The organism is Pseudonocardia sp. MH-G8 (genome assembly GCF_002262885.1).
Taxonomy (GTDB): domain Bacteria; phylum Actinomycetota; class Actinomycetes; order Mycobacteriales; family Pseudonocardiaceae; genus Pseudonocardia.
Genome location: NZ_NKYF01000001.1, coordinates 970108 through 1082359 on the forward strand (window position 1 = coordinate 970108; position 112252 = coordinate 1082359).

Genomic DNA, 112252 nt, shown 5'->3' on the forward strand with positions numbered 1-112252 from the left:
GATCGTGGAGATCGGCTCGGAGGACGAGATCTACAACCGGCCGGCGCACCCGTACACGCAGGCCCTGCTCTCGGCCGTGCCGGTGCCCGACCCCGCGGTCCGCGCCGCCCGCACCCGCATCCGCCTGACGGGCGACGTCCCGAGCCCGGTGAACCCACCGAGCGGCTGCCGCTTCCGCACGCGGTGCTGGAAGGCCACGGAGATCTGCGAGGACGAGGAGCCCGCCCTGGAGGTGCGCGGAGGCGGCCACCACCCGAGCGCCTGCCACCACGCAGAGGAACAACACCTACTGCCGTCGAGCTGACGCATGCGGTCCGAGCCGCATCCGTCCCTGCCTGATCACGAGCCGCTGTCACAGGCGGTGGCGCTCCTCCGCCTTGATGGCGATGCGAGCGACGGTGCACGGCCAGCGGGCGAGCGTGTGCATGCACCCGGTGCAGTTGCCGTCAGGACGCCGCCGATGCGCCGCGAGCGTGCGCCCTGCACCGCCGGGCTGCGATGCCATGAAGGCCACCGCGGCGGCGAAGCAGCGACCGGCCCTGCCGTCGCCGTCACCGGTGCGATTCGCCGCCTCGACGGTTACCTCGGCCGCCGGGCCCGCAGGGGCCACTTCTCGAGCAGCGGCAGGAGGACATTGCCCGGGTCACGTCACGATGGTTGTCCTTCGCGGTTCGGAGGCGCCCGCAGCACGCCTGGACGTCTAGGGGAGTAGCTCGAGCCTACGACACGTCTAGACGAGCTACAAGCCCGGTCCTCGCCTTGCCGCTTACAAGACACCCGCGGACCCGCGGACCCGCGGGTGGAGGTTCCGGCTTCGGTCTCAGTGCGCCTTGATGTCGTACTCCAGCACGAAGGCCGGAGCGGCCTTGACGGTCTGGCACACCTCGACCGGCATTCCGGCGGTGTCATACGCCGTGCGGACGACCACGAGAACCGGAATGCCCTCCTGCAGCCCGAGCCGGCGTCGCTCCTCCGCGGCAGGCATGCGCGCGGTGACCTCTTCGACGAACCGGTCGAGCATGTGCCCGGCGTCCTCCAGCCGGGCGTAGAGCCCACCGGGACCGGTGTCGATCGCCGTGATCGGGGTTCCCTCTGCGAGCCCGAGTGGAATGTAGGACACCGCGATCTCGACCGGCCGATTGTCCGCGAGGTAGCGGCGGGACCGGCTGACGACAGCCGCATCCTCTTCGATTCGGAGACGCTCACGGACTGCCGGAGGTGCGGCACCCCTTGCAACCTCGATCTGGTCGACGTCAGGGCGAAAGCCGCCCTTCTCCGCCTCGGCGAGGAACGCCGCATTTCCCGCGTTTCGATGCTTGCGTGCAAACCGGTCGGACGCCAGCCTGCGGACAGGTGCGGGCTGGCGGACGAAGACACCTCGCCCGTGCTCGGCGACCACTCGACCCTCGGCGCGGAGCTCTTGGATCGCCTGCCGGGCCGTCATACGGGCCACGCCGTAGTGCTGTGTCAGCTCGGCCTCGGAGGGCAGGCGTCCACCCGCGACGAGCGCACCTCCGTCGATCGCGGCACGGAGCTGGTCGGCGATCTGCCGGTAGGGCGGGCGATCGTCTTGCCGATCGATACGGCCGAGCAGCACACCCAACACCTCCAGTCGTCCAGGCAAGCAGTAGCGTACTTCGCCGTCCCCAGGAGGAAGGGCGTGGTGATGGGCGGATCGCCCACGCATTCCGTCAGCGTGGCTGGCGTCGTGGTCCGGGCCGACGGGCGTGTGCTCGTCGTCCAGCGCAGGGACAACGGCCACTGGGAGCCACCGGGCGGGGTGCTCGAACTCGCCGAGACCTTCGAAGAAGGTGTACGCCGCGAAGTGGCCGAGGAGACCGGTGTGCTCGTCGAGGTGGAGCGGCTCACCGGGGTCTACAAGAACCTGCCGCGCGGGATCGTTGCCCTGGTATTCCGCTGCCGGCCCGACGCCGGCTCGCCGACCGCGACGGACGAGTCCCGGCGGGTCGCGTGGTTCGACCCCGACGAGGTCCGGCAGCACATGGCGCCCGCCTACGCGGTCCGCGTCCTGGACGCGCTCGGTGGCGGCGTGGCGGCCCGTGCCCACGACGGCGTCAACATGATCATATCGACCTGACGCACCCTCTGAGCACCCAGCTCGGTGGGCGCCGAGCGCTAGACTGTGTCCCATGTCCGCCGCAGCGCATCCTGGACCGCAGCGCGGTCACGGTGGCCGGTCGTTCGCCGATGCTTCGCCAGCCGAGGTGCGCGCTGCGTTGATCCCAGAAGAGGCGGTGGAGTTCGACCGGCGGTGGCGCGAGGTCATGTTTCGGGCAACCGAGACCCTGGACCTGTCCGAGGTGCTGGAGACATTGGACTCGTGGCGGCGCGTGGCCCGGTTGACCGCCGCGGTCGGCACCGAGGCGCATCGTCTGATGTACCGGCGCGCAGCTGGCCGCCTCACCGACGAGGAGCTCCCGGCCGACGAGCCGCTATCGCGCACCAAGGCCCGGCTGGGCCTGTAGTCGGTGTACGAGATCACCACGGATGAGCAGTCCCGACAGCAGATCGACGCCCTTCCGGCCGATGCCCTTGCGCCGTTTACCGAGGCTCGTGCCGTTCTGGAACTCGTCCCGTGGAACGGCGCGCCGTACCACCGCAATCGGCCGGAGAGCCCGATGCGGGCGTTGACGTTTGGCCCGAACCGCGAGGGCGACATCGTGTACCTGGTGCTGGAAGACCGCCGCCGCGTCGACATCCTGGTGGTGCTCTGGCTGGCCTGATCCCAGGAGACGCACGCACGCAGCCTGTACCCCAGCGTCAGCCGGCGCGGTGCCGTTCTCCTCGGCGAGCGCCCCGACGACGGCGCGCCCTCAGCGATGCTCGATCGCGGCCGGGCGCACCTGGGCGGCGCGGATCCTGGCCAGGTCGAACTTCGGCATCCGGTCGAACCGGTAGAGGCCGTTCTGCTCCTGGAACACGTCCGTCAGCTGCGTGTAGCAGTACCCGAACATCTCCGGGTCGTCGCGCAGCACCGCGACCAGGCCCTCGAAGCGGGTGTAGAACTCCTCGAGGTCGCGCACCCGGTCCCCGTACCCCCAGGACCCGCTCGCCGACTGCGCGCGCCCGGCCTCGGCCGGGTTCCACCAGATCCCGCCGAACTCGCTGACGAAGAAGGGCTGGCCCCGGTAGGCGATCGACCACGGCTCACCGGTCGCGTCGGACCGGTTCACGTACGGCTCGCCCTCGGCGAGGCGGGCGTGGTTCGCGGCGAACGCGTGCGGGTCCTGCTCGTAGTCGTGGCTGTCGTAGACGTCGGACTCCGGAACCCGGTGCGCGTAGCCGGACGTGTCCAGGACCGGGCGCGACGTGTCGAACGCCTTGGTGGCGAGGAACATCGCGCGCATCACGTCGTCCAGGGCGGTGATGCGATCGCCGTAGGCCTGCCAGGTCTCGTTCAGCGGGCACCAGCCGATGATCGAGGGGTGGGAGTAGTCCCGCTCCAGCACCTCCAGCCACTCCTGGACGTACGAGGCGTCGGGCTGCTGGTTCGTGGTCTCGCCCTGCTCGGTGTTGCATCCCCAGTCGCCGAACTCGCCCCAGACGAGATAGCCGAGGCGGTCCGCGTGGTGGAGGAAGCGCTCCTCGAACACCTTCTGGTGCAACCGCGCCCCGTTGAAGCCCGCGGCGAGGGAGAGCTCGATGTCCCGGACGAGGTCGGCGTCGCTGGGCGCCGTCATCAGCCCGTCCGGGTACCAGCCCTGGTCGAGGACCAGCCGCTGGAACACGACTTCGCCGTTGATCCTGACCGCTTTGCCGGTGATCCCGACGCTCCGCAGCCCGGCGTAGGACTCGACGCGGTCGACGAGCCGCCCGTCCGCATCCCGCAACTCGATGCGCACGTCGTAGAGGAAGGGATCGGTCGTCGACCAGAGCCGTACCCGCTCCTCCGACAGCACGAGACCCAGGCGTGGGGCGAGGTCGAGGTCGGCGCGGACCTCACCGGTGACGACCTCGCCGGCGTCGTCCGAGACGGTGACGCGGACGACGCCACCGACGAGGTTCGCGGAGAGTGGCACCTCCACGTCGAACGACCGGCCGGCGAGGTTCGGCGTGATGCGGGGGCGGCGGATCGCGGTCGCCGGCACGGGCTCCATCCAGACCGTCTGCCAGATCCCGGTCGTCCGCAGGTACTTCGCCGCCCGAGGGGCGTACTCGCGGGACTGCTTGCCACGCGCCTGCATCGCGTCCGGCTCGTCCCGGGCCCGCACGACCAGCGGCACCTGCGTGCCCGGCGACGCGGCGTCGGTGATGTCGAAGGTGAAGCTGGAGAAGCCTCCCCGGTGCCGGCCGGCCTCGATGCCGCCCACCCACACGGTCGTGTCGTGGTCGACCGCACCGAAGTGCAGCAGCACCCGGCTGCCGTGCCACTCCTGCGGCACCGTGATCGTGCGCCGGTACCAGACGGCCCGCATGAAGTCCTGCTCGTCGATCCCGGACAGCGCGCTCTCGGGTGCGAACGGCACCAGGATCTCGCCCGACAACGGCGTGTCCTGCAGGCCGCGGTCGAGCCCGCTGTCGCCGTTGTCGATCTCGAAGCCCCAGCGGCCGTTCAGGTTCAGCCAGCGGTCGCGGCGGAACTGCGGGCGCGGGTACTCCTCGCGGGGCTGCCGTGTCTCGTCGACGGGCACGGGTGCCTTCCTCTCGGGCTCGGGGGTCAGACTCGGGGGTCGCGGAACCGCAGGGTCAGCAGCTCGAAGGGGCGCAACACCAGGTCGACGTCCGCTCCGGCGCCCACCCGGCGGACCGCGTCGCTCGCCACCGGCCGTTCGAGCAGATCCGTCGCCGTGGCCTCGCTCCACGCGAACGACGTCCGCACGGTTGCGCGCGAGCGGTTGCCGTGTGCTTCGTAGAGGCGCACGACGAGGTCGCCGGAACGGTCCTCGGCGAGCTTCACGCTCTCGACGACGACGGCCGGATCCGTGACCTCGACGAGCGGCTGCGTCGGCACGCCCCGGGTGACCCGCGGCGGCAGGTGTTGCGCGTACCCGTCGGCGATCGCGTCGGGGATCCCCCCGGGACGGAGGCTCACCGTGAACGAGTGCCGTCCCCGGTCCGCGCCCGGGTCGGGGTAGCGCGGGGCCCGCAGGAGCGACAGGCGTGCCGTCGTCATCGGCCGCCCGTCCGGGGCCTGGCCGCCCCGGATGTCGTGGCCGTAGACCACGTCGTTCGCGATCGCCACGCCGTACCCGGGCTCGCCGACGTGGACCCAGCGGTGGGCCACGGTCTCGAACCGGGCGGCGTCCCAGGACGTGTTCTGGTGGATCGGGCGGTGGAGGTGGCCGAACTGGATCTCCGACGTCGCACGGTCGGCCCGCACGTCGAGGGGGAACGCGAGCTTGAGCAGCTTCTGCGACTCGTGCCAGTCGATCTCGAAGCCGTACTCGACGCGGCCGTCCACCAGCCGGATCGTGACGTCGATGGTCGTGCCGTCCAGCGTGTGGCGCACCACAACGGCGTCGTCCGCGATGTCGACGGACACGGGCTCGACGAGGACGCGCCCGCTGCGCTTGTCCTCGTCGTCGATGTCCCACGCGTCCCATTCCCGCGGGGTGTCGCGGAACAGCTGCAGGACGCCCCCCGCGAGCCCCGCGGGCAGCAGCTCGCGGGCCGCGACCCGGTCGACGACCGAGACGAGCGTCCCCCGCCGGTCGACCTCGACGTGCAGCAGGCCGTCCTCGAGCACGATCCGGTCGCCGTCGGGGCGCGGGCGCGCCACGGCGGGCGCGGTCGCCGGGCCGATGCCGAGGCCGGGCACGCCGTCGTGGGTGTACGGCCCGGCGTTCGCGGCCACCAGGGTGTCGCCGCCGGTGCCGAGCGCGTCCAGGGAGGCCTCGATCAGAGCGGTCAGCTCCTCGGCGACCCGCTCGTAGTTGCGCTCGGCCTCCTCGTGCACCCAGGCGATCGACGTCCCGGGCAGGATGTCGTGGAACTGCTGCAGGAGCACGACCTGCCAGGCGCGCTCGAGCGCGCCGTAGGGGTACGGCGTGCCGCGCAGGACGGCCGCTGTGGCCGCCCACAGCTCGGCCTCGCGGAGCAGTCCCTCGCTGTGGCGGTTGCCGTGCTTGCCCCGGTGCTGCGAGGTCAGCGTGCCGCGGTGCAGCTCGAGGTACATCTCGCCCACCCACACCGGCGGGGTGGGCAGCTCCGCCTCGGCCGCGGCGAAGAAGCTCTGCGGGTCGCCCAGGCGCACGCGCGGGGAGCCGTCGAGGTCCTCCTTGCGCTCGGCCGCCGCGAGCATCTCCCGGGTGGGCCCGCCGCCGCCGTCGCCCCAGCCGAACAGCCCGAGCACGTGCCGGGCCGCGCCCTTCTGCCGGAACACGCGCTCGGTGCGGGCCAGGTCCTGCGCCCCGAGGTCGGAGTTGTAGGTCTCCGCCGGCGGGAAGTGGGTGAACACGCGCGACCCGTCGATGCCCTCCCAGAGGAAGCTCGAGTACGGCATCGCGTTCGTGGTGTTCCACGACGGCTTCTGGGTGAGGAACCAGCGCGCGCCCGCCGCCCGCACGATCTGCGGGAGTGCGGCCGTGTAGCCGAACGAGTCGGGCAGCCAGGCCTCCTCGCTGTCGACCCCGAACTCCTCCAGGAAGAACCGCTTCCCGAGCACGAACTGCCGGGCCAGCGCCTCACCGCCGGGCATGTTGGTGTCGGACTCGACCCACATCCCGCCCACCGGGCGGATGTTCCCGGCCGCCACCGCCGCGCGGACGCGCTCGAAGAGCTCGGGCCGGCTCTCCTTGAGCCAGGCGTACTGCTGCGCCGAGGACGCGGCGAAGACGAAATCGGGGTTGCGGTCGACGAGGTCGAGCACGTTGGCGAAGGTCCGCGCGACCTTCCGCACGGTCTCGCGCACCGGCCAGAGCCAGGCGCAGTCGATGTGCGCGTGTCCCACGGCGGACACGACCAAGGAGCTCTCGGCTGCGCCGCTGCGCAGCACCGGGGCGAGGATCTCGCGGCCCAGCGCCGCCGTGCCCGGGACGTCGTCGGGGTCCATCGCGTCCACCATGCGCTCGAGCGCGTGCACGACCTCGGCGCGGCGGGAACCGTGGGCGGGGAGCACGTCGACGAGCCCGTCGAGGGCCGCGACGTCCTGCAGCAGCTCCCACACGGTCAGATCCCGCCGCGACACCGACAGCTCGGTGAGGCGGTACTGCAGCGCGTCACCCGCGGTCGCCTTGTCGCCCAGCGCGGTCGGCTCGTACTCGTACGGCGTCTGGATGACGGGGTTCGCCGCCGCCTCGATCAGCAGGCGGAACGGGCCCACGGGGAGCGGGACCCAGGCGTTGAGCGGTTCGATCGCCTTGACGATCGTGCCGTCCGGCCGGTAGGCCGTGGCCTCCGCCTGGAACCCGGCCTGGTCGCCGGTGAACCCGAGGTCGACGACGAGCTCCGTCTCGTCCGGGTCCCAGTCGGCGGGAACCTCGCCGCGCACGTCGAACCAGACGGTGTCCCACGGTCGGCCCCATGCGCGGCCGAGCGCGAACGGCTCGAACCGCTGCGCCACCGCGTGCGCGAACGGCACGGGCTCCCCGCCGACCGACCACGCCGCGACCTGGACGGGGCGGGAATCCCGGTAGATCGCGGGCCTGATGCGGAACTTGGTGAACCGGCGTACCCGCAGCATCGCGAGCTCGACCGCGTCGAGCTGCGAGCGGCCGTGCGGATTGATGTCGTCAAGCACAGTCGTTCGTCGTCCCTAGAAAGTGGAGAACCTGCAACAACAGGATCGGATCAGCCCTTGAGTGCGCCGCCGAGGCTCGAACGGAGGAGGAACCGGCGGAGCAGGACGTAGAGGATCGTCGGCGGCACCATGTAGATGAGGGCGCTGGCGGCGAGCACGCCCCAGTCAACCTGGTTGAAGGCGCTGAAGGCCCGGAACAACCCGATCGACAACGGGTAGAGCTCCGGTGACTGGAGGAGCACCAGCGGCGTCAGGAAATCACCCCACACCGCCATGAAGGTGATCATCGCCGCGGCTCCGAGGCCCGGGCCGACCAGCGGGAACACGATCCGGCGGATCGCCCCGAACCGCGTGTTCCCGTCCATCCAGGCGGCTTCCTCCAGCTCGAACGGGATCGCGTCGATGGTGCCCTTCAGCAGCCACAGGGTCACGGGCAACGCGACGGCGGCCTCCACCAGGATCAGGCCCAGATAGCTGTTGTCGAGACTCATCTCGACCATCAGCAGGTAGAGCGCCACGATCGTCGCCGGTGCCGGGATCACCCGGATGAGCAGGATCGAGAACATGAAGAACTTGCGGCCGCGGAAGCGGAACCGCGACAGCGCGTACGCGCCCAGTACTCCGACCGCGAGGTTGAGCGCCGTGGCTGCGATGGCGATCACGAGGCTGTTGACCAGCAGCCGCGGCGTGTCGGCCGCGGTGAAGAACCGCGCGAAGTTCGCCAGGCTGAACGCGGGGGCCTGCACGGTGGGACCGGCGTCGGCGTCCACGGCGCTCAGCAGCACCCAGGCGAACGGCACCACGCAGAACAGTGCGAGCAGCGTCAGGAGGAGGTACTGGATCGCGCGCTGAGCGACCTCCAGCGCTGACGCCTGCCGGCGCACCCGTCCCTCCACCCGGGTCGCGGGGCGCTCCACCGTGACGGTCACACGTCCACCTTCGCGAGCCGGACGTAGGTGAGGCCGAGCACGAGGACGAGCACCAGCAGGATGACCGACGCCGCGCTGCCGAGCCCTATCTGGGAGTACTGGAACGCGCGCTCGAAGATGTAGATCGAGGTGAGCTCCGTGGCGGAACCGGGACCGCCCTGGGTGAGGAAGTAGACCAGCCCGAACACGCCGACCGTGGTGATCGTCGTCAGCAGCAGGTAGAGGAACACGGGCCCGCGGATGAGCGGCAGCGTGACGTAGCGGAAGACCTGCACCGCACTCGCCCCGTCGATCCGGGAGGCCTCGATGAGCTCGTCCGGCACGTCTTCCAACGCCGCCTGGAACATGATCATCGCGAAGGCGACACCCCGCCAGATGTTGACGACGATGATGCAGAGCATCGGGGATTCCTGCAGCGCCGCCACCGATCCCTCGCCGAACACGGCGAGCAGCCGGTTGAGCGTGCCGTCGTCGCGCGGGGAGAGCACGCTCGCCCAGGTGAGCGAGGCCACGACCTCGGGCACCACCATCGGCAGCAGCACCGCGGCGCCGAACAGGCCCTTGCCGCGCAGCCACTTCCTGCCCAGCAGCAGCGCGGCGAGCATCCCGAGCACGGTCTGACCGATGATCGCGGACCAGAGCACGAAGGAACCCGTGTGCCCCAGCGACGCCAGGAAGTCACCGGACCCGAGCAGGTAGGAGTAGTTGTCGAGGCCGACGAACTGGGGATCCCGTGCGGCGAACCCGGTCAGCTGGGTGTTGGTGAAGCTGAGGTAGACCCCGTACGCGGTCGGGGCGACGACGAAGACCCCGATGAGCAGGACCGACGGCCCCAGCAGCAACGGCAGGAGACCACCGTGGCGCAGCCGCGGGCCCGATCGCAGGACCGGCGCACCGGGAGTGGTCACGGCGAGACCAGGTTGGGGCCGAGCAGGTCGGCGGCGTCCTGCGCGAACGCGGACGCAGCCTGCGCCCCGTCGGCCCTGCCGAGCAGGATCTGCTCGGTCGCGTTCTGCGCCGCCTGGGACGCCTGGTCGGCGCCGTCACCCTCCGGAACGTCGATGCTCGTCGTGAGCTTCTCCTCGGCGTCGAGGAGGCTCGGCTCGCCGCTGTAGGGCGCGAGGTCGGAGATCCCGGAGCGCGGTGCCGCCGCACCGACCGCGACGAGCTGCCGCGCGAGCGCGCTGCCCGAGCTCAGCCACTGGGCGAGCTCGACCGCGGCGTCGGCGTGCTCCGTCTCCGCGCTCACCCCGTAGGAGAAGCCGCCGCCGCTCACCGAGTACGGCTCCGTGCCCGGCACCAGCGCCGGGTAGTCCCACGTGGCGACCTTGTCCTGCACGCCCTCGATCGGTGCGGCCCCCTCGGGGGCCCCAGTCGTAGCGCCAGCCCCACGTGCCCTGCGCGACCACCGGCAGCGTCCCCTCCGGGAAGTCGACGTACTTCGTCGGCTCCCAGGGGTTCGGGTTGAGCAGGTCCTGGACGGGGAGCAGGCCGGCCGTCGTGAGCTCGTGGTAGAGGTCGAACGTCGCCGACAGGCCCTCGCTCGTCACGGTCCACTTCCCGGCCGCACCGTCGTAGAACGTGCTGCCGGTACCCGCGACGATGGGGAGGAAGCCCTCGGACCAGGTGCCGCCACCCCACGCGGTGCCGGCCGGGAGCAGGATCGACGGCTGACCCGTCGCGGCCGTGATCACCTTCAGCCGCTCGATCAGCTCGTCCCACGTCTGCGGCTGCGACGTGTCGACGCCGAGCTGCTCGAGCACGTCCTTGCGGTAGAAGAGGCTCTGCACGCCGGCCTCGTGCGGGAGGGAGTAGAAGTGGCCGTCCGGCTGCTCGGCCTGCGCCTTGACGGGCGCGTAGTACTCCGCCCAACCGGGCCAGCTCTCCAGGTACTCGTCCAGCTGCAGCAGGTAGCCCGCCCCGGCGAGGCCGGTCACGTGGCTGCCGCCGATGTCGATGACGTCCGGGGCCGTGCCCGAGTGCAGTTGCTGGGTGATCTTCGTCTTGAACTGGGAATCGGTGAGCTCGTCGGTGATCAGCTCGACCTTCACGTCCTTGCCCTCGGCCGCCATCGCGGCCTCGAACTCGGGGATGAGCTCCTCGACGACCTCGGCACGGGTCTGCTGGTACTCGAGAAGCGTGATCGTCACCGGCCCCGCCTCGGCACCTGCCGAGCACGCGGCGAGCCCACTGACCAGGACCGCGACCGCCGCCATGGCGGTCGCAGCACGCTTGCGCATCATTGCGGTGCCTCTCCGTGCGCCCGTTTGTCTATCGAATGGGGAAAAGAGTGGGCTCATGCTAGGCGCGCCCGGCCGCGGAGTGCAACCATGGGACGACAGGATCGCGCCATGACGGGCAGTCTCTCCCGTCCGAGCGAGCCCGGCCCCGGTCGACCCGCGCCCGGAGCGCATCGTTCTCTTCGTCCAGCCGTTGGAATAAAGGGCCGCCTGTCCGGACCGAAGGAGTCGTCGTGCACCGTGGCAGCAACCAGCTCCAACTCGCGGACTTCAACCAGGCCGTGATCCTGGACGTGGTCCGCCGCTCACCCGGCGTCAGCCGGGCTGACCTGCAGCGCACGTCCGGCCTGAGCTCCCAGACGATCTCCAACATCACGCGGCGCCTCATCGACGATCGCCTGATCCTCGAGAGCGCCCCGGGGGCCGGCGCGCGGGGGCGGCCGAGCATCCCGCTGGCCGTCAACCGGGACGGCGCGTTCTCGGTCGGGGTGCACATCGACCCGGCACGCCTGACGATCGTGCTGCTCGACCTCGCCGGCGAGGTGCGGCTCCAGCAGCAGCTGCGCACCCCGCAGGCGACGCACCCGCCCGAGGTGACGGCGCTCATCGCGGACCGGGTCGCCGCGCTCATGTCCGAGGCCGGCGTGGATCGCGACCGCGTGCTCGGGCTCGGCATCGCCGCCCCCGGCCCGCTCGACGTCCGCGCCGGCGTCGTGCTCGACCCGCCGCAGCTGCCCAACTGGCGGGGCGTCCAGCTGCGGTCCGATCTCCACGAGGCGACGGGCCTGCCCGTCCTCCTCGACAAGGACGTCACCGCGGCCGCCACCGCGGAGCTGCGGTCGTCGGAGGGCGCCGCCACCGACTTCGTGTTCCTCTACCTGGGGTCGGGCGTCGGGGCGTCCGTCGTCGTCGAGAACCAGGTGCTGCGCGGGACGACGAACAACATCGGCGAGATCGGCGACATCATCGTCGACCCCGACGCCGAACAGCTCGTGGGCTTCGGTCGCCGCGGCGGCTTCGCCGCCGCGTGCGTGCCCGAGGCGCTCGTCATCCAGGCCGCGGGCCTCGGCCTGCTCCCGCTGCCGAACCTCGACGACTACCTCGCGATCGACGACGCGTGCACGGCGCTGTGCGACCTCGCGTCGGCGGGCAACGGCGGCGCCGCCAGGATCCTGCGCCGCGCCGCCGAACGCGTCGCCGTGGGTCTCGGCGTGCTGGTGAACCTCCTGGACGTGCCGAGGGTCGTCGTCGGCGGCCCGCTCTGGAACCGGCTCCGCGACACGTTCCTCCCCGTCCTGCCCGCACTCGTCGCGGCCGAGCTCGTCGTCGCGAGGGAGAACGTCACGGTGGCAGGCTCCACGGTGGGCGAGCAGGTGGCCGCCCAGGGCGCCGCCGAACTGGTCCTGGACCACTTCCTGGCCCCGAGACCCTCAGCGCTGATGATGGGCTAGCCACGAACCGTACGTGGGCCTCAGATCAAGGTCTTGCGCTCCGCGTAGTGGCACGCCGCCGGGTGGCCCTGGCCCCGGTCCACCAGTTCCGGGGGCTGCTCCACGCAGGCCGTGCGCTCGGCGTCCGTCAGCTCGTTCGCGAACTTCGGGCAGCGGGTGCGGAACCGGCAGCCGCTCGGCGGGTTGATCGGGCTCGGGACGTCGCCGATCACGGTGATCCGCTCGCGGGCGCGCTCCTTGCGCGGGTCCGGCAGCGGGATCGCCGAGATCAGCGCCTGGGTGTACGGGTGGGCGGGACCGGAGAACAGCTGCTCCGCCGTGCCGGTCTCGACGATCGTGCCGAGGTACATCACGGCGATGCGGTCGGCGATGTGGCGCACGACCGACAGGTCGTGGGAGACGAACAGGTAGGACAGGCCCAGCTCGGACTGCAGCTCGTCGAGCAGGTTGAGCACGCCGGCCTGGATGGAGACGTCGAGCGCGGACACCGGCTCGTCGAGCACCAGCACCTTGGGCCGCAGCGCGAGCGCCCGGGCAACGCCGATGCGCTGGCGCTGGCCTCCGGAGAACTCGTGCGGGAACCGGTTGCCGTGCTCGGGCTTGAGCCCGACGGTGCGCAGGAGGTCGCGCACGATGTCGCGGCCGCCATCGGCGTACAGCCCGTGGATGCGCAGCGGCTCGGCGATGATCTCGCTGACGGGCATGCGCGGGTCGAGCGAGGCGAACGGGTCCTGGAACACGATCTGCAGGTCCCGGCGCAGGGCGCGCATCTGCGAGCGGGAGAGCGTGGTGAGGTTGCGCCCCTCGTAGTGCACCTCCCCCGCGGTGGCGGCCTGCAGGTTCAGCACCACGCGGGCGGTGGTGCTCTTGCCGCAGCCGGACTCGCCGACCAGGCCGAGCGTCTCCTGCTCGGCGAGCTCGAACGAGACACCGCAGACGGCGTGCACCTCCCCGACCTGCCGGCGCAGCAGGCCGCGGGAGCGCACCGGGAAGTGCTTGACGATGTTGCGCACGCTCAGCACGGGCGGGGCCGCGGCGGGTGCGTCCGGGGTGGCGGTCATGAGTGCTGGTCCTGCGTGTCGGTGCGGGTGTCGTCGTGGTCGGTGGTCTCGCGCACGAACTCCGCGAGCGCGGCGGCGTCGGTGACGTGCGTCCCGAACAGCTGCCCGGGCTCGGCGCCCGCCAGCTCACCGGAGAAGTGGCAGGCGGCCGTGTGGTCCGGTCCGGTGGCGGGGGCCAGCGGGGGCTCCACCTCGTCGCACACCTCCTGCGCGAGCGGGCAGCGCGGTGTGAACGGGCAACCGGGTGGCATGTTGACCAGCGACGGTGGCGCGCCCGGGATCGGGGTGAGCCGCTCGGAGGGTCGGTCGAGCCGCGGCAGGCTGCCCAGCAGCCCGAGCGTGTAGGGCATGCGCGGGGTGTAGAAGACGTCGTCGGCGCTGCCGCTCTCCACCAGCTTGCCGGCGTACATGACCATGACCCGGTCGGCCTGGCCCGCGATCACGCCGAGGTCGTGGGTGATCAGCACCATCGCCGCCCCGGTCTCGCGGCGCGCGGTGTCGAGCGCGTCCATGATCTGCGCCTGGACCGTGACGTCCAGCGCCGTGGTCGGCTCGTCGGCGATGATCACGTCGGGGTCGTTGGCCATCGCGATCGCGATCACCACGCGCTGGCGCATGCCGCCCGACAGCTCGTGCGGGTAGCTGTTCAGCCGTTCCCGCGCGTTGGGGATGCGGACGATCTCCAGCAGCTCGCCGGCCCGCTGCAGCGCCGCGTCCTTGCTCACGTCGTGGTGCGCGCGCACGGCCTCCGCGATCTGGTACCCCACCGTGTAGACGGGGTTCAGCGACGTCATCGGGTCCTGGAAGATCATCGCGATCCGGCGGCCCCGGATCTTCGTCAGCGCGGCGTCGGAGGCGCCCAGCAGCTCCTGCTCCCCGAAGCGCACCGACCCGGAGACCTTCGCCGATCCCGGCAGCAGCCCCATCACCGCCATGGACGTGACCGACTTGCCGGAGCCGGACTCACCGACGATCCCCAGCACCTCGCCGCGGCGCAGCTGGTAGCTCACGCCGCGCACGGCACGCACGAAGCCGTCGTCGCCGGGGAACCCGACGGTGAGGTCGGCGACCTCCAGCACCACGTCGCCGGACGCGCGCGCCACGTCGCCCTCGGTCTGCGTGGCGGCGAGCAGATCCTCGCCTCCGCTGCCGGTCATCGGCGCACCTTCGTCTGCTGCGGGTCGAGGGCGTCGCGCAGCCCGTCCCCGATGAAGTTGATGGTCAGTGCGATGAGAATGATGAACAGTCCCGGGAAGTAGAACAGCCACGGCCGGGTCGTCAGCGCGGTCTGCGCCTCGCTGACCAGCAGGCCCAGCGACGTGTCCGGCGCGCGCACCCCGAACCCGAGGTAGGACAGCGCGGTCTCCAGCAGGATCGCCACCGCGATGAGGACCGTCGCGTTGACGATGATCGAGCCGAGGGCGTTGGGCACCAGGTGGCGCAGGATGATCCGGGCGTCGCTGGCACCGAGTGCCTTCGCCGCCTCGATGAACTCCTTCTCCCGCAGCGACAGGACGACACCGCGGGCCACGCGCGAGACGTAGGCCCAGTACAGGCCCGCGATCACCAGCGAGATCAGCCACCACGAGCCGCCGAAGTTGTGCGCGAGCATCGCGGCCACCGCGAGCAACGGCAGCGTGAGGATGAGATCGGAGATCCGCATCATCACCGTGTCGAGGGCGCCGCCGAAGTAGCCGGCCACAGCTCCCCAAAGGGTCCCGACGACCGTCGAGAACACCGCGACACCGAGCGCGATCTGCAACGAGATCTGGGTACCGCGCATGACCTGGGCGAACTGGTCCTTGCCCTGCGCGTCGGTGCCGAACGGGTGCTCGAGGGACGGCGGGTCGGAGTTGTCGGGGGTGAACACGCCGAAGTCGTGCTTCCAGAGCGCGCCGCCGACGTATGCCAGCAGCACGAGCAGGACGAACACGACCAGGCTGATCACCGCGAGGCGGTGCTGGAGGAAGCGCCGCAGCACCAGCTGGAGCTGGCTGCGCTCGGCCACCGTGAACTCGCGCTCCGGCAACGGGGTCGTCGGGCCCCCGGCAGGCGCCGAGGCCGGCGCGTCGGCGCTGGTCGGGCTCTCAGGCATAGCGGATCCTGGGGTCGAGGACGGCGTAGAGCAGGTCGGCGATGAGGTTGAACCCGATGACCACCGTGGCCGTCACGAGCAGCCACGCCATCACGACGTAGGTGTCGTTCGCGCGGATCGCGGTGAGCAGCAGGTCGCCCATCCCCCGCCACTGGAACACCGTCTCGGTGACCACGGCGCCACTGATGATGGCGGCGAGGTCCAACGCGGTGACCGTGGTGAGCGGGATCAGCGCGTTGCGCAGCGCGTGCTTGACCATGACCCGCCGCCGCGACAGCCCCTTCGCCCGCGCCAGGCGGACGTAGTCGCTGTTCATCACCTCGAGCATCGCGGCCCGCTGGTAGCGGCTCCAGGCCGCGTAGGAGATCAGGGCGAGCGAGATCGTCGGGAGGATCATGTGCCCGACGACGTCGCCGAGGTAGGGCCAGAAATCCTCGGGCGGGTTCACCGAGCTGTCGCCGATCGTGTAGACGATCTGCTCGTCGACGGCGTTGTTGAAGTCGATCCCCGCCTGCTTGAGCAGGATCGCGAGCCAGAACGACGGCATCGCGAGGAAGAGGAAACCGAGGAACGTCGCCGTGTAGTCGGTCTTGGAGTACTGCTTGACCGCGCTGATCACACCGATCACGACGGCGAGCACCAGCGCCACCAGCATCGCGACGACGATCAGCCGCATCGTGATGACGAACCGGCCCGCGACCTCGGTGCCGATGTCGAGGTTCGAGTTCACCGACGGCCCGAAGTCACCCGTGAAGATGCCCGTGAGCCACGTCCAGTAGCGCTGGAGCAGCGGCTCGTCCAGCCGCAGCCGCTCGGTCTCCAGCGCGATCACCTGGGGTGGCGGCGGAGGGTTGCGGAAGAGCAGGTCGTTCAGCGGGTTGCCCGACAGTGACGCGAGCATGAAGACCACGAACGTGGAGATCAGCAGAATCGGGACGGAGACCGCGATCCGGCGCAGTGCGAAGGCGAGCATTCAAGGCTTCCGGATGGTCGGGCAGGTTCGCGCTCGTGGCGCGCCGGCATCAACGGGGAGCGTACCCGGGCCGAGGGGGACCGGCGCGGTAGCGCCATCCCCCTCGGCCCCGGGCCGCGTCACTCGGCGCGGAGACCCCACTCCTCGATGTTGTAGGTCGGGCTGTCCAGCGAGGAGTTGTTGCGCACGTTCGCGACGTTGTCCTGCACCGCCACGAACGTCGGCTTCTGGTACAGCGGCAGCACGTAGGAGTCCTCGGCCATCATCCGGTTGGACTCGTTGAGCTGCTCGCGGGCCTGCGCGATGTCCGTGGACGCCCCCGCCTGGCCGATCAGCGCATCGACCTCCGGGTTGGAGTACTGGCCGAAGTTGCTCCCCGAACCGGTCGTCCAGTTCTGGCCTGCGTTCGAGAACGGGTACGGCGAAGCCACCCACGCGTAGGTCATGATGTCGTAGTCACCGGAGGCGAGCGTGCCGCCGAGGTCGTCGGTCGGCACGAGCTCCACGGTGATGCCCAGCGGCCGCACGTAGCTGGCGAACAGCTCGTTCTGAGCGGTGCGGATGGGGTTGCCGGCCGTGGTCCGGATCCGGAAGGTGGGCACGACCTGGCCGTCCGGGGTGGTCAGCTGCTGGCCCTCTGCCACGTTGGTGTAGCCGGCTTCCGTCAGGATCTGACGGGCCCGCTCGACGTCACCGCTGCCCTGCTCGGCCGGGAGGACGTCCTCGTACCCCTCCTGGTTGGTGACGAAGTTGTGGTTGCGCAGCGGCGTGACCTCGTCGTTGAACTGACCGACGGTCTTGTCGATGATGTCCTGCACGTTGACCGCGGTGAACATCGCGTCGCGCAGCGGCTCGTCGGCCAGGAACGGGTTGGCGAGGTTGAGGTCGAAGTGCTCCCAGGTCAGGCCCAGGCCCTGGTACTGCGAGACGCCCGGGATGTTCTCGACCTGCTGCACGAGGTCCACCTGCGGCTGCGGGTAGATCACCTGCACCTCGTTGTTCTGCAGGGCGATCGGCTCCTGCGTGGCGTCGGTGATGACCCGGAAGACCACCTGCTCGAGCTTCGGCTTCGTCTCGCCGTACCACTGCGGGTTGGGCACGACCGTCAGCGCGACGTTCTGCTCCCAGTTCTCGATCTGGTACGCGCCACCGCTGTAGGTCGGCACGGTGGCCCCGAGTGCGGTGAATCCGGCCGCCAGCCCCTCCGGGGTGTTGAGGTCACCGGCCTGCGCGGCGACGTGCGCCGGGTACATCGGGGTGGAAGAGCCCCACACGCCCTCCCAGTCGGTGTAGGGCTGGGAGTAGGTGACGGTCACGGTCTTGCCGTCCGCGGAGCCGGTGACGGACTCGATCCGGTCGTACCCGCTGGTCGACGCGACCGCGCACTCCGGGCAGTCGCGCCCGTTCTGGACCTTCCAGTTGAAGATGAAGTCCTCGGCGCTGATCGGCGTGCCGTCGTTCCAGGTGGCATCCGGCTGGATCACGTACTCGATGACCTGCGGGCTCTCGCTGGTCATCGTGGCCGACGCGAGCAGGTCCTCGTTCATGGCGGAGGTGAGGTCGGGCTCGGTGTAGTACGTGTACGGCAGGACGCTCTTGAGCGCGAGTGCCGTCTCGAGCACGTTGCCCTCGGCGGACAGGACGTTCCAGTTCTGGATGTCCTTCTCCATGGCGAACGTGATCGCCCCGCCCTGCTGGAGCTGGTCCGCCGGCACCGCGTTGCAGGTGTTCGGATCGGTGGCGCAGTCCGCGTACACACCGCCCTCGGAGGCGTCACCACCACCGCCATCGCCACCGCCGCCGCAGGCCGCGAGCACCATCGTCGCCGCAGCACCGATCGCGGCGAGCGAAGCAGCCCTCGATCTCCTCATGGACTTCCTGACCTCTCTCTGCTGGACCGCCCGGGTCGGGGCCCACGTCCACGTCGACGGACCCGGACCATGTCGTCGGCCGGGCGCACCGACCCACGGCACGGTAGGAACCGCGATCGCGCGCGTCATCGGAGCCCAGCCGATCGTGACCAAAGGGTGACCGGGTCCGAACACCGCGCTACGCCGTAGTTACCTTGCGGTAACATGCCACGCCCGCGGAATTCTGTCACCCCGTCGTCGGGCGCCATTTCTCGGCACCGGTGACCGGGCCCGACACCAGCGGACCGGGCCCGACGCCCGTCACGGCGTCCGCGGCGGGCGTGCTCACCACGAGCGAGACCGGCTGGAACAGCGGCAGCACCGGCAGCTGCGCCCACAGCACCTGCTCCACGGCAGGGGCCGTCTCGGGGCGCGGCGTCGCCGACACCAGCTCGTCGAGCGCGGGCTGCAACGACGGCAGGCAGAAGCCGGTGGGCGGCCGCGGCGGGTCGGGCACCAGCGTCGTGGGGGCCGGGCAACCGTAGTCCGAGGCGAGCTCCGTGCCGGGGTCTCCGCCGACGGTGCGCGGCAGGACCATCAGGTCGACCTCGACACCGCCGGTCGGGGTCGGCACCGGAGCGCTCGTCGGGCTCGGCGTCGGGGTCGCCATCGGGGTCGGCGGCGCCGCGGTGCCCTCCGGCGCCTCGGCGGGCTGCCCGGGGGTGTCGGCGGGCGGCGCACCGGACGGGGTCCTCGACGGCGCCGGCGTGGGCGACGGGCTCGGCGGCACGGGCGGCACCGCGGCCTGGCCCAACAGCTCCACGGCCGTGGGCGCCACGAGCGTGACGTCGATCCCCGCCTCGTCGAGCTGAGCGGCGACCAGGCGCGCCACCTCGACGTCCTCGGGACGCTCGGCCGCGGCGCCGAGCACCAGCGAGACCGGTGCGCCGTTGCGGGCCCACCGGCCCGTGGTGAGGTCGCGGCTCCAGCCCGCGCTCGCGAGCAGCTGCGCCGCCGTGGCGGGATCGGGGTGCACCGGAGCGTCCGGCGGCGCCGTGGAGGCGTACCCCGGCTGGGACGGCGCCAGGCCGAAGGCGTCGGCGGGCAGCGCCTCGGGGGCGACCTCGGCGCGGATCGCCTCGCGGTCCACCAGCATCGCGACGCCGCGCCGCACCCGCGCGTCCGCGAGCGGGCCCCCGTCGTAGCGCATGCCCAGCTGCGTGACGGTGGGTTGCGGCGCCAGTTGCAGGCGCGGCGCGGGCTGCAGTCCGCCGAGCGCGGTGCGGATGTCGGGCTCCGCCTCCGGGAGCGCGACGTCCACGTCGCCCGCCGCGAGCGCCGAGGGCAGCACGTCGGGCTCCATGCGGCGCAGCACGAGCTGGTCGAGCACCGCGGGCGTGTCCCAGTACAGGTCGTTGCGGGCGACCACCACCTCGCCGCGGGCGCGGTCGACGGTCACGATGCGGAACGGGCCGCCCGAGGCCGGCAGGCCGTTGGTGAGCGCACCCACCCAGGAGCCGGGCGCGTCCTTCAGGATGTGGGCCGGCAGCAGGTCCGAGAACAGGTGCTGCCAGGCGGGGTAGGGCTGGGAGAACACCACGTCCACGGCCTTGCCGCCGGCTCGCGAGCGGACCTCCGTGATCAGCTGGTAGCCGGCCGCGTCAGCGACGCCGGGCTCGCTGCGCATCCGCTCCCACAGGTAGACGAAGTCCTCGGCGGCGATCGGCGCGTTCGACGACCAGGACGCCTCGAGGTTGAGCTCGTAGCTCACCGTGAACGGCTCGCTGGCGACGACCTCCGCGCTGGTGGCGATCGTCGGGTCCAGGTGCATCGTGCCCTCGGCGTCGGCCGTGAACACCGACGGCAGCACCAGGGTGGCCAGCGCCGTGGTGACCGGCGACTGGTGCGCGAGCAGGTGCGGGTTGAACCCCGCTCCGATGTCGTCGACCCCCACGACCAGCTGGGTGGGCTCCGGACGCGGCGCCGGAGCCGGCTGGTCCGGCGGGGGCGTCACGGGCGAGTTCGTACAGCCCGCGAGCACCACCGCCAGCGCCAGGACGACCGCCATCCGCGCAGGACGAACCGACATCCTCACCCTGGTCATGCCCCCACCGTATGGAGCAGCCACCACCCGGCCGGGGCCGGGGGGTACATGCGTCAGCGCGGGTTGCGCGCCCGGGCACGCTGACGGTTGCGGGTGTGCGAGTCGAGCTCGACCTTGCGGATCCGCACCGACTCGGGCGTGACCTCGACGCACTCGTCGTTGGCGCAGAACTCCAGCGCCTGCTCGAGGTTCAGCACGGTCGGCGGGGTGAGCTTCACCAGCTCCTCGCTGGTGGACTTCCGCATGTTCGTGAGCTTCTTCTCGCGGCAGATGTTGACCTCGAGGTCCTCGCCGCGGGTGTACTCGCCGATGACCATCCCGCTGTAGGTCATCGTGCCGGGGCCGATGAACAGCACACCGCGGTCGGCGAGCTGCTCCACCGCGTACCCGGTGACCGGGCCGGAACGGTCGGAGATCAGCGATCCCCGCAGCCGGGTGTTCAGCTCGCCCACCCAGGGGCCGTAGCCGTCGAAGACGTGGCTGACGATGCCCGCACCGCGGGTGATCGTCAGGAACTCCGTGCGGAAACCGATCAGGCCGCGCGAGGGCACCCGGTAGTCCATCCGGACGCGGTTGTCGCCGTGCATCAGGTTGATGAGCTCGCCCTTGCGGCCCGCCAGCAGCTGGGTGACGGCGCCGAGGTAGTCGGTGGGCACGTCGGCCGAGAGCTGCTCGAACGGCTCGTGCACCTTGCCGTCGATGGTGCGGGTGACGACCTCGGGCTTGCCGACGGTCATCTCGAAGCCCTCGCGGCGCATCGTCTCCACGAGGATGGCCAGCGCGAGCTCTCCGCGGCCCTGCACCTCCCACGAGTCGGGACGCACGGTGGGCAGCACCCGCAGGCTCACGTTGCCGATCAGCTCGGCGTCGAGCCGGTTCTTCACCTGCCGGGCGGTGAGCTTGTTGCCCGGGTGGGGGTCGCGGCCGACCAGCGGGGAGGTGTTGATGCCGATGGTGACCGAGATGGCCGGCTCGTCCACGTGGATGCGCGGCAGCGGCACCGGGTTCTCCGGGTCGGCGAGGGTGTCGCCGATGGTGACGTCGGGGATGCCCGCCACGGCCACCAGGTCTCCGGCGGAGGCCGAGTCGGCCGGCACGCGGGTGAGGGCCTCGGTGCGCAGCAGTTCGGTGATCTTGACGCGGGTGACCTTGCCGTCGGCGGTGCACCAGCCGACCTGCTGGCCCCGGCGGATCACGCCCGCGCGCACCCGGCACAGCGCGATGCGCCCGAGGAACGTGGACGCGTCGAGGTTGGTGACGTGCGCCTGCAGCGGCGCGTCGGGGTCGTCGGCGGGCGGCGGGACGGTGTCGGTGATCACGTCGAACAGCGACTCGAGGCCCGGCTCGTCGGGCAGCTCTCCGTCGGCGGGACGGTTGCGGCTGGCGCGCCCGGCCCGGCCGCTGGCGTAGACGACGGGGAGGTCGAGCAGCTGCCCCGTGACGGTCTCGCCCAGCTCGAGCTCGTCGGCCAGCTCCAGGAGCAGCTCGAGGCTCTCGTCGACGACCTCGGCGCAGCGGGCGTCCGGCCGGTCGGTCTTGTTGACCACCAGCACCACCGGCAGGCCGGCGGCGAGGGTCTTGCGGAGCACGAACCGCGTCTGCGGGAGCGGGCCCTCGCTGGCGTCGACGAGCAGCACGACGCCGTCGACCATGGACAGGCCGCGCTCGACCTCGCCACCGAAATCGGCGTGGCCCGGGGTGTCGACCACGTTGAGGGTCATCCCGTGCCAGTCGATCGCCGTGTGCTTGGCGAGGATGGTGATGCCCTTCTCGCGCTCGAGGTCGCCGGAGTCCATGACCCGGTCGACGACGGCGGAGCGCTCCCCGAATGCGCCGGAGGCGCGGAGCATGGCGTCGACGAGAGTGGTCTTGCCGTGGTCGACGTGGGCGACGATGGCGACGTTGCGCAGCGGCCCGGCCGCACCGCGGGCCGCGCCGGACCGTTGGGCGGGTGCCGCGATGGTGGATGCTGTGCTCACACTTCACGGTAGCCTGTGCGCCGGGGCGCCCTGCCGCCGGAGTGAGGACAGCCTCACCTGGAACCGGCGGTAGAAGGCCCGTTCCGGGCCCTTCAGTGGTGCATATCACGCGCCGACGGCCCCGGCGACCGCCGCGAGCACCGCTTCCGGCCGGGTGGCGAGCTCTCCCCGCCCGAACCGCAGAACCCGCGAGTCGCATGCGGGCTGCGCACGGGCCGCGCCGTCGGTGCACCCGGGCGCGGCCTCCACGACGACGCGGGCGGAGGGGAAGACGACCGCGCGCCTGCCGGGGTGCCGGTGCCAGCCGCGCAGCCCCGACGTGCGCAGCAACCGCACCAGCGCCGCCTCCGCCGCCGCACCTGCGAGCAGCGGGGCGGCTGCGGACGTCGGGTGGCGCGCGTGCGCCCCGAGCACCTCGGCCCACCCGACGCGCTCCTCCAGTGCGCGGTCGAGCAGCAACTCCCCCTCCCTGCCGCCGAGCTCCCGCGCCGCCTCCAGGACGGTGAGCCCCGCCGCGGTGACCGCCACGCCGCGGTGCAGCACCCGATCCTCGACCGGGAGTGGCCGGCAGCGGACCGCCACTCCGGCGCGCGGGGGCCGCCGCGTGGGCGCGGTCAGCCGCAGCGTGGCGGGTGGCCGGGCGAGCAGCCCGAGCCACCACGCGGCCGTCGCACCGCACAGCGCCGCCCCGTCCCCCGCCCACAGCAGCGCCGCCCGGGCTCGCGCCTCGTCCTCGCGACCGTGCCCAGGGACCCGGTAGACGCACGGGTGCAGCGGGTGCCACCGGCGCGTCCGCAGCAGGTGGTCGACGGCCGCGCCGCTGAGACCGGCCCGCAGTGCCTGGTCGCGGGAGACGACGCCCGCCTGACGCGCGATGAGGAGGTCGAGGGACATGCCGGCATCGACGACGCCGGCACCCGCGCGGTTCCACGGGATTCACAGGTGTGAACGCCGATCAGCGGGGATCAGCGCTCGCCGTCGCCGCCCGTGGAGCGTTCGCGCAGCAGGGCCACCAGGTCGGCCGCGACGGCGCGATCGGCCTCCACCCACTCGATGCCCGGCACGTCCGCCGCGCCGGCCCACCGGAGGGCGGCGTGCTCCAGCGGGCGCGGCTCCGGGCCACCCGGGACCGGTACGGCCGTGTGCACCCTCAGCAGCATGTCGTCGAGGAGGATGTCGGTACCGATGCGCCCGGTCACCCGCACCAGGGCGCCGAGCTCCTCGCGCAGCTCGCGCACCACCGCCGCGGGCTCCGCCTCTCCCGGCTCGACCCGCCCGCCCGGCAGTTCCCAGCGACCCGCGAGCGCGGGCGGCCGCGTGCGCTGCGCCGCGAGGACGGTGCCGTCACGCAGCAGCGCGGTGGCGACGACGACGGGCCAGCCCGACACCTCCGCCGCGCGCTCGACGAGCACCTCGGACCGCGCGGCCAGCAACCGCAGGACCAGCTGCCGCCCCCGCACGACGTCCCCCACGCGCCCCAACCCGCCCAGCGGCGCCGTCCAGGCCACCTCGTCCAGCACGAGGGTCCCGGCGGCGGTGGCGGTGAGCGTCACGCGGTGCGTCAGCGTGCGCAGCGGCCCGCCGACGAGGACCGTCTCCATGCCCTGCGCGTCCACCCTGACGACCCGCGAGCGCACCGGCACGCGGACCCCGGGGGCCACCCGGACGCCGATGCGGACCTCCTCCCCCAGCCGCAGCAGCGCGTTGCGCGCCGCGAACCGGTGACCGCACCGGCGCAGGGCCTCGGCATGGGTGGCGGCGGCCCGCAGGACGCCTGCGACGGTGCGGCGCGGAGCGTCGATCAGCACGGTCGAGCGCAGGACAGGCACGCCCCGATCGTGGCAGCGCCGGCGCACACGCTCCGTCGGGACCCGCCACGTCGGCGTTCCGAAGGGCCACGACCAGGTGAAATCGCCCTCGGGCAGGGACCGCGGCGGCGCGCCGCTCGTACCGTGATCGATATGGCTGCACCTCAGCAGGCGCCGATCCCCGCCGCCCCCGCGTTCGCCGTGGTGCGCCGCGGGTACGACCCCGACCAGGTCGCGTCGCACCTGAGCCGGATCGACGCCGAGACCACCATCCTCGCCGCGGACCGCGCTGCTGCGGCCGAGCAGGCGGCCCAACTGAACCAGCAGCTCACGTCCTGCCGCAAGGAGCTGGACGCCGCCCGCACCGAGGTCGAACGGCTGCGCGGCGAGCTGCGGGTGCTGTCGGGGCCGCCGGACACCGTCGGCAGCATGAACGACCGGCTCCAGGTGATGCTGCGCCTGGCCCGCGAGGAGTTCAGCGGGATGCGGGCGGGCGCCTCGGCGCAGGCGGCCTCGCACGCCGCCGACATCATCGCCGCCGTCGGCGCCGAGCCCGGTGACGTGGGCGGCTTCGGGTTCGACGAGGACGAGCTGCGGGGCCCCCGCGACGAGTCCGAACTCGAGCAGCTGCGCCGCACCGCCGCCGAGGAGCGGGCCCGCCTCGACGAGGAGGCGGCCACCCGGCGGGCCGCCGAGGACGAGGAGTTCCGCCAGGTCCTGGCCCTGCGCTGCCGCGAGGCCATGGCCCAGCTGGCCAAGATGCAGACCGAGGCGATGCGCACCGCGCGCCGCGTGATCGACGACGCCGAGGACCAGTCGCGTTCCGTGCTCGTCGACGCCCGGGAGGCCGTGCGCCGCACCGTCGACGACGCCCAGCGCGAGGTCGACGACCTGCACGCGCTGCGGCAGCGGCTCGCCTCCCACCTCGACACCAGCCGCCAGTTGCTCAACCAGGCGATGCCCGACCCCCGGGCCGCGGCGGCCGTGTTGAACGCCGATCCCGGGCTGCCGCCCACGCATGCGCAGCAGGCCCCCCAGCAGACCCTCCAGCACGCGGCCCTCGCCGAGGACCGCAGCCCCGGCACCGCCGGACCCGCGACCACCCCGGCGGCCGTACCCGCCGGCCACCAGGCGCAGGACCGCGGTCCGGACGCCGGATCGCCTACCGCCGCATCCACCGGCGAGCACCGCACCGGCGCGGGCGGCGGGACGGAGACCGGCCGGGCGACCTCGCCGTCGGGCACCTCGCAGTCGGGCACCTCGCAGTCGGGCACCTCGCAGTCGGACACCTCGCCGTCGGACACCGGTCGGCACGGCGCGGACGCCGAGGGCGCGCACGCCACGACGGCCGCACCGCACGAGGCTCCGGCGGCTGTTGCTGCACCGGCCACCGAGCCCGGCGAGCAGCAGCACGCGGCCGCGCCCGTCGCGGACGGCGGAACCACCTGGCCGCGGCCCGCCCCCGAGAACACGGGCCGGGACGCGTCCCCGTCGACCGGGCCGACGCAGACCGGACCGACCGGGCCGGACCCGACCACCGAGCAGCAGGCGGACCCCCCGGCCGCGCGACCCGTGCCGCTCGCCGGGGCGGTGCCCCAGGCCGCTGGGCCCGACACCCCGGCCACGCAGCAGACGGCCGGCCCGTCCGGGGCCCCGGCCCTTCCCGCGATGGCCAGCCTCCCGGTGCCGCCCGGATGGCCGGTGGCGCCCGGTTCCGTCCCGGTCCCGGTGCCGGTGTCGCCCTCGAGCACGCCGTCGAGCGGCGGCGCGCCCGGGACGACGCCGACCACGTCCCCGCCCACCGGTGCCCCCGAGGGGTGGCCGGCGCGGCACGCCGCTCCGGACGCGGGAGCGGGCCTCGAGCAGACCCAGCCCGGGCTGCCGGAGTTCATGCGGGGGGCACGGGACGAGACGTCCACCGACGACACCGGCCGCGCGCAGCCGGTGCGCATCCCGCCGCGCGACCTGCCGGACGCCGACGTGCCGGGCCCGTCCCGCACCCCGCTCGAGGAGCAGGACCAGCAGATCGCGCCGCCGCGCCGCTACCCCTGAGGGCATCGTGGGGCGCGGCCCGGTAGGTGCGGGTCGTGCCGATCAGGCCTGCTTCGCGGGTTCCCGGACCGCGAGCGCGGGCCAGCGCACCTCGATGCGGCCTCCCCCGGTGGGGGTCGCCCCCGCAGAGACGATCCCGCCGCGCCCCTGCACGAGCGCTGCGACCAGCGCCAGCCCGAGGCCGGCGCCTCCGCCGGCCTCGGGTGCGATGCGCACGAACCGGTCGAAGACCCGCTGCCGGTCGCCCTCCGGGATACCGGGTCCGTCGTCCTCGACGAGCAGCCGGACCACCCGCCCGGCCGGCAGCACGCTGATGCGCACCAGGGAGCGGGCGTAGCGACGGGCGTTGCCGACGAGGTTGTCCAGCACGAGGGCCACCTCAGAGGGGCTCGCCCCCACCTCGGCCGGCGTGGGTGCGACGAGCTGGAGCACCGGCTCGTCGACGGCCACGCAGTCGGCCCGCGCCATCGCGGCACGCGCCGCCGCCACGAGGTCGACCGGTTCGGCGGGCGGGCGCTGCCCGGCGTCGGCACGGGCGAGCGCGAGCAGGTCGGAGAGCATCGTGGTGAGCCGCGTCGCCTCGTCGACGACGGCGTGCAGCGTGTCCTCGGTCAGCGCGGGGTCCGGGTGCATGACGGCCACCTCCGCCTGCGCGCGGATCGCGGCCACCGGGGACCGCAGCTCGTGGGCGGCGTCGCCGGTGAACCGCTCGAGCCGGGCCACGGCGTCGTCCCGGCGGGCGAGCAGGCCGTTGAACTCCTCGGCGAGCGCGCGCAGCTCGTCACGGGGGGTCGGGACCGGCAACCGCTCCCCCGGCGGGAGAGCGGCGGCCGCGGTGCGCATCCGGTCGACCGGGCGCAGCGCGGCGCGGGTGGCCAGCCAGGCCGCGAGCACCACGGCGGCGGCCACGAGCAGCGCCCCGATCACGAGACCGAACGCGGCGTGCGCCAGCAGCATGGCGCCGCCCACGATGTCGGAGGTCACGATGACGAGGCGGGTGGCCCCGTCCGGTGTGACTGCGGGGACCGCGAGCCAGCGGCGCAGCTCCTTCAGGTCGCCGACGCTGAACGCCGCGCCTCCCGCGAGGACGCGTACCTCCTCCGGCCCGAGCGGCAGGCGGGGTCCGCCGTCCATCGGCACGCCTGCGGTGTCCACGATGCGCCGTTCCGGCACGCTCAGCTGTTCGGCCGGGATGCCCTCGGCCAGCCTGTCGGCCACCACCTGGGCGTCGCCGCGCAGCTCGGCGTCGGCGGCACCGAGCATCGTGTCGTAGAGCAGGCTCACGGCGAGCCTGCTCAACGCGAGCAGGGCGATCACCGCCACCGCCCCGACCACCAGCGTGATCCGCAGCCGCAGCGGTCGATCGGACCACCAACGCCGCACGGCACTCATGGTGACTCGACGATGTACCCGTAGCCGCGCACGGTCTTGAGCACGTGCCCGGCGCCCACGGCGTCGAGCTTGCGTCGGACGTAGCCGACGTAGACCTCCACCACGTTGCGGCTGGCGGCCTGCTCGTCGCCCCACACCAGGCGCAGCAGCTCGTCCTTCGCGACCGCCGTGTCCGGGCGGCTGGCGAGCGCGTGCAGCAGGGCGAACTCCCGTGGCGACAGCTCCACCACGTCGCCCTCCCAGCTCACCGAGCGCGCCGCCGGGTCGACGAGCAGCCGTCCGAGCCGAACGCGCTGCCCGGTGCGGCCGAGCGCGGCGTCGCGGCGCCGCAGTATCGCCCGCAGCTGCGCCACCAGGACGACGAACGCGAACGGCTTCACGAGGTAGCCGTCGGCCCCCAGGTCGAGACCGTCAGCCTGGTCGAACTCGCCGTCCTTCGCCGAGAGCAGCAGGACCGGCGTGTCCACGCCCGCGGCCCGCAACTGCTCCAGCACCCGGTACCCGGACAGACCCGGGAGGATGATGTCGAGCACAACGGCGTCGAAGCTCCCGGTGAGCGCGGCCTCCAGCCCGGCACGGCCGTCGGCGACCGCCACGACCTCCATGCCCTCCGCGGTCAGCCCCCGCGCCACCGCCGTCCGGATACCCGGCTCGTCGTCCACCACCAGCACGCGCGCCACGTGCCAGAACGCTACGGCACCGGGGCATCCGCCCACCTCAGAACACTCTCAGCGGACGTCAGTCACGCTATGCCCATGGCCACAGGGCTCAGGAGCAGGACGGGACGCACGGTCGCCGCAGGAATCGCGGTCGCCGGCGCGGTGGGGCTGGGGCTGCTCGCCGCCCCGGCCGGGGCGGGCGCGCAACCGCAACTGCCCCCCGTCGATCCCGAGGAGCTGGTCCGCTCGGTGCTGGCCGCCGAGCCCGTCGCGTTCGGCGGCACGGCCGAGCTGGACAACGCGCTGGGGCTGCCGGCCCTGCCCGGCATGCCCCAGGCGGCCAACGGCACCAGCACGGCGCGGATCTGGTCCGACGGCGAGAAGCGTGGTCGCATCCAGCTGCCCACCGAGTCGGGCGAGCGCACGCTGGTCTCCGACGGCGAGACGTTCTGGTCCTGGAACTCCGCCGACCGCACGGTCACCCGGTCGCCGGAGGGCGCGCGCGACGCCGCGGGCGCCGACCCGAGCGCCGCGGCCGACGAGGCGCTGGCCGCGCTGCGCCCCACGAGCGAGATCCGGGTCGACGGCACCGCCGAGGTGGCCGGGCGCGCCGCCTACGAGCTGGTGCTCACCCCCGCGTCGTCGGAGCGCACGCTGCTGCGCGAGGTGCGCGTCGCCGTCGACGGGGAGCACCGCACGCCCCTGCGGCTCACGGTCGTGGCCACCGGCTCGTCGGAGCCGGCGATGCGGATCGGGTTCACCGACATCACCTTCGGCCCGCAGGACCCCGAGCTCTTCACGTTCACGCCGCCACCGGGCGCCACCGTCGAGGACGCGCAGCGCCCGGAGGACCACCCGGGCGGGCCCGGAGGCGACGCGGAACCGACGATGGTGGGTGATGGCTGGGACACCGTCCTCGTCTCCACCGTCCCCACCGGTCCCGACGCGCAGCGCCCGGAGGGCGTGCCCGACCTCGCCGAGCTGGGCAGCCCCGTCACCGGCCCGTGGGGCAGCGGCCGGCTGATCAGCACCGCCGTGGCGAGCGCTATCGTCGCCGACGACGGGCGGATCGCCGCCGGCGCCGTACCCGAGCAGGTCCTCACCGAGGCGTTGGCCCGGTGACGAGCACGCCATCGGTCTCCGCGGCGCCCGCCACGGCGGGCGCCGCTCCCGTCGGGGACGTCGCGGCGCGGGCGGTCGGGCTGCGCAAGGTGTATGGCCGCACGGTCGCCGTCGACGGGATCGACCTCACCGTTCCCGCCGGGTCCGTGCTCGGCATGCTCGGCCCGAACGGCTCCGGCAAGACCACGCTCATCCGGATGTTGCTGGGGCTCACGCGGCCCACCGCGGGGGCGGTCGAGCTGCTCGGCCACCCCGTGCCCGACGAGGCGGGACGGGCGCTGCCGCACGTCGGCGCGCTGGTGGAGGGCCCCGGTTTCCACCCGTTCCTGAGCGGGCGCGAGAACCTGTGCCGGTCCGCGGCCATGGAGCCGCTGCTGGCGAGCCGGGACATCCCCGGCGCGGTGGACCGGGCGCTGAAGCGCGTCGGCCTCACCGACGCCGCCGACCGCCGCTTCCGCGGCTACTCGCTCGGCATGAAGCAGCGCCTCGGGCTCGCCTGCGCGCTGCTGCTGCCACGCAGGCTCGTCGTGCTCGACGAACCGACCAACGGGCTGGACCCCGCCGGCACCCGCGACGTGCGCCGGATCATCGCCGAGCTGCACGCCGCCGGCGCCACCGTGATCGTCTCCTCGCACCTGCTGGCCGAGGTGGAGGCCACCTGCACCCACGTCGCCGTCCTGCAGGCCGGCACGCTCGTCGCCGCGGGTGAGCTGCACGCTCTTCTGGCCTCTGGGAGCTGCGGACTGGAGATCGCCACGCCGGACGTCGAGCTCGCGCTGCGCACGTTGCGCACCGCGGGCGCCACGGCCTACCGGGCCGAGCGCGACAGCTGCGAGGAGCAGGCCGTGGTCGTCGGGGACGACGGTCCGCCCGCGCCCGAGGTGATCGCGCTGCTCGTGCGGTCGGGCGTCGCGGTCCACGAGGCCCGCCGCTGCAGCACCAACCTCGAGGAGCTGTTCGCCCGCCTGACCGAGGAGCTGACGTGACCACCGCCGCGCCTGCGGGCGTCCCGCTGCACCGGCTGCTCGGCGCCGAGCTGCGATGGGTCGTGCGCCGACCCCGGACCCTGGTGATGCTCGGCGTGTTCGCGCTGGTCCCGGTGCTGATCTCGATCGGCGTCGCGGTGGCCGACGGCGACGACGGGCCGGGCGCAGGCCTGATCGGCGCGGTCGCGGGCAACGGGCTGGTGCTGCCGGTCGCCGCGATCACCATCTCCCTCGCGCTGCTGCTCCCGCTCGCCGTCGCGATGGCCGCGGCCGACGCCATCGCGGGCGAGGCCGCGCACGGCACCCTGCGCGGCCTGCTCGTCGCACCGGTCGGACGGCTGCGGCTGGTCGGGATGAAGGCGTTCGGCGTGCTCGTCGTAGCCACGCTGGCGGTGCTGGCGCTCGCCGTGGTCGGGGTGGTCGCCGGGCTGGTCGTCGTGGGCGGCGCGGAGGGGCAGCTCGTCACGCTGTCGGGCACGACCGTGGGCGTCGGGGAGGCGCTCGCGCGGGTGACGCTCGTCGTCGCCTGGACGCTCGGGCAGCTCGCGGCCGTCGGCGCGGTGGCACTCGCCGTCTCGGCGTTCACCGAGCACCCGCTCGTCGTGCTGGCCTCCGTGCTCGGTGGGCTGATCGTGTTCGGGGTGCTCTCCACGATCCCGGCCCTGGAGTGGCTGCAGCCCTACCTGCTCACCACGGGCTGGACGGCGTCGGCCGACGCCCTGCGCGACCCGCTGCCCCTCGGCGGAATGGCGGAGAGCACGATGCGCGCCCTCTGCTACGTGGCGGTGGGCGGCGGGATCACGGTCTGGCGGATGCTGCGCCGCGACGCGTAACCCCCTCCCCGCAACGAACGGCACTTCCGTCACGTCCTAGCCGACGAAAGCGCCGTTCGTTCGAGACGTGGTGTCCACCTCGGGGGCCGGCTGTCCACAGAACACCGGTTGGCGCCTTTCCGGGGCCCGCACCGTGAAGCGTGGACGCCATGCCTCGTCGCGTCGTCGATCTCCCATCGCACCGCGTCGCCGCGCTGTGCGGCGCCACCGTGGTCCGCGTCAAGGACCTCGAAAGCCTCGGCCTGAACCGCGCAACGATTGCCCGGCGGTGCCGTCCCGGTGGCCCGTGGCAGTCGCTCGCGCCCGGCGTCGTCGCGCTCCACAACGGCCCTCGCAGCCGCGACGACCGCAGGCGGGGCGCCCTCGTCCACGCGGGGCCGCGTGCCCTCATCACCGGACTCGACGCCCTCGAGCTGCACGGCATGGAGCGCGTCCCTTCCCCGAGCGGGCCGGTGCACGTCCTCGTGCCCGCGGACCGGCGGCGCGTGGGCTACGGACTAGCACTCGTGGAGCGCACCGTCCGGCTCCCGGAATCCGAGCCGGGCCGGTGGCCGCTCGCTCCGCTGCCCCGTGCCGTGCTCGACCACACCCGTCGCTGCAGCGACCGCGATCTCGTGCGTTCCGCGATCGCCGAGGTCGTGCAGCGCGGCCGCGCGACGCCTGCGCAGTTGCTCCAGGAGCTCGACACCGGCGTGCAGCGCGGCGCCGGCATCTCGCGCGAGGTGCTCCGCGAGGTCGCCGACGGCATCCGCTCGGTCGCGGAGGCCCGGGCGCGCGCATTCCTGCAGGGCAGCCGGACGCTGTCGCCCGCCTTGTGGAACCCCCGGATCGTCGACGGGTCCGGCCGCTTCGTCGCCGTCCCCGACGCCTGGTTCGACGACGTCGCGATGGCCTGGGAGCTCGACTCCCGCGAATGGCACATGAGCCCGGCCGACTACGAGGCCACTCTCGAGCGGCGCTCAGCCATGACCGCCGCCGGCATCCTCGTGATCGCCACGCCGCCGAGCCGCATCCATCGCGCCGGCCCAGCCCTCCTGACCGAGCTCGAGGCCGCGTACGCCCAGGCCACGCGGCGCCCTCGGCCCGCGCTCTACGCCCTTCCCCCAACGAACGGCACTTCCGTTGCTTCCTAGCCGACCAAAGTGCCGTTCGTCCGGCAAAATGCACCCATGGCTCGCGACCTGCTCCACGACGAGGACATCGCCCGCGCCCTCGGCGACCTGCCCGGGTGGGAGCGTGACGGTGACTCGCTCGTGCGCACCGCCGAGCTGCCGTCCTTCCCCGCCGCGATCGCCGTCGTGGACCGGGTCGCGGCGATCGCCGAGGAGCGCGACCACCACCCGGACATCGACATCCGCTGGCGTTCACTCACCTTCCGCTGCTCCACCCACTCCGAGGGCGGCATCACGGAGCTGGACGTCGCGCTGGCCGAGGCGATCTCCGCCGAGGTGGAGCGCACCGCAAGCTGACCCGGTCACCCCACGGACACCGGCTCCGGCACCGGCGCACGCCGGATCCTTGCCCGCAGGCCCACCAGCAGGGCCAGCACGACGAGCCCGAGCGCGGCGGCGATCTCCGGCAGCACCAGCACACCGGCAACGTCGATCACGACACCGCCGAGCACCCCCGCGAGGCCCATGCCGAGGTAGATCGCCGAAGCGTTGAGCGAGAGCACGAGCCCGCCCGACGGCGCGAGGTTCAGCAGCAGGGTCTGCACCGGCGGGTTGAACGACCAGGTGAACACGCTCCACACGAACAGGGCCACTGCAGCGCCCACCGTGGTCGTCGCGGTCAGCGGCAGCGTCGCGATCATCACGATGAACCCGGCTATCACGGCGAGCAGCGTCGGGATGCTGCCGAACCGGTCGGTGGCCCGGCCGCCCCACGCGTTCCCGAGGATCGCGCCGAGTCCGTAGACGAGCAGCAGGCCGCCGATCGCCGAGGTGCCGAGCCCGGTCGTCACGGTGAGCAGCGGGACCACGTAGATGTAGACGCTCATCGTGGCGACCACGCCGAACACGGTGACGGCCAGCACCATGAGCACGCGTCGGTCGGCCGCCACGGCGAAGCGCTCGCGCAGCGGCACCGCGGGCGCGCCGGCCATCAGCGGCAGCCGCATCCGCACGGCCACCGCCATCGCGAGGCTGACGACGGCGACGAGCCCGAACACGCCGCGGTAGCCGAGGCTGCCGGCCAGCAGGGACCCCGCGGGGACGCCGAGCGCGAGCGCGACGGTCAGCCCGCCGAACACGATGGCGACGGTCCGGCCGCGCTCGGCGGGCGGGCGCAGAGCGGTGGCGAACAGCGTGGCGGCAGGCGTGAAGGCAGCGGCTCCGAGCGCCGCGACGACCCGGCCACCGAGCAGCAGCGGGTAGGTCGTCGCGACGGCGGACACGGCGTTGCCCAGGGCCGCCACCAGGAGCGCGGCCAGCAGGAGGCTGCGGCGCTCCCAGCGCGCGGTGAGCGTCGCCAGCAGCGGGGCGCTCACCGCGTAGGCGAGCGCGAAGGCGGTGGTGAGCTGGCCCGCGGCGGTGAGCGAGACGCCCAGCTCGGCGCTGACGGTCGGCAGCACCCCCGAGACGACGTAGGCGCTCGTTCCGACGGCGAACGCGCCGGCGGCGAGCAGGTAGGTACGTGCGGACATGCGATGGGCCCTCCCCGAGCACTGGTACGACGAGCACCGTACTACGAGACTGGTCGAACTACGATAGCCGTCGTACAATTTTCCGCATGCCCGTCGAGCAGCACGACGCCGTGCTCCCGCAGCCGCCCCGCGAGGAGATCCGCATCGAGCAGGTGCTGGCCGCCCTGGGCGACCCCGTCCGGCTGGTGTTCGTGCGGGAGCTCGCGAAGGAACCGGCTGTCGGGGTTGCCTGCGGTGTGATCCCGCTGCCCGTCACGAAGTCCACGCGCACCCACCACCTGCGGATCCTGCGCGAGGCCGGGGTCATCACGATGCGCGCCGAGGGCACCCGTCGAATCGCGTGCCTGCGCCGCGACGACCTGGACGCGCTCTACCCCGGCCTGCTCGAAGGCGTCCTCGGCGCCCCCCACTGAGCCGTCGATCCCGCAACGGCTTGACTTGGCGCCGTGACCAGCGACCTCCTTCCGCCAGGCGACTGGGCCCCGGTGCCAAGTGGGGAGTCCGGCGCGACCGTGCACCGGCGGACGGACGGCGCCGCGTTCGCGAAGTGCGTGGACCGGGACGACGCGGCCGCCCTGCGCGGCGAGCGCGACCGGATCCACTGGCTCTGCGGCACCGGCGTCCCCGGACCGTCCGTGCTCGACTGGTCCTGCTCCGACCTCGGCGCCTGCCTGGTGACGAGCACGGTCCCCGGCGTCCCGGCCGGTGAGCTCCCCTCGGGGTCGCTCCTGGCCGCGTGGCCGTCGATCGTCGGCACGTTGCGCGGGCTGCACGCGCTACCGGCCGCGTCGTGCCCCTTCGAGCGCGGGCTGGAGACGATGTTCGCGACCGCCGAGGACGTCGTCGCGCGCGGCGCCGTGCACCCGGAGTTCCTCACCGAGGAGCAGCGCGACGTCCCCGTCACCGACCTGCTCACCGGCCTGCGCGCCGAGCTCGGCACACGCCTCGCGCAGGAGCCCGGCGACCTGGTCGTGTGCCACGGCGACGCATGCCTGCCCAACTTCCTCGTCGACCCGGACACGCTCACCTGCACGGGCCTGATCGACCTCGGCCGGCTCGGCACCGCGGACCGGCACGCCGACCTCGCCCTGCTGCGCGCCAACGCGGGCGAGTCGTGGACGGGGGACGACGCCGCCCGCGCCGAACCCCTCCTGGGCGGCGTCGACCCCGCGAGGATGCGCTTCTACCTGCACCTGGACCCGTTGACGTGGTGAGCCGATCAGAAGCGGCGGTTGGCGAGGACCGGGACCGTGGCCCTCGCCCGCTCGACCGCCTCCAGGTCCAGGTCCGTCACCAGGAGGCCGGGCTCGTCGGTCAGCTGGTGGAGCACGGTCCCCAAGGGACCGACCACCGTGCTGGCGCCGATGCCCGTCGGCGCCTTGCCCGCCTCGCGACCGACGGTCGTCGGGTCGGCCTGGTCGCACGCCGCCACGAAGGCCGTGCTGTCCAGGGCCCGGGCGCGCACCAGGAGGTCCCACTGCTCGCGCTTGCCCGGCCCCGCGCCCCATGACGCCGGCACCAGGACCACCGCGGCACCACGCGTCGCGAGCTCCTGGAACAGGCCCGGGAAGCGCAGGTCGTAGCAGGTGGCCAGGCCCACCGTGACGCCGTCGACCTCGACGCTCACCGGCTCCGTGCCGGGCGCGACCGTGCGCGACTCTGCGAACCCGAACGCGTCGAACAGGTGGATCTTGTCGTAGCCCGCTTCGACGCCGGCGCCGGTGGCGAGCAGCGTGTTGTGGACGCGGCCGTCGTCGGCGGGGGTGAACATCCCGGCCACGACGGTGAGACCGGCGTCGGCGGCGATCGTCCGCACCCGCTCGGCCCACGGCCCGTCCAGCGGTTCGGCGACCGGGCCCAGCGGCACTCCGAAGCAGCACATCGTCGCCTCGGGGAACACCACGACGGACGCGCCCGCCTCCGCGGCGCGACGCGCACCGTCCTCGAGCAGGGTGAGGTTGTGCTGCGGGTCGGGCGTCGAGACGATCTGGGCGAGTGCGATCCGCACGCGGGACCTCCTTGTCGAGCGGGCCGGCCACCCAGTGTGCCTCCATCGGCTACAGTGGCGCCCGTGCAGCGCCAGTACTGGTTTACGCGACCGGCCCGGGAGGGGTCGGCCGGCGAACCGCTGCGCTGACCTCCCCACCCGAGCCGGATCGCGAACCGGCTCGGTGAGATCACGACGGGCCGGTTCCCTCACAGGAAGCGCCCTCATGACCCTCACCGCCGTCCCCGCGCTGGACGAGCACCGCACCACCCGGATCAGCCCGCTGCTGTCCCCGGCCCTGCTGCGCCACGAGCTCCCCATCGACTCCGCGGTCGCCGACACCGTCACGCGGGCCCGCGCCGAGGTCGTCGACATCCTCGACGGCCGCGACGACCGGCTGGTCGTCGTCGTCGGGCCGTGCTCCATCCACGACCCCGACGCGGCCATGGACTACGCGCACCGGCTGGCCGCGCACGCCGAGCGCGTGTCGGGCGAGCTGCGCGTCGTCATGCGGGCCTACTTCGAGAAGCCGCGCTCGACCGTCGGGTGGAAGGGCCTCATCAACGACCCGGCCCTCGACGGCACCTACGACGTCAACACCGGCCTGCGCACGGCGCGCCGCCTGCTGCTGGACGTCTCGGCGCTCGGCCTCCCGGTCGGCACCGAGTTCCTCGACCCGATCACCCCGCAGTTCCTCGCCGACACCGTGAGCTGGGGCGCGATCGGCGCCCGCACGGCCGCGAGCCAGGTGCACCGCCAGCTGTGCAGCGCGCTCTCGATGCCCGTCGGGATCAAGAACTCCACCGACGGCGACGTGCAGGTCGCGGTCGACGGCGTGCGCGCCGCCGCCGCCAGCCACGTGTTCATGGGCATCAACCCCGACGGCCTCGCCGCCCTGATCACCACGGCCGGCAACCCGGACGGGCACGTCATCCTCCGCGGCGGCACGGCCGGCCCGAACCACGACGCCGCCTCCGTCGCGGCCGCCCTCGACCGGCTCCGCACCGGCGGGCTGCCGCAGCGCGTGATCGTGGACGCGAGCCACGGCAACAGCGGCAAGGACCACGTCCGGCAGGCGGGCGTGGTGCACGAGCTCGCCGAGCGGATCAGCGCCGGCGAGCAGGGAATCGCCGGGTTGATGATGGAGAGCTTCCTGGTGGCGGGCCGCCAGGACCTGGGCCCGTCGATGACCAGGGGCCAGAGCATCACGGATGCCTGCATGGACTGGGAGACGACGGCGGAGCTCCTGGACGAACTGGCGACAGCGGTGGCAACCCGCCGGCGCTGAACAGCGCCACTTCGCACACCGCGTATCCACTTCGCACAAGGCGGGCCTTGTGCGAAGTGGATGCTGGGTGTGCGGAGTGCCCTCAGCAGACCTCCGCCAGTCGTCGGGCGAGGAACCTCCGTTCCGCGTCCGACTCCGTCATCTCCAGCGCCTCGCGGTACTCCTCCGCCGCCTCCGCGTTCCGCCCCAGCCTCCGCAGCAGATCGGCCCTGGTGGCCGGCAGCATCCGGTAGCCGGCCAGCTCCTCACCCAGCGCGTCGACGAGCGCGAGCCCGGCGGCCGGGCCGTCCGCCATCGCGACGGCCACGGCCCGGTTCAGCCGCACCACCGGCGACGGCACGAGCTCGGCGAGCCGGCCGTACAGCGCGGCGATCTGCGGCCAGTCGGTGTCGGTGGCGTGCTCGGCCCGCGCGTGGCACGCGGCGATCGCGGCCTGCACCTGGTACGCGCCCGGCTCCCGACGGCGCAGCGCGGCGTCCAGCAGTGCGATGCCCTCGTCGATCTCGCTGCGGTCCCACCGGCCGCGGTCCTGGTCCTCCAGCGTGACGGGGTCCCCCGCCTCGTCGAGCCGGGCGGCGCGGCGCGAGTGCTGCAGGAGTAGCAGCGCGGTCAGACCCAGCACCTCGGCGTCGTCGGGCATCAGCGCGGCGAGCGTGCGCGCGAGCCGGATCGCCTCCTCGCAGAGGTCGTGGCGCACCAGGTCGGGGCCCACCGCCGCCGAGTAGCCCTCGTTGAACAGCAGGTACACCACGCCGAGCACGGACGGCGTCCGGTCGGGCAGCAGGTGGTCGGGCGGCACCCGGTACGGGATCCCCGCCTCCCGGATCTTGCGCTTCGCCCGCACCAGCCGCTGCGCCATCGTCGGCTCCGGCACGAGGAACGCCCGCGCGATCTCCGCGGTCGTGAGCCCGGCGAGCGTGCGCAGCGTCAGCGCCACCCGGCCCTCCAGCGGCAGGGCCGGGTGACAGCAGGTGAAGATCAGCCGCAGCCGGTCGTCCTGGACCGCGCCGTCCTCGGCGTCCTCCGGCACGTCGGCGGGCATCGCCGCCACCTCCCGCAGCTTCGCCGCCTCCGTGGCGCGGCGCTTGAGCCGGTTGAGCGCCGCGTTGCGCGCGGTGGTCGTGAGCCAGGCACCCGGGTTGCGGGGCACACCGTCGCGCGGCCACCGGGCCAGCGCCTGCGCGACGGCGTCCTGCGCGGACTCCTCGGCGAGGTCCCAGTCGCCGGTCATCCGGATCAGGGTGGCCACGACCCGGCCCCACTCGCCGCGGAACGCCTCGGCGACCGCGGCGTCGACGTCGGTCACTCCTCGTCGAACGGCCAGACCGGCCGCAGCTCCACCATCCCCGCGCGGGCCATCGGGTGCTTCGACGCCACCTCGATCGCCTCGTCGAGGTCGGCGCACTCCAGCAGGTCGTAGCCGTACATCTGCTCCTTGGTCTCGGCGAACGGGCCGTCGGAGATCAGCACCTCGTTGCTCCGGACGCGCACGGTCGTGGCGTCGGACGCCGGCCGCAGCCGGTCCCCCTGCAACCGGACGCCGCGGCCGTCCATCTCGGCCACCCACTCCTCGATGGTGTAGCCGCCGTCCGACTCCAGTTCCTCGCCCTCGACGCCACAGATCAACAGCATGTACTGCACGGTTCCTCCTCGGTTGTCGATGCGCTCGTCACCACGGCGCTCGTCACCACGACAACCGGCGACCCGCCGGATCGACACTCACCGCAGAACTTTCCAGGAACGCGCGGCGACGAGCCACGGGTCCGCACCGCCCGCACCCGCCACCACCTGCGCCTCGCGGTCGGCGTCGAACCGGTGCTCCTCGTCGGCGAGGTTGAGCAGCACCGTCACGGCATCGTCGCCCGCCCGGCTGGTGAACGCGAGCTGCTCGTTCGCGACGTGGTCCACACTCGTGCGGGCGCCCGCCAGCCACGCGTTGCGGCGGCGCATCCCGATCAGCTCCTGGTGGGTGTGGAACACCGGCCATCCCTGCGGCGCAAGCTCGTCGGGCCCGGCGGGGAACGCGGGCCGCACGGCGTCGTCGCCGCCCTCGCGCTCCTCCTTCACTCCGCGGAACGCCTGCTCGTCGCCGTAGTACACCGAGGGCACCCCGGCGACGCCGAACAGCACCGCCAGCGCGTGACCGAGCAGCTCGGGGTCGTCGAGGCGGCTCGCGATGCGCGTGACGTCGTGGTTGCCGACGAACGTCATCGGGACGAAGTCGCCGACGAACCCGTCGTGGCGTTCCAGGGTCCACGCGAGCTCGTGGAGGTTGCGGTCGTTGATCGCGCTCCAGATCGCCTTCCACAACTCGTACTGCGTCACCGAATCGAGCCCGCCGTCGTGCACGAACGCCGGGTAGTCGCCGTGGATCACCTCGCCGACGAGCCACGCGTCCGGGTGCCGGGCGCGCACCGCGTCGCTGATGGCGCGCAGGGCCGGCTGCGGGATCGCGTACGCGGCATCGAGGCGCCACCCGCTCGCGCCCACGCCGAGCCAGTGGTCCATCACGGCGACGACGTGCTCGCGCACCTCGGGCTCGTCGTGGTTGAGCGCCACGAGCTCGTGGTGGCCCTCGAAATCGCGGTAGCCGAAGCCGTCCGGCCCGCCGGCGTCCGGATCGAGGCGGAACCACGACGCCCACCGCGACGACGGCCCGTGCTCCAGGACGTCGCGGAACTGCGGGAAGTCCCGTCCCACGTGGTTGAACACGCCGTCGAGCAGGACGTGGACCCCCCGCGAGCGGCAGGCCTCGAACAGCCACCGCAGGTCCTCGTCGGAGCCGAGGCGCGGGTCGACGCGGAAGTGGTCCACCGTGTCGTAGCCGTGCGTGGCGGACGCGAACACGGGGCCGAGCGCGAGCCCGTTGCAGCCCAGGTCGAGCAGGTAGTCCAGCCACGGTTCCAGCGACCGCAGCCGCGGCACCGGCTCCCCGTCGACGGCCACTCGCTCGGCCCCCGTGAAGCCGAGCGGATAGACGTGCCACCAGATGACGTGCTCGGTCCAGCCGTCCATCTCGTCACGGTAGTGCGCATTGACAGGCAAGCACACACTTGCCTATAACGGACGCATGCCCGATGTGCTCTTCAAGGCGCTCGCCGACGCGACCCGACGGACGATCCTCGACGAGCTCACACAGCGGGACGGCCAGACGCTGTTCGAGATCTGCGGGCGGCTGGCCATGAAGCACGACCTCGCCTCGTCGCGGCAGGCGATCTCGCAGCACCTCGCCGTGCTCGAGGAAGCCGGGCTCGTCACGACCCGGCGCGAGGGCCGCTACAAGTTCCACCACCTCGACACCACTCCCCTGCGCTCGATCGTCGAGCGCTGGCCGACCCCCTGAGGAACAGCGATGCTCACGATCAACATCACCAGCATCTACGTGGACGACCAGGCCAAGGCCCTCGCCTTCTACACCGACGTGCTCGGCTTCCGGAAGAAGACCGACGTCCCAGCAGGCGGGGCCCGCTGGCTCACGGTCGTCTCCCCCGCCCACCCCGACGGCGTCGAACTCCTGCTCGAACCGGCCGGCCACCCGGCGGCCAAGACCTACAAGGAGGCGCTGGTCGCAGACGGCATCCCGTTCACGTCGTTCGCGGTACAGGACGTCCGGGCCGAGTTCGACCGCCTCGCCGCCGCCGGCGTGCGGTTCGTGCAGGAGCCCACCGACCTCGGCCCCGTCGTCACGGCCGTCTTCGACGACACCTGCGGCAACCTGATCCAGATCGCCGGCCCGCCCGGGTGATCCTGCTGATCACTGGCGTCCGGGCCCGCGGTCGCCGACAATCGTCCCGTGCCGTCCGACCGTCCCGCTCTGCGGTCCGCGTTGCGAGCGGTGGTCGATCGCCGCGACCCGGAGGGCCTGCTCGCCCTCGGCGCCCCGCCCGATGAGTACGACCCGGAGGCCGCCGATCTCGCCCGCCTCCGCAGCACCGGCGGCCCGTTCACGGCGACGACCGTGGCCGAGGTGTGGGAACGCCGGTTCGGCCCGCACTCCGGGTTCGTCGACCGCGCGTCGCGGGCGGAGCTTGCGGCCTTCGCCGCGGAGCTGGAAGCAGCAGCTACCGACGTGGCCACGCGCTGAGCACGCGAAGCGGTCAGACCGGCGTGCGCACCAGCCCGAACTGGTAGTGCAGGCTCCGCGAGCCCGGCCAGGTGCCCCACCACTCGAGCGCGCCGTGCCGATCGAGGGCATCCCGCACCCGCGCGTCGCTGCGGAAGCTGAAGAACCGCGCCGGGCCGTGTTCGGTGTCGCCGTGCGGCCCCTCCCCGATCTCCTCGCCGCCCCACAACCCGACGGCGAGGGGCGCCCCGGGACGCAGCACCCGCACGACCTCCGCCAGGGCGGCGTCCAGGTCGGCCTCCGCAACGTGCAAGAGCGTGCTCATCGTCCATCCCGCCTCGAACGCGGCGTCCGGGAACGGCAGGTCGAACACCGACGCGACCTGCACGTCGAGCCCGATCCCACGGCAGGCGGCAATGCTCGCCGGTGCGAGGTCGACCCCGGTGTAGGCCAGCCCCGCCGCGGCGAACGCGCTTCCGTCCCGCCCCGGACCGGCACCGATCTCGAGTACCGACCCGCGGCCCTCCGCGACCAGCAGCCCGAGGAACTCCTCCCGCCGCGCCACCCGCTCGGCCGGCAGCTCCCGGCCGGCGCGCTCGCGCACCTCGCTGTCGTAGTAGACGGCGAGATCGCGCTCCCGTTGCGCCCGTGCGGAGGTCTCCACGGGCGCCAGCGTCCCAGCCGAGGACCGTGCGTCGCCACAGCCGCTCCCGCGGACGTGAGAGGGTCGCACGTGTCGCTCCTCCGTGCCGTCCGGAACAACGCCGAGTGGTGCGATCTGATGTGCCGGACCCACGGGCCCGGGGGCACGTTCGCCGGCCGGGCGTGGACCAGCTCGCACCGGACCCCACCCCTCTACCCGGACGCCGTCACACTGCGCCCCGAGGCAGGACTCGCCGACGTCCTCACGGGGGTCGACACGACGCGAGGCTGCTCGGTCAAGGACAGCTTCGCGCGTCTCGACCTCTCGGGCGCGGGTTTCGCGCCGCTCGTCGAGGCGGAGTGGATCGACCGCCCTGCCGACGGGCCGACACCGCCCCCGTCGACCCCGTGGGTCGCGATCACCACCGCACCCGAGCTCGCCGAGTGGGCGACCGCGTGGGACGGCGGCATCACCGGCCTGTTCCGGCCGAGGCTGCTCGCGCACCCCGCGGTGCGCGTCCTGGCCGCGCGGCGGGGCGGCGAGATCGTCGCCGGCGCCGTCGTGAACCGCAGCGGATCCGTGACGGGCGTGTCGAACCTCTTCGCCGTGGACGGGCACCTCGACGAGGCCTGGGCGGGCCTGCTCTCCGCACTCCCCCGCCAGCACGTGGTCGGCTACGAGACCGGTCCGGCCCTGGCCGCGGCGCACCGGCTCGGGTTCACGTCCACGGGCCGGCTGCGCGTGTGGGTGCGCACCTCCGGCTGAGGGCCGTCACCGGCTCCACACGTACGGCGTCGTCGTCGACACCCGCACCAGACCGGAGCGTTCGAGGATCGGGCGGGAGCACTCGGTCGAGTCGCTGTGGATGAGCGTCTTGCCGCGGGCCAGTGCGGACCGGGCGCGCGCTGCGGTCAACGCGCGGTAGATCCCCCGGCCGCGCCACTGCTCGAGCGTGGCCCCTCCCCAGATCCCGGCGAAGTCGGTGCCGGCAACCGGTTCGAGCCGGCCGGCGCTGATCATCCGGCCGGCCGCTTCGGCGACCCACAACTCCATCCCGTCGTCGAGGGCGAGCCGGCGCAGCAGCGCGTCGGGCGTCCGCTCGGAGACCGGTTCGCCGAAGGCCTCGTCCTGCATGGCGGCCATGGCGCGGACATCCGACTCCGTGGACACCCGCCGAAGCGTGACCCCCTCGGGCAACGGCGCCTCGAAGACCAGCGATGCGGCCTCGCCGAGCATGATCGATTCCGGCAGGTCCGGTACGAACCCGTTGGCCACCAGCGCCTCGTGCAGCCCGGGTGCGTGGTCGTGGCCGCGGGTCTTCCACTCGATCCGCCGGACCCCGGGGTCGGCGCGGTAGTGCCGCACGACATCCGGCACGAGCCGGGCGATCTCGTCGGCACCGGCGCCGCCGAGGTCGCGATAGGTCACGAACCCCCGCCCGCCGGCGAAGGTCACCAGGCGCAGCGAGTCGTGCCGGGTGACCGAGACCGCGCCGGGCGTTTCGGCGTCGGTGCGCAGCTGTTCGTCGTACGCCCGCAGGAGGAGGGCCGTGTCCGTCACCGCGATCACCCTGACGAGTCGCGACCGCGGCGACAAGTCGAAACCCACCCCTTGACAACGTACAACCAGTTAGTTGTACATTACCTCCGTGACCGAGCACGACGAGGAACGGGCCGACGCCATGTTCCACGCGCTCGCCGACCGGACCAGGCGCGACATCATGCGCAGGGTGCTGTCCGGGGAGCATTCGGTCTCGGCCCTCGCTGCGAGGTACGACATGAGCTTCGCCGCGGTGCAGAAGCACGTCGCCGTCCTGGAGAAGGCCGGCCTGCTCACCAAGCGGCGCAACGGTCGCGAGCAGCTGGCCAGCGGCGACGTCACGGCAGTGCGGTCGGTGGCCTCGATGCTCTCCGAGCTGGAGCAGGTCTGGCGCGGCCGCATCGCACGCATCGACGAACTGCTCGCGCTCGACGCCGCGAGCAATGACAACCAGGAGGACTGACCGATGCCCGTCACCGACGTCACGCACGACATGGACACCCGCAGCCTGACCATCACCGCCGAGTTCGCCGCACCGGTGGAGCGGGTCTGGCAGATCTATGCGGACCCGCGCCAGTTGGAGAAGGTCTGGGGCCCGCCGAGCTACCCGGCCACCGTCGTCGAGCACGACCTCACCCCGGGTGGCCGCGTGACCTACTACATGACCAGTCCCGAGGGCGAGAAGTTCGCCGGGTACTGGAAGGTCACGAGCGTCGACGAACCGCGGGGCTTCACGTTCGAGGACGGGTTCGCCGACCTGGAGTTCACCCCGAACCCGGACCTGCCGGTCTCGACGAACGTCTACGCCTTCACCGAGCAGGACGGCCGCACGCGCGCGACGTACGTGGCCACGTACGCCACCGCCGAAGGACTGCAGAAGGTGCTGGAGATGGGCGCGGTCGAGGGCGCCAGCAGCGCGATCAACCAGATCGACGAGTTCCTCGCGCGCTGAGGAACCGGTCTCCGGAGGTGCCGGCGTCCGGGACGTCGAGCGCCGGCCGGAGCGGAGCCAGCGCGGCACGCAACAGGTCCGGGAGCGAGCCCGACGGGACCACGAGCCCGCCCCCGCCTGCTCGTCCCCCTGCGACGCCCAGCCACTCGTGGAGCGCAACGCGGGTCGCCGCCGCCACGGCGGCAGCGAGCACTCGTGCGGTGACCCGATCGATACCCCCACCGCGCTCGAGGATCGCAGCGGCGAGCGGCTCCTCGATCGCGGTGGCGGCCTCCAGGTAGGCGCTGCGCAGCGCCGGATTCGCCGTGACGAGGAGCAGCCCGTCGGTGTCGGGATGGGCCGGTTGCGCGTAGTGCGTCACCACGGCGTCGATGACCGCGTCCGCGAGACCGGTCCCCCGCGAACGCTCCGCGACCGCTGCCGCCACCCGCGACTCCCGCTCGGCGGTGATGCCGGCGACGATCGCCTGCTCGCGGCTCGCGAAGTAGTTGTTGTAGGTCCGCGGCGACACCCCTGCGGCCTCGGCGATGTCGTCGACCCGCAGGTTCTCCGGGCCACGTTCCAGCGCCAGCCGCAGCGCAGCGGCACGCAAGGCCTCCCTGGTGGCCTGCTTCTTCCGCTCCCGCAACCCGGCCCGGCGCGTCGTCATCACTCCAGCCTCCCATCCCAAAAAGTTGCGTGCACGCACTTTTCTCGCGTAGCTTCTGCTCATCCGGACAGCGAGCTCGGGGGGACGCGACCATGCGCGCCAGGGGCATCACCTACGACACCGGCTTCGTGCGCAACGGCGTGCTGTCCCGACAGCACTTCGACCACGACGTCGTCCTGCGGGAACTGGAGATCATCCGTGACGACCTGCACTGCACCGCCGTCCAGATCACCGGCGGGGATGCGGACAGGCTGGAGGTGGCGGCCCGCATCGCCGCCGACCTCGGACTGGAGGTCTGGTTCTCGCCCTACCCGCTGGAGCTCACGACCGACGAGATCCTGGATCTGCTGGTCGACTGCGCGCAACGGGCCGAGCGGATCCGGGCGACCGGATCGGAGGTGGTGTTCGTCGCCGGGGTCGAGATGTCGCTCATGAACCGCGGGTTCACCGCCGGGGAGGACCTCGAGGAGCGCCTCGGCCTGCTCCTCGCCGACCCGGAGGGCCGAGCAGGACGGATCGGCGAGGCCAGCAGCCGCCTCGATGCCTTCCTGCACATCGTCGTGGCAGCGGTGCGCGGGCGGTTCGGCGGCAGGATCACCTACGCGGCCATCCCCTTCGAGCAGATCGACTGGAGCCCGTTCGACTTCGTGACGGTCGAGCTCATCCGATCGGCCGAGGTGGCCGACCGGTTCCGCGACGGCGTACGGACCCTGGTCGCGCGCGGGAAGCCGGTGGCGATCACCGGATTCGGCACCGCGACCTGGCACGGAGCGGGCGAGACGGCACCACGCAGCATGGAGATCATCCAGTACGACGACTCCGGCTCCCCGGTTCGGCTCGACGGCGAGTACGCCCGCGACGAGGAAGGACAAGCCGCCTACCTGAGCGAGCTGCTCGAGGTCTTCGACGCCGAGGGCGTCGACAGCGCCTTCGTGTTCCTCTTCGCGCTCGAGAACCTGCCGCACCGCGCCGGCGGGGATCCTCGCGACGACCTCGACCTGGCCAGCCTGGGTATCGTCAAGGTGCTCGAGGGCGCCACCGGCACGACCTACCCCGGGATGGGCTGGGAACCGAAAGCGGCTTTCGCGACGCTCGCCGAGCGCTACGCCGCCTAGGCGGTCGGCGACGGCGCGCCCGACCCGTGACGGTCGATGATCGTTGCGAGATCCACGGATCCCCGATGAATCTCGGAAGGATCTTGCAGATCCCCGACGGACCGCGGCGCGCCTGCGGTGGGTCTGCGAGGAGGCCGGCAGGAATGCCGCCATGCGCCGTCGAGTTGGTTGCAGGGTGAAGAAGATTGGTTTCCTGTCCTTCGGGCACTGGTCGGCGTCACCACAGTCGATGGTGCGATCGGCGGCGGACGCCCTGCTGCAGTCGGTGGAGCTCGCCGTGGCCGCGGAAGAGGCGGGCGCCGACGGCGCGTACTACCGCGTGCACCACTTCGCCCAGCAACTCGCCTCCCCGTTCCCCCTGCTGGCCGCGGCCGGGGCGCGGACCAGCCGGATCGAGCTGGGTACCGCCGTGATCGACATGCGGTACGAGAACCCGCTCTACATGGCAGAGGACGCCGGTGCCGCCGATCTCATCTCCGGTGGTCGCCTGCAGCTGGGCATCAGCCGGGGATCGCCGGAGCAGGTGATCGACGGCTTCCGCTACTTCGGGCACGTGCCACCGGAAGGCATGAGCGACGCCGACATGGCCCGCGAGCACACCAGGGTTTTCCTCGAGGTGCTCGCGGGAGAGGGGTTCGCCCGGCCCAACCCGCGCCCGATGTTCCCCAACCCGCCGGGCCTGCTGCGGGTCGAACCGCACTCGCCGGGGCTGCGGGACCGGATCTGGTGGGGCGCCGGAACCCGGGCCACCGCGGAGTGGACGGCCGAGCAGGGGATGAACCTGATGAGCTCGACCCTGCTCTCGGAGGACACCGGCGTGCCCTTCCACGAGCTCCAGGCCGAGCAGATCCAGCGGTTCCGGGACGCCTGGAAGGTCGCAGGGCACAGCCACGAGCCGCGCGTCTCCGTCAGCCGCAGCATCTTCCCGATCGTCGACGACCTCGACCGCCAGCTCTTCGGGCGGGAGCGCAACAGCGCCGACCAGGTCGGCTTCCTGGACGGCGGCACCGCCCGGTTCGGCCGGTCCTACGCGGGCGAGCCGGACGAGCTCGTCGCCGAGCTCGCCGAGGACGAGGCGATCGCGGCCGCGGACACCCTGCTGCTCACGGTGCCCAACCAGCTGGGCGTCGACTACAACGCGCACGTGATCGAGAGCCTGCTCACCCACGTGGCCCCGGAGCTGGGCTGGCGCTGACCCCGCCATCGCCCATGATCGTCAGTTCGGTGCAGGAGCGGCCGTATTCGGCCGTTCCTGCACCGAACCGGTGATCACGTCGCCGTTTCGGGTTCGCGCCGTGAAGTGGACCGACTGTCACCCTCCCTCCTCGTAGCCGTGCCGACGTGGATGCGGACTATCCGGGGCAGCATGAGCGGGTGGTGAGTCCGTTCCTCGACGTCGATCCGAGCTTCCGCGCGCAGGTACTGCGCCGCTCCCCCGACTCGCAGGCGTGGCTGGAGGACCTTCCGCGGCTTTGGACCAGCTTGTTGCGACGGTGGCACCTCGCGCCCGTCGGTGCCGCCCGATACGGCGGGACATCCGTCGTACTGCCCGTCGAGGAGTCGGCCTCGGGTAGGCGCGCGGCCGTGAAGTTGGTGAGCCCGGCCGCGTCGGCCGCCGACGAGGCAGCGGCTCTGACGGCGTTCCACGGCCAGGGAGCAGTCAGGCTGTTCGACGTTGACGTCGAGACGCCGGCTCTGCTCCTGGAATGGCTGGACGGGCCATCGCTGAGCAGCGCGCCGAACCGGAGCCGAGCCATGCGGATCGCCGGCGAGATCGCGGCCCAGCTCGCGACAGCCGCCGCGCCACCGGGTTCGCCACGTCTGGCAGATCAGGCGTCGACGTGGCTCGCGCAGTTGCGCCACCAGCACGACGCCGCACAGCGAGCGGGCACAGCAGTGCCGGATGCACACTTCCATCTCGCCGCGGAGATCGTCTCCGGACTGACCGAGGTGAGCACGGGGACCCCGACGCACGGTGACCTGAGCCTGCTCAACATCATGCGTGGGGACCGCGGCTGGGTCGCCGTGGACCCACTGCTGGTGACGGGGTCAGCGGCGTGGGAGGCGCACACGGTCATCCGCAGCCACCTGCCCGACATCGCCGACGCCGACGACCCGGTGGAGCTGTCGAGCCGCTGGATCCGCGAGTTCACCGATGCGGCCGGCCTCGACCACCGCGAGGCCGGGTTGCTGTCGTTCGCGCGGTTCGTCGCCTCGTACTACTGGGAGAGCCAGAACCAAGGCGACACCGGCACGGTCGAGGGCCTTCGTCGCATGGCCACGGCAATCGCTCGCGCCGAGCTCGGGTGAGCTGAGCGCAGCAGGCCCTGAAGCCGGCCAGGCGAAGGAGGCCCTGTTCAGACGTTGAAGCGGACCTCCACCGAGTTCCAGCACGGAGAACCATCTGAGTGATCGGGCCTGGCTTGGCGAGCCGCACGATCACGTCCGCCTCCCCCGGACTCGCCTACGGAGACCGGCGACCGGACGCAGCTAGAGTTTCCACACCTGCGAGGAAGGCAGAGACTTGGCAACCACCGCTGACCACGACTCCTACATCGCCGCTGCGCCGGAGGCGTTCCGCCCGGTTCTCGACCACCTCCGTGACCTCCTGCGCAGGGCTCTTCCGGATGCGGGGAGATGACGGCGTACAACATGCCAGGATTCAGGATTCGTGGAACGGTCGTTGCGAGCTACGCGGCGTTCAGCAAGCAGGTCGGGCTCTACCTTCTCGCCCCTGCGATCGCAGCTCATGCCGAAGAGATCGCAGAGGCGGGCCTCAAGGCGAGCAAGACCGGCGTCACCTTCTCGCCGCGCAAGCCGATCCCGGATGATCTCGTGATGAGGCTCGCACGAGCATCACGCAAGCACGTCGACGGCTGAGGCGCTTTGTCGCAGATTCGCGTGGCCGTAGCGCCTCGTCCATGACCCGCCGCATCCGGTCCGGAGCTTCCTCGGCCGGGTGGCCGTACACGTCCGCCGTGACGCTGATGGACTTGTGCCCGAGCCATGCGAGACCTCGACCGGGGCCACCCCGCCCGGACGCGAAGACGTGCCTCAGGTCGTGCGGCGTGTAGACGTGCTGGCCGTCCTCGACCAGCCCCAGGACGCCCAGCGCCTTGCTCCAGTGGTAGCGGTAGGTCGAGTTCGTGGAGAACCGCACAGCGTCGCCGTGGCGTCCAGGAACCGCGCCACCCGCTGTGACTGCTTCGTGGTGCCGGTATTCGACCCGGACGACGATTACGACGGACGGGACGCACAGCGGGAAGCCCTGGAGACGCACAAGCGGGCCACCCGTGGCCAGAAGGACCAGCTCAACGCGCTACGGCGGCATATCGAGGGCCGCTGAGTGGCCAGAAGCTGCGAGGCATCGAAACCGGCTGATCGGCTTCTTCGCTAGTCCTCGTCGGGCCGCTTTCTGAGCGCCCGCATCTGCTCGTGGACATCGAGAAGCGCCACCCGCTGCCGCAGCTCAAACCCTGCCGGCTCGTCAGTCCTCGGGGTCGCCGCTCATGAACTGGAGCGTCCAGCATGCGATGGGGGCCTACGAGGACAGAGATCCCGTACGTCGGCATCCTGGTGACCGGCCCCGACGGCGTCAGACGTTGAACGGCAACGGAACTACACGTTGAACCGGAACTCCACCACGTCACCGTCGGCCATGACGTAGTCCTTCCCCTCCATCCGCACCTTGCCCGCGGCCTTGGCCGCGTTCATCGAGCCGGCGTCGACGAGGTCGTCGTAGGAGACGATCTCGGCCTTGATGAAGCCGCGCTCGAAATCGGTGTGGATCACGCCTGCGGCCTGGGGCGCGGTGTCGCCCTTGCGGATGGTCCAGGCCCGAGCTTCCTTCGGCCCCGCGGTGAGGTAGGTCTGCAGGCCCAGGGTGTGGAATCCGGCGCGGGCCAGGGAGTAGAGCCCCGGCTCGTCCTGGCCGATCGACTCCAGCAGCTCCCGGGCCGACTCCTCGTCCAGCTCCAGCAGCTCGGCTTCCACCTTGGCGTCGAGGAACACCGCGTCGGCCGGGGCCACCAGCGCGGCGAGCTCCTTGCGGCGGCCGTCGTCGGACAGCACGGCCTCGTCGGCGTTGAAGACGTAGAGGAACGGCTTCGTGGTGAGCAGCGACAGCTCCCGCAGGAGCGAGGTGTCTGCGCCTGCCGCGAACAGGGTGGTGCCGCCGTTGAGGATCTCGACGGCCTGCTCAGCGGCCTCGAGGACCAGACGCCGGTCCTTCTGCATCCGGGCTTCCTTGGAGAGCCGCGGGACGGCCTTCTCCAGGGTCTGCAGGTCGGCGAGGATGAGCTCCGTGGCGATCGTCTCGATGTCGCCCGCGGCGTCGATGCGGCCGTCGACGTGGACGACGTCCGGGTCGTCGAAGACGCGCACCACCTGGCAGATCGCCTGCGCCTCACGGATGTTGGCGAGGAACTTGTTGCCGAGCCCGGCCCCCTCGGAGGCGCCCTTCACGATTCCCGCGATGTCGACGAACGACACCGTGGCCGGGATCGTCTTCGCCGACGAGAACATCCGCGCCAGCACGTCGAGGCGCGGATCGGGCAGCGGCACCACCCCGACGTTCGGCTCGATCGTCGCGAACGGGTAGTTGGCGGCGAGCACGTCGTTGCGGGTGAGGGCGTTGAACAACGTCGACTTGCCGACGTTGGGCAGCCCGACGATGCCGAGGGTGAGTGACACGAGGCTCCAGGGTAGTCGCGGCCGTTGTCCCGCCGATCGGCACGCTCGTTCGGCAGCGGTGGGTCGCCGCGCTGCCCGCGGCGTGCGAGCCCGGCTATCGGCAGCGAGATGGCACCGGCCGCGGTTGCAGGAAGATCGAACAACGCTGGATGCCGATTCGGCCGCGCACCCGGTGACGACTACGCCACCGCTTGCAGGTACGCGAGAACGGCCCGCACGCGGCGGTTGTCGTCGTCGGACGGCGGCAGGTCGAGTTTGGCGAAGATGCTGCTGATGTGCTTGCCCACGGCCTTCTCCGTGACGTACAGCGCGGCGGCGATCGCGGCGTTGGAGCGGCCCTCCGCCACGAGCTCCAATACCTCGCGCTCACGCGGGGTGAGGGTCGTGAGCGGCGCGGTGCGACGGCCGACGAGCTGCCCGATCACCTCGGCGTCCATCGCGGTGCCACCTGCTGCGACCCGCCGGACGGCGGCGACGAACTCCTCGACGTCGCCGACACGATCCTTGAGCAGGTACCCGACGCCCCCCGACTGGTCGGCGAGCAGCTCTCGGGCGTAGAGCTGCTCCACGTACTGCGACAACACCAGGACCGGCAGGCCCGGCACCTCCCGGCGGGCGGCGACCGCCGCGACCAGCCCTTCGTCGGTGAACGTCGGGGGTAGCCGGACGTCGACGACCGCGACGTCGGGGCGGACGCGCAGCAGTGCCTCGCGCAGCGCGGGACCGTTGTCGACCGCCTCGACGACCTCGAAGCCGTTGGCACCGAGCAGGCGGATCAGCCCGTCGCGGAGGAGGACGTGGTCCTCGGCGATGACGGTGCGCAGAGGTCGCACGGGAGCTCCATCGTGATCTCGGTCGGGCCACCGGGCGGGCTCGCCACGTGCAGCGTGCCGTCGAAGGCCGCGAGCCGGCGTTCGATGCCGCGCAACCCGGTGCCCCGCGTGGGGTCGGCGCCACCCCGGCCGTCGTCGCCGACGACGACCGTGATCTTGCCGTGGGCGTAGGCGGCGTGCAGCCAGGCTCGCGTGGCACGGGCGTGCCGCCCGACGTTGGCGAGGGCCTCGGTGGCGGTGAAGTACAGCGCCGACTCGACCGGTGGGTGCGGCCGCGCAGGCAGGTCGACCGACACCGCGACCGGCACCGGACACAGCAGCGCGGCCGCCTCGAGCCCGCCGGGCAGCCCGCGGTCGGCGAGCACCGGCGGATGGATGCCGCGGACGAGGTCGCGCAGCTCGGCGAGGGCGCGGCCGGCGTCGGCGCGGGCCTCCTCGAGCAGCGCGGCCGCACGGTCGGGGTCGGCGTGCAGGGTCTGCGCGGCCAGCCCCAACGTCATCCTGACGGCCGCGAGGCGGGCCTGCGCGCCGTCGTGCAGGTCGCGCTCGATGCGGCGCAGCTCGGCGGCCTGCGCGTCGACGGTGGCCGCCCGGGACTCGGCCAGCTGCTCCACGCGACGCTCGAGGGTGCTGCCCGCAGGCGCGAGCAGCAGACGCACGAGCAGCGCGAGCGCGCGTACCAGCCACGGCACCGTCCACCACACGACGGCGAGCAGGACGAGCACCGGGAGGGTGAACACCGCGAACGGGCCCGTTCCGCCGACGAGCATGGTGCCGAGGGTGTTGAACACGGCGTTCGCGAGGAACGCGAGGAGGATCCCCGCGAACCCGTGGAGGGCGAGCCAGATCGTGTCGCGGCCGGTCTGCGGATCGCGCAGGCACGCCGCGAGCTCCCGCCAGGTGGGGCCGGGATCAGCCCGGTAGCCGACGGAGAGCTCGGCATCGAGGACGCGCCCTGCCTGCGCGCGATGGAGATCGGCGAGGGCGCGCGTGGCGCCGAGCGCACCCGAGACGACCGGGAGACCGACGCCGAACAGCGGCACGAGCACCAGCCCGACCAGCTGTGTGAGCAGCAGGACCAGCGCCACCAGCGCGGTGCCGACGGCGCAGGTGAGGCGCACGGCAGCGAGGAGCCAGTTCCGCAGCCGACGTGTCACGGGGTCCAGTCTCCCGGAAGTGACCGACGGTCCACAGTGGGCCTGAGCCCCCTGTGGACCGGGGACTGACCCGCCGGTGGATCAACCGACCAGCACCATGGTGCACGGCCGCGTCACCCGCGAGCCTTTGTCCCGTGCTGACCACCCTCCTCGAGATCGCCGCCGGCTGGCCCGTGCCTGCGGTGCTGGCCGTCGCGGCCTTCCTGCTGGTCGTCGAGAGCGGAACGCTCGTCGGGATCGCCCTGCCCGGCACCACCCTGCTGGTGGCGCTCGGGCTGTGGTCGCACGCGGCTCCCCACGCGCTGGGCCCGGCCGTCGCGGTGGCCGCCACCGCGACCGTCGCGGGCGCCCATCTGGGCTGGTGGCAGGGCCGGGTGGGCGTGGTGCCCGCTCTGCCGAGCGCGCGGCTCCACCGGCTCGCCACCGCACGCGCGGAGCAGGCCGGTGGCTGGCTCTCCCACCGCGGTCCGGCCGCCACCACCGCCCTGCTGGCCTGCGGGCACTGGGCCGCCGCGGCCCGGCCGGTGCTGCCGCGCGTGGCCGGCGCGGCGGGCGTGCCGTACCGGACCGCAGGCCCGACGCTGATCGTGTCCGGCAGCGCGTGGGCAGCCACGCTCGTACTGCTGGGCAACCAGGTCGGGCCGGTCGTGCTCACGTCGGCGGCGTGGCTGCCGATCCTCCTCGTGGTGCTGCTCGTCGGTGTGCTCGTCGTGCGAAGCCGGGCGTCACGGGCCGCGGCCGAGGACGACCCGCCCGAGGATGAGGGGCCTCTCATCCTCGGCTCATCGCCTGTGCACCCACGCCCACCAACCTGGCCCGATGACCCTCGCCCCGACACGACCCACCTGGCCGGCGCCGCTCGCCCTGTTGCTCGGCCCGGATGCCTCCGAGCTGCTCGGGGTCACCCTCGGCGGTTACGGCGGCCGGCTCACGGCGCTGCGGGTCGTGACGGTCGGGGTGCAGCCGGGTGGCGCCACGGTCGTGCAGTACGCGGCCGACGTGCAGCGTGCCGATGGCACGACGACGCGCGAGACGCTTGCCGCCACCACCGGCAGCCGCATCCCGCAGGGTGCCGCCGTGCTCGCGGGTCGTGGAGTGGAAGTGGGCGTCTGGCGTTGGCCGCAGGATCCGGCGCTGCCCGCGCTCGCGACCGCGGCCCACCCGGGCCGGCTCGCGGTGGCGCTCCACGCTCTCGGCATACCGCGGGAAACACCTCCGCACGTGAAGGTGCGCGCCTACCGGCCCGGCCGGCGCGCGGTGCTGGAGCTCACCGGCGGAGGGCCGCGACTGTTCCTCAAGATCGTTCGCCCCGATGCGGTTCAGGGCCTGCGCGAGCGGCACGACCTGCTCGCCCCACACGTACCCGTGCCCCGCCCGCTCGCCACCACCCCCGACGGCATGCTCGTCCTCCCCGAGGCAGCGGGCACGCCGGTGCGCACACTGCTCTCCCGGGGCACCCCACCCCCTCCGCCCACCGCGCTGGCCGCCGTCCTCGACGCCCTGCCTCCGGCGCTCCTCGAGCTACCGGCCCGGCGCACGCACCTGCAGCGGGTACGGCATTTCGCCGACGTCCTCACCCACACCGCCGTCGGCGCCGACGACGAGCGCGCCGAACTGGACGCGCTCACCGCCCGGCTCGCGGATGTCGATGGTGGTGCGCATCCGAGCGTGCCCGTGCACGGCGACTTCTACGAGAGCCAGCTCCTCGCCTCCAGCGGGCGGATCACCGGGCTCCTCGACGTCGACACCGCAGGGCGGGGGCACCGGATCGACGAGTGGGCCACCCTCCTGGCACACCTGTCCGTGCTCGCGCTGCACGGCTCGCCCGCCGCGCGCGGCTACGGCGCCCAGGTGCTGGCGCACGCCGAGCAACGGTTCCCCCGGGCCCAGCTCCGACCCCGGATCGCGGCGGCCGTACTGGGCCTGGCCACCGGTCCGTTCCGCGTGCAGCAGGAGGGATGGCGCGAGCACACCCAGGAGCGCCAACGGCTCGCGACGCGATGGGCCCGCGGATGAGAGCGACCTCATCCCGCTCTACTGGCGACCTCACGCGCAGCCGGAACCGTGGACTCCGTCAGCACGACAACCACCTGGAGGAGCACGCGATGGAACGCCCTGCCACCTGGAAGATCCTCACCCTCGGAGCCGCCCTCACCGGCCTCGGCGTCACCGGCGCAGGGGTGGCGGCCGCCGGCGAGACCAGCAGCCCTGCGCACCCCGTGCCGGCGCCGGTCTCGGCGTCCGCCACCGGGGCGGAGCCTGCGCCGCTCGCACCGGCCGCCGTCGCCGACGCGTCCCCGGAGTCGGCGGACTCCCCGTTCGAGAGCCCGTTCGAGTCCGCCGATTCGCCGTTCGACAGCCCCGACGACGTCGGGGCCCCCGGACTCCCCGGGGACGACACCCCCGACGACACGCCCGACGACGACTGACAAGGAACCGACCGCGAGCCGCACAGGAGCGCCCACCGCGCGGCGCTCCTGTGCGGCTCGTTCCGATCTACGAACCCGCGACCTGCAGTTCTTCCCGGCGGGACCAGCCGCGGGATCGACCGTTCGCGCAGGTCGGCTAACGCCACCGGCCGCTCGTCGATGGTCTGAGTGGGTGGTGTCGTGTCATGTGGGAGGGTGATCGTCGTGCGGTTCCAGTCCCGAGCGGTACTCGCGGGCGCGGCGCTCGCCATGTTCGCAGCGAGTAGCGGCGTGGCGCTGCTGATGCCCGACCCAGCCGACGACCCGACGGTCGGTGTGCCCGAGTTCGCCGCGTCGCAGCAGTCGCTGCCGGCGGTGCCGGACGACGCGGGCGCGCGGCCGGTGGCACCACCGGTCACCGGTGCGCAGATCGCCGCGCTGGCGCTCGCCCCCGCCCGCGATCGGGCCGAGACGCTCATCGCCGAGCGCGCGAAGGCCGAAGCCGAGGCGGCCGCGGCGGAGGACGACGACGAGGACGACGACGACGAGGCCGACTCGTCGAACAGCAGCAGCCGCGCCGAGGAGTGGCGGGAGCTGCGCAACCGGATCAAGGAAGCCTGCGCCGACGGCCGGATCCGCGGGCAGATCTGCCGCAGCTGACGCTTCAGGCCCGGTCGTCGAGCCGGTACCCCATCCCCCGCAGCGTGACGATCCGCTCCGCGCCGAGCTTGCGGCGCAGGTAGCGCACGTACACGTCCACCACGTTCGAGCCCGGGTCGAAGTCGTAACCCCACACGTGGCTGAGCAACTGCTCGCGCGAGAGCACCTGCCCCGGATGCCGGAGGAACGTCTCGGCGAGGGCGAACTCACGGGCCGAGAGGTCGACGGTGCGGCCGTCGACGTGGGCGCGGCGGGTGCGCAGGTCCAGTTGCAGGTCGCCGTGCGAGAGCACGGTGAGCTCCGGTGTGCGGCTGCCGGCCAGCCGCAGCCGGACGCGGGCGAGGAGCTCCTCGAAGCGGAACGGCTTGGGCATGTAGTCATCCGCGCCGCCCTCCAGGCCGGCAACGGTGTCCTGCACGCTGTCGCGCGCCGTCAGCACGATCACCGGGATCGGGCTGTCGTGGGCGCGCAGCGACCGGAGCACGGCGAACCCGTCGAGACCGGGCAGCCCGATGTCCAGCACGAGCAGGTCGAACCCGCCGGTCATCGCGTAGTCGCGGGCCGAGGGCCCGTCGCCGACCACCGTGACCGCGAACCCGTTGGCGGCCAGCCCCTTCTCGACGAACGCCGCGATCCGCGGCTCGTCCTCGGCCACGAGGATGCGGCTCACGGCGCCTCTCCGCCCTCGCGACCGACGGCACCCTCGGCTGCTGGGTGCCGGCGGGAGTGCCGTTCGTCGGTGATGGTGGGGATCTCGACCGTGAACGTCGCCCCGCGGCCGGGCACGCTGTCGAGCAGCGCGTTCCCGCCGTGCGCCACCGCGATGGCCCGGACGATCGACAGGCCGAGCCCGGCACCGTCGGAACGCGGGACCGCCGTGGAGCCACGGGCGAACCGCTCGAAGATCCGCACGCGGTCCTCGGCGGCGACCCCGGGGCCGCTGTCGGACACCCAGAACCGCAGCCGGCCGCCGGTGAGCTGCGAGCCGAGGCCGATCCGGTCGCCGGGGCCGGTGTGGCGGCACGCGTTGTCGGCGAGGGCGACCACGGCCTGGGTGATGCGCTGCCGGTCGAGCCGGGCGTCGACGCCTGCCGCGGCCTCGAGCACCCACCGCCGGTCACCGAGGTGCTCGACCTTCTCCACGATCTCCGTCGTGAGCGTCTCGACGTCCACGCGCTCGACGTGCAGGAACGACGGCTGCTCCGAGCGCGCCAGCAACAGCAGGTCCGACACCATCCGGTTCATCCGGCCGAGTTCGTCGTCGACCAGCGCCACCGTGGCGCGGACGTCCTGCGGGTCGGCCGGATCGAGCACCTCCAGGTGCCCACGGACGATCGTGATCGGGGTGCGCAACTCGTGCCCGGCGTCGTCGACGAACCGCCGCTGGGCCACGACCCCGGACTCGACGCGGTCGAGCATCGCGTTGACGGTGCGGGCGAGGTCGCCGAGCTCGTCCGCCTCGCCCTCGTCCGGGATGCGACCGGACAGGTCCGTGTCGGTGATCGTGCGGGCGGTGGCGGCGACGTCGCGCAGCGGCCGCAGGATGCGACCCGCCACGAGCCACGCCGCCGCAGCGGCACCGAGGAGGGTGACGCCGCCGACCCCGAGCATCAGCCGGGCAGCGTTGTCGGCGGCCGCACGTTCGGCGTCGGCGAGGTAGGCGGCCACGATCACCCCGTGCGCCGGGTCGCCCTGCAGGGCCACCGGGATCGCGAGGTAGCGCACCTCGCCCGCGGCGGGGCTGTCGTACTGCCCGGAACGGGGCGTGTCGACGCCGGCGACGAGCGCGGCGAACGCCGGATCGCCGGCGAGCACCTCGGGGGCGCCGGGCTCCTGCCGGCTCTGGGTGCGGTAGCCGCCGTCGACGTAGCCGAGGAACTTCTCGTTGGGCCGCGCGAGGTTGTAGGCGATGGCCTCGCCGATCACCTCGTCGACGGTGCGGAACGGCAGGCCGGTGCGCGGGTTCGTGCCGGCCTCGGTGAGCTCCGCGAACTCCTCGACCTCGAACCGCAGCGCCTCGTCCATCCGCTCATCGGTGACCTGGATCAGCAGGCGCCACGTCACGAACGTGACGGCGGCCAGCGCGACGAGCACCAGCGACAGGACCCACCCGATGATGCGGGTGCGGGCGGTGCTCGGCAACAGCCGACGTCGCGCGGCGGACGGCTGCGGCGCACCCGGCGCCGAGCGGGGCCTCGCGGTGGGGGGCATCGGGGTCCCTGCGGGGAGGTGGGCACCGGCCGGGACGGATCGGTGCTGGTCACCGCCATCCTCGCTGACGCGGCGCCACTCGCGCAGTGGAACGGGGTCAGTCGTCGTCATCCGGGCCGTCGTCGTCGGGGCCGTCGTCGGGGCCGTCGTCGGGGCCGTCGTCGGGTCCGTCGTCGGGGCCATCGTCATCGTCATCGTCGTCGACCGGGGGCGGCGGGGCGACGTAGCCGGCCTCGTCGCGCGGGGCGGGCTCCGGCGCGGCCGGCTGCCCCCCGCCGGGTGCGGCGGGCGGCGCGGCGGGCGGCACCGCCGGCGCCTGGACGGTGATCGGCTCGACGGGCGGCGGGTCGGCGTCCGCGGCCGAGCCGAGCACGACGACACCGGCCAACACGCCGATGACCAGCAGCACGGCCGTGGCGATGACGAGTGGGAGGCGCACGCCCAGATCCTGGTCGCCGCCGGTGACGGCCGGATGAGAGCCGGATGAGACGTCTCTCATCCCACGCACGGACGAGCGGCTGCCGCGGCGCCGTCCGATTCCCGCCAGTCGAGGGCCGTGCGGGGTGGCACAGTCGGTTGCGTGCTGCTCGATCAGGAACGCTGCTACCGCGCCGTCGCCTCGCGCGACGCCCGCTTCGACGGGCACTTCATCACGGCCGTGCGCACGACCGGGATCTACTGCCGGCCGTCGTGCCCGGCCGTCACACCCAAACGCGCGAACGTGGAGTTCCTGCCCACGGCAGGCGCCGCGCAGCAGCGCGGCTACCGCGCGTGCCGGCGCTGCCAGCCCGACGCGGTGCCCGGCTCGCCGGACTGGGACCTGCGCGCCGACCTCGCCGCACGGGCGATGCGCCTCATCTCCGACGGCGTCGTCGAACGCGACGGCGTGCCCGGGCTCGCCACGCGGCTGGGCTACTCGGAACGGCACCTGAACCGCGTGCTCACCGCGGAGCTGGGCGCCGGCCCGCTCGCTCTCGCGCGGGCGCACCGGGCCCACACCGCGCGGCTGCTCATCGAGACCACACCGCTCGGGATGGCCGACATCGCGTTCGCGGCCGGGTTCGCGAGCGTGCGGCAGTTCAACGACACCGTCCGCGAGGTGTACGGGGTGGCGCCGACGACCCTGCGCACCGAGGCGGGCCGTCGCCGCGGGGCCGGACCCGGCGCCGCGGGCACGCTGGTGCTGCGGTTGCCCTACCGGCCGCCGTTCGACGCCGATGGCCTGCTCGCGTTCTTCGCGGCCCGCGCGCTGGCCGGGGTCGAGTCGATCGAGGCCGGCACCTACCGGCGCACGCTGCGGCTGCCCCACGGGCCTGCGACCGTGGTGCTGGACCTGACGCCGGCGCCGCGCAACGGGCACGTGGTCGCGACGCTGCGGCTGGCCGATCCGCGGGACCTCGGTCCCGCCGTCGCCCGGCTGCGCAGGCTGCTCGACCTGGACGCCGACCCGCTCGCCGTCGACGCCGTGCTCGGTGCGGACCCGGACCTCGCGCCCGCGGTCGCCGCGGTGCCGGGGATCCGGCTGCCCGGCACCGTCGACGGGGCCGAGACGGCGTTCCGGGCCGTGCTGGGCCAGCAGGTCTCGGTCGCGGCGGCCCGGACGGCGGCGAGCCGGCTCGCGGCGGCGCTGGGCGAGCGGCTCCCGCCCGCGCTCGCCGCCGACGGTCCCGACCTGCTGTTCCCCACCGCGGCAACGATCGCGGCGCGCGGCGCGGAGGTGCTGACCGGCCCGCAGCGGCGGATCGCGACCGTGCTGGGGCTCGCCGCTGCCGTCGCCGACGGCACGCTCGTACTCGACCCCGGCCGGGACGCCGCCGACCTGCGCTCCACGCTCACCGCCCTGCCCGGTGTGGGGCCGTGGACGGCGGGCTACCTGGCCATGCGGCTGCTCGGCGACCCCGACGAGCTGCTCGCCACCGATCTCGGCGTGCGCCGCGGCGCGGCCGCGCTCGGGCTCCCGTCCGACCTCGCCGGTCTGACGGCCCGGGCCACCGGCTGGGCGCCGTGGCGCTCCTACGCCGCCACCCACCTCTGGCGGGCGATGCCCGCCGCTCCCACGAACCGGAGGAAGACATGAACGCCGCGACTTGGGCCACGATCGACACGCACCTCGGCCCGTTCACCGCCGTCGTCGACGCCGACGGCGCCGTCCTCGCCTCGGGCTGGACGGCCGAGCTCGACGAGCTGACCCCGCAGATCCATCCGACGCTGCGCCCCGCGGAACTGGTGCGGGGTGACCTGGGCCCGGCCGGCGACGCCGTCCGCCGCTACCACGACGGCGACCTCTCCGCGATCGACGCGGTGCCGGTCCGGCAACGCTCGGGCGAGTTCCTGGAGCACGCCTGGGAGGTTCTGCGCGAGGTCCCGGCGGGCGCACCGGTGACCTACACCGAGTACGCCGCGAAGGCCGGGCGGCCGGCAGCCGTTCGCGCCGCGGCCTCCGCCTGCGCCCGCAACGCGGCCGCGCTGTTCGTCCCGTGCCACCGCGTGCTGCGCACCGACGGCACGCTGGGCGGCTTCCGCTGGGGCGTGGACGTCAAGCGCCGCCTGCTGACCCACGAGACACCGCGCGACTGACACAAGCCCCGACTCGCATGCAGCCAGACCCCGACTCGCGGAAAGGGTGGGCCCCCACCTCCGCGAGTCGGGGCGTGAGTGTGCGCGAGTCGAGCTCGGCGAGCTCGACCATGCGTTCGACCGTTCGTCGATCGGCACGCCCCGCTGGCCCCTGGGCCCGGCGCGCCTGCGCGAGTTCCGTCGGAGTGGCTGTGCACCCTGGTCGTCGTGGACACCGCGACCGCTTCCGTGCTGCTCATCGGTGTGATCGTCGGCGCCGTACTCGGTGCCGGCGCCGTGTGGGTGCTCGTGACGTCCCGGTCGCGGGTGGCCGCTGCGGAGACCGCGCGCGCCGCGGCCGACGCGTCGGCGAGGCTGCGCTCGGAGGCCGCGGGGCTGCGGGCCGAGCGCACCGGGTTGCTGGATCGGCTCGAGGAGCAGGGCGAGGCCCACGACCGCGCCGTCGAACGGCTGCGGCGCGCGGAGGCGGAGGCGGCGGGCGCCACCGCGGCGCTGCACGCCGAGCGGGAGGCGGGCGCGCAGCGGGAGGCCATGCTCACCCGCCGCGACGTGGAGCTCAAGCAGGCGTTCCAGGCGCTGTCGGCCGACGCGCTGGCGCGCAACAACGAGCAGTTCGTCGCGCTCGCCGAGGGCCGCATCAAGGAGGCGACGGCGGCGCTCACCGCGAAGGCCGACGGCGACGCCACGGCCCGCTCGCAGGCGCTCGGCAAGCTGCTGGACCCGGTGGCCGCCACGCTGCAGCGCGTGGAGGGCCAGCTGCGCACCGTCGAGAAGGAACGGGAATCGGCCTACGCGGGCCTTCGTGAGCAGGTCACCGCGATGCGCTCCAGCTCCGAGCGCCTGCAGGACGAGACGAAGCAGCTGGTCAACGCGCTGCGGGCACCGCAGGTCCGCGGCCGCTGGGGCGAGCTGCAGCTGGAGCGCATCGTGCAGCTGGCCGGGATGGTCGAGCACTGCGACTTCTCCACGCAGGTGGTCGGGCAGGGCGAGGACGGCGGCGTGCGGCCCGACATGGTGGTGCACCTCGCCGGCGGCAAGCAGGTGGTCGTGGACGCGAAGGTGCCGTTCGCGGCCTACCTGGAGGCGGTCGAGTCGCGCGACCCGGACGTCCACCGGGAGCGGCTCTCCGCCCACTCCCGCCAGCTGCGCCAGCACGTCGACGCGCTCAGCGCGAAGAGCTACTGGGCGGCGTTCCAGCCGTCCCCGGAGTTCGTCGTGCTGTTCGTGCCGGGCGACCCGTTCCTGGAGGCGGCGTTGCAGGCCGATCCGGCGCTGCTGGAGTACTCCTTCTCGCACAACGTCGTGATCGCCACGCCCACCACGCTCATCGCGCTGCTGCGCACCGTCGCCTACACGTGGCGCCAGGAGGCGCTCGCCCGCAACGCCGCCCAGGTGCACCAGCTGGGCAAGGAGCTGCACAGCCGCCTGGCGACGATGGGCACCCACGTCGCGAAGCTGGGCCGCAGCCTCGATTCGGCCGTCTCGAGCTACAACCAGACCGTGTCCTCGCTCGAGGCCCGCGTGCTCGTCACGGCGCGCAAGCTCACCGATCTCGAGGTTACCGACGCCGACATCCCCGAGCCGAGCCAGGTCGAGCGCGCACCCCGCACCATCGCCGCGCCGGAGCTCGTGGCGTCGGCCGCCGACTCGCTGGTCTCCCTGCACGAACTCAGCCGCGCCGACCGGACGGGTGACCGGCCCGGCGACAACGGCCACGGGGAGTCGCGGGCTACCGTGACGGGATGACCGAGCCGGCCGGTGAGCGGACCCCGCGGCGCCGCGGTGCCGGGAGCACCGGCGCTCGTTCCCAGAACAGGAGCGGGCGGGCCGGCGCCGGCTCGCCCGAGGAGCCACCGGTCACCGGGCGGACGTCCCGTCGGAGCGCCTCCGCGCCCGCGGCGTCCACCGGGAAGCCGGCCTCCGCCGCCCGGAAGGGCACCGGGAAGGTGGCCGACCGCAAGGAGCGGATCCGCCGCAACGCCGCCCAGAAGAGCGCCGCCGAGAAGAAGGCGGCCGCAGGCGCCGCCGCGGACCGGGAGCCCCCGGTGCGTGGCACGGGCGGCCGCTGGCCGATGGCCGACCGTTCCGTGCTGGCGACCGTCCTGGGCATCCCCCCGATCGCGGCCGTCGGGCTCGCGGCGGCGCTCACGGCCGTCGGCGTTCTCGTCGACCTGACACAGGTCGGCGGCCTCGGCACCGTGTTCACGATCTGCCACATCAGCGGATGTGTGCTGGCCCTGGCCTGGGTGCGGCGCACCGGACTGTTCGGGCCGATGGTGCAGCCCCCGCTGCTGGTGGCCCTGTCCGTGCCGGTGGTCGTGCTGCTCTCGGGCACCCCGCGCCCCGGTCAGGGTGTGGCCGAGCGGCTCCTGGTGATCGGGGCGCCACTGGTCAACGCGTTCCCGGTGATGGCGTGGACCACCGGGATCGTGCTGGTCGCCGGCCTGCTGCGGGTCTTCCTGCAGCGTCCGGTGGGCGTCAGCGGGAGCGCGCGGGGCGCAGCTCCCGCGGCAAGGAGAACGTCAGCGTCTCCTCGGCCGTCGTGACCTCCTCGACCGACCCCCAGCCCCGCTCGGCCAGGTGGTCGAGCACGCCGCGCACCAGTACCTCGGGCACGGAGGCGCCGCTGGTGAGGCCGATGGTGCCCACACCCTCGAGCCACGCGTCGTCGATCTCCTTGGCGTAGTCGATCAGGTGCCCGGCGCCCGCACCCGCGGTGAGCGCCACCTCGACCAGCCGTACCGAGTTCGAGGAGTTCTTCGACCCGACGACTAGCACCAGGTCGCACTGCGGCGCCATCGCCTTCACCGCCACCTGGCGGTTCTGCGTGGCGTAGCAGATGTCGTCGCTGGGCGGGTTCTGCAGCGAGGGGAAGCGCTCGCGCAGCGCCCGCACCGTCTCCATCGTCTCGTCGACCGACAGCGTGGTCTGCGACAGCCACACCACCTTGTCCGGGTCGCGGACGGTGACGCCCTCGACGTCGGCGGCGGTCTCCACGAGCTGGATGTGCTGGGGCGCCTCGCCGGAGGTGCCCTCGACCTCCTCGTGCCCGTGGTGGCCGACGAGCAGGATGTCGTACTCCTCGCGCGCGAAGCGCTTCGCCTCCTGGTGCACCTTCGTCACGAGCGGGCAGGTGGCGTCGATGGTGCGCAGACCGCGGTCCTTGGCCTGGTCGCGCACGGCGGGCGAGACTCCGTGGGCCGAGAACACCACGAGCGCGCCCTCCGGCACCTCGTCCGCCTCGTCGACGAAGATCGCGCCACGCTCGGTGAGCGTCTCCACCACGTGCACGTTGTGCACGATCTGCTTGCGGACGTAGACCGGTGCGCCGTGCTGCTCGAGCGCCTGCTCGACGGCCTCGACGGCCCGGTCGACGCCCGCGCAGTACCCGCGTGGCGCGGCCAGCAGGACGCGCTTGGAAGCAACCGACATGCCTCCAGCGTACGGATGGACGCCGCAGCGACACCCCCACGGCGACGAACGGCACGTTCGTCGCCGCGGGGTGTCGCCGTGGGGTGTCGCGGATGTGTGCGCCCCGGGGCTGCTGACAGCTCCCCCGCAGGGGAGACTGTGACCCATGAGTCCGCTGCCGCTGCCGGTCCGCGTCGCCGCCGGCCTCGTCGCGTCCGCCGTGGAGCAGGCCCGGGACCTGCCGCGCCTCGCCGTCGAGTTCCCCGTCACCGCCGTCAGCCAGGCCTTGCAGGCGTCCATGCGGATGCAGCAGAAGGTCACGGAGCTGGCGATCAAGGGAGATCAGGCGCTCGGCGCGCTGCGCCCCGTCGAGGAGCGGCCCAGCTGGGCCACCTTCGACGACGAGGACGAGGAGCCCCTCGCCGGCGGCAGGAACAACGGTGCGAGCACCGTCACCGAGCTGCGGCCGCCCCGGGAGCCGCGGTCCGAGACGCCCGCCGACGCCGATGTGGACACGGCCGTGGAGACCGGCGCCGAGGCCACCGCGACGGACGAGACCGCCGGCGGGCCGGCGCCGACCGGGGAGCCTGACGCCTCCGGGCCGAACGTGCTGCCGGGATACGCGACCATGACGATCCCGCAGCTGCGCGGACGCCTGCGTTTCCTGTCCGCCGACGAGCTGCACACCCTGCTGGAGTGGGAGACGGCGCACGGGAACCGCCCGCCGTTCGTCACGATGCTCTCCAACCGGATCACCACGGTCACGGAAGGGTGAGCACCTCCCCCGAGCAGCCCTGGCCGGTGCGCACGGTCGCCCGCAAGATCGCCGAATGGGTCGACCGGCTCGGAGCGGTGTGGGTGGAGGGACAGCTCGCGCAGGTCACCGCGCGCGCGGGCACCGGAACCGCCTTCCTCGTGCTGCGCGATCCCGCGGCCGACGTGTCGCTGCAGCTCACCGCGCCGATCGGGCTGGTGCACGGCGGCGGCCCGGCGGTGGCCGAGGGCAACCGCGTGGTGGTGCACGGCAAGCCCTCGTTCTTCCTGGGCCGCGGCACGCTCTCCCTGCGCGTCGACGACATCCGCGCCGTCGGCATCGGTGAGCTGCTGGCCCGCATCGAGCGACTGCGCCGGCTCCTCGCCGCCGAGGGCCTGTTCGACGCCGCGCGCAAGCGCCGCCCACCGTTCCTGCCCGGCTGCATCGGGCTGGTCACCGGCCGGGCGTCCGCCGCCGAGCACGATGTCGTCACCAACGCGCAGGCCCGCTGGCCCGCCGTCCGCTTCCGGATCGAGCCGGTCGCCGTGCAAGGCGCGCTGGCCGTGCCGCAGATCCTCGACGCGCTCGGCGCGCTCGACCGCGACCCGGACGTCGACGTGATCGTGCTGGCCCGCGGGGGCGGCAGCGTCGAGGACCTCCTGCCGTTCTCCGACGAGACGCTCTGCCGCGCCGTCGCCGACTGCCGCACGCCGGTGGTGTCGGCGATCGGGCACGAGCCCGACACCCCGCTGGTCGACCACGTCGCGGACGTCCGCTGCTCCACACCCACCGAGGCCGGCCGCCGCCTGGTGCCCGACCTCGCCGAGGAGACCGCGCGCATCGCCGGGCTGCGCGACCGCGCCCGGCGGGCCCTGTCGGGCTGGGTCGACCGCGAGGAGCGGCTGCTCACAGCGTTGCGCGGCCGCCCTGTGCTGGCCGACCCGCTGCGGGCGCTGGACGCGCGAGCGGTCGAGGTCGAGCGGCTGCGTGGAGCCGTTCGCAGCTGCCTGGTGCGCGGATTGGACCGGCGCGGCCACGACCTCGAGCACGTACGGGCGCGCCTGTCCACCCTCGGGCCGGCCGCGACCCTGGCCCGCGGGTACGCCATCGTGCAACGCGACACCGGCGACGACCCGCTCCCGGTGCTGCGCTCGGCCGCCGAGGTCGGGCCCGGCGACCGGCTGCGGATCCGCGTGGCCGACGGCGCCGTAGCCGCGTCCGTCGGCGAGGGGAAGAAGCCCGCCGCGAAGCGCAACGGCACGCGGGCGAAGAAGACGACGGGAGCAACCACACCATGAGCGAACGCCCTGCCGTCGAAGGGCTGGGCTACGAGCAGGCCCGCGACGAGCTCACCGAGGTGGTGCGCACCCTGGAGGCGGGCGGTCTCGGCCTCGACGAGTCGGTCGCGCTGTGGGAGCGCGGCGAGGCGCTCGCCCGCCGCTGCGAGGAGCAGCTGGCCGGGGCGCGGGAGCGCGTCGAGAAGGTGCTCGGCGAGGCGGAGCCGGGCTGACGCGAACCGCCGCCGGCTACGCGCCCGCCGGCTCCCCCGCCGCCACCGACGCGGCCAGCGTGCGGAAGTCCGCCTCGCTGCCGCTCCCGGTGATCAGCAGCCGCGCCGGTGCCAGCTCGGTGATCCAGATCTGTTCCCCGCGCTCGCCGACGTAGGCCACCCAGCGCTGTCCGTCGATGTCGACGACGCCCTGCGCCGTCACGGGCCCGGCTCCCGCCTCCGCCGTCAGCAGGGCCTCCTCGGAGGCGTCGCTCTGCACCAGCCGCAGGTAGCGCCCGTCCGCGGTGAGGTACCCGGTACGCACCGCCTGTCCCCCGTCGGGGACGGGGGCACTGTCGACCGCGTTGGCCCGCCAGCCCGCGGGCACCGCCGGGACCCGCACCGGGAACTGCAGTCCCGGGGCGAGGCGGGCCAGCTCCGCGGGCGCGTCGACCACCGGGAGCCGGGAGGAGTCGACGGTGGGCCCGGTGGGCGCGAAGGTGCAGGAACGCGTCACACCGCCCGCCACGAGGACCACCAGCACCAGCACGGCGAGCGCGGCGACCATGTGGCGACCGGTCAGGGCCGAGCGCGGCGGCTTCGACAGCGGATCGGGTTCGGAACTCACGACGCCCATGGTCCCAGGCCGCGGTGACAGGACGCGCGGTGGCAGGACGCGGTGACAGGACGTGCCGATGGTCTCAAGCGACGGTCCGCACCCGCCGCGAACGGCCCTGGTCTGCGAGGATCGACCGGCCGCCGCCACGGCAGAAGGAGGCCTGAGATGATCACATCCGAGGACGGGGGCGTCCCGCGCGAGCGCCGCCGGGAGGCGCCGGACCGCAACTTGGCGATGGAGCTGGTCCGCGTCACCGAGGCCGCGGCGATGGCCGCGGGGCGCTGGGTCGGGCGCGGGGACAAGAACGGCGGGGACGGCGCGGCCGTCGACGCCATGCGCCAGCTCATCGGCACCGTGAAGATGCGCGGGGTCGTCGTGATCGGCGAGGGCGAGAAGGACGAGGCGCCCATGCTGTTCAACGGCGAGCACGTCGGCGACGGCGAAGGCCCGGAGTGCGACGTCGCCGTCGACCCGATCGACGGCACCACGCTGATGGCCAAGGGCATGCCCGGATCCGTCGCGGTGCTCGCGGTGGCCGAGCGGGGTGCCATGTTCGACCCGTCGGCCGTGTTCTACATGGAGAAGCTCGCCGTCGGGCCGGAGGCGGCCGACGTCATCGACATCACGGCGCCGATCGGCGAGAACATCCGCCGCGTCGCGCGGGCCAAGCACCTCGACGTCAGCGACGTCACGGTGTGCGTGCTCGACCGGCCGCGGCACGAGTCCCTGGTCAAGGACATCCGCGGCACCGGCGCCCGCATCCAGTTCATCTCCGACGGCGACGTCGCGGGCTCGATCTCCGCCGCCCGCGCGCACACCGGCATCGACCTGCTGGTCGGCATCGGCGGCACCCCCGAAGGCATCATCAGCGCGGCCGCGCTGAAGTGCATGGGCGGCGCGATCCAGGGGCGGCTGTGGCCCCGCGACGACGACGAGCGGGCGAAGGCGATCGCCGCGGGCCACGACCTCGACCGCGTGCTGACCACGGACGAGCTGGTCCGCGGCGACAACGTCTTCTTCTGCGCCACCGGCGTCACCGACGGCGACCTGCTGCAGGGCGTGCGGTACTGGGCGGGCGGCTGCACCACGCAGTCGATCGTCATGCGCTCGAAGTCCGGCACCGTGCGCATGATCGACGGTTCCCACCGGCTGACGAAGCTGCGCGAGTACTCCTCGGTGAACTTCGACCTGTCCGACGAGGAGCTCGACGCGGTCGAGCACTCGGCGCCACCCCTGCCGTAAGGCCTCAGCGTGCGGCCGGCCGGATGTTCGCGTTGCGGTGGAACAGGTTGGTCGGGTCGTAGACGGCCTTGATCCCGGCGAGGCGGTCGTACTTCGGGCCGTAGATGGCCCGAACGCGCTCATCGTCGAACTCGATCAGCCCGTTGAGGTAGCCCACCTCATCACCGGTGTGCGGTTGCAGTGCCGCCCACAGCTCGCGGACCCACCTGCGTTCGCCGTCGAGGGCCTCGGGCGAGGGCGCGAGGCCGACGATGAACGCCTGGTACTGCGGGGCGCGGCTGCCGCCGAACGCGGTGGCCTCGTCGGCGGTCTCGGAGAACGCCCCGTCCAGCCGGTAGATCATCAGCACCGACAGCGGGGACACCTTGCGCGGCAGGTGCTCGGCGATCACGTCGATCACCTCGTCGGTGAGCTCGCCGACGTAGGTGCCCTTCTCGTAGCAGTGGAACCCCCACGCGTTGCCCTCGTCGAACATCTGCTGCAGCGCGACGTAGGGCATCGGTGTGGCCATCTCGAACAGCGGGGGCACCGCGGAGCGCAGCCGGTCCAGCGCGTCGGCATGCTCACGCGCCGAGCCGAACCCGACGACGACGAGCGCAACCCCGGGCCGCAGCCGGTGCTCCTCGGGCACGAACGGCGCTGGTGGCGCGTGCACCCCGGCGATCAGGACGTTGATGTCCCGGGAGAGTGCGGGCACCGTGTCGCGGGCCGCCCGGAGGGCGTCGCCGCACCGGTCGAGCCCGAAGAACAGCATGCCCACCTGCACGATGGGCCCGACCTCGTGCAGCCGGAACTCGAACTCGGTGACGACGCCGAAGTTGCCACCGCCACCCCGGACCGCCCAGAAGAGGTCGGCGTTCTCGTCCTCGGCGGCACGCAGCGCTCGCCCGTCGGCGGTGACGACCTGCACCGACACCAGGTTGTCGACGGCCAGACCGTGCCTGCGGGTCAGCCAGCCCATCCCGCCGCCGAGGGTGAGCCCCGCGACGCCGGTGTGACTGACCATCCCGGCGGGCGCGGCGAGGCCGTGCTCCTGCGCGGCCGCGTCGAGCTGGGCGAGGGTGGCACCTCCGCCGACTCGTGCACGCCGGGTCCGGGGGTCGACGTCCACGCGGTCGAGCAGGCTCAGGTCGATCATGAGACCGCCGTCCACGACCGCGGTACCGGCCGGGTTGTGGGCCCCGCCGCGCACCGCGATCTCCAGGCCCCGCTCGCGGCCGAAGGCGACCGCGGCGCAGACGTCGGCCGTGCTCGTGCAGCGCGCAACGGCGGCCGGAGTGCGGTCGATCGCCGCGTTCCAGACCCGCCGCACCTCGTCGTAGCCCTGGTCACCGGGGCCGACCACCGCTCCGGCCATCGTGGCGCGCAGCTCGTCGAACTCGCTCAGCATCGAGGTCATCGCCGGTCTCCTTACCCCTCGGGCGTGCGACGGTAGGAGGCCGACGCGACCGCGCCCATACGCAGATCTGCGTACGGGGCTACCGCCGGTCGAGCAGGCCCAGCCGCTGCGCCCGGAGCACCGCGCCCAGCCGGTCGCGGACGCCGAGCTTGGCGTAGACGCGTTCGAGGTGCTTGTGGACCGTGCGCTCGGTGATCAGCAGCCGGCGGCCGATCGCTCCCGCGGTGAGGCCGTCGGCGAGCTGGGCGAGGACGGCGAGCTCGCGCGGCGTCAGGTGCAGGCTGGTGGCGACGTCGCGGGCGACGGCGCCGTCGCACCGCTTGCGGAACTCCGCGACCTGCCGGTCCAGGCTGCGCAGCAGGTGCTGCAGGCATCCCGCCATGCGCATCTCGTCGGGCGTGAACGGGTCCGTGCGCCCCATCACGAAGGCCCGGTGGCTACCGACGCCGACGTGCACCGGCAACGCCAGTTGCGACTGCGAGCCCCACGGCGCCGCCACCTCGCGCCAACTCCCCATGAGGGTCGGGTCCGCGAACGGCTCGGGCACCTCCTGCACCTGGATCGCGCGCCAGTCGGCGGTGGCGAGGTAGTAGCGCAGGATCGGGTGCTGCGTGGGGGCGTGGTGCACGCCCCAGTGGTCGATCTCGGCCCGGTGGCCCCCGAACTGCTCGTCGCGCGGCCACATCCGCTGGACGGCGAGGCGGCCGGGCTCGCGGAAGTGGTAGGCGGTGCCCACCAGCCCGAAGGAGTCCTGCAGCTGCGCGGTGATCCGGTCCTCCGGCAGCTCGATGAGCGGCGCCGACAGCAGATCGGCCACCAGGTCCAGCCACTCCCGCTCACGGGTCGCGCGGTCCATGGAGGGACCCTCGCCGCGGGCGGCAGGACGTTAACCCCTCCGGGCGCTCTCACCCGCGCGGAGCACGCACGCCGCAGGGCACCAGCACCGCGGCGCCGCGTGTCCGCAGCACGGTGCTGCCGAACTCCACGGTGTCGCCGGACCGGCGGCGTGCCCGGCAGCGCTCCCCTCCCCGGGTCCGCCGTCCGGTCCGGCGACCGTGCCCGTGCCGCCCCCGCCTCCCGTCTCCGCAGGCCGACGCCTCCGGTGGCGGGGGCTCGGGATCGGCACGAGCAGATCATGGTCCGCTCGGTGGCGCGGCGGGATACGCACATCTGCGTAGGACGTGGCCGCGGCCACCCGTTGCTGCGCGGGGCGGGTCGCCGGAGAACACTGGGGTGCATGGCCACCGACGACGCGTTCCGGATCGAGCACGACACGATGGGCGAGGTCAGGGTGCCCGTCGATGCCCTCTGGCGCGCCCAGACCCAACGCGCCGTCGAGAACTTCCCGATCTCCGGGCGCGGGCTCGAACGCGCCCAGATCCGCGCGCTCGGGCTCGTCAAGGGGGCGGCCGCACGGGTGAACAAGCAGATCGGGGTGCTCCCCGCCGAGCTCGCCGACGCGATCGCCGCCGCCGCCGACGAGGTGGCCGCGGGCCTGCACGACGGGCACTTCCCCGTCGACGTGTTCCAGACCGGGTCCGGCACGAGCTCGAACATGAACGCCAACGAGGTGATCGCCTCGATCGCCGCCCGCGCCGGCGTCGAGGTGCACCCGAACGACCACGTCAACGCGTCGCAGTCGTCGAACGACGTCTTCCCGACCACGATCCACGTCGCCGCCACCGAGGCCCTCGCGGGCGATGTCGTCGATGCACTGGAGCACCTCGCCGCGGCGCTGCGCCGCCGGGCTCAGGACTGGGCCGAGGTCGTCAAGGCCGGGCGTACGCACCTGATGGACGCGGTGCCGATCACCCTCGGCCAGGAGGCCGGTGGCTGGGCCACGCAGATGGAGTACGGCGCCGAGCGGATCCGCGGGGCCCTGCCCCGGCTGGCGCAGCTCCCGATCGGCGGCACGGCCGTCGGCACCGGGCTCAACGCGCCCGACGGGTTCGCCTCGGGTGTGGTCGAGGAGCTGCGGCGCAGCACCGGCCTCGCGTTGCTCACCGAGGCCGAGGACCACATCGAGGCCCAGGGCGCGCGCGACGGGCTCGTCGAGGCCTCGGGCGCCCTGCGCACCGTCGCGGTCTCCCTGTTCAAGGTCGCCAACGACATCCGCTGGCTGGGCTCCGGCCCGCGCACCGGCCTGGCCGAGCTGCGCCTGCCCGACCTGCAGCCGGGTAGCTCGATCATGCCCGGGAAAGTCAACCCGGTGATCTGCGAGGCCACGATGATGGTGGCCACCCAGGTGATCGGCAACGACGCCACGGTCGGGTTCGCGGGCAGCCAGGGCAACCTGGAGCTGAACGTGATGATGCCGGTGATGGCGCGCAACCTGCTCGAGTCGGCCCGGCTGCTCGCCGCTGCCGCGCGCGTGCTCGCGGACAAGGTCGTGGACGGCATCGAGGCCGACGTCGAGCGGGCCCGCGAGCTCGCCGAGTCCTCGCCCTCGATCGTCACGCCGCTCAACCGCTACCTCGGCTACGAAGAGGCGGCGTCGATCGCGAAGCAGTCGCTCAAGGAGCGCAGGACGATCCGCGAGGTCGTGCTGGAGCGCGGCCACGTGGACGCCGGGAAGCTCACCCTCGAGCAGCTCGACGCGGCCCTCGACGTGCTGGCGATGGCCCGGGGCAGCAAGCCCTGATTTGGTTGCTTGTCGAAAGGTAAGTATTCTGGGGATCCTCTGAGGGAGGGTGCCCCAGGTGCGCAGGTCTGCCGCCGACAACCACATTCCTGACGATCACGTTCCGACCGCCGTTCCGCCGGCCGGTGACGAGCCCGACCCGCGACGGTGGATCGTCTTCGCCGTCGTCGGGGTCGCGTTCTTGATGATCGCTCTCGACCAGACGTCGGTGGCCACCGCGCTGTCGACACTGCAGGAGGACCTCGGCGCCGACCTGGCCTGGACCGGCTGGACGATCACGATCTATTCCGTCGGCCAGATCCTGGCGCTGCCGCTGGCCGGCCGGCTCAGCGACCAGTTCGGGGCGCGGCGGCTCTTCCTCGGTGCGATCGCGGTGTTCACCGTGATCTCGCTGCTGTGCGGGCTGTCGGCCAACCTCGGCCAGCTGATCGTGTGCCGGTTCCTGGAAGGACTCGCGGGCGGCGCCCTGCTGCCCTCGGCCACCGCGATCGTCGCCGCGCAGTTCGGGCGGGACCGCGACCGCGCGATCGCCCTGTTCTCCAGCGTCTTCCCGATCGGGGCGATCCTCGGCCCGCTGCTGGGCGGCGTGCTGCTCACGGTGTTCTCGTGGCGGGCGATCTTCCTGGTCAACCTGCCGGTCGGGGTCGCGCTGCTGGTGCTCGGCTCGCTGCTGATCCGGGAGCTGCCCCGGTCCCGCCCGGGCCCGGTCGACTTCGGCGGCATCGCCCTGATGCTGGTGCTGCTGGTCTCCGGCATGGTGGCGATCACCGGCATCGGCTCGGTCACCAGCGGCTGGGTCGGACTGCTGGCGGTGGCCGTCCCGGCCGTGTTCAGCGCCGGGGCCGCGGCGCTGTTCCTGCGCCACATCACCCGCCACCCGCACCCGGTGGTGCCGCTGCAACTGCTCGCCGGCAAGCACCTGGGCGCGATCAACCTGGCCAACGTGCTGTTCGGCGCGGCCGCCATCGGCTTCTCCGCGCTCGTGCCGCACTACGCCCAGGTCCGCTACGGCATCGTGCCGATCGCGGCCGGGGCGCTGCTCACGGCGCGGGCCATCGGCATGATCAGCACGTCGTGGATCGCGGTGGCGCTGCTGCGCCGGCTGGGCCACCGGCCGCTGCTGATCGTCGGGATGGGCACGGTCGCCGCCGGGCTGACGCTGACGGCGCTCCCACCGGTCGGCATGTCCCCCGAGGCCTGGCTGTTCATCTCCGCGGCGGTGATGGGTCTCGGCATGGGCGTCGCCGCTCCCGCCACCAACAACGCCGGCATGCACCTGGTGCCCGACCAGGCCTCCGCCGCGTCGGGCCTGCGGACGATGTTCCGCCAGACCGGGGCCATCCTCGCGGTCTCGGTGACCACTGCCGTCACGTCCGCGAGCGCCGACCCGGGCGCCGCCAACGCCATCGCGTTCGCCGCGCTCGCCGGCGTCACGGTGGTGGCGCTGGTGGTCGCGGCGCGGGTCCCGAACCACCGCGGGCGGTGGTGACGGAAGCCATCGGCGCGCGAGCGCGGTGACGTACTCCTCCCGCGTCGCCTGCGTTCCGCGGCACGCAACCGTTTCCTGTGGGCGCGCCGTTCCCGGCTCGCCCACCGCAACCCGCCCCACGAGGCAGTGCCACGGGGAGGAGCGGCGCCGGGGCCGGGTTGCTCGCGCACCCTGTTTCCGGTCACACCCCCTGATTCGCCCGGCGCACCCCGTCGACGGGTGGGCGGAGAAGGGATGGGTGGGCGTTGCAGGAAAGAAGTGGGCGACTGGCGGCCGAGCGGTTGCCCGCGAGCAGCGCCCTTTTCGCCCTCGGACGCACCTGCACTGCTCCGAACAGGCGTAACGCCGATCGCAGTGCGTGAAGGTTCACCCATCGTTCACCGTCCGACGCGGCCGACCGTGGTTGCATCGCGATGCCCGCGGTGGAAGGAGCGCACGATGAGTGACTACGGCCGTTTCGCTTTCGAGCCGCTGCTGAACCTCGCCAACGGCCGGCCCGTGGGGCTGGAGATCGTCCGTTGCCAGGCGCGCGACCAGGCCGAGCACGTCGCGCGCAACGCGGTCTGGGGTACGCGGCAGCTCGCCGAGTTCGACTCCGGGATCGCCATCGCGTCCGTGCTGCACGGCACCGGCTACGACGCCACCGTGCCGCTGCACGTCGACCTGCTCGCCGACACCGTCGTCGTCGCGCGACGGCGGATCACCCAGCTGCGCGGCTCGCTGCTCGCCCGGGACGCCGACCGCCCGGCGCCGCCGATGCTGCTCGAGATCAACCCCGCGCTGTCGGCCGCGCCGCCCGATGCGCTCGCCGAGGGCATCTCCGAGCTGCGGGCCGACGGATTCGGCATCGGCCTGGACGGCGCCGCTCGCGGGTTCGGCCTCGACCTGATCGCCGAGCTGGCGCCCGACCTGGTCAAGCTCGACGCGGGCGTGGTGGCGCGGTTGCCGCACGAGCAGCGCGCCCGCATCGTGGCCCAGGCGCTCCTCGAGGTCTGCCGCGCCGTGGGCGTCCGGGTCGCCGCGGCCGGCGTCTCCACCCCCGACCAGCTCACCGCGGTGCGCGACCTCGGCATCGCGTGGGCCCAGGGTCCCCTGCTCGCCGAGCCGCGACGGCGCCCGTCCACGGCCGGCATCCTGTTGCCGCTCGACCTGATGCCCCGGATGCGCACCGCGGCGCCCGCTCCTCAGGGGCCACCCCCGCCACCGCCGGTGGCCGGCCTCGCGCAGGCGGCGGTGAGCCTCCCGGAGAACGTGGCCGCGGAGAGCGTGCGGCAGGCGCTGGGTGACCACCCCCAGGCCGGCAGCGTCGTCCTGCTCGACACCGCAGGCCGCCCGACCGGCTTCCTCGACCGCAACCGTTTCATGCTCGCGATCTCCGGCCCGTTCGGCCGCGCCCTCTACGCCAACCGTCCCGCACGCGCTCTGGCCGAGCCGCCGCGGACCATCCCCGCCCGCACCGACGTGCGCAGCGCGCTGCAGTTCTGCCTCTCGGGCGACCGCGAACGCAGCTACGACGACCTGGTCCTGCTCGACGACGCCCGCGCCTGCGCCGGCATCGTCCGCGTCACCGACCTGCTGCAGGAGGCGACGGGCGTCACGACCGCAGCCTGACGTCGACCGTTCCGAGACGCACACCAGCACGGTGCGGCCGACGCTGGTGTACCCCTGGGCCCGATCAACTGCCGGTACCCGGCGCGAGCCGTACCTCGAGGTTGCCAAGGCGACGCCGGTGTGCTCCTCGGACCGATCTCGCCGCCGGCGACCCGGCGCCCGGTGATCACTCTGAACCGTACGTCTGGGCGGCGCCGCCGACCGTGGTGTGCTTCTCGGCCACGTCGGCCCGCGGTGATCGCCGCGAGTCGTACCTGAGCGCTTCCGTGGAGACCACGGCGTCCTTCTCGCGCTGATGATCGCCGCCTCCGGCTGACTGGTCGAGGCCTGAACCTGTCGGTGGAGCCTGCGACGATGGGTCCGTGCTGCTCGCCGACGTCGTCTCCACCTCCGCCGCGGTCGGGGCCACCCGCGCCCGCACGGCGAAGACGGCCGCGCTCGCCGCGCTGCTGCGCAGGGCCGAGGTCCACGAGGTCGAGCCGGCCACCGCGTGGCTCGCCGGGGAGCCGCGGCAGAGCCGGCTGGGCACCGGGTGGCGCACGCTGTCGGCCATCGACGCCCGGCCGGCGGCGCAGCCCGGGCTGCAGGTCGCCGAGGTCGAGGAGGCGCTCGACGCCCTGGCCGCCACCACCGGTGCCGGCTCCACCGCCCGTCGGGCCGCGCTGCTCGGCGCGTTGTTCGGCGCCGCCACCCGCGAGGAGCAGGCGTTCCTGCGCCGGCTGCTCACCGGCGAGCTGCGCCAGGGCGCGCTCGAGGGCGTGATGCTGGAGGCGATCGCGGCCGCGGCGCAGGTCCCGTCCGCCGTCGCGCGGCGCGCCTTCATGCTCTCCGGCCGGCTCCCGGCCACTGCCCGGCTGGCCCTCACCGAGGGCGTCGCCGGACTGGAGGCCGTGTCGCTGCAGGTGGGCAGGCCGGTCCGGCCCATGCTCGCCTCCCCCGCCGCCACGCTCGACTCGGCGCTGCACGAGCTCGCGCCCGAGGCGAGCGTCGAGTTCAAGCTCGACGGCGCGCGCATCCAGGTGCACCGCGCGGGCGCCGAGGTGCGGATCTGGACACGCACGCTGCGGGAGATCACGTCGAGCGCTCCGGAGCTGGTGGAGCTGGTACGCACGCTGCCCTGCCACTCGGTCGTGCTCGACGGCGAGACGCTCGCGCTGACCGACGACGGCCGGCCGCGGCCGTTCCAGGAGACGATGAGCCGCTTCGGCTCGGAGGCGGGCGAGGAGCTGCTGCGCCCGTTCTTCTTCGACTGCCTGCACCTCGACGGCACCGACCTGCTCGACGAGCCGCTGCACGTCCGGTTGGAGGCGCTGGAACGGGCGGTGGGTCGCCATCGCATGCCCGGCGTGTTGCGCCCCACCCCGGAGGAGGCCGCCGAGCTGCTCGAAGGCGCGCTGGAGGCGGGCCACGAGGGCGTGATGGTCAAGTCGCTGTCCGCGCCGTACGCGGCGGGCCGGCGCGGCCGTGCGTGGCAGAAGGTGAAGCCGGTGCACACGCTCGACCTCGTCGTGCTCGGCGCCGAGTGGGGCTACGGGCGCCGCACCGGCACGCTGTCCAACATCCACCTCGGTGCGCGCGACCCCGACGGCGGCGAGCCGATCATGGTGGGCAAGACGTTCAAGGGCATGACCGACGAGCTGCTGGCCTGGCAGACCGCCACCTTCCCGGCACTCGCCCGGGAGGAGCGCGGGCACGAGGTGCTGCTGCGCCCCGAACTGGTGGTCGAGATCGAGCTCGACGGCGCGCAGCGCAGCACCCGCTACCCCGGTGGCGTCGCGCTGCGCTTCGCGCGGGTCCTGCGCTACCGGCCCGACAAGACGCCCGCGGAGGCCGACACGATCCACGCCGTCCGCGCGCTGCTTCGCGGCTGATGGGCGCCACCGTCGAGCTGTGGTCGTTCCAGCCGCTCACCCGCCTGGCGGAGTTGGAGGCACACGGTGAGCTGGTCGGCTCGTGGGAGCACGTGCCCCCCAGCACCGGCGACGCGATCGCCCGTGGCTACCGCGCGATGACCGCCACGATGGAACGGGCCGGGGTGCCCACCGGCGGCCGCCCGCCGGTGTGGGCGTGGGGCGGTCGCCCCGTCACCGTCGCCGATGCCGAGTCCCTCGTCGGCGAGTCGTTGCGGCACGGCTGGGCGACGATCGAGTTCACCGCGCCCGCCGCGCTCGCGATGGCCACCGACTACGGCGCGTGGAACGACTACCTCGCCGAGCTCTTCGGGACCACCGGCGTCGTCCCGACGGCATGGGACGTGCCCACGCCGATCGGCCGCGAGCTGGTCCAGGTGTGCCTCCCGGTGCTGCGCGCGGAGTGGGTCCGCCAGGTCCACCCGCTGCCCCGGTCAGCTCCCGACTGACCGCGTACAATCGTCTTCTCGTGCGCTTCCTCGACGGGCAAGAGCCGAACCACGACCTCACCTACGACGACGTCTTCCTCGTACCGGGCAGGTCGTCGGTGGCCTCCCGGTTCGACGTCGATCTCACCACCGCCGACGGCTGCGGGGCCACGGTCCCGGTCGTCGCGGCGAACATGACCGCCGTGGCCGGGCGCCGCATGGCCGAGACGCTCGCGCGTCGCGGCGCGCTCACCGTGCTGCCGCAGGACGTGGCGCCCGAGGCGGTCGCGGAGATCGTCGCGTGGATCAAGTCACGGCACCCGGTGTGGGACACGCCCCTGGTGCTCACGCCCGCCGACGCCGTCGCCGACGCGCTGAACCTGCTGTCCAAGCGCGCACACGGGGCGGTCGTCGTCGTGGACGGGAGCGGACGGCCGGTCGGCACGGTCGACGAGGCCGCCTGCACCGGTGTGGACCGCTTCACCCGGCTCGGCGACGTGCTCGACCCGGCACCGGCGACCATGCCGCTGGACACCCCGCTGCGGGAGGTGTTCGAGTCGCTCGGCCCGCGCCGCGTCGCCCTCGGCCTCGACGGCGACGGCCGCCTGGCCGGGTTGCTCACCGGGCTCGGCGCGCTGCGCGCCGAGATCTACCGGCCCACCCTGGACGCCGCGGGCCGGCTGCGCACGGCCGCGGCCGTCGGCATCAACGGCGACGTGGGCGTCACGGCCAAGGCACTGATCGAGGCGGGGGTCGACGTGCTCGTCGTCGACACCGCCCACGGCCACCAGGACAAGATGCTCGACGCGCTGCGCGCCGTGCGCACGGTCGTCACCGACGCCGGCGCGAGCGTGCCGGTCGTCGCCGGCAACGTGGTCACCGCCGAGGGCGTGCGCGACCTCGCCGCGGCCGGAGCCGACATCGTCAAGGTCGGCGTCGGTCCCGGGGCCATGTGCACCACGCGGATGATGACCGGTGTCGGGCGTCCCCAGTTCTCCGCCGTGCGGGAATGCGCGGCCGCCGGGCGGGACCACGGCGCGCGCATCTGGGCCGACGGCGGGGTGCGCCACCCGCGCGACGTCGCCCTCGCCCTCGCCGCGGGGGCATCCGCGGTGATGATCGGTTCCTGGCTGGCGGGCACCTACGAGTCCCCCGGCGACATGCTGCGCGACGAGAACGGGCGCCCGTACAAGGAGTCGTTCGGCATGGCGTCCAAGCGGGCGGTCAGCGCCCGCACCCGTGGCGACGGCGGGTTCGACCGCGCCCGCAAGTCGCTGTTCGAGGAGGGCATCTCCAGCTCGAAGCAGCTACTGGACCCCGCCCGCCCGGGCGTCGAGGACGTTCTCGACGCCATCTGCTCCGGCGTCCGCTCCGCGTGCACGTACGCGGGTGCCCGCACGCTGGACGAGCTGCACGACCGTGCCGCGGTGGGCGTCCAGACGACGGCAGGCTTCGCCGAGGGCACCCCGCACGGCCTCTGACGCGACGAACGGCACTCTCGTCGGCCAGCAACGAGAGTGCCGTTCGTTCGTCGCGGGTCAGGCGGTGGGACCCTCCAGCATCTCCGTCACCAGGGCCGCGATCGGGCTGCGTTCGCTCCTCGTCAGTGTCACGTGGGCGAACAGCGGGTGGCCCTTCAGCTTCTCGATCACCGCGGCGATGCCGTCGTGCCGGCCGACACGCAGGTTGTCGCGCTGCGCGACGTCGTGCGTGAGCACCACGCGCGAGGCCGTGCCGAGCCGTGAGAGCACGGTGAGCAGCACGTTGCGCTCCAGCGACTGCGCCTCGTCCACGATCACGAATGCGTCGTGCAGCGAGCGCCCACGGATGTGGGTGAGCGGCAGCACCTCCAGCATGCCCCGAGCGATGACCTCCTCCAGCACGGTCTCGCTCACCAGCGCGCCGAGCGTGTCGAAGACGGCCTGCGCCCAGGGCGCCATCTTCTCGCTCTCGCTGCCGGGCAGGTACCCGAGCTCCTGCCCGCCGACGGCGTAGAGCGGGCGGAACACCACGACCTTGCGGTGCTGCTGGCGCTCCATCACCGCCTCGAGCCCGGCACACAGCGCGAGCGCCGACTTGCCCGTGCCGGCCCGTCCGCCCAGCGAGACGATGCCGACCTCCGGGTCGAGGAGCAGATCCAGCGCCACGCGCTGTTCCGCGGAACGCCCGTGCAGGCCGAACGCCTCGCGGTCGCCGCGGATCAACCGCACCCGCTTGTCCGCCGTGACCCGCCCGAGCGCCGCCGAGCTGCCTCCGATCAACCGCAACCCGGTGTTCGCCGGGAGCTCGCGCGCAGTGTCGTGGTCGATCACCCCGTCCCGGAAGAGCGCGTCGACGTCCTCGCTCCCGACGTCCAGGTCCGCCATCCCGGTCCAGCCCGACGGCACCACGTCCAGGGCGTGGTACTCGTCTGCCTGCAACCCGACGGCGGCGGCCTTCACCCGCAGCGGCATGTCCTTGCTGACCAGCACGACATCACCCCGGCCGTCCAGCTTGCGCTCGGCGGCCAGGTTGAGGGCACAGGCCAGGATGCGGCTGTCGTTCGCATCGGTGCGGAATCCTGCGGGCAGCACCTCCGGATCGGAGTGGTTCAACTCGACGTGCAGGGTTCCGCCGGCGGTGCCGATCGGCACCGGCGCATCCAGGCGGCCGTGTTCGATGCGCAGCTCGTCGAGCATGCGCAGCGCCGTGCGGGCGAACCACCCCAGCTCGGAGTGGTGCCGCTTGCCCTCGAGTTCGGAGATCACCACGAGCGGCAGGACGACCTCGTGCTCGTCGAACCGGGTCAATGACCACGGGTCGGAGAGCAGTACCGAGGTGTCGAGCACGTAGCAGCGGGTGGTGGGCGAAGCGGGGGCGGTACGACGGTCGGTCACGGAAGCTCCTCGCTAGCGCTCGCCGCGTCCGCGAACCCGAGCACCAACTGGCGACCTCGGGTGAGCGGGCGACGATTGCTCCCAGGTGGGCGCGGCACCGCGCCCACGTCACCGGTGGGCCGGCCGACCCTGACCCGGGCGCCTGCGACGACCTGGAACTCGCCGCCGACCACGCCCGCGAGGGCCGGGTGCCGGCCCCCTCGGGTGCAAGTGACACCACGACCAGGGCCTCCCGGGCGGTCCGCATCGGGTACGGGCCGCCGATGAGAACGCTACCGGCGGTCACCCGGGTGCGGTCAACAGCAACACCGCCTCAGTTGGTCCTCATCACCTCAGAATTAACAGAACGGCCTACCGTTCATCGTCTGATCGACACCGTCTGTCGCGGTCTCCGTGGGTGAGCCCGGCCCACTCGCCCTCGTTCGGCCGCTCGGCGCGGGAGATCGTCGTGGCCGTCCCGATCCCACGAGGTGCGGGCGCCCTCGTCGTCACGGCTCGCCGACAGGCAGTTCACGAACCAGCCGCAATCAGGACACGAGACGGCCAAACACGCAGCGTCTCGAGCAAAAAGGATACGCGCGCAACCGGGTGATTCGCACTCACAGAACGTGGCGAACGTGGCGCCGAGACCGGCGCGGAGCTGCGTGGAGCACCCCCGAAAGAGGGCGTATCTAAACGTAGAGTATTCGATTCACACGATAGTGGTAGTCGGTTTGTTCCGGCGCTGGTCGGCCCGCTACCTTTTCCTCAGTCAGCGAGGGCTCCCCGGTCATAAACGCTGACTCTGAATGGGATCGGCTCCGGTCGACTCCGGACACTCAACAGGAGATGAACTGTGCTGAAGAAGGCTGGAATTGTCGTGGCTGCGGCCGCTGCCGGTCTGCTCGCGGTGAGCCCGCTCGCCTTCGCTGGCGACAAGGATGACCACGACGGTCACCACGGGCACCACGGGCACGACAAGACCAACGTCGAGGACGTCAACGGCGTTGACAACTCGAGCGAGGGCCTGATCAACGTGGGCGGCAACAACATCGCCGTTCCGGTCAACGTCTGCGACAACCAGGTGCCGGTGAACGTCCTGGGTGTCCAGGTGCCGCTCAACGACACCGACATCATCGCCGACCTGTCGGGCGCGCTGGGCCTGGGTCTGCTGGGTGACGCGGAGGCCGAGACCGAGGACGGCGACAACACCCTCGACGACTCCTGCAAGGCCGCCGCCGAGTCGGGCGACGAGACCGAGATCGACGACTGATCTCAGGATTCGTTCGCGGAACGGCGCCGGGCCCTCGGGTCCGGCGCCGTTTCCGTGTGCGCGGAGAAGATCAGGAGCCGAACCGTCGATGTCGGGTCGCGTAGTCGCGCATGGCACGCAGGAAATCGACGCGGCGGAACTCGGGCCAGTAGGCCTCGCAGAACCAGAACTCCGAGTGCGCCGACTGCCAGAGCAGGAACCCCGACAGTCGCTGCTCACCGGACGTGCGGATGACCAGGTCCGGGTCGGGCTGGCCGGACGTGTACAGGTGCGCGGCGATGTGGTCGACATCGAGCACCTCGGCGAGCTCTTCGATCGTGGTGCCCGTCTCGGCGTGTTGCAGCAGCAGCTTGCGCACGGCGTCGGCGATCTCCTGGCGGCCGCCGTAGCCGACCGCCACGTTGAGCTCGACCCCGGAACGCTCACGGGTGCGGGCCGCCGCCGCCGAGAGCCGGTCCGCCATGTCGCCGGGCAGCATCTCGAGGGCGCCCACCACGCGCAGCCGGCACCGACCGGCGGGCCCGCTCAGCTCGTCCACCACATCCGTGATGATCTTCAGGAGCGGTTCGAGCTCCTCCGACGGGCGCTTGAGGTTGTCGGTGGAGAGCAACCAGAGCGTCACGACCTCGACGCGCGCCTCCTCGCACCACGCCAGGAAGTCGGCGATCTTGGCGGCGCCCGCGCGGTGACCGTCGTTGACGTCGACGAAGCCGGCGTCACGTGCCCACCGGCGGTTGCCGTCGAGCATCACCGCGACGTGCTTCGGGCGCGCCGGAGCGCGACGCAGCTCCCGGCTCAGCTTGCGCTCGTACAGCGAATACAGCAGGTCGCGGACGCCCACGGCCGGACAGCGTACGCCGCAGCGTCCGGCCGTTGCAGGCGAGCAGGTGCGTTCACGCACACGACACCTCGCGACCGCCGCCTTGCCGTAATCTGGAGGGGTGACCGCCGAGACCCGTGATTCCCGCCAGCACGGCGGACCGCTGGTCAAACCGCGTATGCGCGGGTGGCTGCACTTCTGGTCGTTCGCAGTGTCGATCGCGGCCGGCGCCACCCTGATCGCGGTGTCGGCCGCGCTCGTCGGTGGAGCGGCGGCCCTGGCCACGTCCGTCTACAGCGTCACGATCCTGGGGCTGTTCGGCACCAGCGCGCTCTACCACCGGCACACCTGGCGCACCCCCCGCAGCCGCACGGTGATGCGCAGGCTCGACCACTCGATGATCTTCCTGTTCATCGCGGGCACCTACACGCCGATCGCGGCGCTCGCCATGGACGCCGCCACCGCGCGCACGGTCCTCACCGTTGTCTGGATCGGTGCAGCCGCCGGCGTCGTCCTGAAGACGCTGTGGCCGCACGCGCCGGCGTGGGTGGGCGTGCCGATCTACATCGCGCTCGGTTGGCTGGCGGTCTTCGTCATCCCCGCGATGCTCGCGGGCGGCGGCGTCGCCGCTCTGGTGCTGGTGCTCGTCGGCGGCCTGATCTACACGGTGGGTGCGGTCTTCTACGCCACCCGGTGGCCGAATCCGTGGCCCGCCACGTTCGGGTTCCACGAGTTCTTCCACGCCGCCACGGTGGTCGCCGCCATCTGCCACCACGTGGCGATCTGGCTCCTCCTGTTCTGACGGGCAGCCCGCGGAATGCGCCCGGTTCCGCGGCGGTTGCCCGGGACATGACGACCAGCGCCACGGAGTTCGACCCGCACGCCCTGCTCGCCGAGGCCAGGCTCGGTGTGCTCGCCACGCTCCGGTCGGACGGCCGGCCGCAGCTCTCCCCCGTCACGCCGTACTACGACCGGGACGCCGGCGTCATCTACGTCTCGATGACCGAGGGGCGGGCGAAGACGGTGAACCTGCGACGGGACCCGCGCGCCGCGATCGAAGTGACCAGTGCGGACGGCTGGGCCTGGGCCACCGCCGACGGCACCGCCGAGCTGACGGGCCCGGGCACCGACCCGCACGGGCCCGAGGTGGAGGCGCTCGTCGGCTACTACCGCTCCGCCTCGGGCGAGCACCCGAACTGGGACGAGTACCGCAACGTCATGGTCTCCGACCGACGCGTGCTGATGGCGTTGCGGGTCGAGCGGGTCTACGGGCAGAAGATCCGCTGAGCGACGCTTGCGGAGCGAACAGACAACGCTGAGCGACGCTTGCGGAGCGAACAGACAACGCTGAGCGACGCTTGCGGAGCGAACGAACAACGCTGAGTCCTGCCCGTGGACCGGGTCACTGGTCGGGGTCGCCGGTCGGGCCCTTCGCCCGGAGCTCGTCGACCCGGGCCATGGCCTCGCGCAGCTCGCCGAGCCACTCGTCGGCGTGCTGTCCGACCAGGCGGACGGCCCAGGCCAGCGCGTCGGAACGCGAGCGGGCCACACCGGAATCGACCAGCGTGTCGAGCACGATGCGCTCGGGCTGACGCAGCCGCGTCATCACCGGGACCGACGCCACCGTGAACAGCTCGACGGTGTCGCCGATACGTGCGCCCCACGCCACCTTGCGCTGGTAGCGGTGCTCGGCCTGGCGCGCGATCTCGATGCGCTCCTCGCGCGTGCTCTCCCGGAACCGGGAGATGCGCCCGGCCACCGCGGCCGCACGGTCGGCGCGGCCCGTCTCGGTGTCCGGGAACTCGCCCTCCACCGGCGGCAGCTCGCCGACGATGAGGATCTCCTCGCGGTCGACCGTGACCTCCGGCGCGCCCGTGAACCACTCGTCGGGCAACCGGCCCTGCAGCCATGCCGCGGCGTCGTCGGCCCCGGGCAGGTCGGCCTGCTGCCAACCACCCCGGCCCGGTCCGCGCCCTCGGCCACCTGGCCACCCGCGATGCATCCGTCCGGACATCATCCCGCACCTCCCGCTGAGTTGGTAATTACGAGATTACACCGCAAACACCACCGCTCGCCGTTCTCGCTGAGCGAACATCCCTCCCACCCCCGCGAGTCGCGCTCCACCCCCCGCGAGTCGGGCGCTCACCCCCGCAAGCCGCGGCCCCACCCCCGCGAGTCGGGCGCTCACCCTCGCGAGTCGGGCGCTCACCCCCGCGAGCCGCGACCCCAACCCCGCGAGTCGGGCGCTCACCCTCGCGAGTCGGGCGCTCACCCTCGCGAGTCGGGCGCTCACCCCCGCGAGCCGCGGCACCCCCGCAAGTCGCGCGCCCACCCCCGCAAGTCGCGACCCCACCCCCACAAGTCGCGGTCCGTGCGCGGGCACTCGCTCCCGTTGCGCGTGTCACGGCTCCCGACACTCGTCCTCACCGCTCCCCGGCCGCCACTCCCAGCCTCGCAACGCCCGCACAGGAACGGCGCGTGTCGCTCACTCGCGTCGTTGCCCTGCGACTCGCACACCCGTAGCCGAGTTCGCGCGCCGGACACCACGACCCGCGGCTGTGGAGGCCCGACTCGCGGGCGTGGCACTCCAACTCGCGGGGGCCCAGGACCAACTCGCGGGCGTGGAGGCCCGACTCGCGGGTGAGGCACCCCAACTCGCGGGCGTAGCGGCCCGACTCGCGGGTGTAGCGGCCCGACTCGCGGGTGAGGCACCCCGACTCGCGGGCGTAGCGGCCCGACTCGCGCGGGTGCGGAGGCACGACTCGCGGGATGGGGGAGGGCGTCGGGGTCAGGGTTGGAGGAGCAGGCTTGCGGTCAGTTCTTCGGGCGTGCCCGCCGGACGGTCGCAGACGAATCCGCGGCAGACGTAGGCGGCGGCCGCTTCCTGGACGAGGGGGCGGTCGGCGAGCAACGGGACACCGGGGGTGTCGGGGTGGCCTGCCACGATCACCGTGCCCCCGGGGGCGAGTCGACGCGTATGGGCCAGCAGTGCCTCGCGCGCCGGATCGCCCTCCTCGCCCACCACGGCGACCTGTAGGGGCCCGCGCGCCATCGCCGCGGCCGCGGTGAGCCAGTGGCCTGCGAAGCGGGGGTGCTTCTCGGCGAGGAAGCCCGCGGAACGCACGGCGGCCTCCGCCGCGTCGCGGTACCGGGACGGCTCGTCCACCAGTGCTGATGCCGTGACCAGCGCCGAGGCGAGCGCGGACGCTCCGCAGGGCGTGGCGTTGTCGGTGAACTCCCGCGGCCGGTGCAGCAGGGCCTCGGCGTCGTCGGCGGTGTCGAAGAACGATCCCGGGCGCTCGGGGTCGGCGAACCGGTCGAGTGCGAGGTCGAGCAGGCCGGTAGCGGCCGTCAGCCAGCGTGGCTCACCGGTGGCCTGGTGCAGCGCGAGGAGCCCGTCGGCGAGGCAGGCGTGGTCCTCCAGCACCCCCGCGGCGGCGCCCACGACTCCGTTGCGCGACGAGCGGCGCAGCCGCCCGTCCACGACGTGGCGTTCCAGCAGGAGTTCCGCAGCGCGTGCCGCGGCCGTGACCCACTCCGGCCGGCCCAGAGCAGCACCACCTTCGGCGAGGGCGAGGATCGCCAGCCCGTTCCAGGCCGTGACCACCTTGTCGTCGCGGGCCGGCTGGGGCCGGGCGTCCCGGGCGGCGAGCAGCGCGACGCGCACCCGCGCCCACCGCTGCGCGTCGTCGGGATCGGTGAGCAGTTGCAGCGTGGACGTGCCGTGCTCGAACGTGCCGGCATCGGTGACCGTCAGCAGGGACGCGGCCCACCGCCCGTCCTCGTCGCCGAGCACCTCGCGCAGTTGCTGCGGCGTCCACGCGTAGGTCAGGCCTTCGACGCCCTCTGTGTCGGCGTCGAGGGCGGACGCGAAGCCACCCTCGGCCGTGCGCAGGTCGCGCAGCAGGAACCCTGCGGTCTCGTCTGCCACGCGCCGCGCGAGCGGGTCCTCCGACACCCGCGCCAGGTGGGCGTAGACACGCAGCAGCAGCGCGTTGTCATAGAGCATCTTCTCGAAGTGCGGAACCACCCATGCCGCGTCGACGCTGTAGCGGGCGAACCCGCCGGCGAGCTGGTCGTACATCCCTCCCCGGGCCATGCGCTCGCAGGTGAGCGCCACCGTGGGCGGGACCTCGTCGCTGCCGGCCCGCTCGTGATGACGCAGCAGGAACTCGAGCACCATCGACGGCGGGAACTTCGGCGCATCCCCGAACCCGCCCGACTGCGCGTCGAACTGCTCACCCAACGTGACGACCGCGAGATCCAACGCGCTCGCGTCGATCCCCGATGCGGGCAGCACGGCGGCGGCGTTGTCGGCCAGCCGAGCCGCGATCTCGCCGGCCGCGCCGCGCACCCGCGCGCCGTCGTCGCGCCACGCCGTGGTGACGGCGTCGAGGAGCTGGCGGAACGCGGGCATGCCGTGCCGGGGCGCGGGCGGGTAGTACGTACCGCAGTGGAACGGCTCACCCGCGGGCGTGAGGAAGCAGGTCATCGGCCACCCGCCCTGCCCGGTCATGGCCTGTGTGGCGGCCATGTAGACGGCATCGATGTCCGGCCGCTCCTCGCGGTCCACCTTGATCGCCACGAACCCGGCGTTGACCTGCTGCGCCGTCTCCGGATCCTCGAACGACTCGTGTGCCATGACGTGGCACCAGTGGCAGGCGGCGTACCCGACGGACAGCAACACCGGCACATCACGCCGGGCCGCATCGGTGAACGCCTCTTCCGACCACTCCCACCACTCGATGGGGTTGTCGGCGTGCTGGAGGAGGTACGGGCTGGTGGCCGCGGCGAGCCGGTTCGGCATGCCGCCACCCTCTCAGTCCCGGCCGCCTCCGGCATCCGCGGCGTCGCCGCCCGTGCCGGGCTCGCCCGAACGCTCGAAGGAACTCGGCAAGCGGCGGATGCGCTTGCTCATCGAGCGGATCAGCACGATCGTGGCCAGCGCCAGCACGATGATGACGACCAACGCGACCGGCGAGGCCTTCCCGAACTCCTCGCCCTGCCCCGGCGGCGGCTCCGGGTTCTGCACGGGCACCGACACGACGGCGTGCGCCACCGGCACGGGCGCGGGTACGACCAGCAGGTTCACCCCCGAAACGGTACGCGCTCCCTCACACGGCCGGCCGGACGGCCACGTGCGCGCCGATCCCGGCGAACAGGTCGTCCTCGGGGGTCGGGGAGTCGACGAGGCTGCGCACGAGCTCGTAGTCCTCCGTGGGCCAGATCTCGCGCTGGATCTCCAGCGGCACGAAGAACCACCGGCTCGTGGGGTCGATCTGCGTCTCGTGGGCCAGCAGGGCGCGGTCGCGGGTCTCGAACCACTCGCCGCACTCCACCCGCGTGGTGACGCGCTCGCCCGGATCCCGACGGTCGGCCGGCCAGTTCTCCAGCCATTCGGCGTAGGGCGACTCCAGCCCACGCGCCAGCAGCGCCTCGTGGAAGGCGGCCATCCGGCCCTTGGAGAAGCCGTGGGAGTAGTACAGCTTCAACGGCTGCCAGGGCTCACCGATGGAGGGGAAGCGGTCCGGGTCGCCCGCGGCGTCGAACGCGGCCATCGAGATCTCGTGGCAACGGATGTGGTCGGGGTGGGGGTAGCCACCGTTCTCGTCGTAGGTGACGACGACGTGCGGGCGGAACTCGCGCATCAGCGCCACCAGCGGCTCGGTGGCGACCTCGAGGTCGACCAGGGCGAAACAGCCCTCGGGCAGCGGCGGCTTCGGGTCGCCCTCGGGCAGCCCGGAATCGACGAAGCCCAGCCAGCGGTGCTCCACCCCGAGGATCTCCGCCGCTCGGGCCATCTCGGCACGCCGGACGGCGGTCATGTCGGCCAGCACCTCGGGGCGGTCCATCGCCGGGTTGAGGATGCTGCCGGCCTCCCCGCCCGTGCAGGTCACGACCATGACCTCGTGGCCCTCTGCGACGTAGCGCGCCGTGGTGGCTGCGCCCTTGCTGGACTCGTCGTCGGGGTGCGCGTGCACCGTCATGAGCCGCAGCGGGCCTGCGCTGTTCGGATCGATCGAGGACATGGGATCGGCCGCGGTCCTTCCAGGAAGGCCCCCCGCGCGGGGGCAGGTATCGCGTGGGCGTGCCAGGTGCTGCCGATCGTGGCAGACCGGCCCGACAGTCCCTGCAACGCGCCACGACCCCGGCAACTTCCCCGACCGATGTGACGTACCGCAACCGCCTGGCGCGCGCCCCGGACGGGGAATCGGCGCGAGTGGCGCACCGTTCGCACGGACTGCTCGACATCACTACAATGGGCGCCCGGTGCACCGCCCGAACGGCGTAGCACAGTGGTGATACCGGTGCATGCGTAGACCGCTGACCAGCACCGATGTGGTGAGGGGAACTTCTTTCCGCGACGGACCGTTCGTCGAAAGGCTGCGACGAGCGGCAGGTCCCCGTGTTATTGTGAAGCGCACACGGCCCGCAGGCGGGTCGTGTTTTTCCTTACTCGGGGCCTTGCCGCCCTCGGGAGCGGGCCGCCTCACGTGGGTGGCCGCAGCCGCGGGCGATGTGTCCGCGGCTGCATGGACCTGGACAGGCTGGAGGAGTGATGACCGTGACGGACACCCAGGCGACCTGGCTGACCCAGGATGCCTACGACCGGCTCAAGCAGGAACTCGACGAGCTGATCGCGAACCGCCCCGTCATCGCTGCCGAGATCAACGCCCGCCGCGAGGAGGGCGATCTCAAGGAGAACGGCGGGTACCACGCCGCGCGCGAGGAACAGGGCCAGCAGGAGGCCCGCATCCGGCAGCTGCAGGAGCTGCTGCGCACCGCCAAGGTCGGCGAGACGCCCACCGAATCCGACACGGCCGCACCCGGCATGGTGCTCAAGCTCCGCTACGACGGCGACGACGAGTCCGAGACCGTCCTGCTGGGCTCCCGCGAGGAGGGCAGCCGGGCCGACCTCGAGGTCGTCTCCCCCAACAGCCCGCTCGGCGCCGCGCTGCTCGGCGCCCACGCGGGCGACACCCGCGAGTACGCGCTGCCCGACGGCGGCACCATGAACGTCACGCTGGTCTCGGCGGAGCCGTTCCGCGCCTGACGCAAGGCACGAAATTGCACTGACCACACACGTTCGTCGGGTTCGATCACGCGGCGGCGTTCGCGGTCGCGGGCTGCATGATCGGTGCGAGCCGCACGTCAGCGTCCTCGCAACCTCGCTCACGTACTTCTCGCACGCCGGTGCGGCGGGGTGATCGCCAGGAGTGGTGTGAGGGCGACAGATCTGTCGCCCTCACACCACTTTCGCCGATCATGGCGCGGTCACGCCCCGGTTGCATGACCATGGAATCTCCCCGCTCGCTTCCATGATCGCCGCGACAGCACCTACGCGCCCGTCGGGCGTGCCCACGCACCCGTGCCACGGCAAGACCGGGCGAACGTTCCTGGTCACCACACCAGCATCAGCCGCCGGAGCGGAGCCGCGGCAATCAGAGGCTGTGGCCGGCGGCGCGCAACGCGTCCACCAGCTCGGTGCAGTGCTCGCGGCCGCGGGTCTCCATCGTCAACGCCACCTCCACGTCGCCGAGCGGGAGGCTGCCGGCGATGCGGGAGTGGGACACGTCGAGCACGTTGGCGCCCAGCGAGCCCACGAGGGCGAGCAGTTCGGCCAGCGCGCCCGGCCGGTCCCCCACCCGCACGTGCAGCGACAGGTAGCGGGCGGCGGCGACCATGCCGTGCTGGATGACGTGCAGCAGCACCAACGGGTCGACGTTGCCGCCCGAGAGCACCGCCACGGCGGGCGTCGCGAACCGCTGCGGGTGCTCCAGCAGGGCGGCCACGGCCGCGGCCCCGGCCGGCTCGACCAGCAGTTTGGCTCGTTCGAGGCAGTGCAGCAGGGCACGGGACAGCGCGTCCTCGTCCACCGTGAGGATCTCGTCGACCAGGGCGGCCACCTGGGGGAACGTGACGTCCCCGGGGCGGCCCACGGCGATGCCGTCGGCGATCGTGCGCATGCTGGCGAGCGCCTGCGGTGCGCCCGCGTCGAGCGAGGCGGGCCATGCGGCGGCGCCCTCGGCCTGCACACCCACGACGGCGACGTCGGGGCGCTGCGCCTTCACGGCGGCCGCGATCCCGCCCACCAGCCCGCCGCCACCGGTGCACACGAGCACGGTGCGGACGTCGGGCACCTGCTCGAGCACCTCGAGCCCCACCGTGCCCTGACCGGCGATCACGTCCGGGTGGTCGAACGGGTGCACGAACACGGCGCCCGTGCGTGCGGCGAACTCGGTGGCGGCCGTGATGCTGCCGTCGATCGTCTCGCCCACGAGGTGCACCTGCGCGCCGTAGCCGCGGGTGGCGCCGACCTTCGGGATGGCGGCCCGCTCCGGCATGAAGACGGTGGCGGCGATCCCGAGCATCTGCGCGGCGAGCGCCACGCCCTGGGCGTGGTTCCCGGCGCTGGCGGCCACCACGCCGCGCGCCCGCTGCGCCTCGTCGAGCCGCGCGAGCCGGGTGTAGGCACCGCGGATCTTGAACGAGCCGGTGCGCTGCAGGTTCTCGCACTTGAGCCACACGGGTCCGCCGCACCGCTCGGACAACGCCCGGGAGCCCGCCATCGGCGTGGCGGACACGACACCGGAGAGCAGCTCGCGCGCCGCGCGGACGTCGTCCAGCCCGACCGGGGGCACCGTGGTGGGTTCGACCGCGCTCATGCGGGCATCCTCGCATCGACGGCGGCGAGGACCGCCGTCGCGGCGCCGGCACGAGCCGCCCGGTAACCTCGGGGGGCAACACGGTGGTGCGCGTACGGGCCACCACTTCGGGGAGGTCGGATGACACGGCTGCGGGCCATGGCTCCGCTGCTCGTGGCCGCGGTGCTCACCGCGATCGCGGTGGGCACGGTGCAGAACGCGGGTTGTGACGACCCCGGCCGCTACGAGCTGGTGGCCGGTGACTACCAGCTCGTCGGCGGCTGCATCGCGCCCGGCGACATCGTCGTGCCCGAGCCGACCCCGGCGCCCGCACGGCCCGCCGACGACGCGGCGCCCGCCAAGGGCTAGTGCCCCCCGCCTCCGGTGGGGGGCACCAGGTCAGCCGGCGGCTGCCGCGAGTGCCTGGCGGAGGTCGTCGACCAGGTCCTCGACGTCCTCGATGCCCACCGAGAGGCGCACGAGGTCGTCCGGCACCTCCAGCGCCGAGCCGGCCACCGAGGCGTGCGTCATGGCGCTGGGGTGCTCGATCAGCGACTCGACGCCGCCGAGCGACTCGGCGAGGGTGAAGATCTCGGTGGCCGCGCACACCCGCAGCGCCGCCTCCCGGCCACCTGCCACGGTGAACGACACCATCCCGCCGAAGCGGCGCATCTGCTTGGCCGCCACCTCGTGGCCGGGGTGCTCGGGCAGGCCGGGGTAGTACACGCGACCGACCGAGGGGTGGCCGGCCAGCAGCTCCGCGATGCGCTCGGCGTTGTCGCTGTGGCGCTCCATCCGCACCGCGAGGGTCTTGGCCCCGCGCAGCGTCAGCCACGCGTCGAACGGGCCCGGCACCGAACCCACCGAGTTCTGGGTGAACCGCAGCGCCTCGGCCAGCGAGTCGTCGCTCGTGACGAGGGCGCCACCGACCACGTCGGAGTGCCCACCCACGTACTTGGTGGTGGAGTGCAGCACCACGTCGGCGCCGAGGGTCAGCGGCTGCTGCAGGTACGGCGAGGCGAACGTGTTGTCCACGACCAGGCGTGCGCCTGCCGTGCGCGCGACGTCGGCCACCGCGGCGATGTCGGCGATCCCCAGCAGCGGGTTGGTCGGGGTCTCGCACCAGACCGCGCGCGTGGTGGGCCGCACCGCGGCGCGCAGCGCGTCGAGGTCGGCGAGGTCCACGGGGGTGTACTCCACACCCCATTGCGTGAGGACCTTGTCCACGAGCCGGAACGTGCCGCCGTAGGCGTCGTGCGGGATCACGAGGTGGTCGCCGGGCTTGAGCAGCACCCGCAGCAGCACGTCGGACGCACCCATCCCGGAGCCGAACGCGACGGCGTGCCGCCCGCCCTCCAGCGCCGCGAGGCACTCCTGCAGCGCGGTGCGCGTGGGGTTGGCGCTGCGCGAGTACTCGTAGCCAGCCCGCAGGCCTCCGACGCCGTCCTGGGCGAACGTCGAGGAGGCGTGGATCGGCGTGATCACCGCCCCGGTGTGCGGGTCCGGCTCCTGGCCGGCGTGGATCGCATTGGTGGAGAAGCCGCGCATGCCCCAACGCTACGCGCGTGCTCCGGACCCCCGACGGGGGACGGCCCGGGGGCGAGCGCCGGTTCGCGCACGTCGTCCACGCTGACGCGCCCCTCGCCGGGCGACGCACCCGCTATGCTGGTCGGGCGCCGCCGGGCGCGCCCTGTCCGCGGGGAAGGGACCATCCCACCGGCCGCACCACCCCGATTCCGGCCGGACCTCGGCCCGCCCACGCGGACACGGGCCGAACGAGGTTCGCCGATGCCCGTCCTCCCCGAGCGCCCGTCGCTGCCGCACCTGCGCAAGCAGGCCAAGGCACTGCGCCGAGCCCACGCCCTCCCGCTGCACCTGGCCCAGCACGAGCTCGCCCGCTCCTACGGGTTCGCCAGCTGGCCACGGCTCGTCCGCCACGTCGAGTCCATCGGGCTGCAGGGGGTCGAGCGGGCACTCGTGCTCGCCGACCCGGCCTCGCTGGCCCCGCTGCTGTCCGCCGACCCGGCCGCGGCCACGGCCCCCGTCGCCGGCCTCCCCCCGCTGCTGGTCCTGCTGCGCCGCGCCACGGGCGCGCCCGCGGACGTGCGCCGGTGTGCGGAGCTGCTCCTGGACGCCGGTGCCGACGCCGGGAATCGCACCGCCGAGGACGGCGGCGACTGGTACCGGTCGGCGCTGTTCGAGGCCGTCGAACGGCACGACCTCGCGCTCGCCCGGCTACTCGTCGCCCGTGGTGCCACCCCCGACGAGGACGCGTTCTACCACGCGTGCGAGCAGGCCGACCTCGGCTTCCTCGACCTGCTGCACCGCCCGGGGTTCGAGCGGCTCGTCCTCCACGCGCTCGACTTCGAGGACGCCGCCCGGCTCGGCTGGTTCCTCGACCGCGGCGTCGACCTGGACGCGCTCGGGGCCTTGCACTGGGCGGTCGGGCGCGGGCGCGGCGTGCCGATCCTCGAGATGCTCGTCGACGCGGGCGCGGGCGTCGACCGGCCGCACCCCCGCACCGGCGAACGTCCGCTCGCCGTGGCGGCCCGCTGCGGTCACCTCGCGGCGCACGACCTGCTCGCGGCGCGCGGGGCGACCGCGGAGCTGGATCCGGTCGCACGCGCCGTGCTCGCGGTCGCGCGCGGCGAGTCGGCGCAACTACCTGCGGCGCCACCGCCGCTGCCCGGTGTGCCCGGCGACGACCCCGGCTGGCTGCTCGGGCAGTTCGCGCAGCTCGGGCGCACGGAGGTCGTGCGAGCGCTGCTGGACGCGGGTGCGGCCGTGGACACCCGCGGTTGGAGCGGCTTCACCCCGCTCGACCAGGCCGCGATGCACGGCCGAACTGAGGTGGTCCGCCTGCTCGTCGAGCGCGGCGCCGACCTGGCCGACCGCGCGTTCGACGACGAGGGCCCCACGCCCCTGGACTGCGCGGTCTGGGGCGCTCGGGACAACCGGGCCGGCGACGGCGACTACGCCGGCACGGTGGCGCTCCTGCTGGCCGCAGGAGCCCCGACGACCCACGAACCGCCGACGGGCGATGCGGAGATCGACGCGCTGCTCACCCGCCCCTGATGGCAGCAAAGCCACTTTCCTGCCATCTGGTGGCGGGAAAGTGGCTCTGCTGCAACTCGCTCGGGCTACGCCGCGGAGGCCAGGGTCGGCGCGGGCTCGTCCTCTCGGAGCGGGTCGGCGCCGCGCGGGGCGCTGTAGCGCTCCATGTCGAGGATGCCCTCGCGCTTGGCCACGATCGTGGGCACCAGGGCCTGGCCGGCCACGTTGGTGGCGGTGCGCATCATGTCCAGGACCGGGTCGATGGCGAGCAGCAGCCCGACGCCGGCCAGCGGCAGGCCGAGCGTGGACAGCGTGAGCGTCAGCATCACGACGGCACCGGTCAGGCCCGCGGTGGCGGCCGAGCCGACCACCGAGACGAACACGATCAGCAGGTAGTCGGAGACGTCGAGCTGGACGCCGAACACCTGCGCCACGAAGATGGCCGCGAGCGCCGGGTAGATGGCCGCGCAGCCGTCCATCTTGGTGGTGGCGCCGATCGGCACCGCGAACGACGCGTACTCGCGCGGCACGCCGAGGTTCTGCTCGGTGACCCGCTGCGTGAGCGGCATCGTGCCCACCGACGAACGGGACACGAAGCCGAGCTGGATCGCCGGCCACGCGCCGGAGAAGAACTTCAGCGGGTTGAGCCCGTGGGCCCAGGCCAGCAGCGGGTAGACGACGAACAGCACGATCGCGCAGCCCACGTAGACGGCCGCGGTGAACGTCGCCAGCGGTGCGAGCAGGTCCCAGCCGTAGCTGGCGACGGCGTTGCCCAGCAGGCCGATCGTGCCGAGCGGGGCCAGCCGGATGATCCACCACAGGACCTTCTGGACGATCGCCAGCGCGGACTCGGTGAAGGCCAGGAACGGCGCGGCCTTCTCCCCCACCCGCAGCGCCGCGACCCCGACCACGATCGCCAGCACGACGATCTGCAGGACGTTGAACGAGAGGGTGCCGGTGCCCTCCTGGGCGTCGACGTCGATGCCGGCCCCGAGGACGTTCGCCGGGATCAGGCTGGTGAGGAAGTCGGTCCAGGAGCCCTGCGTGGACGGCGCCTCGGCGCCTGCGGTGTCGAGCGTGACGCCGCGGCCCGGGTTGACGACCAGTCCGAGCGTGATGCCGATGACGACCGCGATCAGCGAGGTGATCGCGAACCACAGCAGGGTGCGGGTGGCCAGCCGGGCAGCGTTCGCGACCTGCCGCAGCTGGGCGATGCTCACCACGATCGCGGTGAACACCAGCGGCGGCACGGCCACGCGCAGCAGGTCGACGAACGTGGAGCCGACGGCGTCGAGGGCGCCGGTCAGCCAGTTGTCCTCGCCCAGTCCACGGGCGACGACTCCCAGCGCGACGCCCAGCACCAGGGCGATGAGGATCTGGGCGCCGAAGGGCACCCGTCGGAGGCGAGCGAGCATTCATGTATCAATGCCCGCGCGGGAGCCTCGATTCCCACGTGACCTGTGAAGCGCGCCGCTTGCGCGCGACCTCAGCTGCCGAGGAACGCCAGCACGTCGGAGCGGGTCACCACGCCCGCAGGCTTGCCGTCCACCAGCACGAGCGCCGCGTCGGCGTCGGCGAACGCGCCCATCGCCGTGTCCAGGGGTTCGCCCGCACCGATCGTGGGCAGCGCCGCGGACATGTGCTTCTCGAGCCGGTCCGACAGCTGGGCCCGCCCGGTGAACAGCGCGTCGAGCAGGTCCCGCTCCACGACGGCTCCGGCCACCTCCGCCGCCATCACCGGCGGCTCGGCACGCACGACCGGCATCTGCGACACGTGGAACTCCCGCAGGTAGTGCACGGCGTCGGCCACGGTCTCGTTCGGGTGAGCGTGCACCAGGTCGGGCATCGAACCGTCCTTGCGCCGCAGCACGTCCCCGACCGTGGAGCCCTCCGTCGGCGGCATGAACCCGTAGCTGGCCATCCACTTGTCGTTGAACACCTTGCCGAGGTAGCCGCGCCCGCCGTCGGGCAGCAGGACGACGACCACCGCGTCCGGCGGCAGCTCGCGCGCCACCCGCAGGGCGGCCACCACCGCCATCCCGCAGGAGCCGCCGACGAGCATCGCCTCCTCGCGGGCGAGCCGGCGCGTCATCGCGAAGGAGTCGGCGTCGGAGACCGGCACGATCCGGTCGCAGATGTTCTTGTCGTAGGTGGTGGGCCAGAAGTCCTCGCCGACACCCTCCACGAGGTAGGGCCGCCCGCCCCCGCCGCTGTAGACCGATCCCTCGGGGTCGGCGCCGATCACCTGCACCCGGCCGTCGGACACCTCCTTGAGGTAGCGCCCCGTGCCGCTGATCGTGCCGCCGGTGCCGATGCCGGCCACGAAGTGCGTGATGCGCCCGTCGGTCTGCTCCCACAGCTCCGGCCCCGTGCCGAAGTAGTGCGACTCGGGGTTGTGCTGGTTGGCGTACTGGTTGGGCTTCCACGCGCCGTCGATCTCGCCGACGAGCCGGTCCGACACCTGGTAGTAGGAGTCGGGGTGGTCGGGGTCCACGGCCGTGGGGCAGACGACGACCTCGGCGCCGTACGCGCGCAGCACGTTGCGCTTGTCCTCGCTCACCTTGTCCGGGCAGACGAACACGCACTGGTAACCCTTGCGCTGAGCGATCATCGCCAGCCCGACGCCGGTGTTGCCCGAGGTCGGCTCGACGATCGTGCCGCCCGGCCGCAGCTCGCCGGATGCCTCCGCGGCCTCGACCATGCGCAGCGCGATGCGGTCCTTGACGCTGCCGCCCGGATTGAAGTACTCCACCTTCGCCAGCACGGGGGCCGAGATGCCCTCCGCGACGGCCCCGAGCCGGACGAGAGGCGTGTTCCCGACCAGGTCGGCGACGTGCTCGACGTAGCGCATGGGCACCATGGTCGCACCCGATGCCGCGCCACTCGGCGGTGACCGGGCCCCCATCGAGGCTGCGTGCGACGACAGGGCCGCACTCCGACCGTCCGAACGGAAGCGCGAGAGGCCGCGTACGGGCTACTGTTCGCCGTCGAGCATCGACCCTGTCGGGGGACGGGGGGCGGGAGCGCCGCACGTACGGCGAGCTCGAGGGGCCGATCGACCTGCAGGAGGGGTACCGGTGTCAGCCACCGGGGACGAGGTGATCGGGGTGGAGGGGGCCGACCGGGCCGAAACGAGCCGGTCGGCCCGTCGTGATGCCGAGTTGAACCGGCTCGCCGTCCTGGCCTCCGGCGGCGACCGCGCCGCGATGGAGGAGTTGCTGGGTCACATCCGACCCATGGTCGTGCACTACTGCCGGGCCCGCATCGGCCACGGGCAGCTCGGAGCCCAGTCGGCCGAGGACGTCGCCCAGGACACGCTGCTGGCCGTGAGCGGCGCCTTGGTGCGCTGGCGCCCCGAGAAGCGGGTGATGGCGTTCGTCCACGGCATCGCCGGCAACAAGGTGGTCGACGCCTACCGCGCCGCGGGCCGGGACCACTCCGTGCCCACGGACGTCGTACCCGACGCGCCGGACGTCGAGCACGGGCCGGAGCAGGCGGCACTGCGCCGCAGCCTGGTGGCGGAGCTGCGCGAGCTGCTCGACGAGCTCCCCGAGAACCACCGCGAGATCCTCGTGCTGCGGGTGGCACTGGGCATGAGCGCGGTGGAGACCGCGCACATCGTGGGGTCCACCCCCGGGGCCGTACGGGTGGCGCAGCACCGCGCGCTGACGAAGCTGCGCGAGTTCGCCGCGCAGCGCACGACCTGATCCTCCGACCGTCAACCGCGCTCCACCTCCGCGATCCTGCGCCGCAGGAACGCGCGTTCCGGCTCGTTGCCCACCAGGGCCAGCGCTTGCCGGTACGCGACCGCCGCCTCGGCGCGGCGGCCGAGCCGGCGCAGCAGGTCGGCCCGGGCGGCGGGCAGCAGGTGGTAGGCGCACAGGCGCTCGTCGGCGGACAGCGCGTCGAGCAGGACCAGCCCGGCCGCCGCGCCGTCGCGCATCGCCACCGCGACGGCGCGGTTGAGGGCTACCAGCGGCGACGGGGCGACGTCGCCGAGCACGTCGTAGAGCGCCACGATCTGCGGCCAGTCGGTGGTCGCGACGTCGGCCGCCTCGTCGTGCAGCGCCGCGATCGCCGCCTGCAGCGCGTACTGGCCGGGTCGGGCCCACCGATCGCTCGACCCGGGGCTCAGCGCCTCGACCACCAGGAGACGGCCCTCCGCGATGCGCTGGGCGTCCCACAGCGAGCGGTCCTGGTCGTCGAGCAGCACCAGGTCGCCGGAGGGCGCGATGCGCGCCTCGCGCCGGGCATCGACGAGCAGGAACAGCGCCAGCAGGCCTGTGACCTCCGGCTCCTGCGGCAGCAGCCGGTGCAGGATCCGGGCCAGCCGGATCGCCTCCGCCGCCAGGTCGGTCCGCACGAGGGCCGGTCCCGCGCTCGCCGCGTAGCCCTCGGTGAAGATCGCATAGAGCACGCGGAGGACACCGGGTAGGCGATCGGCCAGCTCGTGCGCCTCGGGCACCCGGAACGGGATCCGCGCCAGCCTGATCTTGCGCTTGGCCCGCACGATCCGCTGCGCCATGGTGGCCGCCGGCACCAGGAACGCCCGCGCCACCTCGGCCGTCGCGAGGCCGGCGAGGCAACGCAGCGTCAGCGCCGTCTGCGCCTGGAGCGGCAGGGCCGGGTGGCAGCAGGTGAAGAACAACCGCAGCCGCTCGTCGGGCACGTCCCCGTCCGTGTCCCCGCCGGCAGCAGGGGTCGGCTCGTCGCGGTCGACCTCGGCCTGCAGCACCGCGAGGCGCGCGGCGTACGCCTTGTCGCGGCGCAGCCGGTCGACGGCCCTGCGTCGCGCGGTGGTGAGCAGCCACGCGCCCGGCCGCCGGGGCACGCCGTCGACGGGCCAGCGCTCCAACGCGGCCGCGACGGCGTCCGAGGCGACGTCCTCGGCCAGGTCGAGGTCTCCGAACTGGCGCACGAGCGAGGCGAGCAGCCGGCCCCGCTCCTCGCGGAAGGCCGCTTCGACGGGACCGGCCGCCCCGGCGCTCACGGCTGCTCGAACTCCATGACCGGCCGCACCTCGATCCGGCTCCCGTGCTGCGCGCCCGGGCAGCGAGCCGCCCAGTCGAGTGCGGCATCGAGGTCCGGGACGTCGAGCAGGTAGTAGCCGCCCAGCATCTCCCGGGTCTCGGCGAACGGCCCGTCGGTGACGATCCGATCCCCGTCCTCGCGCACCTCCACCGTGGTGGCCGTCTCGACGCCCTGCAGAGCGTCGCTCGCGATCCGCACCCCGGCGTCGGCGATGGCCTTCTCGTAGGCCCAGTACTCGTCCAGCACCCGCTGGACGGCTTCCTCGGACGACGGCTGGACGTCCTGCGCCCCGTAGATCAGCAGCATGTACTTCATCTCGGCTCCCTCGTGTCGCCGGTGGCCGGATCACCACCAGCATGACGACGAACGAGGCCGCAGGGAATCGACACAGCGCTCGGGGACGTGCGGCACAGCACCCCGTCACAGCGCTCCCGCTGCCGGTTACCGGCACGTAGGCTCAGGCCGACAGCCACCGCCAGCGCGAGGAGAGACGACGATGCCCGAAGCCGTGATCGTCGCGGCCGCCCGGTCCCCGATCGGGCGCGCCTTCAAGGGTTCGCTCACCACGATCCGCCCCGACGACCTGACCGTGCAGATGGTGCGCGCCGCCCTCGCCCAGGTCCCCCAGCTCGACCCGGCCGACATCGACGACCTCATGCTCGGCTGCGGTCTGCCCGGCGGCGAGCAGGGCTTCAACATGGCGCGGGTCGTCGCCGTGCTGCTCGGTCACGACACGCTGCCGGGTACCACGGTCACCCGGTACTGCTCGTCCTCGCTGCAGACCACCCGGATGGCGCTGCACGCGATCAAGGCGGGCGAGGGCGACGTCTTCGTCTCCGCGGGTGTGGAGACGGTGTCGCGGTTCGCGAAGGGCAACTCAGACTCCCACCCCGACACCCACAACCCGGTCTTCGGCGACGCCGAGGACCGCACCCGGCACATCGCCGAGAACGGCGCCGACGACTGGAACGACCCGCGCGGCGACGAGCACCTGCCCGACGTCTACATCGCGATGGGCCAGACCGCGGAGAACCTCGCCCGGCTCAAGGGCGTCACCCGCGAGGACATGGACCGCTTCGGCGTCCGCTCGCAGAACCTCGCCGAGAAGTCCATCGCCAACGGGTTCTTCGCCCGCGAGATCACCCCGGTCGCACTGCCCGACGGCTCCGTGGTCGAGAAGGACGACGGCCCCCGCGCCGGCGTCACCTACGAGGGCGTGAGCCAGCTCAAGCCGGTGTTCCGCCCCGACGGGCGGGTCACGGCAGGCAACTGCTGCCCGCTCAACGACGGTGCGGCCGCGCTCGTGATCATGTCCGACACCAAGGCGGCCGAGCTCGGTATCACCCCGCTCGCCCGCGTGATCTCCACCGGCGTCTCCGGGATCTCGCCGGAGATCATGGGCCTCGGCCCGGTGGACGCCTCGACGCAGGCGCTGGCCCGCGCGGGCATGTCCATCGACGACGTCGACCTCGTCGAGATCAACGAGGCCTTCGCCGCGCAGGTCCTGCCCTCGGCCCGCGACCTCGGCATCGACGAGGAGAAGCTGAACGTCAACGGCGGCGCCATCGCGCTCGGCCACCCGTTCGGCATGACCGGTGCCCGCATCACCACCACCCTGCTCAACGGCCTTCGCGCGCACGACAAGACGATCGGCCTGGAGACCATGTGCGTCGGCGGCGGCCAGGGCATGGCGATGGTGCTCGAACGGCTGAGCTGAGGCGCGAACGGGGCATTGCCGGGCCGGCGGCTCAGGAGGATCGTGGCTGCTCGCCGGCAGCGCCGCCGGGGTGCTGCCCCGATCCGTGAGGGGGTGGGTCGTGCACGCACGCTCCACCACGATCCGCGCGCACCCGGAGTCGATCGACGCGGGCATCGCGCACGTCCGCGACGAGGTCATGCCCATGGTGCTGGGCATGGAGGGCTGCACCGGCATGTCCATGCTCGTCGACCGCAGGTCGGGCCACTGCATCGTCACCACCGCGTGGCAGTCGATGGAGGCGATGCAGGACAGCGCCGACGGGGTGCGGTCGGCCCGCGAGCGCGCCGCCGAGATGCTCGGCGGCAGACCGCAGGTCGACGAGTGGGAGGTCGCGGTCATGCACCGCGACCACACCTCGACCCCCGGCGCCTGCGTCCGCGTCACCTGGGTGCGGATGCAGCCCGACCAGGTCGAGCACGGGATCGACGTCTACCGGATGGCGATCCTGCCGGCCACACAGGAGTTCGAGGGGTTCTGCAGCGCCAGCCTCATGGTGGACCGCACGGGCGGCTACGCCGTCTCGTCGGTGACGTTCGACAGCCGCGAGGCCATGGAACGCAGCCGCGCACGTGGCGAGGAGCTGCGTGAGCACAGCGCCGGGGAGGCGGGCATCGAGATCATGGAGGTCGGCGAGTTCGAGCTCGCGATGGCCCACCTCCGCGTGCCCGAGATGGCCTGACGCGACAGGGGTCCGACACGACAGCGGCGCCCGCCCCCTTGCCGGGGACGGGCGCCGTGGTCGGTCAGGAGCGGCCGGAGGTCAGTCCGATCGCAGGTAGCTCAGCAGCCGCAGGATCTCGATGTACAGCCAGACCAGCGTGGTCATCAGGCCGAAGGCGATGTACCAGCCGAACTTCGCCGGCGCACCCTCGCGCACGGCCCGGTCGGCCATGTCGAAGTCGAGCAGCAGGCTGAACGAGGCGACGCCGATGCAGACGATGCTGAACAGGTAGGCCAGCGGGGAGCCGTCGCGCAGGCCGAGACCGCCGGTGGTGAAGAAGCTGACCACCAGGTTCACGATCATCAGGACGAGGACGCCGAACATCGCGCCCATCAACCACTTCGTGAACTTCGGGGTGACCCGTACCGCGCCGGTCTTGTAGACCACCAGCATCCCGACGAAGACACCGGCCGTGCCGACGACGGCCTGGAAGCCGATGCCCTGGAACTGCGTACCCGACATCTCCAGCGCGCCCGTGATGCCACCGAGGGCGACGCCCATGGCGGCCGAGTAGGTGAGCACGAGGCCGGGGTTGCTGCTCTGCTTGAAGATGACGACGAGCGCGGCGACGAGGCCGACGACGAACGCCGGGAGCGTCAGCCAGAACGCCCCGCTGAGCACCGTGAGGACACCCGTGACGAGCGCGAGGCCGGCGGTGATCGCCGTCTTCGTGACGACGTCGTCCATCGTGAGGGCGCGCTCGCCCGCTCCGGCCTTCCCGTAACCCGCCTGCGCGGCCTGGGTGTCGGCGTAGGCGGCAGCACCGCCCATCGCCCCGCCCTGGCGGTCGAACGTGGCGTAGCCGCCGCCCTGCCCGGCGGGCAGGTTGCGGAACGCCGGGTTGCTACTGGTGCGCACCTGGGTCCTCCTCGGAAGCGGATTCGTGCATCCGTGCTGTACAACGCGGGAGTGCCCTGCGGCGTTCCCCCTCGGTAAAGGTCACTTTACTGCGATTCGGTCACGGACCGGAGCTCGCGTCCTCGGACGGCGCGCGACCCGTTCGGGCGGCCTGTCCCGGGTGCGGCCGCGCGCGGTGACCTCTACGCTCCGCCTCCTGACCCGATGAGTGCCGGAGGTGTCGCGCGATGTGGGCGTTCCTGTCCGCCCGGCTGCGGATGTGGCTGATCCTCGCGCTGGTGGCGCCGTTGCTCGGATGGCTCCTCGGCCGGATCGGCGACATGATCGAGGCCAGGCGCGGCCCCAACACGCTCAGCACGGTGCTGCAGAAGGGACGGGGTTGGCTGCGCGGCCGGTCCCGTGGCCCGCTGGCCCCGCGCCGGCCGGGCGACCCGGCGAGCGTGCGGGACGCCGGCGCGCCGGCCCGCTGATCCCGCGAGCCACCGGATGACCGACCCCGTCCACCTGTTCCGCGCGCACTGCTCCTGGACGGGCTCGACCGGAGCCGGGCACGAGGAGTACGCACGCACGATCCGGGCCGGGGCGCCGCCCGCCGAGGCGGAGCTCACGCTCTCGTCCGATCCTGCCTTCCTCGGCGACGCGGCGCTGCTGAACCCCGAGCAGCTCCTGGTGCTCGCCGTCGCGTCCTGCCAGCTACTGGCGTTCCTCGCCGTGGCTGCGCGGGCCCGCGTCGATGTCCGCGACTACCGCGAGGACGCCACCGCCACGATGTCGCAGGCGCACCGGCCGATCCGGCTGGACGAGATCGTGCTGCGACCTCGGATCACGCTGGTGGCCGGCCCGACGGAGGAGCGGGTGCGTCATCTGGTCGAGGTGGCCCACCGCGAGTGCTTCGTCGCCCACAGCGTCGCCACCCCGATCCGGATCGAACCGCTGATCGCCTTCGTCGAGCCGGCGTGACCGGCGGCCGGGCGATGATGCGGACGATGACCGGTGTGCTGCGCACGGCCGTTCCGCTCGCGGCCCTCACCGTCCTGCTCTCGTGGCTCGTGCTGCCCGCGGACTGGAGCGCCGTCCCCACGGCTGACCCGCAGACCTACGCCTCCCCCGTCACGGCGGGACACTGGACGGCCGCCGCCGTCGCGGTCGCGGTGCTCGCCGTCGCGGGCGGGTACGCGAGCGGCGCGGGGGCGGCGCTGCTGGGCGTCGCACTGCCCGCGGTGGCGCTCTACTGCTACCGCAGCGCCACGGCCGAGGTGATCGGCGCGAACCTCTGGCCGGTCGGCGCCCTGTTCCTCACCCCGCCCGTCGTCGCCGGTGTCGCCGGCGCCGCGGTGCTCGGCCGGGCGGTGCGCCGGCGCCGCGAACGGGCGTGAGCGGCGCTCAGCGGGTGACCGGCTCCCGGCCCAGGGCCAGCTCGGCCCGCAGCACACCCGCGAGCTGGGCAGGCCGGGACAGGAACGGCGAGTGGGCGGTCGCCATCCGCAGTACCCGGCCCGCGCGTTCTGCCATCGCCTCCTGCGCGCGCACCGGGATCGCCGCGTCGCGCTCGCAGACCACGTAGGTGCTGGGGATCGTCCGCCACGCCGCCCGGGTGAGGCGCTGCTCGAACGCGGCCAGGGCGTGGTGGCCCAGCCGGGCGACGGCACCGCGCGCGGCGCCGTCGCGCACGTCCGTGTAGAGCACCTGCGCCGGTTGCCGCGGGTCGACGTACCCCTCGGCCTCGTGCACGTCCCACCAGGACGGGGGCACGCCACCGACCGCCCCGAGCACCGACTCCCCGATGTCGAGCTGGAAGCCGCTCAGCGACACCAGCCCGACGACGTTGGCCAGGCCGGCCAACCCCTCGCTCGCGGGCGCCGCGCCGTAGGAGTGCGCGCAGACCACCACCGGACCGTCGATGCCGCCGGCCGCGGCGCGCACGACGGCGGCGTCGGCGTGCAGGTCGCCGAGCGCCGCCGGATCCGGGCCGACGGACGGCAGCTCGACGGTGCGCACGTCCAGGTCCGACAGTTCGGCGACGACCCCGCGCCACGCCCACGCCCCGTGCCATGCGCCGGGTATCAGGACCAGCGTGGGCGTCGACGGCATCGCAGACCTCCAAGGGGAGGCGCAAGTCCACCGGTACCGCACATCGACGGGCAACATCACTTCCGGGGAGCGGAAGCGTGGTTGCCCGCCGATCCAGGGGGATCAGGTGGTCAGGGTTTGCGGCCCACCGCGCCGGCGATGCAGTAGGACACGGTGGGCAGTTCCTTGACGCGCGGGCCGTCCGGCCACCAGTCGGCGCACAGGACCAGGCCGGGCTCGACCAGCTCGAGGCCCGCCAGCATGCTCTCGATCTGCGCGCGGGTACGGAACGCACCACTGCCCATCGGGCTGTGGATGAATACCTCTTCCATCTTTCGGGCCAGCGCGCTGTGCTCACTGGTCTCTGGATCGAAGAAGTGACTCAATGCCACATAGGAGCCGGACGGCAGTGCGTCGATGTACTCCTGCATGATCTCGCCGTAGCGGTCGCCGGTGTAGTGGTGCATCGTGCCGCACTGGTACAGCGCAATGGGCTCGGAGAAATCGAGGTGCTTGCGCACGACCTCGTTCTCGAGCACCTGCCGCGGTTCGAAGATGTCGGCACCGATGAGGTGCGTCTGGTCGTTCTCCTCGAGCAGCGCGCGCCCGTGCGCGAGGACGACCGGATCGTTGTCCACGTACACCACGGACGACTCGGGCAGCAGGCGCTGCACGATCTGGTGCGTGTTCTCGGCCGTGGGCAGCCCGGACCCGCAGTCCAGGTACTGCGTGATGCCGGTCTGGCCGGCGATGAAGCGGCTGGACCGGATCAGGAACTCGCGGTTGTCCCACCCGAGCTGGGTGGCCTCGGGGGCCACCTGCTGGATCCGGTGCAGGACCTCACGGTCGATCTCGTAGTTGTCCTTGCCGTTCAGGAAGGCGTCGTACACGCGTGCGACACTGGCCTTCGACACGTCGATGTAGGCCGGAACCGACTCTTCGGACGCGGAAGCCTCAGTACTGGGCACGCTCGCTCCACCATGTAGTTGATCAACGGTAGTAGTCGTTCACGGAAACCGGCCGTGCGACGGCGAGCCGAGTGTAGGGCAACGAGTGATCAGGTAGAAGCTCGGACGTGATCCTTCGCGAGTGGTCCGCGACGTGTACGGTCGTCGTCCAACACTGTGCAGGTCCTCCCCTTCCGCAATCCGACGGGAGCGGGGAGGATCGGAACGACGACAGTCGATGGTGCGCGAGGGAGGAGCCGATGGCTGAGGGCGGCCGCGCGGAGTCCAGCACGGACGAGCCCGCACGCGGTGTCACCGCGCGCCGGATCGTGCTCGGCACGCAGCTGCGTCGCCTCCGGGAGGCCGCGGGCATCTCGCGCGCCGACGCCGGCTACGTCATCCGGGCCTCGGACTCCAAGGTCTCGCGCCTCGAGCTCGGCCGGGTCGCGTTCAAGGAACGCGACGTCGCCGACCTGCTCAGCACCTACGGCATCACCGACACCGAGGAACGCGACGTCTTCCTCGAGATGGTTCGCAGGGCGAACGAGCCGGGTTGGTGGCGCCGCTACACCGACGTGATCCCGAGCTGGTTCCAGGACTTCGTCGGCCTGGAGGAGTCGGCGGCCCGGATCCAGACCTACGAGCTGCAGTTCGTGCCCGGCCTGCTGCAGACCGAGGCCTACTCCCGGTCCGTGCTCACCCGCGGCAGGCCCGACTACGCGCCGCCGGAGACGGAGCGCCGGATCGTCCTGCGCACGCAGCGGCAGAAGCTGCTCACCAGCCCGTACCCGCCCCGGCTGTGGGCGGTTCTCGACGAGTCCATCCTGCACCGCCCCATCGGCGGGCGTCGGGTGCTGCGCGAGCAGCTCGACTTCCTCCTCGCGCAGTCGAAGCAGCCGCACGTCACGATCCAGATCGTGCCGCACCAGCTCAGCGGGTACGCCGCGGAGAACCCGTTCCAGCTCCTGCGGTTCGCCGAACCCGAACTCCCCGACGTCGTGTACATCGAGCACCTCGGCGGCGCGATCTTCCTCGACGGCGTGGAGGAGATCGAGATCTACAGCCGGGCCCTCGACCGCCTCGCCGTCGACGCGGAGACGCCGGACCGCTCACGACAGATGCTGGCGAAGATCCTCAGCGAGATGTAGCGAGCGAGAAGCAGGAACGGCAACCGCCGCACACGCCGATACGGCCCGCCTCCGCCGACGCTCCCGATCAACGGGGAGCGTGAGCAGGAACGGGCCACCGGGCACCGGTGGGACGCCGAGCGGCGCCCCGTGATCGTCAGCGGGCCGCGCGCTCGCCGAACTCGCCGTGCCATGCGCCCTGCAGGAACGCCGTCCACTCGTCGGGGGTGAACACGAGCGCGGGGCCGGCGGGCTGGCGCGAGTGGCGCACCGCCACCTGGCCGCCGTCGAGCATCGCCACCTCGACGCAGGCGTGCTGTCCGCTGAACGTGCTCTTCCGCCAGTCCGCGCCCTCGACCTGCAGCGCCGGCACCACGGTGCGCTCTTCGTTGACCATCTCGATCACCTTTCCGATGGGGAGCCGGACGGGCTCTCGGCGTGCTCACGATAGCAAGCTGCATATGCACGTGCATATGGATTGAGCAACTGAGACGGGCAACAGCACCCGATCGGTGGCCCTCGATCGAGCTTCCAGTCCCCTGACCTGGGGCGTTCAGCACAGCGGAGCGCAACCGACCCCACGCGAGATGCACGCTCGCTTGCACGTGCGGTTTGCGTCTGCACGTGCAGACATGCACGTGCAGACACAACTTGCATCTGCAGCCCGTAGCGGTCACACTGCTCTCTGTGTTCGACATCTCACTGTCGGCACACCACAGAGGGAACGGGTGGCATCCGCCGCCCGACGAGCGCTTCGGGCTCGTCGCGCCCGAGCCGAGAGGCCCGGTGCGGCAGCACCCGGTGAGCACGGAGCGCGCACCGGCGAGAGGAGCAGCGGTGTTGCGCGGAACGGCGAGGGGGAGCTCGCGAGCGGGACAGGAACGCAGACACCGTGCGCGACCTACCGGTCTCCCCGACCAGAAGCTCGCGTGATGGGCGCGCCACCGGTGGCCCACGAGTCGAACGACCAGATCCGGAGCGTCGCCGAGGTCCTCTCGGCCACGCTCAGCACGTCGGCCGTGCGCCACATCCTCGCCGAACACAGCCCGGACGCCACCGGCCACTGCCGCGGCTGCCGGTTCCCCACCACCGCGGCGCCGGTCTGGCCGTGTCGGCTGTGGGAGATCGGCAAGGAGATGGAGCGGCTCCGCGAACCGCGCACACGGCGGTAGCACCTCCTGTGGCGGACGGGCCGGGTGACATTGCGTGAGCAGCCATGCTCACGCGTCCCCGCCCCGTTCCCGCCCGGGTTTCCGCCCGGTTTCCACCACAGTGGGCGTCCCACTACTCTCGGTGCCGCCTACGGGACCGAACCAGTGGAGCTGCCCATGTCGAGGGATGCCGATCCGAACGCGCCGGTCGGTGTCGACCCCAAGCGGGCGAGCGTCGCGCGCCTCTACGACTTCCTGCTCGGCGGCAAGGACAACTACCAGATCGACCGGCAGGCGGCCGCCGAGCTCGCCGCCGCGATCCCGGACGTGGTCCAGATCGCCAAGGAGAACCGGTCGTTCCTCACCCGGATGGCCCGCTTCATCGCCGGCCAGACCGACGTGGTGCAGTATCTCGACCTCGGCTCCGGGCTGCCCACTGCCGAGAACGTCCACCAGATCGTGCAGCGCATCAACCCCGAGTCGAAGGTCGTCTACGTCGATCACGACCCGGTCGTCCTCGCCCACGGCAGGGCACTGCTCGAGGAGAACGAGCAAACCCGTCTGGTCGGCGCGGACATCTTCGACCCGAGCAGCGTGCTCGACAACGACGTGGTCCGCAGCCACCTGGACTTCGCGCAGCCGATCGCCCTGTTCTGCCTCGCCACCCTGCACAACCACAAGGGTGAGCGGGACGAGCCCGCCAAGGCGATCCGGCAGTATGTCGAGGCGTTGCCGTCCGGGTCGTACGTCGCGATCTCCCACCTCTACGACCCGGGCGCGGAGGACAGCGGCCCGATGCGCCACCTCGAGGACGCTGCCGCACGAGGCGCGCTCGGCGCCGGTACCGCCCGGACCAAGGCCGAGATCCTCGAGTTCTTCGAAGGCCTGGAGCTCATCAGGCCGAATGCCACCACCGAGCCCGACGTCATCGAGCTCGTGAGGTGGTGGCCCGACGGCCCCCGGTTCAAGCCGGTCGGCCTCGCGCAGCGCGCCATCGCAGGAGGAGTCGCCCGCAAGCGCTGAACGCGCCGGGCCCTCGCGCGTCAGGTGCCCGCCTCCGGTGTGGAGGCGCACATCGCCTGGAACACCTCGTCGACGACGAGCCGTGTGGCCGTCTGCCGGACCACGAACGTCTCGAGGTCGGTGCCCGGTTCGGTCAGCAGGTGCCACGACCAGCCCGGCAGGAGCCGGCTCGCGCTGTGCTCGGTCAGGATGACCAGGTCGGCGCGTGCGGTGTCGGCGCACTGCCGGGCGTGCTCGGTGTAGCTGGCGAACTGCCAGTCGGGGCTGATCTCCTGCTCGTGGGCGCGGGTGGTGAGCTGGTCGTGGCCGACGGCCAGCTGGTTGCGCGCGTGGACGAGCACTCGGCGGCGGTGCAGGTGCCGCATCGGCCAGCTCCCGCCACCACCACCGTCACCACCGGCGCCGGGCCGCACGGCCACGCCGTAGGGCTCGTTGCGGACCCGGCGGGCGGTCAGCGACGGGGGCGGGCTCTGGTGGACCAGGGCGATGTCGAGCCGGCCCGCCCGCAGGTCGCGGAGCTGGGTGGCGCTGTCGGCGTCCGTGCAGCTCAGCCTCGCCCGCGGGACCGCGTCAGCGACGGAGTCGAGCAGGGGTGTGAGCCACGAGCCGGGCAGCCCGGGGGCGAGTCCGACCTCCACCGACTCGGTGATCGGGGCTGCCGTCCTGGCGACGTCCCTCGCTGCGCCGACCATCCCGAGGATGGACTTGGCGTGCGGTAGGAGTGCGGCACCCGCGGCCGTCACGGTCATCCCGACCGGCGTGCGCTGGAACAGCGGTACCCCCACGTCGCGCTCCAGCCGGTGCATCTGGCGCGTCAGCGCGGGCTGGGAGATCCGGAGGCGGGCCGCGGCCCTGGTCAGGGTCCCCTGCTGGGCGACCTCGACGAAGGACTCGAGTTGCCGCACATCCATGCATCCAGGTTATGCCGCGGCCTCAGGAGTCGGTATTGGACGCCGGGCTGCGCGGGTCCGCAGGCTGGGCGCCGACGCCGGGACGCCTCCCCTCCCGGCCCGTCGACGCCGATGGGAGCTCTGGAGGATCCATGACGTCCGCTGTCTCTGCACGATTGGCCACGCGGCCCGGGTACCGGTGGGTGGTGCTCGCGGTGTGCTGGGCCGCGTTCACCATGACCTCCGCTGATCGTGCGACCTGGGGGCCCGCGGCGGGAGCCGTCGGCGCGGACCTCGGCGTCCCGGTCGCCGCCCTGGGCGTGTTCGCCACCTGCTACTACGTCGGCTACGTCGTGTCGGTGGCCACCTGGGGCTTCCTCGCCGACTGGGTGGGAGCGCGGCTGACCGTCGCGCTCAGCATCGCCCTGTCCGGTGCGTTCATGATCGGCTTCGGTGAGGTCCGGTCCCACGCCTGGGGCCTGGCCCTGCAGCTGCTGATCGGGCTGTGCGCGGGCGCCGAGGTCGGCGCCGGGAGCAAGCTGATCACCGTGTGGTTCGGCTCGGCACGGCTCGGCACCGCCATGGGCGTCTTCATGACGGCGACCTCCCTCGGGCTGGTGATCGCCAACGCGATCGTGCCCACGCTCGTCCAGGAGTTCAGCTGGCGCGCCAGCTACCACCTCTTCGGCGCGGTGTCGATCGCCCTCGGCGTCGCCGCCTACATCCTCATCAGGATGCCGGCGGGGGCCGCGACGAGGGCCACCGGCCGGGAAGGCCTGCCCGATCTGCGGCCGCTCCTGCACAACCGGGACCTGGTGCTGCTCGCCCTGGCCGGCTTCGGAGCGCTGTGGGGCACCTACGGGTTCATCACCTGGTCGAACCTGTTGATGGTGAAGGGGATCGGGATCTCCCCGGTGACGGCCGGCATCGTCGTCGTGGTGTTCGGCTCGGTGGCGATCTTCTCCAAGCCCCTGATCGGGGTCGTCTCCGACCGGGTCCGGCCCAGCCGCCAGGCCCTCTCCGCCTGGATCCTCGTCGCCTTCGCCGCAGCCCTGATCGCGTTCAGCTTCGCCCGGACCCCGTTCGCGTTCCTGCTGATCGCACCCCTGCTCGGGCTCGCCGCCTACACCTACAGTCCGCTCATGATGGCCATGATCCCGACGGCGTCCGGGACGAGGCTCGCCGGGAGCGCGACCGGCGGCGTCAACGCGTTCTGGCAGCTCGGCAGCGCGATCGTGCCGACGGTGCTGGGGCTGGTGTTCGCCACCAGCGGCTCGTTCCACGTCGCGTTCCTCGCGCTGGCGGCCGGGCCGGCGCTGGCGATCATCCCGCTGCTCCTGATCGGCCGGGGAGGGCGGACGGCGTGAGACCGCACTACGAGGTCATCGTGGTCGGCGGGGGTTCCGCAGGCGTGGCGGCCGCGATCGGCGCGGCACAGGCCGGGCGCAGCGTGCTCGTGCTCGAGCGCGGGCCCTGCCTCGGCGGCGCCGCGACCCTGCGCAACGTGGTCACCTACTGCGGGCTCTACACCCGCGAGGAACGTCGCCAGGTCGTGCACGGGGTCGCCGGTGGGCTGTTGGAGCGGCTGCGCCGGGAGGGGGCGGTGTCCCCGCCGATCCGGTTCAACGCGGTCACGGTCGTGTTCGACCCGGAGGCGGTCAAGCACCACCTCGACCGGATGTGCCTGGACGCCGGGGTCGAGGTCCTGCTGCACTCCATGGTCGTGGGGGCGACGACCGAGGGACGCCGGATCACCGGTGTCACCGTGGCCGACCACCGCGGCCTGCACGAGCTCACCGCCGACGCCTTCGTCGACGGCAGTGGGGAGGGCGATCTGGCCGCGCACGCCGGGGCGCAGGTGCGCTACGGCAACGACGGGTGGGTGCAGAACGGGACCCTCGGCGTCCGGTTCGGCGGGATCCCGCGCGAGGTCGAGATCGACGTCGCGAGGGTCGGCGACGCCGTTCGCCGGGCCAAGCAGGAGGGCGTCCGCGGCCTGCTCGCCGAGAGCGGCCTGGTGGCGCGGATGCCGGTATCCGGGGACGTCATCACCTACGTCGCCGACGAGGGCTACGACGCCACCGACGCCGCGGACGTCAGCCGGGCCGAGCGCGGTGCCCGGCACCAGGCGTGGGCCTACCTGGAGGCGCTGCGCCGGGTACCGGGTTGCGAGGACGCCTACATCGTCTCGACCGGGCCCGAGCTGGGCACCCGGGAGTCGCGGCACGTCGAGACCCGGCGCCGGCTGACCGAGCCCGAGGTGGCCGATCCCGCGCCGCCGGCCGCCGACACGGTGGCGATCGGGGCCTGGCCGATGGAGTACCACCGGGTCGCCGGGCAGCCGTCGGAGTGGACGTTCATCGGGGGCCCTGGCTACTACGGCA

At 72.9% G+C, this 112252-nt stretch carries 112 protein-coding genes (2 of these 112 running past the window's edge); 59 read left to right on the forward strand and 53 right to left on the reverse strand.

The annotated features are described in order from the left end of the window. Window positions 1–304, forward strand: partial view of an ABC transporter ATP-binding protein gene (locus CFP66_RS04595; RefSeq protein WP_094920562.1) — the end only. It extends 701 nt beyond the left edge of the window; only the last 304 of its 1005 coding nucleotides appear in the window; its start codon lies off the left edge, out of view; it ends in the stop codon at window positions 302–304. 516 nt (window positions 305–820) lie between these two features. Here the strand turns inward: CFP66_RS04595 and CFP66_RS04605 are convergent. Continuing rightward, on the reverse strand, window positions 821–1597 hold the full coding sequence (locus CFP66_RS04605; protein ID WP_198961286.1) for a GntR family transcriptional regulator: 777 nt from the start codon (window positions 1595–1597) through the stop codon (window positions 821–823). A 99-nt stretch (window positions 1598–1696) separates the two neighbouring features. On the opposite strand from CFP66_RS04605, the gene CFP66_RS04610 reads away from it, so the two are divergent. From CFP66_RS04610 to CFP66_RS04620, 3 genes are read left to right on the forward strand one after another with little or no spacing between them, the layout of a single operon-like run. Then, the gene (locus CFP66_RS04610; RefSeq protein ID WP_233159134.1) at window positions 1697–2098 is read left to right on the forward strand and encodes an NUDIX hydrolase; all 402 of its coding nucleotides are present in this window, start codon (window positions 1697–1699) and stop codon (window positions 2096–2098) included. A gap of 52 nt (window positions 2099–2150) precedes the next feature. Beyond that, the gene (locus CFP66_RS04615; protein WP_143517112.1) at window positions 2151–2486 is read left to right on the forward strand and encodes a DUF6247 family protein; all 336 of its coding nucleotides are present in this window, start codon (window positions 2151–2153) and stop codon (window positions 2484–2486) included. A gap of 3 nt (window positions 2487–2489) precedes the next feature. Then, window positions 2490–2744: a hypothetical protein gene (locus CFP66_RS04620; RefSeq protein WP_094920568.1), complete on the forward strand. Its 255-nt coding sequence runs from the start codon at window positions 2490–2492 to the stop codon at window positions 2742–2744. A 90-nt stretch (window positions 2745–2834) separates the two neighbouring features. On the opposite strand, the gene CFP66_RS04625 is transcribed toward CFP66_RS04620, so the two are convergent. The 5 genes from CFP66_RS04625 to CFP66_RS04645 all read right to left on the reverse strand — a co-directional run bounded on the left by CFP66_RS04625 (window position 2835) and on the right by CFP66_RS04645 (window position 10871). Next, the gene (locus tag CFP66_RS04625) at window positions 2835–4652 is read right to left on the reverse strand and encodes a glycoside hydrolase family 2 protein (RefSeq protein WP_094920570.1); all 1818 of its coding nucleotides are present in this window, start codon (window positions 4650–4652) and stop codon (window positions 2835–2837) included. A 26-nt stretch (window positions 4653–4678) separates the two neighbouring features. Further along, window positions 4679–7699 carry a glycoside hydrolase family 38 C-terminal domain-containing protein gene (locus tag CFP66_RS04630; RefSeq protein ID WP_233159135.1) on the reverse strand — a complete coding sequence of 1007 codons (3021 nt, stop codon included), beginning with the start codon at window positions 7697–7699 and terminating at the stop codon, window positions 4679–4681. A gap of 50 nt (window positions 7700–7749) precedes the next feature. Then, window positions 7750–8628: a carbohydrate ABC transporter permease gene (locus CFP66_RS04635; RefSeq protein WP_094920572.1), complete on the reverse strand. Its 879-nt coding sequence runs from the start codon at window positions 8626–8628 to the stop codon at window positions 7750–7752. After that, window positions 8625–9536 (reverse strand): carbohydrate ABC transporter permease, encoded by a 912-nt coding sequence (locus CFP66_RS04640; protein WP_094920573.1) that lies wholly within the window; start codon window positions 9534–9536, stop codon window positions 8625–8627. Before CFP66_RS04640 ends, CFP66_RS04635 begins: the two co-directional genes overlap by 4 nt. 135 nt (window positions 9537–9671) lie before the next feature. Then, window positions 9672–10871, reverse strand: coding sequence for an ABC transporter substrate-binding protein (locus CFP66_RS04645; protein WP_233159136.1), 1200 nt, complete (start codon window positions 10869–10871; stop codon window positions 9672–9674). Between the two features lie 230 nt (window positions 10872–11101). On the opposite strand from CFP66_RS04645, the gene CFP66_RS04650 reads away from it, so the two are divergent. Continuing rightward, on the forward strand, window positions 11102–12319 hold the full coding sequence (locus CFP66_RS04650; RefSeq protein WP_094920575.1) for an ROK family transcriptional regulator: 1218 nt from the start codon (window positions 11102–11104) through the stop codon (window positions 12317–12319). Between the two features lie 20 nt (window positions 12320–12339). Here CFP66_RS04650 and CFP66_RS04655 read toward each other — a convergent pair whose 3' ends face one another. The 9 genes from CFP66_RS04655 to CFP66_RS04695 all read right to left on the reverse strand — a co-directional run bounded on the left by CFP66_RS04655 (window position 12340) and on the right by CFP66_RS04695 (window position 24210). After that, window positions 12340–13380 carry an ABC transporter ATP-binding protein gene (locus tag CFP66_RS04655; RefSeq protein ID WP_094920576.1) on the reverse strand — a complete coding sequence of 347 codons (1041 nt, stop codon included), beginning with the start codon at window positions 13378–13380 and terminating at the stop codon, window positions 12340–12342. Beyond that, window positions 13377–14537 carry an ABC transporter ATP-binding protein gene (locus CFP66_RS04660; RefSeq protein ID WP_094920578.1) on the reverse strand — a complete coding sequence of 387 codons (1161 nt, stop codon included), beginning with the start codon at window positions 14535–14537 and terminating at the stop codon, window positions 13377–13379. The genes CFP66_RS04655 and CFP66_RS04660 overlap by 4 nt, the downstream gene beginning before the upstream one ends. Next, the gene (locus CFP66_RS04665; RefSeq protein ID WP_094920579.1) at window positions 14534–15475 is read right to left on the reverse strand and encodes an ABC transporter permease; all 942 of its coding nucleotides are present in this window, start codon (window positions 15473–15475) and stop codon (window positions 14534–14536) included. Before CFP66_RS04665 ends, CFP66_RS04660 begins: the two co-directional genes overlap by 4 nt. Continuing rightward, on the reverse strand, window positions 15468–16448 hold the full coding sequence (locus CFP66_RS04670) for an ABC transporter permease (RefSeq protein WP_094920581.1): 981 nt from the start codon (window positions 16446–16448) through the stop codon (window positions 15468–15470). The genes CFP66_RS04665 and CFP66_RS04670 overlap by 8 nt, the downstream gene beginning before the upstream one ends. 119 nt (window positions 16449–16567) lie before the next feature. Next, window positions 16568–18319, reverse strand: a complete 1752-nt coding sequence (locus tag CFP66_RS04675) for an ABC transporter family substrate-binding protein (RefSeq protein WP_094920582.1) — start codon at window positions 18317–18319, stop codon at window positions 16568–16570. Window positions 18320–18545: 226 nt separating this feature from the next. Beyond that, entirely contained in the window at window positions 18546–20402 is a 1857-nt protein-coding gene (locus CFP66_RS04680) for an ABC transporter family substrate-binding protein (protein ID WP_094920584.1), read from the reverse strand. Window positions 20403–20455: 53 nt separating this feature from the next. Continuing rightward, entirely contained in the window at window positions 20456–22381 is a 1926-nt protein-coding gene (gene typA, locus CFP66_RS04685) for a translational GTPase TypA (RefSeq protein ID WP_094920586.1), read from the reverse strand. A 105-nt stretch (window positions 22382–22486) separates the two neighbouring features. Then, the gene (locus tag CFP66_RS04690) at window positions 22487–23275 is read right to left on the reverse strand and encodes a type IV toxin-antitoxin system AbiEi family antitoxin domain-containing protein (RefSeq protein ID WP_094920587.1); all 789 of its coding nucleotides are present in this window, start codon (window positions 23273–23275) and stop codon (window positions 22487–22489) included. 71 nt (window positions 23276–23346) lie between these two features. Then, window positions 23347–24210, reverse strand: a complete 864-nt coding sequence (locus tag CFP66_RS04695) for an NUDIX domain-containing protein (protein ID WP_233159137.1) — start codon at window positions 24208–24210, stop codon at window positions 23347–23349. Between the two features lie 132 nt (window positions 24211–24342). Here CFP66_RS04695 and CFP66_RS04700 point away from each other — a divergent pair, with 132 nt between their 5' ends. Beyond that, on the forward strand, window positions 24343–26241 hold the full coding sequence (locus CFP66_RS04700; RefSeq protein ID WP_094920589.1) for a hypothetical protein: 1899 nt from the start codon (window positions 24343–24345) through the stop codon (window positions 26239–26241). Between the two features lie 42 nt (window positions 26242–26283). On the opposite strand, the gene CFP66_RS04705 is transcribed toward CFP66_RS04700, so the two are convergent. After that, on the reverse strand, window positions 26284–27633 hold the full coding sequence (locus tag CFP66_RS04705) for an ATP-binding protein (RefSeq protein ID WP_094920590.1): 1350 nt from the start codon (window positions 27631–27633) through the stop codon (window positions 26284–26286). Further along, a complete protein-coding gene (locus CFP66_RS04710; protein ID WP_094921544.1) occupies window positions 27630–28304 on the reverse strand; it encodes a response regulator transcription factor in 675 nt (224 codons plus the stop codon). Before CFP66_RS04710 ends, CFP66_RS04705 begins: the two co-directional genes overlap by 4 nt. A gap of 84 nt (window positions 28305–28388) precedes the next feature. Here CFP66_RS04710 and CFP66_RS04715 point away from each other — a divergent pair, with 84 nt between their 5' ends. From CFP66_RS04715 to CFP66_RS04735, 5 genes are all read left to right on the forward strand, one after another. Further along, on the forward strand, window positions 28389–29414 hold the full coding sequence (locus CFP66_RS04715; RefSeq protein WP_094920592.1) for a hypothetical protein: 1026 nt from the start codon (window positions 28389–28391) through the stop codon (window positions 29412–29414). Beyond that, the gene (locus CFP66_RS04720) at window positions 29411–30400 is read left to right on the forward strand and encodes an ABC transporter ATP-binding protein (protein WP_094920594.1); all 990 of its coding nucleotides are present in this window, start codon (window positions 29411–29413) and stop codon (window positions 30398–30400) included. Before CFP66_RS04715 ends, CFP66_RS04720 begins: the two co-directional genes overlap by 4 nt. Continuing rightward, complete coding sequence (locus tag CFP66_RS04725) at window positions 30397–31233, forward strand: ABC transporter permease subunit (protein ID WP_094920595.1); 837 nt, start codon at window positions 30397–30399, stop codon at window positions 31231–31233. The genes CFP66_RS04720 and CFP66_RS04725 overlap by 4 nt, the downstream gene beginning before the upstream one ends. A gap of 149 nt (window positions 31234–31382) precedes the next feature. Next, window positions 31383–32366, forward strand: coding sequence for a hypothetical protein (locus CFP66_RS04730; RefSeq protein ID WP_094920597.1), 984 nt, complete (start codon window positions 31383–31385; stop codon window positions 32364–32366). A gap of 36 nt (window positions 32367–32402) precedes the next feature. Then, on the forward strand, window positions 32403–32702 hold the full coding sequence (locus CFP66_RS04735) for a 4a-hydroxytetrahydrobiopterin dehydratase (RefSeq protein WP_094920598.1): 300 nt from the start codon (window positions 32403–32405) through the stop codon (window positions 32700–32702). Window positions 32703–32707: 5 nt separating this feature from the next. On the opposite strand, the gene CFP66_RS04740 is transcribed toward CFP66_RS04735, so the two are convergent. Next, complete coding sequence (locus CFP66_RS04740; RefSeq protein ID WP_094920600.1) at window positions 32708–33877, reverse strand: MFS transporter; 1170 nt, start codon at window positions 33875–33877, stop codon at window positions 32708–32710. Between the two features lie 86 nt (window positions 33878–33963). Here CFP66_RS04740 and CFP66_RS04745 point away from each other — a divergent pair, with 86 nt between their 5' ends. Both CFP66_RS04745 and CFP66_RS04750 read left to right on the forward strand, forming a co-directional pair. Beyond that, entirely contained in the window at window positions 33964–34290 is a 327-nt protein-coding gene (locus CFP66_RS04745) for a helix-turn-helix transcriptional regulator (protein WP_094920602.1), read from the forward strand. 33 nt (window positions 34291–34323) lie between these two features. Continuing rightward, window positions 34324–35091 carry an APH(3'') family aminoglycoside O-phosphotransferase gene (locus CFP66_RS04750; protein WP_094920604.1) on the forward strand — a complete coding sequence of 256 codons (768 nt, stop codon included), beginning with the start codon at window positions 34324–34326 and terminating at the stop codon, window positions 35089–35091. Between the two features lie 5 nt (window positions 35092–35096). On the opposite strand, the gene CFP66_RS04755 is transcribed toward CFP66_RS04750, so the two are convergent. Beyond that, window positions 35097–35885, reverse strand: coding sequence for a carbon-nitrogen hydrolase family protein (locus CFP66_RS04755; protein ID WP_198961236.1), 789 nt, complete (start codon window positions 35883–35885; stop codon window positions 35097–35099). A gap of 205 nt (window positions 35886–36090) precedes the next feature. Between CFP66_RS04755 and CFP66_RS04760 the strand changes: the two genes are divergently transcribed. After that, a complete protein-coding gene (locus CFP66_RS04760; protein WP_094920608.1) occupies window positions 36091–37152 on the forward strand; it encodes a 3-deoxy-7-phosphoheptulonate synthase in 1062 nt (353 codons plus the stop codon). Between the two features lie 82 nt (window positions 37153–37234). Here the strand turns inward: CFP66_RS04760 and CFP66_RS04765 are convergent, their stop codons facing one another. The 3 genes from CFP66_RS04765 to CFP66_RS04775 form a co-directional block, all read right to left on the reverse strand. Then, window positions 37235–38458, reverse strand: coding sequence for an RNA polymerase sigma factor (locus CFP66_RS04765; RefSeq protein ID WP_094920610.1), 1224 nt, complete (start codon window positions 38456–38458; stop codon window positions 37235–37237). Beyond that, window positions 38455–38793, reverse strand: a complete 339-nt coding sequence (locus tag CFP66_RS04770) for a YciI family protein (RefSeq protein WP_369804955.1) — start codon at window positions 38791–38793, stop codon at window positions 38455–38457. The genes CFP66_RS04765 and CFP66_RS04770 overlap by 4 nt, the downstream gene beginning before the upstream one ends. A 78-nt stretch (window positions 38794–38871) precedes the next feature. After that, window positions 38872–40167, reverse strand: a complete 1296-nt coding sequence (locus CFP66_RS04775) for an alpha-amylase family protein (protein WP_094920612.1) — start codon at window positions 40165–40167, stop codon at window positions 38872–38874. 55 nt (window positions 40168–40222) lie between these two features. Here CFP66_RS04775 and CFP66_RS04780 point away from each other — a divergent pair, with 55 nt between their 5' ends. Genes CFP66_RS04780 through CFP66_RS04790 form a run of 3 tightly spaced genes read left to right on the forward strand, consistent with a single transcriptional unit; the run spans window position 40223 to window position 41236 of the window. Further along, window positions 40223–40495 (forward strand): helix-turn-helix transcriptional regulator, encoded by a 273-nt coding sequence (locus CFP66_RS04780; RefSeq protein WP_094920614.1) that lies wholly within the window; start codon window positions 40223–40225, stop codon window positions 40493–40495. Between the two features lie 9 nt (window positions 40496–40504). Then, entirely contained in the window at window positions 40505–40897 is a 393-nt protein-coding gene (locus CFP66_RS04785; protein ID WP_094920615.1) for a VOC family protein, read from the forward strand. Between the two features lie 48 nt (window positions 40898–40945). Then, a complete protein-coding gene (locus CFP66_RS04790; RefSeq protein WP_094920616.1) occupies window positions 40946–41236 on the forward strand; it encodes a hypothetical protein in 291 nt (96 codons plus the stop codon). A gap of 13 nt (window positions 41237–41249) precedes the next feature. Here CFP66_RS04790 and CFP66_RS04795 read toward each other — a convergent pair whose 3' ends face one another. Then, window positions 41250–41879, reverse strand: coding sequence for a class I SAM-dependent methyltransferase (locus CFP66_RS04795; protein ID WP_198961237.1), 630 nt, complete (start codon window positions 41877–41879; stop codon window positions 41250–41252). A 69-nt stretch (window positions 41880–41948) separates the two neighbouring features. Here CFP66_RS04795 and CFP66_RS04800 point away from each other — a divergent pair, with 69 nt between their 5' ends. Next, on the forward strand, window positions 41949–42623 hold the full coding sequence (locus CFP66_RS04800) for a hypothetical protein (RefSeq protein ID WP_233159138.1): 675 nt from the start codon (window positions 41949–41951) through the stop codon (window positions 42621–42623). 6 nt (window positions 42624–42629) lie between these two features. On the opposite strand, the gene CFP66_RS04805 is transcribed toward CFP66_RS04800, so the two are convergent. Further along, window positions 42630–43418, reverse strand: coding sequence for a GNAT family N-acetyltransferase (locus tag CFP66_RS04805; RefSeq protein WP_094921550.1), 789 nt, complete (start codon window positions 43416–43418; stop codon window positions 42630–42632). Between the two features lie 88 nt (window positions 43419–43506). On the opposite strand from CFP66_RS04805, the gene CFP66_RS04810 reads away from it, so the two are divergent. After that, the gene (locus tag CFP66_RS04810; RefSeq protein ID WP_094920617.1) at window positions 43507–43860 is read left to right on the forward strand and encodes a helix-turn-helix transcriptional regulator; all 354 of its coding nucleotides are present in this window, start codon (window positions 43507–43509) and stop codon (window positions 43858–43860) included. A 3-nt stretch (window positions 43861–43863) separates the two neighbouring features. Next, window positions 43864–44349 carry an SRPBCC domain-containing protein gene (locus CFP66_RS04815; protein WP_094920619.1) on the forward strand — a complete coding sequence of 162 codons (486 nt, stop codon included), beginning with the start codon at window positions 43864–43866 and terminating at the stop codon, window positions 44347–44349. Here CFP66_RS04815 and CFP66_RS04820 read toward each other — a convergent pair. Then, a complete protein-coding gene (locus tag CFP66_RS04820; protein WP_094920620.1) occupies window positions 44318–44998 on the reverse strand; it encodes a TetR/AcrR family transcriptional regulator in 681 nt (226 codons plus the stop codon). The two genes, CFP66_RS04815 and CFP66_RS04820, sit on opposite strands and share 32 nt — an antisense overlap. A gap of 92 nt (window positions 44999–45090) precedes the next feature. Between CFP66_RS04820 and CFP66_RS04825 the strand changes: the two genes are divergently transcribed. The 5 genes from CFP66_RS04825 (at window position 45091) to CFP66_RS46990 (ending at window position 49459) form a co-directional block, all read left to right on the forward strand. After that, window positions 45091–46113, forward strand: coding sequence for a hypothetical protein (locus CFP66_RS04825; RefSeq protein ID WP_094920621.1), 1023 nt, complete (start codon window positions 45091–45093; stop codon window positions 46111–46113). Window positions 46114–46288: 175 nt separating this feature from the next. After that, window positions 46289–47308 carry an LLM class flavin-dependent oxidoreductase gene (locus CFP66_RS04830; protein WP_094920624.1) on the forward strand — a complete coding sequence of 340 codons (1020 nt, stop codon included), beginning with the start codon at window positions 46289–46291 and terminating at the stop codon, window positions 47306–47308. A gap of 179 nt (window positions 47309–47487) precedes the next feature. Next, the gene (locus CFP66_RS04835; RefSeq protein ID WP_158228024.1) at window positions 47488–48423 is read left to right on the forward strand and encodes an aminoglycoside phosphotransferase family protein; all 936 of its coding nucleotides are present in this window, start codon (window positions 47488–47490) and stop codon (window positions 48421–48423) included. 327 nt (window positions 48424–48750) lie between these two features. Then, window positions 48751–48993: a DUF1801 domain-containing protein gene (locus tag CFP66_RS04840; RefSeq protein WP_198961238.1), complete on the forward strand. Its 243-nt coding sequence runs from the start codon at window positions 48751–48753 to the stop codon at window positions 48991–48993. A gap of 196 nt (window positions 48994–49189) precedes the next feature. Continuing rightward, window positions 49190–49459 (forward strand): hypothetical protein, encoded by a 270-nt coding sequence (locus tag CFP66_RS46990; RefSeq protein WP_143517113.1) that lies wholly within the window; start codon window positions 49190–49192, stop codon window positions 49457–49459. Between the two features lie 272 nt (window positions 49460–49731). On the opposite strand, the gene ychF is transcribed toward CFP66_RS46990, so the two are convergent. From ychF to CFP66_RS46995, 4 genes are all read right to left on the reverse strand, one after another. Next, on the reverse strand, window positions 49732–50805 hold the full coding sequence (ychF, locus tag CFP66_RS04845; protein ID WP_094920629.1) for a redox-regulated ATPase YchF: 1074 nt from the start codon (window positions 50803–50805) through the stop codon (window positions 49732–49734). 179 nt (window positions 50806–50984) lie between these two features. Continuing rightward, window positions 50985–51629, reverse strand: coding sequence for a response regulator transcription factor (locus tag CFP66_RS04850; protein ID WP_094921551.1), 645 nt, complete (start codon window positions 51627–51629; stop codon window positions 50985–50987). Then, entirely contained in the window at window positions 51581–52795 is a 1215-nt protein-coding gene (locus CFP66_RS04855) for a sensor domain-containing protein (protein ID WP_198961239.1), read from the reverse strand. The genes CFP66_RS04850 and CFP66_RS04855 overlap by 49 nt, the downstream gene beginning before the upstream one ends. Before the next feature lie 113 nt (window positions 52796–52908). Further along, window positions 52909–53256 carry a hypothetical protein gene (locus CFP66_RS46995; RefSeq protein ID WP_143517114.1) on the reverse strand — a complete coding sequence of 116 codons (348 nt, stop codon included), beginning with the start codon at window positions 53254–53256 and terminating at the stop codon, window positions 52909–52911. Window positions 53257–53614: 358 nt separating this feature from the next. Between CFP66_RS46995 and CFP66_RS04860 the strand changes: the two genes are divergently transcribed. The 3 genes from CFP66_RS04860 to CFP66_RS04870 all read left to right on the forward strand — a co-directional run bounded on the left by CFP66_RS04860 (window position 53615) and on the right by CFP66_RS04870 (window position 55863). Next, complete coding sequence (locus CFP66_RS04860; protein WP_094920632.1) at window positions 53615–54811, forward strand: phosphotransferase; 1197 nt, start codon at window positions 53615–53617, stop codon at window positions 54809–54811. A gap of 89 nt (window positions 54812–54900) precedes the next feature. Further along, window positions 54901–55224, forward strand: coding sequence for a hypothetical protein (locus tag CFP66_RS04865; protein ID WP_094920633.1), 324 nt, complete (start codon window positions 54901–54903; stop codon window positions 55222–55224). A 195-nt stretch (window positions 55225–55419) separates the two neighbouring features. After that, the gene (locus CFP66_RS04870; RefSeq protein ID WP_094920636.1) at window positions 55420–55863 is read left to right on the forward strand and encodes a hypothetical protein; all 444 of its coding nucleotides are present in this window, start codon (window positions 55420–55422) and stop codon (window positions 55861–55863) included. 4 nt (window positions 55864–55867) lie between these two features. Here the strand turns inward: CFP66_RS04870 and CFP66_RS04875 are convergent, their stop codons facing one another. The 3 genes from CFP66_RS04875 to CFP66_RS04885 all read right to left on the reverse strand — a co-directional run bounded on the left by CFP66_RS04875 (window position 55868) and on the right by CFP66_RS04885 (window position 58513). Beyond that, complete coding sequence (locus CFP66_RS04875) at window positions 55868–56533, reverse strand: response regulator transcription factor (protein ID WP_094920638.1); 666 nt, start codon at window positions 56531–56533, stop codon at window positions 55868–55870. Continuing rightward, window positions 56530–58074: a HAMP domain-containing sensor histidine kinase gene (locus CFP66_RS04880; protein ID WP_094921554.1), complete on the reverse strand. Its 1545-nt coding sequence runs from the start codon at window positions 58072–58074 to the stop codon at window positions 56530–56532. The genes CFP66_RS04875 and CFP66_RS04880 overlap by 4 nt, the downstream gene beginning before the upstream one ends. Window positions 58075–58171: 97 nt before the next feature. Further along, window positions 58172–58513 (reverse strand): hypothetical protein, encoded by a 342-nt coding sequence (locus tag CFP66_RS04885; protein ID WP_094920640.1) that lies wholly within the window; start codon window positions 58511–58513, stop codon window positions 58172–58174. Between the two features lie 141 nt (window positions 58514–58654). Here CFP66_RS04885 and CFP66_RS04890 point away from each other — a divergent pair, with 141 nt between their 5' ends. The 4 genes from CFP66_RS04890 (at window position 58655) to CFP66_RS04910 (ending at window position 63197) form a co-directional block, all read left to right on the forward strand. Then, complete coding sequence (locus tag CFP66_RS04890) at window positions 58655–60151, forward strand: AlkA N-terminal domain-containing protein (protein ID WP_094920642.1); 1497 nt, start codon at window positions 58655–58657, stop codon at window positions 60149–60151. Continuing rightward, window positions 60148–60651, forward strand: coding sequence for a methylated-DNA--[protein]-cysteine S-methyltransferase (locus CFP66_RS04895; protein ID WP_094920644.1), 504 nt, complete (start codon window positions 60148–60150; stop codon window positions 60649–60651). Before CFP66_RS04890 ends, CFP66_RS04895 begins: the two co-directional genes overlap by 4 nt. A gap of 207 nt (window positions 60652–60858) precedes the next feature. Continuing rightward, the gene (gene rmuC, locus CFP66_RS04900; protein ID WP_233159140.1) at window positions 60859–62397 is read left to right on the forward strand and encodes a DNA recombination protein RmuC; all 1539 of its coding nucleotides are present in this window, start codon (window positions 60859–60861) and stop codon (window positions 62395–62397) included. Continuing rightward, window positions 62394–63197, forward strand: coding sequence for a DUF6542 domain-containing protein (locus tag CFP66_RS04910; RefSeq protein WP_143517116.1), 804 nt, complete (start codon window positions 62394–62396; stop codon window positions 63195–63197). Before rmuC ends, CFP66_RS04910 begins: the two co-directional genes overlap by 4 nt. Here the strand turns inward: CFP66_RS04910 and CFP66_RS04915 are convergent. Then, entirely contained in the window at window positions 63130–64083 is a 954-nt protein-coding gene (locus CFP66_RS04915) for a 4-hydroxy-3-methylbut-2-enyl diphosphate reductase (RefSeq protein ID WP_094920650.1), read from the reverse strand. The two genes, CFP66_RS04910 and CFP66_RS04915, sit on opposite strands and share 68 nt — an antisense overlap. Window positions 64084–64228: 145 nt before the next feature. On the opposite strand from CFP66_RS04915, the gene CFP66_RS04920 reads away from it, so the two are divergent. From CFP66_RS04920 to CFP66_RS04930, 3 genes are read left to right on the forward strand one after another with little or no spacing between them, the layout of a single operon-like run. Then, the gene (locus CFP66_RS04920) at window positions 64229–64837 is read left to right on the forward strand and encodes a lipid droplet-associated protein (protein ID WP_094920651.1); all 609 of its coding nucleotides are present in this window, start codon (window positions 64229–64231) and stop codon (window positions 64835–64837) included. Next, entirely contained in the window at window positions 64834–66114 is a 1281-nt protein-coding gene (gene xseA / locus CFP66_RS04925; RefSeq protein ID WP_094920653.1) for an exodeoxyribonuclease VII large subunit, read from the forward strand. The genes CFP66_RS04920 and xseA overlap by 4 nt, the downstream gene beginning before the upstream one ends. After that, window positions 66111–66326, forward strand: a complete 216-nt coding sequence (locus tag CFP66_RS04930; RefSeq protein WP_094920655.1) for an exodeoxyribonuclease VII small subunit — start codon at window positions 66111–66113, stop codon at window positions 66324–66326. Before xseA ends, CFP66_RS04930 begins: the two co-directional genes overlap by 4 nt. A 16-nt stretch (window positions 66327–66342) precedes the next feature. On the opposite strand, the gene CFP66_RS04935 is transcribed toward CFP66_RS04930, so the two are convergent. Then, entirely contained in the window at window positions 66343–66933 is a 591-nt protein-coding gene (locus CFP66_RS04935; RefSeq protein ID WP_158228025.1) for a DUF4245 domain-containing protein, read from the reverse strand. Between the two features lie 159 nt (window positions 66934–67092). On the opposite strand from CFP66_RS04935, the gene glpX reads away from it, so the two are divergent. After that, the gene (gene glpX, locus CFP66_RS04940; RefSeq protein ID WP_369804973.1) at window positions 67093–68166 is read left to right on the forward strand and encodes a class II fructose-bisphosphatase; all 1074 of its coding nucleotides are present in this window, start codon (window positions 67093–67095) and stop codon (window positions 68164–68166) included. Between the two features lie 4 nt (window positions 68167–68170). Here the strand turns inward: glpX and CFP66_RS04945 are convergent, their stop codons facing one another. Continuing rightward, window positions 68171–69565, reverse strand: a complete 1395-nt coding sequence (locus CFP66_RS04945) for an FAD-binding oxidoreductase (RefSeq protein WP_094920660.1) — start codon at window positions 69563–69565, stop codon at window positions 68171–68173. A gap of 79 nt (window positions 69566–69644) precedes the next feature. Beyond that, complete coding sequence (locus CFP66_RS48435; RefSeq protein WP_198961240.1) at window positions 69645–70421, reverse strand: response regulator transcription factor; 777 nt, start codon at window positions 70419–70421, stop codon at window positions 69645–69647. 381 nt (window positions 70422–70802) lie between these two features. Here CFP66_RS48435 and CFP66_RS04955 point away from each other — a divergent pair, with 381 nt between their 5' ends. From CFP66_RS04955 to CFP66_RS04980, 6 genes are all read left to right on the forward strand, one after another. Then, window positions 70803–72206: a class II fumarate hydratase gene (locus CFP66_RS04955; protein ID WP_094920661.1), complete on the forward strand. Its 1404-nt coding sequence runs from the start codon at window positions 70803–70805 to the stop codon at window positions 72204–72206. Window positions 72207–72264: 58 nt separating this feature from the next. Next, entirely contained in the window at window positions 72265–73695 is a 1431-nt protein-coding gene (locus CFP66_RS04960; RefSeq protein WP_233159142.1) for an MFS transporter, read from the forward strand. Between the two features lie 438 nt (window positions 73696–74133). After that, complete coding sequence (locus CFP66_RS04965; protein ID WP_158228026.1) at window positions 74134–75306, forward strand: EAL domain-containing protein; 1173 nt, start codon at window positions 74134–74136, stop codon at window positions 75304–75306. Between the two features lie 362 nt (window positions 75307–75668). Next, window positions 75669–77177 (forward strand): ATP-dependent DNA ligase, encoded by a 1509-nt coding sequence (locus CFP66_RS04970; protein ID WP_094920664.1) that lies wholly within the window; start codon window positions 75669–75671, stop codon window positions 77175–77177. After that, a complete protein-coding gene (locus tag CFP66_RS04975) occupies window positions 77177–77665 on the forward strand; it encodes a hypothetical protein (protein ID WP_094920666.1) in 489 nt (162 codons plus the stop codon). Before CFP66_RS04970 ends, CFP66_RS04975 begins: the two co-directional genes overlap by 1 nt. A gap of 20 nt (window positions 77666–77685) precedes the next feature. After that, the gene (locus tag CFP66_RS04980) at window positions 77686–79125 is read left to right on the forward strand and encodes a GuaB1 family IMP dehydrogenase-related protein (protein WP_094920667.1); all 1440 of its coding nucleotides are present in this window, start codon (window positions 77686–77688) and stop codon (window positions 79123–79125) included. A 57-nt stretch (window positions 79126–79182) separates the two neighbouring features. On the opposite strand, the gene CFP66_RS04985 is transcribed toward CFP66_RS04980, so the two are convergent. Continuing rightward, window positions 79183–80520, reverse strand: a complete 1338-nt coding sequence (locus tag CFP66_RS04985) for a PhoH family protein (protein WP_233159143.1) — start codon at window positions 80518–80520, stop codon at window positions 79183–79185. A gap of 835 nt (window positions 80521–81355) precedes the next feature. Here CFP66_RS04985 and CFP66_RS04990 point away from each other — a divergent pair. Continuing rightward, on the forward strand, window positions 81356–81772 hold the full coding sequence (locus CFP66_RS04990; RefSeq protein ID WP_094920669.1) for a hypothetical protein: 417 nt from the start codon (window positions 81356–81358) through the stop codon (window positions 81770–81772). 70 nt (window positions 81773–81842) lie between these two features. On the opposite strand, the gene CFP66_RS04995 is transcribed toward CFP66_RS04990, so the two are convergent. Beyond that, the gene (locus CFP66_RS04995; protein ID WP_233159144.1) at window positions 81843–82613 is read right to left on the reverse strand and encodes an isoprenyl transferase; all 771 of its coding nucleotides are present in this window, start codon (window positions 82611–82613) and stop codon (window positions 81843–81845) included. A gap of 157 nt (window positions 82614–82770) precedes the next feature. Between CFP66_RS04995 and CFP66_RS05000 the strand changes: the two genes are divergently transcribed. Further along, a complete protein-coding gene (locus tag CFP66_RS05000; RefSeq protein WP_094921564.1) occupies window positions 82771–83394 on the forward strand; it encodes a hemolysin III family protein in 624 nt (207 codons plus the stop codon). 47 nt (window positions 83395–83441) lie between these two features. Then, window positions 83442–83879, forward strand: a complete 438-nt coding sequence (locus CFP66_RS05005; RefSeq protein ID WP_094920670.1) for a PPOX class F420-dependent oxidoreductase — start codon at window positions 83442–83444, stop codon at window positions 83877–83879. A 115-nt stretch (window positions 83880–83994) separates the two neighbouring features. Here the strand turns inward: CFP66_RS05005 and CFP66_RS05010 are convergent, their stop codons facing one another. The 4 genes from CFP66_RS05010 to mca all read right to left on the reverse strand — a co-directional run bounded on the left by CFP66_RS05010 (window position 83995) and on the right by mca (window position 88621). After that, a complete protein-coding gene (locus tag CFP66_RS05010; RefSeq protein ID WP_094921566.1) occupies window positions 83995–84594 on the reverse strand; it encodes a hypothetical protein in 600 nt (199 codons plus the stop codon). Between the two features lie 786 nt (window positions 84595–85380). Further along, window positions 85381–87399: a thioredoxin domain-containing protein gene (locus CFP66_RS05020; RefSeq protein ID WP_094920673.1), complete on the reverse strand. Its 2019-nt coding sequence runs from the start codon at window positions 87397–87399 to the stop codon at window positions 85381–85383. Window positions 87400–87411: 12 nt separating this feature from the next. Beyond that, the gene (locus CFP66_RS05025) at window positions 87412–87684 is read right to left on the reverse strand and encodes a hypothetical protein (protein WP_094920675.1); all 273 of its coding nucleotides are present in this window, start codon (window positions 87682–87684) and stop codon (window positions 87412–87414) included. 22 nt (window positions 87685–87706) lie between these two features. After that, window positions 87707–88621: a mycothiol conjugate amidase Mca gene (gene mca, locus CFP66_RS05030; RefSeq protein WP_094920677.1), complete on the reverse strand. Its 915-nt coding sequence runs from the start codon at window positions 88619–88621 to the stop codon at window positions 87707–87709. Between the two features lie 530 nt (window positions 88622–89151). On the opposite strand from mca, the gene greA reads away from it, so the two are divergent. Beyond that, the gene (gene greA, locus CFP66_RS05035) at window positions 89152–89646 is read left to right on the forward strand and encodes a transcription elongation factor GreA (RefSeq protein ID WP_094920678.1); all 495 of its coding nucleotides are present in this window, start codon (window positions 89152–89154) and stop codon (window positions 89644–89646) included. Window positions 89647–90034: 388 nt separating this feature from the next. Here greA and ilvA read toward each other — a convergent pair whose 3' ends face one another. Continuing rightward, window positions 90035–91258 (reverse strand): threonine ammonia-lyase, encoded by a 1224-nt coding sequence (gene ilvA / locus CFP66_RS05040; protein ID WP_369804956.1) that lies wholly within the window; start codon window positions 91256–91258, stop codon window positions 90035–90037. Between the two features lie 120 nt (window positions 91259–91378). Here ilvA and CFP66_RS05045 point away from each other — a divergent pair, with 120 nt between their 5' ends. Continuing rightward, complete coding sequence (locus CFP66_RS05045; protein ID WP_094920680.1) at window positions 91379–91606, forward strand: hypothetical protein; 228 nt, start codon at window positions 91379–91381, stop codon at window positions 91604–91606. Window positions 91607–91636: 30 nt separating this feature from the next. On the opposite strand, the gene CFP66_RS05050 is transcribed toward CFP66_RS05045, so the two are convergent. Continuing rightward, the gene (locus CFP66_RS05050; protein ID WP_094920681.1) at window positions 91637–92785 is read right to left on the reverse strand and encodes a cystathionine gamma-synthase; all 1149 of its coding nucleotides are present in this window, start codon (window positions 92783–92785) and stop codon (window positions 91637–91639) included. Window positions 92786–93025: 240 nt separating this feature from the next. Between CFP66_RS05050 and CFP66_RS05055 the strand changes: the two genes are divergently transcribed. After that, window positions 93026–94312 (forward strand): ankyrin repeat domain-containing protein, encoded by a 1287-nt coding sequence (locus tag CFP66_RS05055; RefSeq protein WP_233159145.1) that lies wholly within the window; start codon window positions 93026–93028, stop codon window positions 94310–94312. 65 nt (window positions 94313–94377) lie between these two features. Here the strand turns inward: CFP66_RS05055 and CFP66_RS05060 are convergent, their stop codons facing one another. Continuing rightward, window positions 94378–95685 (reverse strand): dicarboxylate/amino acid:cation symporter, encoded by a 1308-nt coding sequence (locus CFP66_RS05060; RefSeq protein WP_233159146.1) that lies wholly within the window; start codon window positions 95683–95685, stop codon window positions 94378–94380. Window positions 95686–95777: 92 nt separating this feature from the next. Continuing rightward, window positions 95778–97142, reverse strand: coding sequence for a cystathionine beta-synthase (locus CFP66_RS05065; RefSeq protein WP_094920685.1), 1365 nt, complete (start codon window positions 97140–97142; stop codon window positions 95778–95780). A 226-nt stretch (window positions 97143–97368) separates the two neighbouring features. Here CFP66_RS05065 and shbA point away from each other — a divergent pair, with 226 nt between their 5' ends. Continuing rightward, a complete protein-coding gene (shbA, locus tag CFP66_RS49015; RefSeq protein WP_255413811.1) occupies window positions 97369–97998 on the forward strand; it encodes an RNA polymerase sigma factor ShbA in 630 nt (209 codons plus the stop codon). Window positions 97999–98009: 11 nt separating this feature from the next. On the opposite strand, the gene CFP66_RS05075 is transcribed toward shbA, so the two are convergent. Beyond that, a complete protein-coding gene (locus CFP66_RS05075) occupies window positions 98010–99281 on the reverse strand; it encodes an RNA polymerase sigma factor (protein ID WP_094920686.1) in 1272 nt (423 codons plus the stop codon). Then, on the reverse strand, window positions 99278–99637 hold the full coding sequence (locus tag CFP66_RS49020) for a YciI family protein (protein WP_094920688.1): 360 nt from the start codon (window positions 99635–99637) through the stop codon (window positions 99278–99280). Before CFP66_RS49020 ends, CFP66_RS05075 begins: the two co-directional genes overlap by 4 nt. Window positions 99638–99818: 181 nt before the next feature. On the opposite strand from CFP66_RS49020, the gene CFP66_RS05085 reads away from it, so the two are divergent. Both CFP66_RS05085 and CFP66_RS05090 read left to right on the forward strand, forming a co-directional pair. Continuing rightward, window positions 99819–101039 carry an acetyl-CoA C-acetyltransferase gene (locus CFP66_RS05085; protein WP_094920689.1) on the forward strand — a complete coding sequence of 407 codons (1221 nt, stop codon included), beginning with the start codon at window positions 99819–99821 and terminating at the stop codon, window positions 101037–101039. Between the two features lie 100 nt (window positions 101040–101139). Further along, window positions 101140–101760: an antibiotic biosynthesis monooxygenase gene (locus CFP66_RS05090; RefSeq protein ID WP_094921572.1), complete on the forward strand. Its 621-nt coding sequence runs from the start codon at window positions 101140–101142 to the stop codon at window positions 101758–101760. 81 nt (window positions 101761–101841) lie between these two features. On the opposite strand, the gene CFP66_RS05095 is transcribed toward CFP66_RS05090, so the two are convergent. Then, window positions 101842–102660 carry a Bax inhibitor-1/YccA family protein gene (locus CFP66_RS05095; RefSeq protein WP_094920691.1) on the reverse strand — a complete coding sequence of 273 codons (819 nt, stop codon included), beginning with the start codon at window positions 102658–102660 and terminating at the stop codon, window positions 101842–101844. 227 nt (window positions 102661–102887) lie between these two features. On the opposite strand from CFP66_RS05095, the gene CFP66_RS05100 reads away from it, so the two are divergent. The 3 genes from CFP66_RS05100 to CFP66_RS05110 are packed head-to-tail and all read left to right on the forward strand — an operon-like array spanning window position 102888 to window position 104036. Then, window positions 102888–103130: a hypothetical protein gene (locus CFP66_RS05100; RefSeq protein ID WP_094920693.1), complete on the forward strand. Its 243-nt coding sequence runs from the start codon at window positions 102888–102890 to the stop codon at window positions 103128–103130. A 16-nt stretch (window positions 103131–103146) separates the two neighbouring features. Further along, window positions 103147–103620, forward strand: a complete 474-nt coding sequence (locus CFP66_RS05105; RefSeq protein WP_094920694.1) for an OsmC family protein — start codon at window positions 103147–103149, stop codon at window positions 103618–103620. 26 nt (window positions 103621–103646) lie between these two features. After that, the gene (locus tag CFP66_RS05110) at window positions 103647–104036 is read left to right on the forward strand and encodes a hypothetical protein (protein WP_143517117.1); all 390 of its coding nucleotides are present in this window, start codon (window positions 103647–103649) and stop codon (window positions 104034–104036) included. 7 nt (window positions 104037–104043) lie between these two features. Here the strand turns inward: CFP66_RS05110 and CFP66_RS05115 are convergent, their stop codons facing one another. Both CFP66_RS05115 and CFP66_RS05120 read right to left on the reverse strand, forming a co-directional pair. Beyond that, window positions 104044–104751: an alpha/beta hydrolase gene (locus tag CFP66_RS05115; RefSeq protein WP_158228027.1), complete on the reverse strand. Its 708-nt coding sequence runs from the start codon at window positions 104749–104751 to the stop codon at window positions 104044–104046. Window positions 104752–104861: 110 nt separating this feature from the next. Then, window positions 104862–105698, reverse strand: coding sequence for an SAM-dependent methyltransferase (locus CFP66_RS05120; RefSeq protein WP_094920700.1), 837 nt, complete (start codon window positions 105696–105698; stop codon window positions 104862–104864). Between the two features lie 239 nt (window positions 105699–105937). On the opposite strand from CFP66_RS05120, the gene CFP66_RS05125 reads away from it, so the two are divergent. Further along, on the forward strand, window positions 105938–106825 hold the full coding sequence (locus CFP66_RS05125) for a helix-turn-helix transcriptional regulator (RefSeq protein ID WP_094920701.1): 888 nt from the start codon (window positions 105938–105940) through the stop codon (window positions 106823–106825). 136 nt (window positions 106826–106961) lie between these two features. On the opposite strand, the gene CFP66_RS05130 is transcribed toward CFP66_RS05125, so the two are convergent. Beyond that, window positions 106962–107201, reverse strand: a complete 240-nt coding sequence (locus CFP66_RS05130; protein ID WP_094921573.1) for a DUF397 domain-containing protein — start codon at window positions 107199–107201, stop codon at window positions 106962–106964. Between the two features lie 535 nt (window positions 107202–107736). Between CFP66_RS05130 and CFP66_RS05135 the strand changes: the two genes are divergently transcribed. Both CFP66_RS05135 and CFP66_RS05140 read left to right on the forward strand, forming a co-directional pair. Further along, window positions 107737–107976, forward strand: a complete 240-nt coding sequence (locus tag CFP66_RS05135; RefSeq protein WP_094920703.1) for a hypothetical protein — start codon at window positions 107737–107739, stop codon at window positions 107974–107976. A gap of 156 nt (window positions 107977–108132) precedes the next feature. Beyond that, complete coding sequence (locus CFP66_RS05140; RefSeq protein ID WP_094920704.1) at window positions 108133–108978, forward strand: SAM-dependent methyltransferase; 846 nt, start codon at window positions 108133–108135, stop codon at window positions 108976–108978. 20 nt (window positions 108979–108998) lie between these two features. Here CFP66_RS05140 and CFP66_RS05145 read toward each other — a convergent pair whose 3' ends face one another. After that, window positions 108999–109889, reverse strand: a complete 891-nt coding sequence (locus CFP66_RS05145) for a LysR family transcriptional regulator (protein WP_094920706.1) — start codon at window positions 109887–109889, stop codon at window positions 108999–109001. A 131-nt stretch (window positions 109890–110020) separates the two neighbouring features. Here CFP66_RS05145 and CFP66_RS05150 point away from each other — a divergent pair, with 131 nt between their 5' ends. Beyond that, the gene (locus tag CFP66_RS05150) at window positions 110021–111235 is read left to right on the forward strand and encodes an MFS transporter (protein ID WP_233159147.1); all 1215 of its coding nucleotides are present in this window, start codon (window positions 110021–110023) and stop codon (window positions 111233–111235) included. Then, a protein-coding gene (locus CFP66_RS05155; protein ID WP_094920707.1) for an FAD-dependent oxidoreductase crosses the window boundary here: on the forward strand, window positions 111232–112252 show its 5' portion. 257 nt of this gene lie beyond the right edge of the window; 1021 of the gene's 1278 nt are visible here — the first part of the coding sequence; it begins with the start codon at window positions 111232–111234; its stop codon lies off the right edge, out of view. The genes CFP66_RS05150 and CFP66_RS05155 overlap by 4 nt, the downstream gene beginning before the upstream one ends.

Excerpts from the sequence above, each read along its gene's own strand:
- CFP66_RS04615 (WP_143517112.1), top strand. The coding sequence starts at position 2,151 with ATGTCCGCCGCAGCGCATCCTGGACCGCAGCGCGGTCACGGTGGCCGG.
- CFP66_RS04645 (WP_233159136.1), bottom strand. The coding sequence starts at position 10,871 with ATGATGCGCAAGCGTGCTGCGACCGCCATGGCGGCGGTCGCGGTCCTG.
- CFP66_RS04655 (WP_094920576.1), bottom strand. The coding sequence starts at position 13,380 with ATGACCGCCACCCCGGACGCACCCGCCGCGGCCCCGCCCGTGCTGAGC.
- CFP66_RS04660 (WP_094920578.1), bottom strand. The coding sequence starts at position 14,537 with ATGACCGGCAGCGGAGGCGAGGATCTGCTCGCCGCCACGCAGACCGAG.
- CFP66_RS04665 (WP_094920579.1), bottom strand. The coding sequence starts at position 15,475 with ATGCCTGAGAGCCCGACCAGCGCCGACGCGCCGGCCTCGGCGCCTGCC.
- CFP66_RS04670 (WP_094920581.1), bottom strand. The coding sequence starts at position 16,448 with ATGCTCGCCTTCGCACTGCGCCGGATCGCGGTCTCCGTCCCGATTCTG.
- CFP66_RS04675 (WP_094920582.1), bottom strand. The coding sequence starts at position 18,319 with ATGAGGAGATCGAGGGCTGCTTCGCTCGCCGCGATCGGTGCTGCGGCG.
- CFP66_RS04680 (WP_094920584.1), bottom strand. The coding sequence starts at position 20,402 with ATGACCAGGGTGAGGATGTCGGTTCGTCCTGCGCGGATGGCGGTCGTC.
- CFP66_RS04690 (WP_094920587.1), bottom strand. The coding sequence starts at position 23,275 with ATGTCCCTCGACCTCCTCATCGCGCGTCAGGCGGGCGTCGTCTCCCGC.
- CFP66_RS04700 (WP_094920589.1), top strand. The coding sequence starts at position 24,343 with ATGGCTGCACCTCAGCAGGCGCCGATCCCCGCCGCCCCCGCGTTCGCC.
- CFP66_RS04705 (WP_094920590.1), bottom strand. The coding sequence starts at position 27,633 with ATGAGTGCCGTGCGGCGTTGGTGGTCCGATCGACCGCTGCGGCTGCGG.
- CFP66_RS04715 (WP_094920592.1), top strand. The coding sequence starts at position 28,389 with ATGGCCACAGGGCTCAGGAGCAGGACGGGACGCACGGTCGCCGCAGGA.
- CFP66_RS04730 (WP_094920597.1), top strand. The coding sequence starts at position 31,383 with ATGCCTCGTCGCGTCGTCGATCTCCCATCGCACCGCGTCGCCGCGCTG.
- CFP66_RS04735 (WP_094920598.1), top strand. The coding sequence starts at position 32,403 with ATGGCTCGCGACCTGCTCCACGACGAGGACATCGCCCGCGCCCTCGGC.
- CFP66_RS04740 (WP_094920600.1), bottom strand. The coding sequence starts at position 33,877 with ATGTCCGCACGTACCTACCTGCTCGCCGCCGGCGCGTTCGCCGTCGGA.
- CFP66_RS04745 (WP_094920602.1), top strand. The coding sequence starts at position 33,964 with ATGCCCGTCGAGCAGCACGACGCCGTGCTCCCGCAGCCGCCCCGCGAG.
- CFP66_RS04760 (WP_094920608.1), top strand. The coding sequence starts at position 36,091 with ATGACCCTCACCGCCGTCCCCGCGCTGGACGAGCACCGCACCACCCGG.
- CFP66_RS04775 (WP_094920612.1), bottom strand. The coding sequence starts at position 40,167 with ATGGACGGCTGGACCGAGCACGTCATCTGGTGGCACGTCTATCCGCTC.
- CFP66_RS04780 (WP_094920614.1), top strand. The coding sequence starts at position 40,223 with ATGCCCGATGTGCTCTTCAAGGCGCTCGCCGACGCGACCCGACGGACG.
- CFP66_RS04785 (WP_094920615.1), top strand. The coding sequence starts at position 40,505 with ATGCTCACGATCAACATCACCAGCATCTACGTGGACGACCAGGCCAAG.
- CFP66_RS04815 (WP_094920619.1), top strand. The coding sequence starts at position 43,864 with ATGCCCGTCACCGACGTCACGCACGACATGGACACCCGCAGCCTGACC.
- CFP66_RS04820 (WP_094920620.1), bottom strand. The coding sequence starts at position 44,998 with ATGACGACGCGCCGGGCCGGGTTGCGGGAGCGGAAGAAGCAGGCCACC.
- CFP66_RS04825 (WP_094920621.1), top strand. The coding sequence starts at position 45,091 with ATGCGCGCCAGGGGCATCACCTACGACACCGGCTTCGTGCGCAACGGC.
- CFP66_RS04840 (WP_198961238.1), top strand. The coding sequence starts at position 48,751 with ATGACGGCGTACAACATGCCAGGATTCAGGATTCGTGGAACGGTCGTT.
- CFP66_RS04860 (WP_094920632.1), top strand. The coding sequence starts at position 53,615 with ATGACCCTCGCCCCGACACGACCCACCTGGCCGGCGCCGCTCGCCCTG.
- CFP66_RS04865 (WP_094920633.1), top strand. The coding sequence starts at position 54,901 with ATGGAACGCCCTGCCACCTGGAAGATCCTCACCCTCGGAGCCGCCCTC.
- CFP66_RS04880 (WP_094921554.1), bottom strand. The coding sequence starts at position 58,074 with ATGCCCCCCACCGCGAGGCCCCGCTCGGCGCCGGGTGCGCCGCAGCCG.
- CFP66_RS04895 (WP_094920644.1), top strand. The coding sequence starts at position 60,148 with ATGAACGCCGCGACTTGGGCCACGATCGACACGCACCTCGGCCCGTTC.
- CFP66_RS04910 (WP_143517116.1), top strand. The coding sequence starts at position 62,394 with ATGACCGAGCCGGCCGGTGAGCGGACCCCGCGGCGCCGCGGTGCCGGG.
- CFP66_RS04915 (WP_094920650.1), bottom strand. The coding sequence starts at position 64,083 with ATGTCGGTTGCTTCCAAGCGCGTCCTGCTGGCCGCGCCACGCGGGTAC.
- CFP66_RS04920 (WP_094920651.1), top strand. The coding sequence starts at position 64,229 with ATGAGTCCGCTGCCGCTGCCGGTCCGCGTCGCCGCCGGCCTCGTCGCG.
- CFP66_RS04930 (WP_094920655.1), top strand. The coding sequence starts at position 66,111 with ATGAGCGAACGCCCTGCCGTCGAAGGGCTGGGCTACGAGCAGGCCCGC.
- CFP66_RS04945 (WP_094920660.1), bottom strand. The coding sequence starts at position 69,565 with ATGACCTCGATGCTGAGCGAGTTCGACGAGCTGCGCGCCACGATGGCC.
- CFP66_RS48435 (WP_198961240.1), bottom strand. The coding sequence starts at position 70,421 with ATGGACCGCGCGACCCGTGAGCGGGAGTGGCTGGACCTGGTGGCCGAT.
- CFP66_RS04955 (WP_094920661.1), top strand. The coding sequence starts at position 70,803 with ATGGCCACCGACGACGCGTTCCGGATCGAGCACGACACGATGGGCGAG.
- CFP66_RS04965 (WP_158228026.1), top strand. The coding sequence starts at position 74,134 with ATGAGTGACTACGGCCGTTTCGCTTTCGAGCCGCTGCTGAACCTCGCC.
- CFP66_RS04975 (WP_094920666.1), top strand. The coding sequence starts at position 77,177 with ATGGGCGCCACCGTCGAGCTGTGGTCGTTCCAGCCGCTCACCCGCCTG.
- CFP66_RS05000 (WP_094921564.1), top strand. The coding sequence starts at position 82,771 with ATGCGCGGGTGGCTGCACTTCTGGTCGTTCGCAGTGTCGATCGCGGCC.
- CFP66_RS05005 (WP_094920670.1), top strand. The coding sequence starts at position 83,442 with ATGACGACCAGCGCCACGGAGTTCGACCCGCACGCCCTGCTCGCCGAG.
- CFP66_RS05010 (WP_094921566.1), bottom strand. The coding sequence starts at position 84,594 with ATGCATCGCGGGTGGCCAGGTGGCCGAGGGCGCGGACCGGGCCGGGGT.
- CFP66_RS05020 (WP_094920673.1), bottom strand. The coding sequence starts at position 87,399 with ATGCCGAACCGGCTCGCCGCGGCCACCAGCCCGTACCTCCTCCAGCAC.
- mca (WP_094920677.1), bottom strand. The coding sequence starts at position 88,621 with ATGTCCTCGATCGATCCGAACAGCGCAGGCCCGCTGCGGCTCATGACG.
- greA (WP_094920678.1), top strand. The coding sequence starts at position 89,152 with ATGACCGTGACGGACACCCAGGCGACCTGGCTGACCCAGGATGCCTAC.
- ilvA (WP_369804956.1), bottom strand. The coding sequence starts at position 91,258 with ATGAGCGCGGTCGAACCCACCACGGTGCCCCCGGTCGGGCTGGACGAC.
- CFP66_RS05045 (WP_094920680.1), top strand. The coding sequence starts at position 91,379 with ATGACACGGCTGCGGGCCATGGCTCCGCTGCTCGTGGCCGCGGTGCTC.
- CFP66_RS05050 (WP_094920681.1), bottom strand. The coding sequence starts at position 92,785 with ATGCGCGGCTTCTCCACCAATGCGATCCACGCCGGCCAGGAGCCGGAC.
- CFP66_RS05055 (WP_233159145.1), top strand. The coding sequence starts at position 93,026 with ATGCCCGTCCTCCCCGAGCGCCCGTCGCTGCCGCACCTGCGCAAGCAG.
- CFP66_RS05065 (WP_094920685.1), bottom strand. The coding sequence starts at position 97,142 with ATGCGCTACGTCGAGCACGTCGCCGACCTGGTCGGGAACACGCCTCTC.
- CFP66_RS49020 (WP_094920688.1), bottom strand. The coding sequence starts at position 99,637 with ATGAAGTACATGCTGCTGATCTACGGGGCGCAGGACGTCCAGCCGTCG.
- CFP66_RS05085 (WP_094920689.1), top strand. The coding sequence starts at position 99,819 with ATGCCCGAAGCCGTGATCGTCGCGGCCGCCCGGTCCCCGATCGGGCGC.
- CFP66_RS05100 (WP_094920693.1), top strand. The coding sequence starts at position 102,888 with ATGTGGGCGTTCCTGTCCGCCCGGCTGCGGATGTGGCTGATCCTCGCG.
- CFP66_RS05105 (WP_094920694.1), top strand. The coding sequence starts at position 103,147 with ATGACCGACCCCGTCCACCTGTTCCGCGCGCACTGCTCCTGGACGGGC.
- CFP66_RS05110 (WP_143517117.1), top strand. The coding sequence starts at position 103,647 with ATGACCGGTGTGCTGCGCACGGCCGTTCCGCTCGCGGCCCTCACCGTC.
- CFP66_RS05115 (WP_158228027.1), bottom strand. The coding sequence starts at position 104,751 with ATGCCGTCGACGCCCACGCTGGTCCTGATACCCGGCGCATGGCACGGG.
- CFP66_RS05125 (WP_094920701.1), top strand. The coding sequence starts at position 105,938 with ATGGCTGAGGGCGGCCGCGCGGAGTCCAGCACGGACGAGCCCGCACGC.
- CFP66_RS05130 (WP_094921573.1), bottom strand. The coding sequence starts at position 107,201 with ATGGTCAACGAAGAGCGCACCGTGGTGCCGGCGCTGCAGGTCGAGGGC.
- CFP66_RS05135 (WP_094920703.1), top strand. The coding sequence starts at position 107,737 with ATGGGCGCGCCACCGGTGGCCCACGAGTCGAACGACCAGATCCGGAGC.
- CFP66_RS05140 (WP_094920704.1), top strand. The coding sequence starts at position 108,133 with ATGTCGAGGGATGCCGATCCGAACGCGCCGGTCGGTGTCGACCCCAAG.
- CFP66_RS05145 (WP_094920706.1), bottom strand. The coding sequence starts at position 109,889 with ATGGATGTGCGGCAACTCGAGTCCTTCGTCGAGGTCGCCCAGCAGGGG.
- CFP66_RS05150 (WP_233159147.1), top strand. The coding sequence starts at position 110,021 with ATGACGTCCGCTGTCTCTGCACGATTGGCCACGCGGCCCGGGTACCGG.